This window comes from Desertibaculum subflavum (assembly GCA_003576705.1).
GTDB lineage: Bacteria > Pseudomonadota > Alphaproteobacteria > Ferrovibrionales > Ferrovibrionaceae > Desertibaculum > Desertibaculum subflavum.
Map to the genome: position 1 here is coordinate 1 of QOZS01000023.1, position 81,168 is coordinate 81,168.

77 protein-coding genes and 1 tRNA gene are annotated in these 81,168 nt (G+C 68.7%); 30 read left to right on the top strand and 48 right to left on the bottom strand.

What is annotated here, in order from left to right; translation table 11 throughout:
• Positions 1-230 (top strand): hypothetical protein (locus tag DT074_RS13665; RefSeq protein ID WP_162914887.1); only part of this gene is annotated, 230 nt, incomplete at its 5' end.
• 5 nt (positions 231-235) lie between these two features.
• Positions 236-1,399 carry a pyridoxal phosphate-dependent aminotransferase gene (locus DT074_RS13670; RefSeq protein WP_119420416.1) on the top strand — a complete coding sequence of 388 codons (1,164 nt, stop codon included), beginning with the start codon at positions 236-238 and terminating at the stop codon, positions 1,397-1,399.
• Positions 1,400-1,510: 111 nt separating this feature from the next.
• Here the strand turns inward: DT074_RS13670 and DT074_RS13675 are convergent, their stop codons facing one another.
• Positions 1,511-3,790, bottom strand: coding sequence for a methyl-accepting chemotaxis protein (locus tag DT074_RS13675; RefSeq protein WP_119420417.1), 2,280 nt, complete (start codon positions 3,788-3,790; stop codon positions 1,511-1,513).
• Positions 3,791-3,800: 10 nt separating this feature from the next.
• The gene (locus DT074_RS13680; RefSeq protein WP_119420418.1) at positions 3,801-4,976 is read right to left on the bottom strand and encodes an ABC transporter substrate-binding protein; all 1,176 of its coding nucleotides are present in this window, start codon (positions 4,974-4,976) and stop codon (positions 3,801-3,803) included.
• Positions 4,977-5,296: 320 nt separating this feature from the next.
• Here DT074_RS13680 and DT074_RS13685 point away from each other — a divergent pair, with 320 nt between their 5' ends.
• Complete coding sequence (locus tag DT074_RS13685) at positions 5,297-6,553, top strand: hypothetical protein (protein ID WP_162914888.1); 1,257 nt, start codon at positions 5,297-5,299, stop codon at positions 6,551-6,553.
• A 242-nt stretch (positions 6,554-6,795) separates the two neighbouring features.
• On the opposite strand, the gene DT074_RS13690 is transcribed toward DT074_RS13685, so the two are convergent.
• Complete coding sequence (locus DT074_RS13690) at positions 6,796-8,325, bottom strand: methyl-accepting chemotaxis protein (protein ID WP_119420420.1); 1,530 nt, start codon at positions 8,323-8,325, stop codon at positions 6,796-6,798.
• A 228-nt stretch (positions 8,326-8,553) separates the two neighbouring features.
• On the opposite strand from DT074_RS13690, the gene DT074_RS13695 reads away from it, so the two are divergent.
• The 3 genes from DT074_RS13695 to DT074_RS13705 all read left to right on the top strand — a co-directional run bounded on the left by DT074_RS13695 (position 8,554) and on the right by DT074_RS13705 (position 11,184).
• On the top strand, positions 8,554-9,729 hold the full coding sequence (locus DT074_RS13695; protein ID WP_119420421.1) for an acetyl-CoA C-acyltransferase: 1,176 nt from the start codon (positions 8,554-8,556) through the stop codon (positions 9,727-9,729).
• A 75-nt stretch (positions 9,730-9,804) separates the two neighbouring features.
• Positions 9,805-10,575, top strand: a complete 771-nt coding sequence (locus DT074_RS13700; RefSeq protein ID WP_119420422.1) for an SDR family oxidoreductase — start codon at positions 9,805-9,807, stop codon at positions 10,573-10,575.
• 78 nt (positions 10,576-10,653) lie between these two features.
• Positions 10,654-11,184, top strand: coding sequence for a Spy/CpxP family protein refolding chaperone (locus DT074_RS13705; RefSeq protein WP_162914889.1), 531 nt, complete (start codon positions 10,654-10,656; stop codon positions 11,182-11,184).
• Positions 11,185-11,406: 222 nt separating this feature from the next.
• Here DT074_RS13705 and DT074_RS13710 read toward each other — a convergent pair whose 3' ends face one another.
• On the bottom strand, positions 11,407-12,126 hold the full coding sequence (locus tag DT074_RS13710) for a DUF1003 domain-containing protein (RefSeq protein WP_119420424.1): 720 nt from the start codon (positions 12,124-12,126) through the stop codon (positions 11,407-11,409).
• Positions 12,127-12,172: 46 nt separating this feature from the next.
• Positions 12,173-12,583 (bottom strand): PaaI family thioesterase, encoded by a 411-nt coding sequence (locus DT074_RS13715; protein ID WP_119420487.1) that lies wholly within the window; start codon positions 12,581-12,583, stop codon positions 12,173-12,175.
• 153 nt (positions 12,584-12,736) lie between these two features.
• Here DT074_RS13715 and DT074_RS13720 point away from each other — a divergent pair, with 153 nt between their 5' ends.
• A complete protein-coding gene (locus DT074_RS13720) occupies positions 12,737-13,807 on the top strand; it encodes an ATP-dependent 6-phosphofructokinase (RefSeq protein ID WP_119420425.1) in 1,071 nt (356 codons plus the stop codon).
• Between the two features lie 6 nt (positions 13,808-13,813).
• Here the strand turns inward: DT074_RS13720 and DT074_RS13725 are convergent, their stop codons facing one another.
• From DT074_RS13725 to DT074_RS13755, 7 genes are all read right to left on the bottom strand, one after another.
• Complete coding sequence (locus DT074_RS13725; protein WP_368744661.1) at positions 13,814-14,251, bottom strand: YcgN family cysteine cluster protein; 438 nt, start codon at positions 14,249-14,251, stop codon at positions 13,814-13,816.
• 23 nt (positions 14,252-14,274) lie between these two features.
• Entirely contained in the window at positions 14,275-15,501 is a 1,227-nt protein-coding gene (locus DT074_RS13730; RefSeq protein WP_119420427.1) for a polyhydroxyalkanoate depolymerase, read from the bottom strand.
• A 208-nt stretch (positions 15,502-15,709) separates the two neighbouring features.
• Positions 15,710-17,881, bottom strand: coding sequence for a methyl-accepting chemotaxis protein (locus DT074_RS28525; protein WP_368744662.1), 2,172 nt, complete (start codon positions 17,879-17,881; stop codon positions 15,710-15,712).
• Positions 17,882-18,090: 209 nt separating this feature from the next.
• On the bottom strand, positions 18,091-18,687 hold the full coding sequence (locus tag DT074_RS13740) for an SCO family protein (protein ID WP_119420428.1): 597 nt from the start codon (positions 18,685-18,687) through the stop codon (positions 18,091-18,093).
• Between the two features lie 12 nt (positions 18,688-18,699).
• A complete protein-coding gene (locus DT074_RS13745) occupies positions 18,700-18,966 on the bottom strand; it encodes a cyd operon YbgE family protein (RefSeq protein ID WP_119420429.1) in 267 nt (88 codons plus the stop codon).
• Complete coding sequence (locus DT074_RS13750; RefSeq protein ID WP_119420430.1) at positions 18,963-19,772, bottom strand: SDR family NAD(P)-dependent oxidoreductase; 810 nt, start codon at positions 19,770-19,772, stop codon at positions 18,963-18,965. Before DT074_RS13750 ends, DT074_RS13745 begins: the two co-directional genes overlap by 4 nt.
• A gap of 47 nt (positions 19,773-19,819) precedes the next feature.
• Positions 19,820-20,533 carry a Crp/Fnr family transcriptional regulator gene (locus DT074_RS13755; RefSeq protein WP_162914890.1) on the bottom strand — a complete coding sequence of 238 codons (714 nt, stop codon included), beginning with the start codon at positions 20,531-20,533 and terminating at the stop codon, positions 19,820-19,822.
• 288 nt (positions 20,534-20,821) lie between these two features.
• Here DT074_RS13755 and DT074_RS13760 point away from each other — a divergent pair, with 288 nt between their 5' ends.
• Together DT074_RS13760 and DT074_RS13765 are read left to right on the top strand one after the other, a co-directional pair.
• A complete protein-coding gene (locus DT074_RS13760) occupies positions 20,822-21,472 on the top strand; it encodes a FecR family protein (protein WP_119420432.1) in 651 nt (216 codons plus the stop codon).
• 13 nt (positions 21,473-21,485) lie between these two features.
• Positions 21,486-23,447, top strand: coding sequence for a CHASE2 domain-containing protein (locus DT074_RS13765; RefSeq protein ID WP_119420433.1), 1,962 nt, complete (start codon positions 21,486-21,488; stop codon positions 23,445-23,447).
• Here DT074_RS13765 and DT074_RS13770 read toward each other — a convergent pair whose 3' ends face one another.
• Genes DT074_RS13770 through ccoN form a run of 9 tightly spaced genes read right to left on the bottom strand, consistent with a single transcriptional unit; the run spans position 23,448 to position 31,396 of the window.
• Positions 23,448-23,636 (bottom strand): hypothetical protein, encoded by a 189-nt coding sequence (locus DT074_RS13770; RefSeq protein ID WP_119420434.1) that lies wholly within the window; start codon positions 23,634-23,636, stop codon positions 23,448-23,450.
• The gene (ccoS, locus tag DT074_RS13775) at positions 23,633-23,797 is read right to left on the bottom strand and encodes a cbb3-type cytochrome oxidase assembly protein CcoS (RefSeq protein ID WP_119420435.1); all 165 of its coding nucleotides are present in this window, start codon (positions 23,795-23,797) and stop codon (positions 23,633-23,635) included. Before ccoS ends, DT074_RS13770 begins: the two co-directional genes overlap by 4 nt.
• Positions 23,794-26,157: a heavy metal translocating P-type ATPase gene (locus tag DT074_RS13780; RefSeq protein ID WP_119420436.1), complete on the bottom strand. Its 2,364-nt coding sequence runs from the start codon at positions 26,155-26,157 to the stop codon at positions 23,794-23,796. Before DT074_RS13780 ends, ccoS begins: the two co-directional genes overlap by 4 nt.
• On the bottom strand, positions 26,154-26,654 hold the full coding sequence (locus DT074_RS13785; protein ID WP_162914891.1) for a FixH family protein: 501 nt from the start codon (positions 26,652-26,654) through the stop codon (positions 26,154-26,156). Before DT074_RS13785 ends, DT074_RS13780 begins: the two co-directional genes overlap by 4 nt.
• Positions 26,655-26,659: 5 nt before the next feature.
• Complete coding sequence (gene ccoG / locus DT074_RS13790) at positions 26,660-28,162, bottom strand: cytochrome c oxidase accessory protein CcoG (protein ID WP_119420438.1); 1,503 nt, start codon at positions 28,160-28,162, stop codon at positions 26,660-26,662.
• Positions 28,140-29,009 (bottom strand): cytochrome-c oxidase, cbb3-type subunit III, encoded by an 870-nt coding sequence (ccoP, locus tag DT074_RS13795; protein ID WP_119420439.1) that lies wholly within the window; start codon positions 29,007-29,009, stop codon positions 28,140-28,142. The genes ccoG and ccoP overlap by 23 nt, the downstream gene beginning before the upstream one ends.
• Positions 29,010-29,012: 3 nt before the next feature.
• On the bottom strand, positions 29,013-29,186 hold the full coding sequence (locus DT074_RS13800) for a cbb3-type cytochrome oxidase subunit 3 (RefSeq protein WP_119420440.1): 174 nt from the start codon (positions 29,184-29,186) through the stop codon (positions 29,013-29,015).
• 9 nt (positions 29,187-29,195) lie between these two features.
• Positions 29,196-29,921 carry a cytochrome-c oxidase, cbb3-type subunit II gene (ccoO, locus tag DT074_RS13805; protein WP_119420441.1) on the bottom strand — a complete coding sequence of 242 codons (726 nt, stop codon included), beginning with the start codon at positions 29,919-29,921 and terminating at the stop codon, positions 29,196-29,198.
• An 11-nt stretch (positions 29,922-29,932) separates the two neighbouring features.
• Positions 29,933-31,396, bottom strand: a complete 1,464-nt coding sequence (gene ccoN, locus DT074_RS13810; protein WP_119420442.1) for a cytochrome-c oxidase, cbb3-type subunit I — start codon at positions 31,394-31,396, stop codon at positions 29,933-29,935.
• A 153-nt stretch (positions 31,397-31,549) separates the two neighbouring features.
• Here ccoN and DT074_RS13815 point away from each other — a divergent pair, with 153 nt between their 5' ends.
• From DT074_RS13815 to DT074_RS13855, 9 genes are all read left to right on the top strand, one after another.
• Positions 31,550-32,326, top strand: a complete 777-nt coding sequence (locus tag DT074_RS13815) for a DUF2189 domain-containing protein (protein WP_119420489.1) — start codon at positions 31,550-31,552, stop codon at positions 32,324-32,326.
• The gene (locus DT074_RS13820) at positions 32,323-33,066 is read left to right on the top strand and encodes a sulfite exporter TauE/SafE family protein (protein WP_162914892.1); all 744 of its coding nucleotides are present in this window, start codon (positions 32,323-32,325) and stop codon (positions 33,064-33,066) included. The genes DT074_RS13815 and DT074_RS13820 overlap by 4 nt, the downstream gene beginning before the upstream one ends.
• 95 nt (positions 33,067-33,161) lie before the next feature.
• Complete coding sequence (leuC, locus tag DT074_RS13825) at positions 33,162-34,568, top strand: 3-isopropylmalate dehydratase large subunit (protein ID WP_119420443.1); 1,407 nt, start codon at positions 33,162-33,164, stop codon at positions 34,566-34,568.
• 12 nt (positions 34,569-34,580) lie between these two features.
• Positions 34,581-35,192 (top strand): 3-isopropylmalate dehydratase small subunit, encoded by a 612-nt coding sequence (gene leuD, locus DT074_RS13830; protein ID WP_119420444.1) that lies wholly within the window; start codon positions 34,581-34,583, stop codon positions 35,190-35,192.
• 49 nt (positions 35,193-35,241) lie between these two features.
• On the top strand, positions 35,242-36,354 hold the full coding sequence (leuB, locus tag DT074_RS13835; RefSeq protein ID WP_119420445.1) for a 3-isopropylmalate dehydrogenase: 1,113 nt from the start codon (positions 35,242-35,244) through the stop codon (positions 36,352-36,354).
• A gap of 28 nt (positions 36,355-36,382) precedes the next feature.
• Complete coding sequence (locus DT074_RS13840; protein ID WP_119420446.1) at positions 36,383-36,643, top strand: exodeoxyribonuclease VII small subunit; 261 nt, start codon at positions 36,383-36,385, stop codon at positions 36,641-36,643.
• Positions 36,644-36,655: 12 nt separating this feature from the next.
• Complete coding sequence (locus DT074_RS13845; RefSeq protein WP_368744664.1) at positions 36,656-37,540, top strand: polyprenyl synthetase family protein; 885 nt, start codon at positions 36,656-36,658, stop codon at positions 37,538-37,540.
• Positions 37,541-37,550: 10 nt separating this feature from the next.
• The gene (gene dxs, locus DT074_RS13850) at positions 37,551-39,482 is read left to right on the top strand and encodes a 1-deoxy-D-xylulose-5-phosphate synthase (protein WP_119420448.1); all 1,932 of its coding nucleotides are present in this window, start codon (positions 37,551-37,553) and stop codon (positions 39,480-39,482) included.
• 13 nt (positions 39,483-39,495) lie between these two features.
• Positions 39,496-40,371 (top strand): DMT family transporter, encoded by an 876-nt coding sequence (locus DT074_RS13855; RefSeq protein ID WP_162914893.1) that lies wholly within the window; start codon positions 39,496-39,498, stop codon positions 40,369-40,371.
• Here DT074_RS13855 and DT074_RS13860 read toward each other — a convergent pair.
• The 5 genes from DT074_RS13860 to purE are packed head-to-tail and all read right to left on the bottom strand — an operon-like array spanning position 40,363 to position 45,246.
• A complete protein-coding gene (locus DT074_RS13860) occupies positions 40,363-41,547 on the bottom strand; it encodes an aminotransferase class V-fold PLP-dependent enzyme (RefSeq protein WP_119420450.1) in 1,185 nt (394 codons plus the stop codon). The genes DT074_RS13855 and DT074_RS13860 overlap by 9 nt on opposite strands.
• Entirely contained in the window at positions 41,547-42,527 is a 981-nt protein-coding gene (locus DT074_RS13865) for an aldo/keto reductase (RefSeq protein WP_119420451.1), read from the bottom strand. Before DT074_RS13865 ends, DT074_RS13860 begins: the two co-directional genes overlap by 1 nt.
• Before the next feature lie 15 nt (positions 42,528-42,542).
• Positions 42,543-43,676 carry an aminotransferase class V-fold PLP-dependent enzyme gene (locus DT074_RS13870; RefSeq protein WP_119420452.1) on the bottom strand — a complete coding sequence of 378 codons (1,134 nt, stop codon included), beginning with the start codon at positions 43,674-43,676 and terminating at the stop codon, positions 42,543-42,545.
• Complete coding sequence (locus DT074_RS13875; protein WP_368744666.1) at positions 43,673-44,755, bottom strand: 5-(carboxyamino)imidazole ribonucleotide synthase; 1,083 nt, start codon at positions 44,753-44,755, stop codon at positions 43,673-43,675. The genes DT074_RS13870 and DT074_RS13875 overlap by 4 nt, the downstream gene beginning before the upstream one ends.
• A gap of 5 nt (positions 44,756-44,760) precedes the next feature.
• Complete coding sequence (gene purE, locus DT074_RS13880; RefSeq protein WP_119420454.1) at positions 44,761-45,246, bottom strand: 5-(carboxyamino)imidazole ribonucleotide mutase; 486 nt, start codon at positions 45,244-45,246, stop codon at positions 44,761-44,763.
• A 127-nt stretch (positions 45,247-45,373) separates the two neighbouring features.
• On the opposite strand from purE, the gene DT074_RS13885 reads away from it, so the two are divergent.
• Entirely contained in the window at positions 45,374-47,758 is a 2,385-nt protein-coding gene (locus DT074_RS13885; protein WP_368744667.1) for a sensor histidine kinase, read from the top strand.
• 15 nt (positions 47,759-47,773) lie between these two features.
• On the opposite strand, the gene DT074_RS13890 is transcribed toward DT074_RS13885, so the two are convergent.
• Together DT074_RS13890 and parA are read right to left on the bottom strand one after the other, a co-directional pair.
• The gene (locus DT074_RS13890) at positions 47,774-48,214 is read right to left on the bottom strand and encodes a group I truncated hemoglobin (protein ID WP_119420455.1); all 441 of its coding nucleotides are present in this window, start codon (positions 48,212-48,214) and stop codon (positions 47,774-47,776) included.
• Positions 48,215-48,287: 73 nt separating this feature from the next.
• Entirely contained in the window at positions 48,288-48,983 is a 696-nt protein-coding gene (parA, locus tag DT074_RS13895) for a ParA family partition ATPase (RefSeq protein ID WP_119420456.1), read from the bottom strand.
• A gap of 131 nt (positions 48,984-49,114) precedes the next feature.
• On the opposite strand from parA, the gene DT074_RS13900 reads away from it, so the two are divergent.
• Entirely contained in the window at positions 49,115-50,281 is a 1,167-nt protein-coding gene (locus DT074_RS13900; protein WP_119420457.1) for a phosphoserine transaminase, read from the top strand.
• A 5-nt stretch (positions 50,282-50,286) separates the two neighbouring features.
• On the top strand, positions 50,287-51,864 hold the full coding sequence (gene serA / locus DT074_RS13905; protein WP_119420458.1) for a phosphoglycerate dehydrogenase: 1,578 nt from the start codon (positions 50,287-50,289) through the stop codon (positions 51,862-51,864).
• A gap of 24 nt (positions 51,865-51,888) precedes the next feature.
• Here the strand turns inward: serA and DT074_RS13910 are convergent, their stop codons facing one another.
• Together DT074_RS13910 and DT074_RS13915 are read right to left on the bottom strand one after the other, a co-directional pair.
• Positions 51,889-52,608, bottom strand: coding sequence for a response regulator (locus tag DT074_RS13910; RefSeq protein ID WP_119420459.1), 720 nt, complete (start codon positions 52,606-52,608; stop codon positions 51,889-51,891).
• Positions 52,609-53,003: 395 nt separating this feature from the next.
• Positions 53,004-54,794 (bottom strand): PHA/PHB synthase family protein, encoded by a 1,791-nt coding sequence (locus DT074_RS13915; RefSeq protein ID WP_119420460.1) that lies wholly within the window; start codon positions 54,792-54,794, stop codon positions 53,004-53,006.
• 125 nt (positions 54,795-54,919) lie between these two features.
• Between DT074_RS13915 and DT074_RS13920 the strand changes: the two genes are divergently transcribed.
• Entirely contained in the window at positions 54,920-55,966 is a 1,047-nt protein-coding gene (locus tag DT074_RS13920) for an amidohydrolase family protein (RefSeq protein ID WP_119420461.1), read from the top strand.
• 4 nt (positions 55,967-55,970) lie between these two features.
• Here the strand turns inward: DT074_RS13920 and DT074_RS13925 are convergent, their stop codons facing one another.
• The 3 genes from DT074_RS13925 to DT074_RS13935 are packed head-to-tail and all read right to left on the bottom strand — an operon-like array spanning position 55,971 to position 60,170.
• On the bottom strand, positions 55,971-56,933 hold the full coding sequence (locus DT074_RS13925; protein WP_119420462.1) for an endonuclease/exonuclease/phosphatase family protein: 963 nt from the start codon (positions 56,931-56,933) through the stop codon (positions 55,971-55,973).
• Positions 56,934-56,953: 20 nt separating this feature from the next.
• Positions 56,954-57,754 (bottom strand): adenine nucleotide alpha hydrolase family protein, encoded by an 801-nt coding sequence (locus tag DT074_RS13930; RefSeq protein WP_119420463.1) that lies wholly within the window; start codon positions 57,752-57,754, stop codon positions 56,954-56,956.
• Positions 57,747-60,170, bottom strand: a complete 2,424-nt coding sequence (locus DT074_RS13935) for a Lon protease family protein (RefSeq protein ID WP_119420464.1) — start codon at positions 60,168-60,170, stop codon at positions 57,747-57,749. Before DT074_RS13935 ends, DT074_RS13930 begins: the two co-directional genes overlap by 8 nt.
• A 180-nt stretch (positions 60,171-60,350) precedes the next feature.
• Here DT074_RS13935 and DT074_RS13940 point away from each other — a divergent pair, with 180 nt between their 5' ends.
• Positions 60,351-62,213, top strand: coding sequence for a PHA/PHB synthase family protein (locus DT074_RS13940; protein WP_119420465.1), 1,863 nt, complete (start codon positions 60,351-60,353; stop codon positions 62,211-62,213).
• A 139-nt stretch (positions 62,214-62,352) separates the two neighbouring features.
• Entirely contained in the window at positions 62,353-62,757 is a 405-nt protein-coding gene (locus tag DT074_RS13945; RefSeq protein WP_119420466.1) for a hypothetical protein, read from the top strand.
• Positions 62,758-62,775: 18 nt separating this feature from the next.
• Here the strand turns inward: DT074_RS13945 and glk are convergent, their stop codons facing one another.
• The 10 genes from glk to DT074_RS13995 all read right to left on the bottom strand — a co-directional run bounded on the left by glk (position 62,776) and on the right by DT074_RS13995 (position 70,279).
• The gene (gene glk / locus DT074_RS13950) at positions 62,776-63,765 is read right to left on the bottom strand and encodes a glucokinase (RefSeq protein WP_119420467.1); all 990 of its coding nucleotides are present in this window, start codon (positions 63,763-63,765) and stop codon (positions 62,776-62,778) included.
• A 40-nt stretch (positions 63,766-63,805) separates the two neighbouring features.
• Positions 63,806-64,930 carry an amidohydrolase/deacetylase family metallohydrolase gene (locus tag DT074_RS13955; RefSeq protein WP_119420468.1) on the bottom strand — a complete coding sequence of 375 codons (1,125 nt, stop codon included), beginning with the start codon at positions 64,928-64,930 and terminating at the stop codon, positions 63,806-63,808.
• Positions 64,931-64,969: 39 nt separating this feature from the next.
• Positions 64,970-65,044: transfer RNA gene (locus DT074_RS13960), tRNA-Gln, on the bottom strand.
• Between the two features lie 99 nt (positions 65,045-65,143).
• On the bottom strand, positions 65,144-65,449 hold the full coding sequence (locus tag DT074_RS13965; RefSeq protein ID WP_162914894.1) for an SH3 domain-containing protein: 306 nt from the start codon (positions 65,447-65,449) through the stop codon (positions 65,144-65,146).
• A 37-nt stretch (positions 65,450-65,486) separates the two neighbouring features.
• Positions 65,487-65,852, bottom strand: a complete 366-nt coding sequence (locus DT074_RS13970) for a helix-turn-helix domain-containing protein (protein ID WP_119420470.1) — start codon at positions 65,850-65,852, stop codon at positions 65,487-65,489.
• On the bottom strand, positions 65,849-66,415 hold the full coding sequence (locus DT074_RS13975; RefSeq protein WP_368744669.1) for a Smr/MutS family protein: 567 nt from the start codon (positions 66,413-66,415) through the stop codon (positions 65,849-65,851). Before DT074_RS13975 ends, DT074_RS13970 begins: the two co-directional genes overlap by 4 nt.
• Entirely contained in the window at positions 66,399-67,085 is a 687-nt protein-coding gene (locus DT074_RS13980) for a LutC/YkgG family protein (RefSeq protein ID WP_119420472.1), read from the bottom strand. The genes DT074_RS13975 and DT074_RS13980 overlap by 17 nt, the downstream gene beginning before the upstream one ends.
• Positions 67,082-68,500, bottom strand: coding sequence for a LutB/LldF family L-lactate oxidation iron-sulfur protein (locus tag DT074_RS13985; RefSeq protein WP_119420473.1), 1,419 nt, complete (start codon positions 68,498-68,500; stop codon positions 67,082-67,084). Before DT074_RS13985 ends, DT074_RS13980 begins: the two co-directional genes overlap by 4 nt.
• Position 68,501: 1 nt before the next feature.
• Positions 68,502-69,266, bottom strand: a complete 765-nt coding sequence (locus tag DT074_RS13990) for a (Fe-S)-binding protein (RefSeq protein ID WP_119420474.1) — start codon at positions 69,264-69,266, stop codon at positions 68,502-68,504.
• A 47-nt stretch (positions 69,267-69,313) separates the two neighbouring features.
• Positions 69,314-70,279, bottom strand: a complete 966-nt coding sequence (locus tag DT074_RS13995; protein ID WP_119420475.1) for a fatty acid desaturase family protein — start codon at positions 70,277-70,279, stop codon at positions 69,314-69,316.
• Between the two features lie 182 nt (positions 70,280-70,461).
• On the opposite strand from DT074_RS13995, the gene DT074_RS14000 reads away from it, so the two are divergent.
• Positions 70,462-71,205 carry a DsbA family protein gene (locus DT074_RS14000; RefSeq protein WP_119420476.1) on the top strand — a complete coding sequence of 248 codons (744 nt, stop codon included), beginning with the start codon at positions 70,462-70,464 and terminating at the stop codon, positions 71,203-71,205.
• 361 nt (positions 71,206-71,566) lie between these two features.
• The gene (locus DT074_RS14005; protein WP_119420477.1) at positions 71,567-72,343 is read left to right on the top strand and encodes a GntR family transcriptional regulator; all 777 of its coding nucleotides are present in this window, start codon (positions 71,567-71,569) and stop codon (positions 72,341-72,343) included.
• Here DT074_RS14005 and tsaD read toward each other — a convergent pair.
• Complete coding sequence (gene tsaD, locus DT074_RS14010) at positions 72,322-73,374, bottom strand: tRNA (adenosine(37)-N6)-threonylcarbamoyltransferase complex transferase subunit TsaD (RefSeq protein ID WP_119420478.1); 1,053 nt, start codon at positions 73,372-73,374, stop codon at positions 72,322-72,324. The genes DT074_RS14005 and tsaD overlap by 22 nt on opposite strands.
• A gap of 68 nt (positions 73,375-73,442) precedes the next feature.
• Here tsaD and hemC point away from each other — a divergent pair, with 68 nt between their 5' ends.
• The 4 genes from hemC (at position 73,443) to DT074_RS14030 (ending at position 78,302) form a co-directional block, all read left to right on the top strand.
• On the top strand, positions 73,443-74,363 hold the full coding sequence (hemC, locus tag DT074_RS14015) for a hydroxymethylbilane synthase (protein WP_119420479.1): 921 nt from the start codon (positions 73,443-73,445) through the stop codon (positions 74,361-74,363).
• The gene (locus DT074_RS14020; RefSeq protein ID WP_119420480.1) at positions 74,363-76,159 is read left to right on the top strand and encodes a uroporphyrinogen-III synthase; all 1,797 of its coding nucleotides are present in this window, start codon (positions 74,363-74,365) and stop codon (positions 76,157-76,159) included. Before hemC ends, DT074_RS14020 begins: the two co-directional genes overlap by 1 nt.
• A complete protein-coding gene (locus tag DT074_RS14025) occupies positions 76,156-77,532 on the top strand; it encodes a heme biosynthesis protein HemY (RefSeq protein WP_119420481.1) in 1,377 nt (458 codons plus the stop codon). Before DT074_RS14020 ends, DT074_RS14025 begins: the two co-directional genes overlap by 4 nt.
• A 62-nt stretch (positions 77,533-77,594) precedes the next feature.
• Positions 77,595-78,302: a DUF502 domain-containing protein gene (locus DT074_RS14030; protein WP_119420482.1), complete on the top strand. Its 708-nt coding sequence runs from the start codon at positions 77,595-77,597 to the stop codon at positions 78,300-78,302.
• A 35-nt stretch (positions 78,303-78,337) separates the two neighbouring features.
• Here the strand turns inward: DT074_RS14030 and DT074_RS14035 are convergent, their stop codons facing one another.
• From DT074_RS14035 to pth, 4 genes are read right to left on the bottom strand one after another with little or no spacing between them, the layout of a single operon-like run.
• Complete coding sequence (locus DT074_RS14035) at positions 78,338-78,781, bottom strand: MaoC family dehydratase (RefSeq protein WP_119420483.1); 444 nt, start codon at positions 78,779-78,781, stop codon at positions 78,338-78,340.
• Complete coding sequence (locus tag DT074_RS14040; protein WP_119420484.1) at positions 78,778-79,251, bottom strand: MaoC family dehydratase; 474 nt, start codon at positions 79,249-79,251, stop codon at positions 78,778-78,780. Before DT074_RS14040 ends, DT074_RS14035 begins: the two co-directional genes overlap by 4 nt.
• Before the next feature lie 8 nt (positions 79,252-79,259).
• Positions 79,260-80,360, bottom strand: coding sequence for a redox-regulated ATPase YchF (gene ychF / locus DT074_RS14045; protein ID WP_119420485.1), 1,101 nt, complete (start codon positions 80,358-80,360; stop codon positions 79,260-79,262).
• A 1-nt stretch (position 80,361) separates the two neighbouring features.
• On the bottom strand, positions 80,362-81,012 hold the full coding sequence (gene pth / locus DT074_RS14050) for an aminoacyl-tRNA hydrolase (RefSeq protein ID WP_119420486.1): 651 nt from the start codon (positions 81,010-81,012) through the stop codon (positions 80,362-80,364).
• Positions 81,013-81,168: the final 156 nt, after the last annotated feature.

Below are 81,168 nucleotides of genomic sequence, written 5' to 3' on the forward strand. Positions count from 1 at the left end.
TGGCGGCGCTCGCCGATGCCGTGCTGGCGCAGCGCGGCCGCACCGGACGCCGGCTCAGTCCCGCCTGGCGCCGCGCCGCGCTCGCCACCGCGACCGCCGAGGCGCTGCGCCGGCGCATCGAGGAAGGCGGCGCGGCGATCGACGAGCTGGCCGAGGCGCTGGCCGAAGGCGGCGTCACTGGCGACGCCGCGCTCGACCGGCTGGCGGACGAGTTCAGGAACAAGAGGTGAGTTCGATGACCGCTCTGCCCGCCCGCATCCGGCCCGGCATCGCCGCGCTCCGCGGCTCGCGCATCCGCGAGGTCGCCAATGCCGGCATGGGCCGGCCCGGCATCATCCCGATGTGGTTCGGCGAGAGCGATCTGCCGACCCCGGATTTCATCCGCGAGGCAGCGGCCGAGGCGCTCAGGCGGGGCGAGACCTTCTACACGCCGAATGCCGGCGTGCCGGCCTTGCGCGCCGCCATCGCCCGCTACATGACGCGGATCTATGGTCGCGCCGTCGACGAGAGCCGCATCACCGTCAGCGCCTCCGGCATGAACGCCATCATGATCGCGCTGCAGGCCCTGGTCGATGCCGGCGACAACGTGGTGCTGGTCGGGCCGATGTGGCCGAACGCCGCCGATTGCGTGCGCGTGCTGGGCGGCGAGGCGCGCTTCGCCGTGCTCGATTCCGGCAACCAGGGCTGGCGCCTCGACCTCGACCGGCTGGAGGCGCTGTGCGACGCGCGCACGCGCGCCATCTTCGTCAACTCCCCCGGCAACCCGACCGGCTGGATGATGGAAACGGCCGAGCAGCAGCGCCTGCTCGACTTCGCCCGCGCGCGCGGCCTCTGGATCGTCGCCGACGAGGTCTATGCCCGCATCGTCTACGACCGCGAGGTGGCGCCGTCCTTCATCGATGTGTCGGGTGCCGACGATCCGGTGATCGTGATCAACAGCTTCTCCAAGGCCTGGTGCATGACCGGCTGGCGGCTCGGCTGGTTCACCGCGCCGGCCGCGCTCGGCGAGACGCTCGAGAAGCTGACCGAGTTCAACATCGCCGGCCCCACCAGCTTCGCCCAATGGGGCGGGGTCGCCGCGCTGGAGCAGGGCGAGGATTTCATCGCCGCGCAGCGCGCGAGGCTGGCGCAATCGCGCGACATCGTGGTGGAGCGCCTCTCGACCTTCCGCCGCGTGCGCTTCGCACCGCCGGCCGCCGCCTTCTACGCCTTCTTCGCCGTCGACGGCCTGACCGACAGCGTCGAAGCCTGCAAGCGCATCCTGAACGAGACCGGCGTGGGCCTCGCGCCGGGCGCGGCCTTTGGCGACAGCGGCGAAGGCCATATCCGCCTGTGCTATGCGATCAGCCCGGAGCGCGTGGCGGAAGCGCTGGAGCGGCTGGCGCCGGTGCTCGATTAAACGTCATGGCCGGGCTTGACCCGGCCATCCACGCGTCGGCGACAGCACTGCGGAGAGCCGTGGATGCCCGGGACAAGCCCGGGCATGACGAACTGTATTCTTGGGAGTTCGCTAAGCCGCCCGCACCCGCGCCAGGAAGCGGTCGACTTCCCCCTTCAAGGTTTCCGCCTGCTGCGCCAGGCCGCCGGCGGCGGTGAGCACGCGGTCGGCGGCGGCGCCGGTCTCGGCGTTCACCTCGGCGACGCGCTGCACGTTCTCCGAGACCTCCTGCGTGCCGGCCGAAGCCTCCTGCACGTTGCGGGCGATCTCCTGGGTCGCGCTGCCCTGCTCCTCCACCGCGCTGGCGATCGAGGCGGCGATGCCGTCGACCTGGCCGATGGTCTGGCCGATGCGGCCGATGGCGTCGACCGAGCGCTTGACCAGTTCTTGGATGCCGCCGATCTGCTCGCCCACCTGCTCGGTCGCGCGCGCCGTCTGGTTGGCCAGGTTCTTCACCTCGGAGGCGACCACGGCGAAGCCGCGGCCCGCCTCGCCGGCGCGCGCCGCCTCGATGGTGGCGTTGAGCGCGAGCAGGTTGGTCTGGGCGGCGATCGCCTGGATCACGCCGACCACGTCGCCGATCTTCTGCGCCGCCTCGGCCAGGCCTTCGATATCGCGATTGGTCGTCTGTGCCTGGGCCACCGCCTCGTTGGAGGCGCGGGCCGAGTTCTGCACCTGGGCGCTGATCTCGCGGATCGAGGCGGCGAGCTGCTCCGCCGCGCTCGCCACCACCTGCACATTGGCGCTCGACTGCTCCGATGCCGCGACCACGACGGAGGTGCGGTCGGCCGCCACGCGCACGCCGCCGACCAGCGTATCGGCCAGCCTGCGCATCTCGCGCGCCGCATCGGCCACCGCCGTCACCACGCCGCCCACGGCTTCCTCGAAGCTGGCCGCCAGTCCGGTCATCTCCTTCGCCCGCGCCGCCTCGGCGGTGCGGCGTTGATGCTCTTCCGCCGCGCGCTTCTCGGCCTCGGCTTCCTGGCGGCGTCGCTCTTCTGCGGCCTTGGCCTCGGCCTCGCGACGCACCTGATCCTCCGCCGCGGCGCGCTCGGCCTCGCGGCGCTCGGCCTCGAGCCTGGCTTCGCGTTCGCGCGACGTTTCCGCCTCGGCGGCGAGGCGCTCGCCTTCGATGCCGTTCTGCTTGAACACCTCGACGGCGCGTGCCATCTCGCCGATCTGGTCGGCGCTCTCGACATCCGGCACGGCGGTCGACCAGTCGCGATCGGCGAGGCTCCGCATCGCCACGGTCAGCCGGCCGATGCGGCGGATCACCCCGCGGCCGACCAGGAACCAGGCGACGAAGCCGGCGACGCCGACCGCGCCCAGCATGGCGGCCATCAGCACCTGGCGGCCGATCGCGGCCGAGGCGGCGGAGCCTTCGACCGCGGCGGTGCCGGCTTGGCGCGCGGCCAGCGCGGCCGTATCGACCAGCTTGCCCAATTCCTGCGCGGCGGCGCGGGCACCGGCCAGCGCTTCGCCGGCGGTCTGCATGGCGCCGAGCTCGCGCTTGCGCAGGTCGAGGATGCCGCCCGTCTGGCTCAGCTTGACCAGGCCTTGGACGTTCTCCGGCAGGTCCTTGATCTTCTCCGCCTTCTCGATGGTCTCCAGCGCGCCGGTCAGGCGCGCGGCGGTCGCCACCAGGCGCTCGTTCAGAGGCACCAGGAATTCGCTCTTCGGCGTCTGCGCCGCCTCGACCAGCAGGCCGGCCATGCGATTGGCATCGGCCGACAGCGCCATCAGCGTGGTCAGAAGCACGAGTTCCTTCTCGGCCAGGCCGCCGATCTGCTTCGCCGCCGCCTGGATGTCCTTGGCATCGGCAACGCCGTTCATGCCGAGCGTCAGTTCGAAGGTCGCATCGTCCACCCGCGGGGTGACGATCTTCGACGTGGCCGCGTGCAGCGCCGCCACTTGTGCCACCAGCTGCTCGCGCTGCGCCGCCGCCTCGATCGCCTGGGCGGTCGCGTCGGCGAGCTCCTTCAGCTTGCCGTCCATCGTACCGATGGCGGCCTCGATCGCCTGCTTGGCATCGACCGAGATGCCGCCCAGCGTCGCCCGCATCGCCTCGATATGGAGGCGCAGGTTGGCCACCTCGGCCTCGTGGTCGGCCTTGGTCTGCGCGCCTGCCAGCGCCGGGGCCGAGGCCGCCAGGGTGGCGGCCTGCTGGCCCAGCGCCAGCGTCCCGGCCACGGTCGGCAGCTCGCGGCTGCCGATCGCCTGAATGCCGGATTCCAGGGTCGCGAGCGAGGTCCAGCCGACCACGCCGGCGATCAGGGTGGTGGCGGCGACGGCGCCGACTCCGAGTTGGAGCCGGCCGCCGACACCGAGCCGCAAGCGCGGGAGACCCGACATGTGAAGCGCCTCAGCCGCCGACGGCGGTGAGCTGCTTCACGGCCTTGAACGTGCCGTCCTTCTGGATGATCGTCAGGAAGACATCGTCCGAGCCCTGGTTGTCATTGGCGCCATAGGTCAGCTTGACGCCGCCCAGGTCGAAGCTGCCGTTGGTCAGCTTCTGCATCAGGCCCGCGCGGGTCGGCTCGCCGTCGATGCCCTCGAGGGCGGCGATGACCAGACGGCCGACCAGATAGCCTTCCAGCGACACGAAGCCCGGCTTCGCATCGGCCTTGTGGGCCTTCAGCGCGGCCTGATAGCGGCCGACCACCGGCACCGAGGCATCCTGCGGGAACGGCACCACCTGGGTGATGACCACGCCCTCGCCCTTGTCGCCGAGATCGCTCGCCAGCGCGTCGGAGCCGACGAAGGAGACGTTCAGGAACACCGCGTCGAACTTCAACTGGCGGGCCAGGCGGATGAATTCCGCGCAGGGCTTGTAGGCGCCGACCATGACGACCGCCTGCGGCTTCGCCTTGCTGATGGTCAGCAGCGCCTGCTTCACCGCCGTGGTGTTGCGCTCATAGGTGCCCTCGGCGACCAGCGGCATCTTGCGCTTCTCCAGCGCCTTCTTGACGCCGTCGAGGCCGGCGCGGCCATAGGCATCGTCCTGATAGAAGATCGCGATCTTCTCGACCTTCAGGTCCTTGGTCAGCCGCTCGACCATCGCCTCGGTCTCCTGGAAGTAGGAGGCGCGGACGTTGACGACATGCGGCTTGTAGGGGCTGCGCAGCAGCTCGGCGCCGGTGAACGGGCCGATGAAGGGCACGCTCGCCTCGCCGGCGATCGGATGCGTGGCGGCCGAGGTCGGCGTGCCGACCGGCCCGATCAGCGCGAACACATTGGCGGCGATCAGCTCCTTCACCGCGGCGATCGACTGGTTCGGCTCATAACCGTCATTCTTGGTGACCAGCTCCAGCTTGCGGCCCTTCACGCCGCCCTTGGCGTTCACTTCGGCGAAGGCGGCCTGCAGGCCTTCGCGCATGCCGAGGCCGAGCGCGGAAGCGGGGCCTTCGAACACGGCGGCCTGTCCGAACACGATCTTGTCGGCGGCGACGCCGGGATCGGCGGCATGGGCGGGGGTGAGCATCGCAAACGCGGCGAAGGCCGCGGCGGCAAACGGAATGGTGGGGCGAATGGGATGCATGGGAAGAGGCTCCTGCTCCTTGTCGGGTCTCCGTTTTTCGTCCATCCGGCTTAAAAAAATGTGTCGAAATGTATGAATAGAATCACCGCGGCATCACGATTCTCAAATATCGAATGGAGTTGTTGTTCTCGCGATGCGAGTGTCGACGAAGATTATCACTTGATAGACGAATATTGCCGAGGGCGAGCTGGCCTGAGGTCCTGCAACCGTCGCGTATTTGTCGATCCCCTAAGAGGGACATATCTTCCGGAGTTGAGAAAATATTTGCGTATTAAGAGAATTCATTGTATGATACGGCATTTCAGCGATGGATGCCGGCCATGCCCCAGACCGAACCGCCCAAGCGCTCGCTCTACGAGTGGTCGTTCCGCATTCGCCGGCGCCACATCCTGCGCACCATCCGTAACCCGAGCCTGTCGCCGGCGGCGAAGCAGATCCTGGTCGCGCTGGCCCTGCGCGACGACGATCCCTACGTGCTGCCGGAGCGGCCGCCGGTCGCAGCACTCGCCCGCCATCTGGCGCTGGCCGAGCGCACGGTGCGGCAGGCGATCGCCGAGCTGGCGGTGGAGAACTGCCTCACCTTCCGCGTGACCGGCGCGGGCCGGCCGCTCCGGGCGGCAGAGGAAGTCTGGGACACGGAGGAACGGCCCGATATCGCGTGCGAACACGCTTTCATCCGCGCCGCTTCCGCGCTGCCGAGCCGGGCCGAGCATCTGGAGATGATGGGCCGCCTGCGCGACCGGGCGGTGGCGGCGAAGCGCATCGCCACGGCGGTGTCGGCCGAGCGCGCCCTGGGCCGGGCGCTCGGCATCGGCGCGCAGCGGCGCCGCGGAACAAATGCGCCGCTGCCGGTGCCCGCACTTGAGGAAACTGAGGTATCGCTCGCGCCGCCGCACGGCGAGCTTGCCGAGGTCGACGCCATCAACATCGACCGGGCGCTCTCGCCGGCGGCGCGCCATGCCGCGATCGAGCTGCTGCTCGACCCCGTGGACGATCCGGCGGACCGCCCCGACGACATCGACTTCTACTGGAGCGTCCGGCTCGCCGGCCGGCTTCGGATCACCGTGCGCGCCGCCCGCAAGGCGCTGGCCGAGCTCGCCGATCTCAACCTGATCGCGCAGGCGCGGATCAGGACCCATGGGCCGGATCGTGTCATGCCGGGCAGCGAGATCTGCATCTATCCCGGCCGCATCGCGGAACGCATGCGCCGCGGAACGGATGCGCCGCCGCTGCTCGCCCTGGAGCCGGACGATCCCGTCGAGGCGCATGTCCGTCGGCTGGAAGCCTTGCGCAACCTCGCCTGCGATGCCGGCCTCGCGCCGACGGCCATCACCGCCCAGCACGCCATCGGCCGCGCGCTCGACTTCGCCGAAGAGCGGGCGGCAGAGGAAGAGGCTGCGGCAGAGCAGGATTCAGCGCCGATCGCCGCGCCCGCACCGCCGCGCATCGACGTCCTCGGCTTCGTCCGCCACCTGCTCGACACCGATCCCACGATGGGCCCGGTGATCGCCAACGTCATGGCCGAGATCCGCAACCTCCCGCCGCCGGAGCACGCCTTGGCCCAGGCCGCCGAGTGAAAGCCCTCCCCCGCGCCGCGCAGCGGTGTGGGGGAGGGAAGGGTGGGGGTTTTTGTGTTTTGCACATCCGTGGCGCAGCGGTGAGGAAAAACACAAAAGCCCCCACCCCCGCCTCCCCCGGCTTCGCCGAGGGAGGAGCATTCTCCGCGTGCCTCCGAGTTCTCTGTGTCCCCTGCGGTGAACTTCTTTCCTTCGCGTCCTTGGCGGTGAAAAAATGTCCCGGAGCGACAGCAAGCCCGCGGTCAAATCTCGCGCACGGCTTCCAGATAGCGGCCGATATCCGCCTCCAGCGCGCTGAGGCGCTTGGCGATGATGGCCGCCGCCTCCTGCATGGCGCAGGTCGAGCGGGTCAGCGCCGCCGTCGCCTCGCCGAGCGGCTGCAGCGCCCGCCCTGCCGCGGCGGCATGGGTGGTCGCCTCGTCCAGGTGGTGGCCGAGCTCGACCATGGCGACGCCCTCCTGCTCGACCGCGGTCGCGATGCCGTCGGCGGTCAGCGCCACCTGCCCGACCGCGTCCCCGATGCCGCGGATCGCCTCGACCGAGCGCGCCACGCGTTCCTGGATGCTGGCGATCTGGCGGGTCACCTGGTCGGTGGCGCGGGCGGTCTGGTCGGCGAGCGCTTTCACCTCGCCGGCGACCACCTGGAAGCCCTTGCCGGCGATGCCGGCGCGGCTCGCCTCGATGCTGGCATTGAGCGCCAGCAGATGGGTCTGCTGGGCGATCGCCTGGATCACGCCGACGATGTCGCCGATGCGCTGCGCCGCTTCCGACAGCGCCTGCACCTCCACATCGGTGGTGCGCGCTCGGCCCAGCGCCTCCGCCGCCGTCTTGGCCGAGCCGCGCGCCCGCTCGACGATGCCGCGGATGGCGCGGCCCAGCGCATCGGCGCGCTGGCCGGCGGCCTCCAGGCTCTGCTCGGTCTCGCTGGTCGACTGGATCGCGGTCGCATGCGTGCCGGCGGCGGCCGCGCCCGCCTTGGCGACCGCATCGGCGAGGCCGGTAAGGCGGTCGAGCGCGCCGCTCGCCGCACGCCGCGCATCGAAGGCGGAGCGCTCGAAGGCGAGCGACATCTGCGCCACGCGGCCGCGCCGCTCCGCCGCGCTCTCGGCCTCCTGGCGCTGCTCCTTCCCATGCCGTTCGGCAGCTTCGCGCAGCGCCGCTTCCAGCGCCCGGATGCGCTGGTCCGCGTCGTGGCGCGTCGATTCGGCAATGTGCCTGATCTCCTCCGCCAGCTGCCGGTCGCGCGCCTGCGCCTGGGCATGCGCCTCGATGGCTTCCTGCAGCTTCTGCTCCGCCACGTCGCCGCGGCCGCGCTGGTCGATCACCGCGCGCTTCAGCCCCTTCAGCGCGCCGGCGAGGCCGCCGGCTTCGTCGCGCCGGCGGTCGTCCGGCAGGTCGGTCCAGAGGTCGCCCTTGGCGAGATTGCGGGCCGCCTCGGTGATCCGCCCGATCGGCAGCGCGATGCCGAGCATCAGCCAGAGCAGCGCCAGCACGAAGCCGGTGACCAGCACGATGGTGCTCGCCACCAGAAGGTCGGTCTCCGCCTGGGCCGAGGTGGTGCGCACCGATTGCAGCGCCCGGTCGATCGGCAGGGCGGCGGCGGCGCCGTCCGGCTTGCCGCGCAGGTCGGCCACCGCGCGCTCGACCCGGGCCAGCTCGCTCCGCGTCTCCTGCAGGGCGTCGACCGCCTTCCACACGGCAAAGCCGCCCGCCGCCGCCAGCACGAGCAGCGCGACCAGCAGCTTGGCGCGGATGGAAAGGTTGCCGAGCATCAGTGGGTGGGCTTGCGGATCAAGGGCTTATGGGTCTTTAGGCAGGCTCAGGGCTCAAGTTTACCTTTGTGCCTCGCGGCATCTTACCGTTCGGTTGCCGGCCCCGGGATTCCGCGTCCCGGCCCCCGGCTTTTGCTCGGCCCAGGCTTTTGCTGGTCGTGGGTGACCGCTATGGTGCATCTACACCAAACCGGAACCGCCCGCAGGAAATCAGGAGGGAACCCCCGTATGCGCGAGGCCGTCATCGTTTCCACCGCCCGCACGCCGATCGGCAAGGCCTATCGCGGCGCCTTCAACAACACCCATGGCGCGACCTTGGCCGCCCATTCGGTCAAGCACGCCGTGAGCCGTGCCAAGATCGAGCCGGGCGAGGTCGAGGACATGATCCTGGGCTGCGCCGCGCAGCAGGGCCCGACGGGCAACAACGTCGCCCGCCAGGCCGCGATCCGGGCCGGTTTCCCGGTCACCGTCGGCGGCACCACGATCGACCGCCAATGCTCCTCCGGCATGCAGGCGATCGCCATCGCCGCCCAGCGCATCATCATCGACCAGGTCCCGGTCATGGTGGCCGGCGGCGTGGAATCGATCAGCCTCGCCCAGACCGAGCGCGCCTTCCGCATGGCCGATGACTGGATCCTGAAGAACAAGCCCGACCTCTACATGCCGATGCTGCAGACCGCCGAGACGGTGGCCAAGCGCTACAATATCGGCCGCGAGGCGCAGGACGATTACGGCTTCCAGAGCTTCCAGCGCTATGCCGCCGCGCGGCAGGCCGGCAAGTTCAAGGACGAGATCGTCCCGATGACGGCGACCAAGAAGATCGAGAACAAGGAGACCGGCAAGTCGCTGCTCGAGGAGGTGACGCTCGAACACGACGAGGGCCCGCGCCTCGACACCACGCGCGACGGCCTCCGCAATGTCCGCACCGTGGTCGAGGGCGGCACCATCACCGCCGGCAATGCGAGCCAGCTGTCCGACGGCTCGTCGGCCTGCGTCGTCATGGAGGCGAAGCTCGCCGAGAAGAAGGGCCTGCAGCCGCTCGGCTATTTCCGCGGCCTCTCGGTCGCCGGCTGCGAGCCGGACGAGATGGGCATCGGCCCGGTCTTCGCGGTGCCGCGCCTGCTCGAGCGCTTCAAGCTGAAAATGGACGATATCGGCCTGTGGGAGCTGAACGAGGCCTTCGCGGTGCAGGTGCTCTATTGCCGCGACAAGCTCGGCATCCCGAACGAGAAGCTGAACGTGAACGGCGGCGCCATTCTCGTCGGCCATCCCTACGGCATGTCGGGCGCCCGCATGGTCGGCCACGCGCTGATCGAGGGCAAGCGGCGCGGCGTGAAGTACGTCGTCTGCACCATGTGCATCGGCGGCGGCATGGGCGCCGCCGGCCTGTTCGAGGTGGCCTGACGCCTGAGCAGCCTGAGGGAACGGGCAGGAGCGCCGGCCGCGAGGCCGGCGTTCCGCTTTCAGGAGGAGACACGCATGAGCCGCGTATTGCTGATCACCGGCGGGGCGAGCGGCATCGGCGCCGAGGTGGCGAGGCTCGCCGCCGCGCAGGGCTATGCCGTCGCGGTCAACTACCGCAGCAAGCGGGACAAGGCGGAAGCGCTGGTCGCCGGGCTGGGCGGCAAGGCAATCGCCGTCCCGGGCGACGTCGCCGATCCGTCCGAGGTCGAGGCGATGTTCGCCGCGACCGAGAAGGCGCTCGGCCCGCTCACCCATCTCGTCAACAGCGCCGGGCTCTATGTGACGCAGGCCCGGGTCGAGGATTTCGACGCCGGCGATCTCGCGCGGCTGTTCCAGGTCAACGTGATCGGCACCATGCTCTGCTGCCGCGAGGCGGTGCGCCGCATGTCGACGGCGCGCGGCGGCAAGGGCGGCGCCATCGTCAACGTCTCGTCGATGGCGGCGACCACCGGCGGCCGCGCCGGCAGCTCGGCCTATGCCGCGACCAAGGGCGCCATCGACGTGTTCACCCAGGGGCTGGCGCGCGAGGTGGCGGCGGAGGGCATCCGCGCCAATGTGGTGCGGCCCGGATTCACGCTCACCGACATGACGGCGGCGACGGCGGCAGATCCCAGACGCGTGGCGGCGATCGCGGCCACCATCCCGATCGGCCGGATCGGCACCGCGCTCGAAAGCGCCTGGCCGATCATGTGGCTCTTGTCGGACGAGCAGGCCTCCTTCGTCTCCGGCACGGCGATCAACGCTTCCGGTGGCGGTTTCGTGATCGGCGCGCCGGCCGGCCGCTAGCGCAGGAACGGCCGCCGCTCGCCGTATATGGGAGTGACGGTCCGATTGCCGTCCCCCACAGTCGAAGGACCCAGACCCATGTCTTCCCGTCGTCCCCTCTACGCTGCCGCCCTGGCCGGTGCCGTGCTGGTTTCCGGCGCGATCGGCTTCGCCGTCGCGCAGCCTGCCTCGCCTGCGCCGCCCCCGGCCATGGGCCAAGGTATGCAGGGCCAGGGCATGCAGGGCCCGCACGGCCACGGCCATCACCAGCGGGCCGCCTTTCAGCCCGGCCGCCATATCGAAGGCCGGATCGCCTTCCTGAAGACCGAACTGAAGATCACCGAGGCGCAGACCCCGGCCTTCAACGCCTTCGCCGACGTCCTGCGCGCCCAGGCCAAGGCGATGGGCGAGCGTCATCAGCAGATGGGCGGCGACCGCGACAAGCCGGCCAATGCGGTCGAGCGCCTGGAGCGCCGCACCGAGATGATGAAGCAGGGCGCCGAGGCGAGCCAGAAGCTGCTCGACGCGGCGAAGCCGCTCTACGCCCAGCTGAGCGACGAGCAGAAGGCGGCCGCCGACGAGCTGCTGTCGCGCGGTGGCGGCAAGCACCGCATGATGATGCGGCACTAGACCGCACCTCACTTCCGAGCCAGCCGGGCGCCCCAACGGGCGCCCGGTTTTCTTTTGTGCACGGGTTCCGGAAATGCGAAAGGGCCGACCCGTTAGGGCCGGCCCTCGCGACCGCGGGAGCGGGGTGGGGGGGCTACGCGACGCGACCCCGCGGCCGTTTTCGCGAGGAGAGTTATCGCAAACCGCGCGTGGCCGCCGCCTTGCGGCGACATGAAATCCGTTTCATCCGCGCGGGCGCCGGCCGGCCACCTCGTTCATCAGCTCGATCTGGATCTGCTGGATTTCCAGCAGCCGCTCCCATTGGTGCTGCAGCAGGTGGTCGAGCTTCTCGTGCAGCAGGCGGATTTCGAGCTCGGCCTTCAGGTTCACCAGATAGTCGTTGCGGGCGTGCCGCCGATCCCGCGCTTCCTGCCGGTTCTGGCTCATCATGATGATCGGCGCCTGGATGGCGGCGAGGCAGGACAGCACCAGGTTGAGCAGGATGTAGGGATACGGATCGAAGGCGCCGCGCGCGAGCGCCCAGCTGTTCAGTCCCATCCAGGCGATCATGACGACGGTGAACAGGATGAGGAAGCGCCAGCTGCCGCCGAATGCCGCCACCCGGTCGGCCAGCCATTCGCCGGTCGAACGGTCCTGCTCGATCTCGCGGTCGACATCGCTCGCCAGGGTCTCCTGCCGGGCGATCCGCTCGATGACCGACCGCTCCAGGCTCGCCGTCTCGCCGAGCTCGGCCTCCAGCAGCGTCTCCACATAGCGCTGGCGGAAGAGGTTGAGGTCGGCCGTGCAGATGTAGCCCTCGGCCGACCAGCCCGGCACCGCTTCGGCGATCTTCGCCGCGAGCGTCGGCCGGATCAGGCTGGCCGCCACCAGCTCGCTTCGCCGCTTGGCCCGGCCGCAGATCTGACAGACGAGATGGTTGGCGGGACGCGCGGCGTCGGGCATGGGAAGGCCTCCGGGCAGGTGCGCCCGGAGACTAGCGCGGCGGCGGCTATTTCGACTCCAGCACCATCTGGGTCTGGATGGTCATCGACAGCAGCCGGCCATCCGGCCCGATCAGCCGGGTCTCCCAGACGCTGGTGCGGCGGCCACGATGCAGCGGGATCGCGGTGGCGCGGATGGTCCCCTCGCGGCAGCCGGCGAAGAAATTAGTCTTCGATTCGAGCGTCGTGGTGCCGGCGCCGGGCGGCAGGTTCAGCACCGCGCCGGTGGCGCCGACCGTATCGGCGAAGGCCATCAAGGTGCCGCCATGCACCGTGCCGCCCACCGTGGTCAGCGCCGGCTTCAGGTCGAGCTCGGCGACGACGCGGTCCAATGACGCCTCGACCACGCGAAGCCCCAGTGTTTCGCCCAAGGTGCCCTTCCACCGCCTGGTGATCTCCGCCGGATCGAACGCCGCCATGGATGCTTCCTCCATCTGGACCGTGGCGGCAGCTTTCCGTGCCGCCGCGGGTTCCGCAATGACCTTTCAGGTAATCGGCGGGCAAGGGGTTACCATCTCGCGCCGGCCGGTGTATGCGGGCTTTGGCTGGGGCGTGGGATACAAGGAGGCAGCATGCGGGTCGGCATCCTCACCAGCGGCGGCGACTGCGCCGGTCTGAACGCCATCATCCGCGCCGCCGTGCTGCGCGCGGGCTCGCTCGGCTGGACCGTCGTCGGCATCCGCCAAGGCACGCTCGGCCTGTTGCGCGATCCGCCGGATGCCGAGGAACTCGGCCCTGGCGTCACGGCGAGCGACATGCTGCTGAAGGGCGGCACCGTCCTCGGCACCACCAACCACGGCGATCCCTTCGCCTTCCCGATGCCGGACGGCTCGAAGCGCAACCGGTCGGCCGAGGTCGCGGCCGGCGTCCGCAAGCTCGGCCTGGGCGCCGTGATCGGCATCGGCGGCGACGGCAGCTTCGCCATCCTGCGCCGCCTGGCGCAGGAAGGCGGCTTCAACCTGGTCGGCATCCCGAAGACCATCGACAACGATGTCGGCCTGACCGAGACGGCGATCGGCTATGCGACGGCGGTCGCCACCGCGGCCGAGGCGCTGGACCGCCTGCAGCCGACCGCGGCGAGCCATAGCCGCGTGATGGTGCTGGAAGTCATGGGCCGCGATGCCGGCCATATCGCCATCGCGGCCGGTATCGCCGGCGGCGCCGATGTCGTGCTGATACCGGAGATTCCCTGGACCGTGGCGAGCGTCGCCCAGAAGGTCGAGGCCCTGCGCCAGGCCGGGCGCAACTTCGCGCTGGTGGTGGTCGCCGAAGCGGTGCCGACGGAGCAGGGCGCCCCGGTGATGGTCGAGCATCTCGGCGGGCAGAAGCGGCTCGGCGGCGTCGGCCATTATGTCGGGACGCGGCTCGCCGAGGCGACCGGCGCGGAGGTGCGCGTGACCGTGCTCGGCCATGTGCAGCGCGGCGGCACGCCGATCGCGGCCGACCGCCTGCTCGGCTCGGTCTTCGGCGTGCACGCCGTCGACCTGGTGGCGGAGGGCAAGTTCGACCGCATGGTCGCCTGGTGGAACCGCGAGGTGATCGACGTGCCGTTCGATCTGGTGCTGGACCGCCCGAAGCTGGTCGACCCGCAAGGGCCGATGGTCAGGACCGCGCGAGGCCTCGGCATCTGCCTCGGTGACTGAAGCGGCTCAGTCGATCCAGGTGACGATGTTGCGCTCGAGCCGGGTGCGCGCGGTCTCGCGGATGGCCCGGCCGCGGGCCGAGATGCCGGCCTCGTGCACGGTGTTCGGATCGCCGGAGACCAGCGGGTGCCACCAAGCGAGCCCCTTGCCCTCGGCGACCAGGCGATAGGCGCAGGTGGAAGGCAGCCAGTCGACCGTGCGCACGCGCTTGGGCGTCAGGCGCACGCAATCCGGCACGTAGTCGTGGCGGTTCTCATAGTCGCTGCACCGGCAGCTCTTCAGGTCGAGCATCTTGCAGGCGACGCGGGTGAAGGCGACTTCGCCGGTATCGACGAAGTCGATCTTGTGCAGGCAGCATTTGCCGCAGCCGTCGCACAGGCTCTCCCATTCCGCGCGCGTCATCTGTTCCAGCGTCTTGCGGCGCCAGAACGGCTCGTCTTCCACCGTGGTGATGGGAGCGGTGGGATCTATCTCTCGTTCGCCCGGATGAACGCGGCGACGCGCGGGCTGATTTCCTTGCGCCATTTCGAGCCGTTGAACACGCCGTAGTGGCCGACACCGGCCTGAAGGTAGTGCAAACGGCGGCTGCGGGGAATGCGCTTGCAAAGGTCCTGCGCGGCGAGGGTCTGGCCGAAGCCGGAAATGTCGTCGAACTCGCCTTCGATCGTCATCAGGGCGGTGCGCTCGATCGCCGAAGGGTCGATCTTGCGCCCGCGGCTCTCCCACTTGCCGTCGGGCAGCAGGTGGCGCTGGAACACGATGTCGACGGTCTGCAGGTAGTACTCGGCCGGCAGGTCCATCACGGCGAGATACTCGTCGTAGAACGCCCGGTGCGCCGCGGCGGATTCGCCGTCGCCCTGGATCAGGTGATGGAACTGCCGGACATGGGCGTCGACATGGCGGTCGAAGTTCATCGACATGAAGCCGGTCAGCTGCAGGAAGCCCGGATAGACCCGCCGCATGAAGCCCGCGTGGTTGAACGGCACATGGTGGATCACCGTGTTCTCGAACCAGGCGAGCGGGTGCGAGGTGGCGAGCTTGTTCGGCGTGGTCGGGCTGAGCCGTGTATCGACCGGCCCGCCCATCAGGATCATCGAGGGCGGCGTGGCGGGATGCTTCTCCGCGGCCATCAAGGCGACGGCGGCGAGCACCGGCACCGACGGCTGGCAGACCGCCATCACATGCGTGCCCGGCCCGAGCGTGGCGAGGAAGTGGATGACAAGGTCGATGTAGTCGTCGAGGTCGAACCCGCCTTCGGCGAGCGGCACGTCGCGGGCATTCTTCCAGTCGGTGATGAAGACGTCGTGCTCGGCGAGCATGGTCGTCACCGTGCCGCGCAGCAGGGTGGCGAAGTGGCCCGACATCGGCGCCACGATCAGCACGCGGGAATTGGGCGCGGCGGGCGCCGGCTCGCGCTTGAAGTGCAGCAGGTCGCAGAACGGATGCCGCTCCACCACTTCCTCGGTGACGGCGAGAGGCGATCCGTCGGAATCGGCGGCATCGATATTGAAGTCGGGACGGGGCCGATGCCGCGTCGAGTGCTCGAACAGGTCGCAGGCGGCGGCGAGGGCCCATCCGGCGGGCAAGTACGAGAGAGGGTTCAGCGGATGATGCAGCGACCGGTGGCTGGCCTCCGCGGCGAACCGGATCGGCGTCAGGGCGGCCCGGTGCAGCTCGTGCAGTTGGTACAGCATGATGGCCTGGTTCGACCTCCACGACGTGGCAGCGCAGGCTTTAACGCTTCAACGCTGCGCCGCGATCCCTTAGCGAAAGGCTTCGCTTTGGGTACGTCTTACGAGCTAGGTCGGATTGGTGGCGGCCGGCGGGCGGAACCTTGGCCGTTTGTGGCGCGTTATCACGTCGTCGGCATCGAGACGGGCCGACGCGCCACGCGCCGGCAGGTCAGGCGGCGCGTACCTTGGCGATGAACCGGTCGACTTCGCCGGCCAGGGTCTTTGCCTGCTCGGACAGCGACTCGGCGGCCGAGCGCATCTGCTGCGCCGTGCTGCCGGTCTGTGCGGCCGCCTGGGTGACGCTCCCCATGTTCTGCGACACTTCCTGCGTGCCGCTGGCCGCTTCCTGAACGTTGCGGCTGATCTCCTTGGTAGCCGAGGTCTGCTCCTCGACGGCAGAGGCGATCGAAGTGGCGATCTGGTTCACCTCCTCGATCGTCCTGGCGATGCCCTGGATGGCCGCGACGGAATCGCGCGTCGCGCCCTGCACGCCCTGGATCTGACGCGCGATCTCTTCGGTCGCCTTGGCGGTCTGATTGGCCAGCATCTTCACTTCCGAGGCGACCACGGCGAAGCCCTTGCCGGCCTCGCCGGCGCGGGCCGCTTCGATGGTCGCGTTCAGCGCGAGCAGATTGGTCTGGCTGGCGATGTTGTTGATCAGGTCGACCACCTCGTCGATCTTGCGCGCTGCCTGCGCCAATCCGTCGACCGTGGTGCCGGTCTCGCGGGCGCGCTGCGTCGCCGATTGGGCGATCTCCGCCGATTGCGTGACCTGACGCGCGATCTCGTTGATCGAGGCGCTCAGCTCCTCCGCCGCCGAGGCGACGGTCTGCACGTTGGTCGAGGCCTGTTCGGAAGCCGAAGCCGCCGCCGAGGCCTGGCGGTTGGCTTCCTCGGCCGTGCCGGCCATCGCCGAGGCGCTGGACAGCACCTGGGCGCTGGCCGATCCGACGGTCTGCACGACCTGCTTGACGGATGCCTCGAAGGCATCGGCGAGGCTGTTCATGTCGGCCTTGCGCTTGGCCTCCGCCTCGCGCCGCACCCGCTCCTGCTCGGCGGCGCGCTCGGCCTCGGCCTTGCGCATCGCCTCCTCGGTCTCCCGCAGGCGGCGCTCCAGGGTCGCCTGCGCCTCGGCCGTCTGTGCCTCCTGACGGCGGCGGGAATCCTCGCGCTCCGCTTCCTGCTGCTGGCGCGAGGCCTCGGCATCCGCCTGCAGCCGCTCGTTCTCGATGCCGGCCTGCTTGAATACCTCGACCGCAGCGGCCATCTGGCCGACCTCGTCCTTGCGGTCGCGCGCCGGCACCTCGGTCTCCCATTCCTTGTTGGCGAGCCGGCCCATCGCCGCCGTCATCGCCACGATCGGACGCGCCAGGCCGGTCGCGATGAAGATCGCCGCCAGCGCGCCGAGAACGATGCCCGCGACCGTGATGGCGATGCCGGTGGTGCGGCTCGTTGCGACAGTGCCCTTCACCGCCGCCGCGATGCCGTCCATCTGGGCATCCTGCGCCTGCTTGAGGGCTTCCGCCGTCTTGTCGAGCTCGGCCGCCGCCGTCGCCATGGAGCCCTTGTAGAGGCCGTCCATCTCCTGCGCCGCGTCGACCGCTTTCTTGATGGCGAACTCGTAGGTCTCGGCGAGCTCGATCGCCTCCTCCAGAGTCTTGGTCGCCTCCTCGGAGAGCAGCTGGCTGCTCGCATCCGAGCTCAGCCGGGTGAAATCGTCGATCTGGTCCTGGAACGCCCGCAGGTGCTTGTTGTCGCCACTCGCCAGAAAGCGCATGGCGTCGAGGCGCGAGGTCAGCAGCGCCACTTCGGCGGCGCCGACGGTGGTGGCGCCCTGATGCTCTTCGCTCTGGGTCGCCTTCTCGCGCGTCTCGGCCAGCTTCTTCTGCAGCGATTCCCCGGTCGGCTCCACCTCGCCGGTCCAGGTCGTCTCGCGGGCAGTGCGAAGCGCCACCACCTGCTCGAGATCGGCGGCATACTGGCCGACCAGCGCCTGCATGCGCTTGACCATCTCAACCATCTCCGCCGCGCTGGCCCGCTCCGCCGCGGCTTGCAGATCGGTCCCGATGGCACCCAGCAGGTCGCGTGCACCCTTCAACACGGCTTCCTGGCCGCTGCCCATGAAATCCAGCACATAGCGGTTCAGCTGCACGACGTTGCGCTCGACCCGCTGCACCCGGGCGGTGTTGTCGACCACGCGCTCGTACTGGCCGACCGAGCGGTTGACGCTGCCGAAACCGGTGACGGCGACGACGCCGGCCACGGCCAGCAGCGCCAGCACGGCGGCAAAGCCGGTCACGATGCGGGCGCGGATGGGAAGATCGTTGAAACGCGAAAGCACGGTTTCCTGCCCCGCTGTTGCGGTTGGTGTCGAGCGGCGGGTATGTCGCCGGCGCGGCCCGGCGGGCCAGTCAAGCCGAGTGTGCCGATGATTGGTTGTGCAATTTCTAACGGCCGCTGATCGGCTCATATTCGGCCGTGGTCGGCAATGGTTTGATTTTATTGCGACTCTCTACTGCCCGGCCGGCCGGTAACGAAACTCAACATCGGCTAAAGCAGGGCGCGCAGCTTGTCGGCGATCTTCTCCGGCGCGGCATTGGGGCCGAGATGGGCGGCATAGCGCCCCTGCCTGTCCAGGATGTAGACGAAGCCGGAATGGTCGACGGTATAGGCCCCGTCGGGCTTCGGCTTGCCCTTCTGGTAGTAGACCCGGTAGGCCCGTGCGGCGGCCGCGACCTGCTCCGGCGTGCCGGTCAGACCGATGATGCCGCCACCGAGATTGCTCACGAAATCCGCCATCACCTTCTGCGTGTCCCGCTCCGGATCGATGGTGATGAAGACCGCGCGGACCTGCTTCGCCTTGGGGCCGAGCAGGTCGAGGGCGCCGACGATGTTGATCAGCTCGGTCGGGCAGACATCCGGGCAGTAGGTGTAGCCGAAATAGACGACCGCCGGTTGCCCGAGCAGGTCCTTCTCCGTCCGGGTGGCGCCGGCCTGGTCGATCAGCGTGAACGGGCCGCCGATGGGCACCTGCGACTGCTCGGCCCGGAGGACGAGGTCCTGGTACAGACGGACGCCGACATAGCCGAGCACGGCGAGGGCGGCGGCCATGACGAGGATGAGGCCACGTTCGAGCCCTTTGCGCATAGCGGCGAATCCTCACACATAACGTTCGACGGCGAACAACATGACGCCGACCAGCATGGCGGGCCAGGCAACTTTCGGCGATTGGACCAATTGCAGCAGGCGCCGCTCCGGCTGATGGCCAATTCCGTAGGTGAAGGCACCGAGCAGACCGATCAAGGCAAGGGCGAGCCCGCTGCGCGCGATCCAGCCCGCCGCTTGCGACGTCCAGTCGGGGTTGAACAGGACGACGACCCCCACCAGGGCCGCCAGGGCAAGCGAAACCAGGCGAAGGGCCGTCATTCCTCCGCCCGGAACCGGCGCGAGCCCCGTGCCATCAGTCCGAGCGCCGCACGTTCGGGCACCAGCTTGGCGAGCCGCGCAATGCCGCGATTGACCCCGCCGGTGACATGCATGACGTCGCCGCGCTCCACGGCGGCATAACCCTGCCGCGCCACTTCCTCGGCGGTCATCCACATGAATTCCGGCAGCTGCGACATCCGGGCTCGCGTGCCGGTCACGTCGTGGAACTCGGAATAGGTGAAGCCCGGGCACAGCGCCGTGACGTGGACGCCTTGGCCCATCGCTTCGAGTGCCAGCGATTGCGAGAACTTGATGATGAAGGATTTCGCGGCGCCGTAGAGCGTGTGGCCGGCGGAGCCGGGCACCAGGCCCGCCAGCGAGGCGACGTTCAGGATGCGGCCGAAACGCCGCTCCATCATGCCGGGCAAGGCGAGATGGCTGAGATGGCAGACCGAGGTGACCAGAACCTGCAGGAACGCCGCCTGATCGGCCCACTGCGTCCGCCGATAATGGCCGGGTACGCCGTAGCCCGCATTGTTGACCAGCGCGTCCACCATGAGGCGGCGCCGGCCGAGCTCCGCGAACAGGGCATCAGGCGCCGCCGGGTCGGCGAGATCGGCGGCGATCGCGTGCGTGGTGATGCGATGGCGCCCGGTGAGCTCGGCGCCGAGGGTATCCAGGCGGTCGAGCCGGCGTGCGGTCAGCACGAGATCGTAGCCGTGGGCTGCGTATTCCCGTGCCAGGGCGGCACCGATGCCGGCGGAGGCGCCGGTGATCAGCGCGAGGCGGCGCTCGGCGGTCTGCATCGGTGCATTCCAGTACGCGGCGTGGCCGCCTGCAAGGGGCCCTGGGCCTAGGAATTGTCGCGGAACTGGCCGAGGCGGGCGGCATCGAGAATGACGATCCGGCCCTGGCGCAATGCGAGGATGCCCTCCTGGCTCCAGGCCGCGAGCTGCTTGTTGATCGCTTCCCGGCTGACGCCCAGCATGTTCGCGAGCTCGCTCTGCGACAGCTTGAGGCCGACCTCGGTCCCCGCCGCGGTGCGACGGCCATGGCCCACGGCCAGTGCTTCCAGCCGGCGGGCGAGGCGCGCCCGCAGGTCGCTGAAGGCGAACTCGGCCAGCATGGTGGTGTTGCCGCGCAGCCGTTCGCACAGAAGCTCGATGACGTGTCGGGCGAGGCCGCTGTCGCGGGTGAGGAAGTCGAGGAACTGATCGCGCCGGATCAGCAGCAGCACCGAATCCTCCGATGCCGTGGCGCTGGCGGTGCGCGGCAGGCCATCCAGCAGGGCGATCTCGCCGAAGGCGTCGCCCGGCTCCATCAGGCCGAGGATCAGCTCCTTGCCGCCCTCGCTGCTGATCCAGATGCGGATCAGGCCGGCGACCACCGCGTAGAGCGCGTCGCCGTCGTCGCCGCGGGAGAACAGCAGCTCGCCGCGGTCGAGCCGGCGGGTCGTGCTGAGGCTGGTCAGCCGGTCGAGCATTTCGTCCGGCAGGTCGCTGAAGAGAAAGCTGGACCTGAGGAGCCGCTTGCGCTCGACCGGTCCGATCTGTGTCGCTTCCGTCATCCTGACATCGCTTGCCATGGGCGTCCTCAATGGCCGCGGCAGGCGGAGATCCCCACCCCCTGTGACATGGTTCATAACGCAGATCGCAGCCTTTCCCTAGGCATTGATCGTGCGAGGAGGGCCAGGGAGTCCATTTCATGCCGGTGCGTCGCGGAATCGAGGCATTGCCGCAGGCCCCCTCCGCCACCTTGCCTTCCGCGGCTGCGGCGGCGCGCTCGCTGCGGCCGCACTTGGTGACGACGTTGTCGACGCTTACAAGACACACCGAAAATCTGCGAGGATCGACCCATGTCGAAGACCCTTCCCGTGCATGCCCGCCGACAGGCATTGAAGGCAAGCGCACTGGCGCTCGCCGGGGCCGTCATGCTGGCCGTGTCCGCGCTGCCGGCCGCCGCCCAGTCGATGCGAACCTGCGCCGTGTCCCGCCTGGTCGGCGAAGGCGTTGTCATCCGGGAGGGCATCTACTCCCGCGCGGAGATCAAACAGCGATTGCGGCCGAACGACCGGATCGGTACCGGCGCGGGGGCGAAGATCGAGATCACCTGCAGCGACGGGATCATTGTCGTCGTGGGCGAGAGCTCGATGCTCGACCTTGGGCGCCTGTCGGAACAAGGGACATCGGATGCCGTGCTGGAACTGCTGGAGGGCATTGTGCGCTTCATCCTGCCGGAGCGGCGTCCGGCCGGCCGCTTCGAAGTGACCACCCCGACCGCCGTCGCTTCGGTGCGGTCGACCGAATGGCTGGCGCAGGTGACGCCGCGCGGCACCGCCGTTCTGGTGATGCGCGGCAGTGTCGCCGTGCAGGGCAAGGCCGGCGGTTCCGCGACGGTGCTGGCGCCGGGCGAGGGCGTCGACGTGGCACCGGGCGCCGTGGCGCCGCCCGCGGTTCGCTGGGGCCAGGCCCGCATCGACCGCGCGATCGCAGCCGTGACCTTCTGAGCCGGTCACTCGGATGCCCGCAGCCGGCTTCGTGGCGATCCGCAGCGCGGCGCAGTTGCGCAAGCGGTGGATCGCTGCGGCCGTGCTGTTTGCGCTGCTGGTGGGCTGGTGGCACCCGGCCGGCGAAGGCGGGCCGCTGAGCGCCTTCGAGCGCGCCAGCATCGATTGGCGCTTTGCCATCCGCGGTGCCCGCCCGATGCCGACCGACATCGCGGTTCTGGCGATCGACGACGCGACGCTCGCGCGCCTCGGCCGTTTCCCGCTGCCGCGCTGGATCCTGGGCGCCGTGGTGGAAAACCTGGACCGGGCGCATGTCAGCGCCATCGGCATCGACCTGCTGCTGATCGAGGCCGAACAGCCCACCGACGGCAACGTGCTGTCGCCCGGCGACATCCTCCTGCGGAATGCCCTGGCCGGCAGCCACCGGGATGTTCTCGGCATGGCCGTCGTGTTCGGTCCCGGATCGCCACCGCCGGGCAAGCTGGCCGCGCTGCGGGACGCCGGGCTGCCGGTGCTCGAACATGTCGAAGGCCGCGAGCGGCCGACCGCGGCGGTCCGCGACATTTTTCTGCCCCTGACGGCGCTGCGGGAGGCGAGCGAGGTCGGCCATGTCAATGTCGTGGCCGGCGCCGACGGCGTGTTGCGCGAGCTCCCGGTCGTGCTGCCGCTCGGCGACCTCCAGCTGCCGGCGCTGCCGCTGGCGCTGGCGATAAAGAAGCTGGAACTGGGCCGCGGCGAAGTGATCCTGCGCAGCGGACGCGAGCTCAGGCTCGGCGACAGGCGGGTGCCGATCGGCCCCAACAACGCCATCGAGCTCAATCACTACGGGCCGCGCGGCACCGTCACGACCTATTCCGTATTCGATATCCTGGACGGCAAGATCGGCCGCCAGCAGCTCGCCGGGCAGGTGGTGCTGATCGGCGCCACCGCGCTCGGCGTCGGCGACACGTTCACCACGCCGTTCAGCCGCGACGTGCCGGGCGTCGAGGTATTGGCCAGCGCGCTCGCCAATATCGTCCACGACGAGGTGCTGGTGAAGGACTGGCGGGTACGGCTGGTGGATGCTCTGGTGCTGCTTGCCGTCGCGGTCCTGACATTCTTTGCCGCCAATGCCCGGCTGCTGCCGCTGAGCGTCGCGCTGGTATCGGCGATCGTTCTCGCCTGTGCCGGCGGCGCCATCTGGGCGTTTCTCCAGACGAGATGGGTGGTCGGCGGCGTGGAACCGGTGCTCTGCGCGGCCCTGATCGCCGCCAGCGTCACCGGCGCCCGCTTCCGGGCCCAGCGCATCGAGAGCCGTCGGCTGGCCGGCGAGCGGGCCAACCTGGTCGAGTACCAGTCGCCGATGATCGCCGAGGCCCTGGCGAGCGGCGGCGCGCTGGCGATGGAGGGCCGGTCGCAGCTCGCCGCGATCCTGTTCGTCGACGTGGTGGGTTTCACCCTGCGCAGCGAGCGCCTGGGCCCGGCGGGGACGGTGGACTTCCTGCGTACCTTGCACCGGCGGCTCGAGCGCGCGGCGCTGGACCATAACGGCCTGATCGAGCAGTTCATGGGCGACGGCGCCATGCTGATCTTCGGCCTGCCGGAGCCGACGAGGAGCGATGCGGCCTCGGCCGTCGCCTGCGCGCGGGATTTAATGGACTCGGTCGCCGCCTGGAACGCGGAGCTGGAGAAGGAAGGCGAGCCGCCGGTCCGGCTGCGCATCGGCGTGCATTACGGCCCGGTCGTGGTGGCACGCCTCGGCGGCACGCAGCAGCGGCACATGTCGGTGGCGGGCGAGACGGTCAACCTGGCGAGCCGGCTCGAGCAGCTGGCCCGCGCGATGATGACGCCGATCCTGGTATCGGGCGCGGTGGTCGATGCGACCCGCGAGGCGGGCCGCGAAGACCTGATCGAGGGCTTCGTGCCGGCGACGCCGCAGCACATACGCGGCCGTTCGACCCCGCTGCCGGTCTGGGCGTTCCGGATGCCGGTCTGATCAGGCGCGCCTGGCGGCGTCGACGGCATCGAAGTGCCGCCTGATCAGCCAGAAATCGAACAGCGTGCCGAAGGCGGCCATGCCGAGGCCGAAGATGTAGATGCCGGCATCGTCGGCGAAGGCGGCGAGCAGGATGCCGACCAGGGCGAGCACGGTGACCAGGGCGGCGAAGAGATAGTCGGTGATCATGGCTTGGTCCTCCGAATGGGCTTGTCGTCGTCGAACAGGATGCGGCTGCCGGCGCCGTCGAGATCGTCGAACTGGCCGCTGCGCGCCGCCCAGAGGCAGAGCGCGAGGCCGCCGAGCCCGAGCAGAAGGGCGATCGGGATCAGGAGAAGCAGTGCGTTCATGCCGGCCTCCGTCGATCGAGCCGCAAGGCGTTGCCGACCACCACCATCGACGACGACGACATGGCGAGCGCGGCGATCAGCGGCGTGACGCCGCCGGCGACCGCGAGCGGCACCGCGACGGCGTTGTAGGCGAGCGCGAACAGCAGGTTCTGCCGGGCAATGCGGTGCGCGGCGCGGGCGGTATCGAGCAGCGACACCACGGCGCCGAGGCGCTCGCCCTGGAACACCGCGTCGGCGGCGCCGCTGGTGGCATCGGAAGCGAGCGCCGGTGCCAGCGAAGCATGTGCGGCAGCCAGCGCCGGCGCATCGTTCAGCCCGTCGCCGATCATCAGCACCCGGGCGCCGTGCTGGGCCAGGGCGGCGATGCGAGCGGCCTTGCCGGCCGGCGTCAGCCCGGCGGCCCAATCCTCGATGCCGAGCTCGGCGGCGACATGCCGGACCGTCGCCGGCCGGTCGCCGGAGAGCAGCGCCAGCCGATATCCCGAAGCCTGCAGCCGCCGTACCGTTTCGACGGCGTCCGACCGCAGGGGATCCTCGAAGCGGAATCGCACCGGCGGATGGTCGGGCCGCGCCAGCCACAGCTCCGGACCGACGGCATCGGCCCGGTCGTCGATGCCGCAGAACGCGCGCGAGCCGAGGCGGACGGCGCCGGCCTCCAGGCCAAGGCCCGGATGCTCCGTCACGTCGGTGCGGGGATTCACGGTCGACGCCGCCTCGACCACCGCACGGCTCAAGGGATGCCGTGACACGGCGGCGATCGCCGCGGCGGCCGCGAGATCGGCGTCGGCGATGCCGTCGCGGATCAGAGTCGGGCGGCCGCGCGTCAAGGTGCCGGTCTTGTCGAACACGATGGTGTCGATCTCGGCGAGACGTTCCAGCGCGGTCGGCGATTTCAGCAGCGTGCCCGCCCGCGCCAGCCGGCTCGCCGCCACCAGGCCCGAGGCCGGGACAGCCAGCGCGAGCGCGCAGGGACAGGTGATGATCAGCACGGCGGCGGCGACCAGCATGGCGTCGCGCCAATCGGCGCCGGCCAGCGCGATCCAACCGATGAAGCTCGCCGCGGCGATCGCATGCACGGTCGGCGCATAGCGCCGCGCCACGCGGTCGGCCAGCATGCGATAGGCGGCGCGGCCGCCTTCCGCCTCGGCGACCAGGCGGGCGATTTCGGCGACCAGCGTGCGCTCGCCCTTGGCGGTCACCTCGACCGCGATCGGCGGACCGAGGTTGACCGTGCCGGCATGCAGCAGGGCGCCGCGCCGGACGGTGCGGGGCATCGCCTCGCCGGTGAGGAGCGAGGTATCGATCAGCGTCGCCTCGCTGACCAGCACGCCGTCTGCCGGCAAGCGATCGCCGCTGGCGACCTGCATGCGGTCGCCGGTCGACAGGGCCGCCGGCGTCACCGTCTCCAGGCGCCCGTCGGCGCGGATCACCTGGGCCGGCACCCGCGACAAGGCGAGGAAATGCGCCACGCCGGACCGCGCGCGTCCGCGCACGCGCCGGTCGAGATAGCGGCCGACAAGCAGGAAGAACACCAGCATGGTGGCCGATTCGAAATAGGCATGCGCGCCGCCCAGCGCCGTCTCGTGGAGGCTGACCAGGGCCGTCAGGGTGATGCCGATGGTGATCGGCACGTCCATGTTGGCGTGGCCGGCGCGGATCGCCGACCAGGCCGACCGCGCGAAGGGGCGGCCGGCATAGAGCAGCGCCGGCAGCGCGATGGCCGCGGAGATCCAGTGCAGGAGATCGCGCGTCGCCGCGCCCATCTCGCCGGCGGCGCCGGCCCAGACCGCGACCGACAGCAGCATCACATTGGCGGCGGCGAAGCCCGCCACCAGCATGGCGCGCAGCAGCCCGGCCGTCTCGTCGCCGATGGCGCGCGCATCGTCGGCGGCGATCGGCGCGACGCGGTAGCCGAGCGCGGCGATACGGCGGGCCAGACGGTCGGCGACCTCGCGCCGGCCGGTCCAGGCGAGCGACAGCCGGCCGGTGGTCGCGTTCAGACGCGCCCGGATTACTTCCGGCTCGCGCCCCAGGACGGATTCGACGAGCCAGACGCAGGCGGCGCAATGCAGGCCGTGCACCGCGAGCTCGATGCGGTACTGGTTGTCGCCGCAGGCTTCGGCATAGGCGGCCGGCTCGATCACATCGACCTTGTCGGGGCGCGGCGGCGGCCGCGAGGGATCGAGCGTGCGGCGCAGGTAATAGGAATCCAGGTCAAGCTCGCGGACGATGGCATAAGCCGCTTCGCAGCCCCCACAGCAGAACCGGGCGCCCGCGGGGGCGGTGGCGCCGCAATGGGCGCAGCATGCCTGGGTCGCGGCGACGGATGGCGGCAGTTGCAGGGCGACGGCGGCGGTCATGGCACGACGAAGCGGAAGCGCAGCTGGTGGCGCCGGGTGCCGGCAGCGGCGGTGACGGCCGCTTCGCGCTGGCCCGGATGCGCGAACTCGACTTTGGCGCGGTACCAGCCCTCGCCCTGGTAGTGCAGCGGCACGTCGACCGCCGATTCGGGGCGCAACGGGCTTTCGATCGACGCGACGACCTGCAGATCGCCGAGCGCCCGGCCCGTCTTGTCGAGATAGCGCACGGCGATTTCGCGGTTCGCCGCGCGGTAGGCCGTGGTGGTCGACCAGCCGAGCGCGGCCTGCGCCTCTTCCTGGCGCAAGGTCGCCTCGTAGGCGAGACCCTTGAGATAGGGTTTCTCCACCACCAGGCCGGAAAAGGTGCGCGTCGCGAAGGCGATCAGCACGCCGTTGACGGCGATCACGACAACGAAGGCAGCGACGAAGGCCCAGGGCACCCAGAAGAGGGGAGGGCGCCGGCCCTTGGCTGCCGGTGCGACGGCGCCGGGACGCATGGCTGTCATCGTCCTGGCCCCGCAAACACCGTCTCGGTCCGCGCGATCGTCTCGCCCTTCTCGTCCTTCATGACGAAGGTGACGGGATTCTGCTCGCCGGAAAGGCTCGATCGCGGAGCACGGACATGGACATAGTAGGTCGCGACGGCATCCGGCCGGGCTTCGATCTCGAGCGTGGGGGCGCCGGCGACGGTTGCGCCGCCGAACGTCATGGTGGCACCCGCGAGGCCTTCCACCGTGAGATTGAAATCCGCGCCGTCGCGCGACTTGTTCAGCACCTTGACGGTGTAGCCGTTGCGGATGTCGCCGTCGCTGAGGGCGACGAAGATCGGCATGCGATCCTTCAGCACATGCAGCTCGGTGATCGGCCGGAACACCAGGGCCGCCGTCATGGCAAGGCAAGCGACGATCAGCACCGCGGCGTAGATGATGGTGCGGGGGCGGATCAGCCGATAGTGCCAGGGCTCGCCGCGCGCCCGCGCCGCCTCGCCGGCGAGAGTCGCGAAGGCGATCAGGCCGGTCGGGCGGCCCACCTTGCGCATCACCTCGTCGCAGGCATCAATACAGAGCCCGCAATTGATGCATTCCAGCTGCTGCCCGTCGCGGATGTCGATGCCGGTCGGGCAGACATGCACGCAGCCGCGGCAATCCACGCAGTCACCGCGGCCGTCCCAGCTGTCGCCCTGCTTGTGCTTGCCGCGCGGCTCGCCACGCCAGGCGCGATAGGTGACGGCCAGGGTCTGCTCGTCCTGCATCGCCGCCTGGAACCGCGGCCAGGGGCACATATAGGTGCAGACCTGCTCGCGAGCCCAGCCGGCGAGCACGTAGGTCGTCGCCGTGAACAGGCCGACGAAGAAATAGACCTCGACCGACGATCGGCCGGTGAACAGCTCCACCAGCACGGTCGGCGCGTCTTTGAAGTAGAGCACCCAGGCGCCGCCCGTCGCCGCGGCGATGGCGAGCCAGGCGCCGTGCTTGACCGTCTTGAGGATGACCTTCGCCGCCGAGATCGGCGACTGGTCGCGTTTCATTCGCGTGTTGCGGTCGCCCTCGATCAGCCGCTCGACCAGCATGAACAGATCCGTCCAGACCGTCTGCGGGCAGGCATAGCCGCACCAGACGCGCCCGAGCAGGCTGGTCACCAGAAACAGCGTTACCGCGCCGAGCACCAGCAGGCCGGTGAGGAGGTAGACCTCCTGCGGCCAGATCTCGACCATGAAGAAATAGGCACGCCGGCCCGGCATATCGATCAGCACGGCCTGATCCGGCGCCGTCGGCCCGCGGTCCCAACGGAGCCAGGGCAGCAGGTAGTAGACCGCGAGGCAGAAGCCGAGCAGCGCCCACTTCACGCGACGATAGGCGCCGCGCACCCGCCGCGGATAGACGCGCACCCGCTCGGCGTAGAGCGACGTGGACGCGGCGGGGATGGGCTCCGCCTTGCGCGCCGCGCGTACGAGGGGGGGATCCGCGTTCACGGGCCTGGCCTTACTTTCCGCCGCCGAGTCCATGCACGTAGACCGCCAGCATCTTGATGGTGGCCTCGTCCAGGCGCTCGCCCCAGGACGGCATCATTCCGGCGCGCGCGCTGGCGATGCTTTCGGTCACCGACTTGAGGTCGCCGCCATAGAGCCAGATTCCGTCGCTGAGCCGCGGCGCGCCGACCTCCGGATTGCCGACGCCCTTCTCGCCGTGGCAGGCGACGCATTGCTCGGCGTAGATCGGCGCTCCCCGGCCGGCCGCCGCCGCGTCGTGCTTCGCGCCGGACAACGACAGGACATAATTCGCCACGTCGTCGATCTCGTTGCGCTTCAGCATGCCGTCGAGGCCGAAGCGGGGCATGGCATTCTGGCGTGTATCGGCATCGGCGCTGCGCACGCCGTGGCGGATCGTCTGGATGATCTCTTCGACCTTGCCGCCCCAGATCCAGTCGTCGTCGGCGAGATTCGGGTAGCCCTTGGCGCCGGCGCCGCCGACCTGGTGACAGCCGGCGCAATTGTTGTTGAAGGCGATGCGGCCGCCGGTGCTGGCGAATGTATAGAGTTGCGGATCGGCCTTGATGTCGTCGAGGCTGGCCTGGCCGATGCGCGTGACATAGGGAGCATGCTGCTGCTGCGCCGCCGCCAGGTCATTGGCGACGTCGATCCGCTGGTCATAACCCAGCGTGCCGGCGAAATAGCCGCGGATGCCGGGGATGGACGGATAGAGCACGTAATAGACCAGCGAGAAGGCGATGGTGGCGTAGAAGGTGTAGATCCACCATTTCGGCAGCGGCGTGTTCAGCTCCTTGATGCCGTCCCATTCGTGTCCGGTCGTCTCGGTGCCGGTGACGGAGTCTTTCTCGATCTTGGTCGGCATGGATCACTCCTTGGGTGCGCGGCGCGCCAGACCGTCGTCCAGCGGGATCCGCGCCAGCGCTTCGAGATGGCCCTTACGGGAGGGCCACAGCGCGCGCGCGACGACGAAGGCGAACAGTGCGAAGAACCACACCGTCCACATCGACTTGAAGAAGGGCAGCAGCGACTGCAGCGTCATCGGTGCCTCCTACTGCTTCAGGTCGGCGGGCTTGACGTCGGTGAATTTCACCAGCGTGCCCATCATCTGCAGATAGGCGACCAGCGCATCCATCTCGGTCACCCGCGCCCGATTGCCATCGAAATCGGCGATCACCGCCTTCGGATAGCGGGCGGCCAGGCCGGCGGTGTCGGCCTCCGGATCGGTTTGTGCCGTCAGATCGGCCTTGGCATTGGCGGCCATCTCGTCGGAATAGGGAACGCCGATCACCTGCTGCGCCTTCAGCGTCTTCTCGATGCGGCGGTAGTCGAGCGGCCGTTCGAGCAGGAAGCCGTAAGCCGGCATGATCGATTCCGGCACCACCGATTTCGGCTGCACCAGATGGGCGACATGCCATTCGTTGGAGTACTTGCCGCCGACGCGGGCGAGATCGGGTCCGGTGCGCTTCGACCCCCATTGGAAGGGATGGTCGTACATGCTCTCGGCCGCCAGGCTGTAGTGGCCGTAGCGCTCGACCTCGTCGCGCATCGGGCGGATCTGCTGGCTGTGGCAGAGATAGCAGCCCTCGCGGATGTAGATGTCGCGCCCCATCAGCTCGAGCGGCGAGTAGGGGCGCATGCCGCTGACCCGCTCGATCGTCGTCTCGATGGTGAAGAGCGGGACCAGCTCGACGATGCCGCCGATGGCGACCGTCACCAGCGTGGCGCCGGCAAGCACCAGCGTCTTGGTCTCGAAGATGGCGTGGCTGAACCGCATTTGCGTCCTCCTCACTCGGCAGGGCGCAAGGCGAGGGCGACGGGCCGGGCCTCCACCCGTTCGTCACCGCGCGCGGTTCGCCAGAGGTTGTAGACCATGATCAGCGCGCCCGCGAGGAACAGCACCCCGCCCATCGCCCGGATCACATAGAAGGGATGCATGGCGACGACGGTTTCGACGAAGGCGTATTGCAGGAAGCCGAGCTCGTCATAGGCCCGCCACATCAGGCCCTGCATGATGCCGGAGACCCACATGGCGGTGATGTAGAGGACGATGCCGAGGGTCGCGATCCAGAAGTGCCAGGCGACCAGGCGGTCGGAGTAGAGCCGCGCGCGGCGCCACATCACCGGCACCATGTAATAGAGCGCGCCGAAGCTGATGAAGGCGACCCAGCCGAGCGCGCCGGAATGCACATGGCCGATCGTCCAGTCGGTGTAGTGCGACAGCGAGTTGACCTGGCGGATCGACATGACCGGCCCCTCGAAGGTCGACATGCCGTAGAAGCCGACCGCGGTGACCGAGAAGCGGAGCGAGGGAACGGTGCGGAGCTTGTCCCAGGCGCCCGACAGCGTCATCAGGCCGTTGATCATGCCGCCCCAGGAGGGCATCCACAGCATGATCGAGAAGGTCATGCCGAGCGTCTGTGCCCAGTCGGGCAGCGCCGTGTAGTGCAGGTGGTGCGGGCCGGCCCAGATGTAGAGGAAGACCAGGGCCCAGAAATGGATGATGGAGAGCCGGTAGGAATAGACCGGCCGCTCCGCTGCCTTCGGAATGAAGTAGTACATCATCCCGAGGAAGCCCGCGGTCAGGAAGAAGCCGACCGCGTTGTGGCCGTACCACCACTGGATCAGCGCGTCCTGCACGCCGGAAAAGACGGAGTAGCTGCGCGCGCCCGTCCACGACACCGGAATCGCCAAATTGTTGACGATGTGCAGCATCGCGACGGTGATGATGAAGGCGAGGTAGAACCAGTTGGCGACGTAGATGTGGTCTTCCCGCCGGGTCATCAGCGTGCCGGCATAGACCACGAGATAGACCACCCAGACGAGCGTCAGCCAGAGGTCGAGATACCATTCGGGCTCGGCGTATTCCTTGCTCTGGCTGTAGCCGAGTACATAGGAGAGCGCCGCCATCACGATGAAGAAGTTGTAGCCCCAGAACACGAACCAGGCGGGCGTCGCGCCGCCGAACAGGCGCTGATGGCAGGTCCGCTGCACGACCAGGAACGAGGTGGCGATCAGCGCATTGCCGCCGAAGGCGAAGATCGCGGCGGATGTGTGCACGGGACGAAGGCGGCCGAAGGTGGTCCATTCAAGGCCGAGATTGAGCTCCGGGAAGGCCAGCTGCAGCGCGATGTAGACGCCGACGGCGAAGGCGACCACGCCCCAGAAGGCGGTTGCGATCAGCCCGGCGCGGATGACGTCTTCGACGTAATCCTCCCGAACTGCCGGGATAGTGGCGGTCGCGACGGTCATGGCTGATACTTCCCCACGCGGCTTCTGGCGGTGCTGCATCCTGGCGTGGGGGCCGCCGAAAACATTGACCAAGGTCAAGGCGGATCACAGCCAGGACGGAAGAATCCGCGTGGAAGTTCCGGCATTTTTTCGATGCTGTGGGCGGAGGAAACGATGGCTGAGCTGCGGTCGTTGGATGACCTAGGCCGTTTGGTCGAGGGCAGTGTCATGGCGCCGGACCGGCCCTGGGCCTGGCTGGCCGCGGGTTGGCGCGATTTCGCCCGCGCGCCGACCGTGGGGCTGCTCTACGGCCTCGGGATCGTGGCGGCCAGCTGGCTCCTCGTGCTGGCACTGCACCGCTACGACATGGCGTTCCTCGTTTTGCCGGCGACCGCCGGCTTTTTCCTCATCGCGCCGCTTCTGGCCGCCGGCATTTACGAGACCAGCCGCCGACTGGAGCTGGGGGCGCGGGTCGACCTCGGCACGGCGCTGCTGGCCTGGCGTGTGCCCGGGCAGCTGACCCTGATGGGGGTGGTGTTGCTGTTGCTGCATCTTGTGTGGATCCGCGTCGCACTGCTGCTGTTCGCACTGTTCTTCCCTGGCAAGAGCACCGCGCTGCCGGATCTGGTCCAGCTGCTGTTGTTTTCGCCGCAGTCCCTGCCGTTCCTGGTGACCGGCACGATCATCGGGTTGGCCTTCGCCCTCGTTGCCTTCGCCATCGCCGCGATCTCGATTCCGATGCTGATCGACCGCGAGGTCGACGTCGTGACGGCGATCGTGACCAGCGTCCTGGCGGTGACACGGCATCGCCGGGCCTTGGCGCTCTGGGCCGGCCTGATCGTCGTGTTCACGGCGGCGGGGCTGGCGACCTTGTTCATCGGCCTGGCCCTGGTCGTGCCGCTGATCGGGCACGCCACCTGGCACGCCTATCGCGACCTGGTGCCGGATTGACCTCGACCCATCCGGTCGGCGACCTGCTGCCCGCCTGGCTGGCGACGGCCGAGCCCGCGGTCGCCATACCGGTCGCGCTGTTCCTGTTCGGCCTTGCCGGCGGCTTCGCGCATTGCGCCGGCATGTGCGCGCCCTTCGTCTTCGCCCAGGTCGGTGCCCGCCTCGCCGACCGCCCGCTGAGCGCTGCCGGCGGCCTGGTCCGCCTCGGGGCCGGTCTTCTCCCCGCCTACCATCTGGGCCGCGCGCTGACCTATACGGCGCTCGGAGCCGTCGCCGGTGCCGTCGGCGAGGCGGTTTCCGAATGGAGCGGCGCACGGCTTGCGGTGCCGCTGGGGCTCGGTCTCGCTGCGCTGGTTTTCGCCGGCGTAGCTCTGGCAGGTTCGGGCTTCGGTGTCGGTCGGCTCGGCGGTCTGCTGGCCAGGGCGGCACAACCGCTGCTGCGCCAGGCAGGCCGGCCGCGCGGGTCTTTCGCGCTGGGGTTGCTGTTGGGCCTGCTGCCTTGCCATCTGATCTATGCCGGGCTGGCGGTGGCCGCAACCCGCGCCTCCGCCCTGCAAGGGGGGATCGCCATGCTGGCCTTCGTGGCCGGCACGATGGTGGGGCTGTCGGCGCTGGGCATCGCCGGGGTCGCCGCCGGGCGTCGGTTCCGAGGCCTGTCCCGCCGGCTTCTCCCCGTCGCCGGGCTTGCCAACGCCGTTATTCTCGGCCTGCTCGCCTATCGCGCCGCCTGGCCGGCCTGACGCGCCCACCAACCCTCACGCCGGCTTGTTGCGCGGGGGTATGACGGCTATCTTCCCGGCCTTCCATTGAAAGCGGGTTTTCGGGAACCGGCGTCATGACCAAGCCGCGCACGCTCTACGACAAGATCTGGGACAGCCACCTGGTGCACCAGCAGGCCGACGGGACCTGCGTGCTCTATATCGACCGTCATCTCGTGCACGAGGTGACCAGCCCCCAGGCGTTCGAGGGCCTTCGTGCCGCCGGACGCAAGGTGCGCCGGACCGATGCCACCATCGCGGTCGCCGACCACAATGTGCCGACCACCGACCGCTCGAAGGGCATCACCGACGAGGAGAGCCGTATCCAGGTCGAGACGCTGGAGCAGAACTGCCGCGATTTCGGCGTCGAGTATTACGGCATGGACGACATCCGCCAGGGCATCGTCCACATCATCGGGCCGGAGCAGGGGCTGACCCAGCCCGGCATGACCATCGTCTGCGGCGACAGCCACACGGCGACGCACGGTGCCTTCGGCGCGCTCGCCTTCGGCATCGGCACGTCGGAGGTGGAGCATGTGCTGGCGACCCAGACCCTGATGCAGAAGCCCTCGCTCAACATGCGGGTCAACTTGACCGGCAAGCCGCCGAAGGGCACGACCGCGAAGGATCTGATCCTGGCCATCATCGGCAAGATCGGCACCGCCGGCGGCACCGGCTGCGTGATCGAGTACACCGGCGAGGCGATCCGGGCGCTGTCGATGGAAGGCCGCATGACGGTCTGCAACATGACCATCGAGGCGGGCGCCCGCGCCGGACTGATCGCGCCGGACGAGACGACCTTCGCCTATCTCAAGGGCAAGCCGCATGTACCGAAGGCAGGCGCCTTCGAACAGGCGGTGGCCTATTGGCGCACGCTGACCTCGGATCCGGGGGCGGTGTACGACAAGGAGGTGACGCTCGATGCCTCCGCGATCGTGCCGACCGTGACCTGGGGCACCAGCCCCGAGGACGTGGCGCCGATCACCGGCATCGTGCCGCTGCCCGAAAGCGTCTCCGACGAGGGCAAGCGCGCGGCGATGAAGCGGTCCTACGAATACATGGGCATCCAGCCGGGGCAGAAGCTGCAGGATCTGAAGATCGATCGGGTCTTCATCGGTTCGTGCACCAATGGGCGGATCGAGGACCTGCGCGCCGCGGCGGCCGTCGCCAAGGGCCGCAAGGTCGCCGCGCATGTCGGCGCCATGGTGGTGCCGGGCTCCGGCCTGGTGAAGGAGCAGGCCGAAAGCGAGGGGCTCGACAAGATCTTCCGCGAGGCCGGCTTCGAATGGCGCGAGCCCGGCTGCTCCATGTGCCTGGCGATGAACGCCGACCGGCTCGAGCCCGGCGAGCGCTGCGCCTCTACCTCGAACCGCAATTTCGAGGGCCGCCAGGGCCGCGGCGGGCGCACCCATCTCGTCAGCCCGGAGATGGCCGCGGCCGCGGCGATCAAGGGCTATCTCGCCGATGTGCGCGACTATCTCTGAGGGAGCGAGGCCATGCAGAAGTTCACCAAGCTGACCGGCGTCGCGGCGCCGCTGCCGATGGTCAATATCGACACCGACATGATCATCCCCAAGCAGTTCCTGAAGACGATCAAGCGCACCGGCCTCGGCAAGAACCTGTTCGACGAGATGCGCTACGATTCCGACGGCAAGGAGAAGCCGGATTTCGTGCTGAACAAGCCGGCCTATCGCAAGTCGCAGATCCTGGTGGCCGGCGCCAATTTCGGCTGCGGGTCGAGCCGGGAGCACGCGCCCTGGGCGCTGCTCGATTTCGGCATCCGCTGCGTGATCTCGACCTCGTTCGCCGACATCTTCTACAACAACTGCTTCAAGAACGGCATCCTGCCGATCAAGGTGTCTCAGGAGGACCTCGACAAGCTGTTCGACGACGCCAACCGCGGCGCCAATGCGACCATCACGGTCGATCTGGAAGCGCAGGAGATCCGCGGGCCCGACGGCGGCGTGGTGAAGTTCGAGATCGATCCGTTCCGCAAGAAATGTCTGCTGGAAGGGCTCGACGATATCGGCCTGACCCTGCAGCAGGCCTCGGCCATCGACAGCTTCGAATCCAGCCAGCGCACCGGCCAGCCCTGGCTGTATCGCTGACCCCCGCCTCGCCGTCCCAGTCGAAGAAGAATTAGGGAGTAGTCCAAGAATGCCCGCGAACAAGTCCCTGCTCGTGCTGCCCGGCGACGGTATCGGTCCCGAGGTGATGCGCGAGGCCAAGCGTGTCATCGACTGGATGGGCAAGAAGCGGGCCGTGCGGTTCGAGCTGGAGGAGGATCTCTGCGGCGGCTGCGCCATCGACGCGCATGGCATGCCGATCACCGACGACACGGTGAAGAAGGCCCAGCAGGTCGATGCCGTGCTGCTCGGCGCCGTCGGCGGGCCGAAATGGGACAACCTGCCGTTCGACCAGAAGCCGGAGCGCGGGCTGCTCCGGCTGCGCAAGGAAATGGACCTGTTCGCCAACCTGCGCCCGGCGGTCTGCTTCCCGGCGCTCGCCGATGCCTCCTCGCTCAAGCGCGAGCTGGTCGAAGGCCTCGACATCATGATCGTGCGCGAGCTGACCGGCGGCGTCTATTTCGGCACCCCGCGCGGCATCGAGACCTTGCCGGACGGCCAGCGCCGCGGCATCAACACGCAGGTCTATACGACCAATGAGATCCGCCGCGTCGCCAGCGTCGCCTTCGAGCTGGCGCGCAAGCGGCGGAACAAGGTGACGTCGTGCGAGAAGGCGAACGTCATGGAATCGGGCGTCTTGTGGCGCGAGGAGGTGCAGAAGCTGCACGACGAGCAGTACAAGGATGTCGAGCTGCAGCATATGTACGCCGACAATGCCGCCATGCAGCTGGTGCGCAACCCGAAGCAGTTCGACGTCATCGTCACCGACAACCTGTTCGGCGACATCCTGTCCGACGAGGCGGCGATGCTGACCGGCTCGCTCGGCATGCTGCCCTCGGCCTCGCTCGGCGCGCCGGACGCGACCGGCAAGCGCAAGGCCCTGTACGAGCCGGTGCACGGCTCCGCCCCCGATATCGCCGGGCAGAACGCGGCCAACCCGATCGCCACCATCCTCTCCTTCGCCATGGCGCTGCGCTACACCTTCGACATGCCGGACGAGGCCGACCTGGTCGAGAAGGCGGCCAAGGAGGTGCTGGACAAGGGGCTGCGCACCGGCGACATCATGCAGAAGGGCGCCGCCAAGGTGTCGACCACTGTGATGGGCGACAGCCTGCTGATGGCGCTGAGCAAGCTCGCCGGATGACGCGCGGCGCGAGCTGAGAGGAGGGGCGATGGCAGGCAAGCAACCGGAGGCCGCGATCCCCGACGACATTCGCGCCATGACCTTCGAGCAGGCGCTGGCTGAGCTCGACGAAATCGTGCGCACGCTCGAGACCGGCAAGGTCGACCTCGAGAAGTCGATCGCGATCTATGCCCGCGGCAGCCACCTCAAGCGGCATTGCGAGGACAAGCTCAGGACGGCGAGCGAGCGGATCGAGAAGATCGTCGACGGCCCCGACGGACCGAAAGCGGTCCCCGCCGATCTCGACTGACGGTTCGGCACGGTGACGTTGCACCGGGCGATGGCGGCCGCCGCGGCGCTGGTCGAGCGCGAGCTGGATCACTGGCTGCCGCATGCCGACACCGTGGAAGGCCGCCTGCACGCCGCCATGCGCTATGCCGCGCTCGGGCCGGGCAAGCGGATGCGCCCGCTGCTGGTGGTCGAGACGGCCCGGCTGTTCGGCGTCGCGGCCGAACGGGCGGCGCCGGCGGCGGCGGCGATCGAGCTCGTGCATGCCTATTCGCTGGTGCACGACGATCTGCCCTGCATGGACGACGACGACCTGCGCCGCGGCCGTGCCACCGTGCACCGCGCCTTCGACGAGGCGACGGCGGTGCTCACCGGCGACGCGTTGCTGACCTTGGCCTTCGAGGTCATGGGCGATGTCTCCGCCGGGCCCGACGCGGCGGCACGCTGCGAGCTGGTCGTGGGCCTCGCGCGCGCGGCGGGGGCCAATGGCATGGTGGCCGGCCAGGCGATCGACCTTGCCGCCGAGACCGCCGAAATCGACCTGATCGAGACGCGCCGGCTGCAGGCGCTGAAAACCGGCGCGCTGATCGGATTTTCCTGCGAAGCCGGAGCGATCCTGGGGCGCGCCGACCTTCCGGCCCGCAAGGCGCTTGCCGCCTATGCGGCGGATCTCGGGCTGTCCTTTCAGATCACGGACGACGTGCTCGACCTGGAAGGCGACGAGGCGGCCGTCGGCAAGAAACTGCGCAAAGACCGGAAGGCGGGCAAGGTCACCTTTGTCGATCACCTCGGCCTGGACGGCGCCAAGCGCGAAGCGCAGCAGCTGGCGCAGGCAGCGGCCGGCCGGCTTGCATCATTCGGCGAAAGGGCCGATGTTCTGCGTAAATTGGCGGCATTCGTTGTAAGCCGCCGCTCGTGACGATCGGGGTATGGGGCCGTTGACGGAACAGGGTTCGACACCGCTGCTCGACACTGTGCGTGAGCCAGCCGATATCCGCGGGTTCGGCGCGGAGCAGCTGAAGCAACTGGCCGACGAGCTGCGCCGCGAGACGATCGACGCGGTGTCGATCACCGGCGGGCACCTAGGCGCGGGCCTTGGCGTGGTCGAGCTGACCGTCGCGCTGCACCACATCTTCGAGACGCCGCGCGACCGGCTGATCTGGGATGTCGGCCACCAGGCCTATCCGCACAAGATCCTGACCGGCCGGCGCGACCGCATCCGCACCATCCGCCAGGGCGGCGGGCTTTCCGGCTTCACCAGGCGCGCCGAGAGCCTGTACGACCCGTTCGGCGCCGCGCATTCCTCGACGTCGATTTCCGCCGGGCTCGGCATGGCCGTGGCGCGCGACCTGTCGGGCGGCGACCACAAGGTGATCTGCGTCATCGGCGACGGATCGATGAGCGCCGGCATGGCCTATGAGGCGATGAACAATGCCGGCTCGCTGCGCTCGCGCCTGATCGTGGTGCTGAACGACAACGACATGTCGATCGCCCCGCCGGTCGGCGCCATGAGCGCCTATCTCTCGCGGCTGATCTCCTCACGCTCCTATCTGTCGTTCCGGCATGTCGGCAAGCAGATCGCCGACTACCTGCCGAAGCAGATGAAGCAGGCGGCGAAGCGCGCCGAGGAATATGCGCGCGGCATGGTCACCGGCGGCACGCTGTTCGAGGAGTTCGGCTTCTACTATGTCGGCCCGATCGACGGGCACAACCTGGACCACCTGCTGCCGGTGCTGAAGAACGCCCGTGACGCGCAGGACGATCAGCCGATCCTGATCCACGTGGTGACGCAAAAGGGCAAAGGCTATCCGCCGGCCGAGGCCTCCGACGACAAGTATCACGGCGTCGCCAAGTTCGATGTCGCGACCGGTGCCCAGGCCAAGGCCAAGGCGAATGCGCCGCAATACACGCGCGTCTTCGCCGAGGAGCTGATCCGCCAGGCCGAGCTCGATCCGAAGATCGTCGCCATCACCGCCGCGATGCCCTCGGGCACCGGGCTCGACCTGTTCGGCAAGCGGTTCCCGGAGCGCTGTTTCGATGTCGGCATCGCCGAGCAGCACGGCGTGACCTTCGCGGCCGGGCTCGCGGCCGAGGGCTACAAGCCGTTCGCCGCGATCTATTCGACCTTCCTGCAGCGGGCCTACGACCAGGTGGTGCACGACGTGGCGATCCAGTCGCTGCCGGTGCGCTTCGCCATGGATCGCGCCGGCCTGGTCGGCGCCGACGGCCCGACGCATGCCGGCGCCTACGACATTGCGTTCCTCGCGACATTGCCCGGATTCGTTGTCATGGCCGCGGCGGACGAGGCGGAGCTCGTGCACATGGTGGCGACGGCGGCGGCGATCGACGACCGGCCGTCCTCGATCCGCTACCCGCGCGGCGAGGGTGTCGGCGTAGAACTGCCGGCCCGGGGCGCGCCGCTCGCGATCGGCAAGGGACGCGTGGTGCGCGAGGGCAGCGCCATCGCGATCCTCTCGTTCGGCGCGCGCCTCGCCGAATGCATGAAGGCGGCCGAGGACCTGGCGCTGCGCGGTCTGTCCACCACCGTCGCCGATGCGCGCTTCGCCAAGCCGCTGGACGAGGACCTGATCCGCCGCCTGGTGCGCGGGCATGAAGTCCTGATCACGATCGAGGAAGGGGCGCCGGGTGGGTTCGGCGCCCACGTGCTGCATTTCCTGGCGCGAGACGGGCTGCTCGATCACGGCGTCAAGATCCGGACCATGACCTTGCCCGACAGCTTCATCGAGCACGACACGCCGCTGCGCCAGTATGAAGCGGCGGGGCTCAATGCGGCGCATATCGTGCAGACGGCGCTCGCTGCGCTCGGCCGTCCGAGCATCGAGAGAACCGCGCGCGCCTGACGGCATTCCGCACATGAATCTGGCCGTCGCCGGCGCGGACCGCGCCACACTCGGCATCGCCGCGATGGCCCTGGCGACCCTGGTCTTCGCCTGCAACGACGTGGTCGCCAAATGGCTGGTCGGGCAGTACGGGGTGGGCCAGCTGCTCCTGGTGCGCAGCATTGGCGCGGTGGCCCTGGTGCTGCTCGTGCTGCGCGGCAATGTCGGCCGGCTGGTCCCGGTCGAGCGGCCTTGGCTGCATGCCGGTCGGGCCGCGCTAATGGCCTTCGAGGTCAGCTGCTTCTATCTCGCCGTACGGCAATTGCCGCTGGCCGATGTGATGGTGATCTATTTCGGCGCGCCGATTTTCGTCACCGCCTTGTCGGTGCCGTTGCTGGGCGAGCGGGTCGGCTGGCGCCGCGCGCTCGCGGTCGTCAGCGGGTTTGCCGGCATCGTCATCGCCATGCGCCCGACCGACGTTGCCTTCGCACTGCCGGCCGCGATCGCGCTCGCCGGCAGCCTTGCCTATGGCTTGATGCTGATCTCGGCCCGCAGCTTGCGCGGCACCAGCGCCGTCGTGCTGGCCGGGCACCAGGCGCTCGGTGTCCTGGCACTCGGCGGCATCGCCGCCTTCTTCGACTGGACGCCGGTCGCGGTGCCGGAGCTGGCCTTGATGCTGCTGGTCGGCTGCGTGGCGTTCAGCGGGCATGCATTGGTCAACTGGTCGCTCTCGGCGGCGCCCGCCGCCGTCGCGGCGCCGATCAGCTATCTGTCGGTCGTATGGGCGACGATCCTCGGCTATCTCGTGTTCGGGGACCGACCCGCGGTGGAGACGGTGGTCGGCTGCCTGGTCGTCGCCGGCAGCGGCCTCTACATCTTCTTTCGCGAGAGGAGGCTCGGCCTAGGCTGAACGGGCGATGCCGGCGATTGCCTCGAGTGCGCGATCGATCTCTTCCTCGCTGTTGTAGTAATGCGGCGATGCCCGCACCACGCTCTGCAGCTGCCGCGCAGCCATGTCGAGACGTGTCGAGGTGAGGCCGGAGACCGTCACATTGATCGTCTGCTGCGCCAATCGCTGTTTGACCGCGGCGGGATCTATGCGATCGATGGTGAACGACACGATGGCCGAGCGCATGTCGCCGAGATCGCGCAGGCGAGTGCCGGGGATCGCCGCCAGGCCGGTGCGCAGCCGATCCGCCAACGACCAGGCGCGCTCACGGATCGCATCCAGCCCCAGCGACATGGCATAGTCGGCGGCGGCGCCGAGCCCGATCTTGCCGGCGACGAAGCATTCCCAGTTCTCGAACCGCCTTGCATCGGCACGGAACTCATAGGTGTCGGCGCCGGTCCAGTCGGCGGAATGCAGGTCGATAAAGGGCGGCTCCAGGCGGCCGATCAGGCCTCGCCGCACATAGAGAAAGCCCGTCCCGCGGGGGCCGCGGAGAAATTTCCGTCCGGTCGCCGACAGCATGTCGCAGCCGAGCGCCTCCACATCGACCGGCATCTGCCCCACCGACTGGCAGGCATCGAGCAGATAGGGAATGCCGTGCGCCCTGGCGATGCGACCCACTGCTTCCGCCGGATTGACCAGGCCGCCATTGGTCGGGATATGCGTGATCGCGATCAGCTTCACGCGGCCGTCGATCATGCGCTCGAGCGCATGCGGATCGAGTGCGCCGCCATTGTCGTTCGGCACCACCTCGATCACGGCGCCGGTGCGCCGCGCCACCTGGAGGAAGGCCAGGTAGTTGGAGGCGTATTCGGCCTGGGCCGTCAGGATGCGGTCGCCGGGCCCGAAGCCGAAGGAATAGAACGCCATGTCCCAGGCGCGCGTCGCGTTCTCCACGACGGCGATCTCGTCCGGCGCCGCGTTGACCAGGCGCGCGATCGATCCGTAGACGCCTTCGATGGCGCCGGCGGCCTCGGCCGCGGCCTCGTATCCGCCGATTGCCGCCTCGCGCTCGAGATGCTGCTGAACGGCCTGCAGCACCTGCCGGGGCGGCAGGGCTGCGCCGGCATTGTTGAGATGGACGACGTTGGCCGTGCCGGGCGTATCGGATCGAACCCTGGATAGATCGATGCTCATCAGTGGCCGAGGATCGGATGCGGCGTATAGGGTTCCTCCAGCGCCTTGATCTCCTCCGCCGACAGCGCGAGCTGTGTCGCCTTGGCGAGGTCGTCGAGCTGTTCGAGCTTGCTGGCGCCGATGATCGGCGCTGTGACATAGGGCTTCGACAGCATCCAGGCGAGCGCCACACCGGCATTGCTGACGCCGCGCTTCCGGGCGATCTCGCCGATCCGGTCGACCACGCGGAAATCGCTGTCCTGGTAGTACATGCGCTGCGCCATCTCGTCGCCTTTTGCGCGCTTGGTCTCGCCGTAATCCTGGCGGCGGCGATTGCCGGCCAGGAAGCCGCGGGCGAGCGGGCTCCACGGAATGATGCCGACGCCCTGGTCGGTGCAGAGCGGGATCATCTCGCGCTCTTCCTCGCGGTAGATCAGGTTGTAGTGGTTCTGCATGGTGACGAAGCGGCAGAAGCCGTTCTCCTTCGCCACCTGCTGCATCTTGGCGAACTGCCAGGCGAACATCGAGGAGGCGCCGATATAGAGCGCTTTGCCGGCTTTCACCACGTCGCTCAAGGCCTCCATCGTCTCCTCGACCGGCGTGGTCCGGTCGAAGCGATGGATCTGGTAGAGATCGACGTGATCCAGGCCGAGCCGCGTCAGCGAGGCGTCGATCGCGTGCATGATGTGCTTGCGCGACAGGCCCCGCTGGTTGGGCCCGTCACCCATCGGATTGTACACCTTGGTGGCGACGATCACGTTCTCGCGCGCGGCGCCGATCTGCTTCAGGGCGCGGCCCGTCACCACTTCGCTTTCGCCGTTCGAGTAGACGTCGGCGGTATCGAAGAAGGTGATCCCGAGGTCGAGGGCGCGCTTGTAGAACGGAACGGCATCGCGCTCGTCCAGCACCCAGTCGCGCCATTTCGACGTGCCGTAGGTCATGGTGCCGAGGCAGAGGCGGCTGACTGTTGTGCCGGTGCTTCCCAGATTGACCTGCTGCATCCTGACCTCCCCTGGCTAGAGCACGGCGCCGAGCACCTCGAACAGGCGATCGATATCGGCGTCGGTATTGTAGAGGTGCGGCGTGATCCGCATGGCAGGACCGCGCACGCTGACATAGACGCGGGCCTGCGCAAGCTTTTCCGGCAGCCCCTCCGGAACCGCGCCTGGGAAGCGCAAGCCCAGGAAATGCCCGGCGCGGAGCGATGCGCGCGCGGCCGTCAGCCCGAGATTGTGGGCACGTGCGGCGATGGCGTCGGTGCGCCGGCGCAGGGTCGCCTGGATTTCCGCGACGCCCCAATCGTGGATCTGGCGCAGCGAGGCGATGGCGACCGGCGTCAGCCCGAAATTCGCTTTCTCGCCGACATCGAAGCGACGTGCGCCGGGCTGGAAGTCGGCGCGGTAGTCGACCAGCCGAGCGAAATCTTCCGACCCGCCGCGGGCGATCCAGTTCTGCTCGATCGGGCGGCCGTCCTGGCGGCCGGGCGCAACGTAGAGGAACCCGTAGGAATAGGGACCGAGCAGCCATTTGTAGGTGGCCGCGACCAGGAAATCCGGCTGCACCGCCCGCATGTCGATCGGCAGGGCGCCGAGCGATTGCGTGGCGTCGATGACCAGCGCGGCGCCGACCTCCCGCAATCTGGCGCCGACGCGGACAAGATCGATCAATCCGCCATCGGTCCAGTGGCAGTTCGGCAGCGCCGCGATGGCCGTGCGTTCGTCGATCGCCTGCAGAATGCTACGCGTCCAGTCCCCATCTTCCGGACGCGCAACCGTCACCACCTCGCCGCCCTCGCGCTCCGCCAGATCCTGCCAGGAAAAGAGGTTGGAGGGAAACTGGTGCGCAAGGACGAGCGCCCGGCGCCCGGGCGGCAGGCGCAGATTGGCCGCCGCGACGGCGACGCCATAGCTTGCCGCCGGCACGATGGCGATATCTTCCGCCGTCGCGCCGATCAGGGCCGCGAACAGGTCGCGTGCCGTCTCCGTTTCGGTGAAGAAGTCGCGCGGCGTGATCTCCCAGGCGCGGGCCTTGCGTCCGGCCGCTTCCTCGCCCGCTTCGCGCGCGGCGCGCGGCAACGGCCCCATATAGGCGCAGTTCAGATAGGCGATATCGTCGGGGATATCGAAGAGGTGCCGCTGGCTCGGGATCATGTCATGGCTCCCAGCGGAAACAGCCGCGTGACATGCCCCATCTTGCGGCCCTGGCGTATCTCGGACTTGCCATAGAGATGCAGATGGCTGCCGGCGTCGAGCAACAGTTTCGGCCATTCCAGCACGGCATCGCCCACCAGGTTCCGCATCACGGCATCCGCCCGACGCTCCGTCGATCCGAGCGGAAGGCCGCAGATGGCCCGTACATGCTGCGCGAACTGGCTGGTGGCGGCTGCCTCGATGGTCAGGTGGCCGGAATTGTGGACTCGTGGTGCGATCTCGTTCATCAGCACCTCGCCCCCGGCGGTGACGAACATCTCGACCGCCATCACGCCGACATGATCGAGCGCCTGGGCGAGCGAGCGGGCCACGGCCTCGGCGCGCGTGACGATCTCGGGCCCGATGGCCGCCGGCCAACGGCTCTCCGCCAGGATATGGTGGGCGTGCCGGTTCTCGAACGGCTCGAAGGCGGCGATCTGGCCGTCCGGGCCGCGCGCGATGATGACCGAGATCTCCAGCGCGAAATCCACGAAGCCCTCCAGGATGCAGGGCACTTCGCCGAGCTTCCGCCAGGCCTCGACGACGGCGTCGGGCGTCGCCGCGGCGATGGCAATCTGGCCCTTGCCGTCATAGCCCATGCGCCGCGTCTTCAGGATGGCGCCGCCGGTCAGATGGCGCGCGGTGATGCCGGCCTCGATGGCGGAACTGACGGCGAAATAGGGCGCCGTGGCGATGCCGAGCCGGGTTGCCAGCGCCTTCTCGGCCAATCGGTCCTGGGTGACCGCAAGCACGTTGGCGCCGGGACGCATCGGCTTCGCCGCCGCGATCCGTTCCAGCGCCGCCGCCGGGACGTTCTCGAACTCCACCGTGGCGACGTCGATCGCCGCCGCGAAAGCGTCCAGCGCGGCGAGATTGTCGTAGGGGGCGCGCGTCCACGTCGCAGCGACATCGGCCGCCGGCGCCTCGTCGTCCGGGCAGAAGATGTGGCAGCGATAGCCGAGCGGGGCGGCCGCCAGGGCTATCATGCGCCCGAGCTGGCCGCCGCCGAGGATGCCGATCGTCGAGCCGGGGGGGATCACCTGCGTCAGCTCGGTACCTCCGGCACGCGTTCGGTCTGGCGCTTGCGCCAGGCTTCCAGGCGTTTGGCAAGGCGCGCATCGCCGGTGGCCAGGATCTGCGCGGCGAGCAGGCCCGCGTTGCGGGCTCCCGGCTCGCCGATCGCCAGAGTGCCGACCGGAATGCCGCCCGGCATCTGAACGATCGACAACAGGCTATCCATGCCCTTGAGCGCCTTGCTCTCCACCGGCACGCCAAGCACCGGCAGGCGCGTCATCGACGCTGCCATGCCTGGCAGATGCGCGGCGCCGCCGGCACCGGCGATGATCACCTTCAGGCCGCGCGCGGCCGCCTTCTCGGCATAGTCGTACAATCGGCGGGGCGTCCGATGTGCCGAAATGACGCGGCACTCGTGAGGGACGCGGAGCTCGGCCAGCACTTCTGCGGCATGCTTCATCGTCGCCCAGTCGGATTGGCTTCCCATGATGATGCCGACCAGCGGCGTTTCAGCCATCGCAATCTCCGCGCGAAAGGCGCGGATTATAGGCGGGGTCGCCTCACCTGCAATATCGGCCGACGACATGCCGTTACTTGCCTAGGACGATCCCCGCCGCGTAGGTTCTGGGTGATTCGGGAGGGGCATGCCGACCTTGTACCGCTGCCCGGCCGTCCTGGCCGGAACATCCCTGATGGTTCTGGCCGCCAGCCCGGCCGTCGCGCAAACCGCCGCGACGGCGATCGGCGTGGCCGTCGGTGCCCTGGGCCTGCTCGCCGCAGCCGGCGCGGTGATCGTCAGCCTGGGCGCCTCGCGCCGCCGCCAGGAGGCGGAACGCGTGCGCGAAGTCCAGAGCACCGAAAACCGCCGCCTGCGCAAGGCGCTTTCGGACGTGCCGGCGGCCTTGTGGCGTCGCGAGGCGGACGGAACGATCACGGCCTCGGCCGCGCTGCTCCGCTTGCTTTCGCTGCCGGAGGCGCCGACCGACATATCCGCGATTCTGACGCCGCAGGCGGCCACCGCGCTCGACGCCGCCATCCGGGACGGCGCGTTCCAGCTGGAGCTCGGCACGCGGTGGGGACAGATCCTGGCGGCCGAAGGCACCGTCAAGGATGGCGCATTGTCGATCGTGCTGCGCGACGCCACCGCGCAACACGACGTCCTGCGGCAGGCCGAGGCGACCCAGGCGGCGGCCGACCTGCAGCTCTCCTTGCTGATGCAATTGCCGGTGCCGGTCTGGCGCCGGGACACCACGCTCGATCCGATCTGGGTCAACGGCGCGGTCGGGGCCGCGCTGGAGATCGATCCCGCGAAAGTCGTGAGCGGCCGGATGGAGTTTGCCTCGACGGTGGAGCGCCAGGCGGCCCGCGCCCTGGCGATGAAGGCCAGGACCTCCGGCAAGCGCCAGACCGCCTTGCGCAGCCTGGTGGTGGCCGGCGAGCGGCGGCGCTTCCGCGTGGTCGAGATGCCGTTCCATGACGGCACCCTAGGCATCGCCTTCGATGCGACCGAGGAGGATGCCGCCCGCGCCGATCTGAAGCGCCACATCGCGGCGCATGCCGAGGTGCTGCAGAACCTGGCCACCGCGATCTGCGTGTTCGATGCCGGCCGGCGCCTGGTCCTGTACAACCGCGCCTTCGCGCGGCTGTGGAGCCTGGAAGATTCCTTTCTCGAACAGCAGCCGACCCATGGCGAGTTGCTGGAGCATCTGCGCGAGCACCGGCGACTGCCGGAGCAGGCGGACTGGCAGCTCTGGAAGCAGCAGCGCAACGAGCTCTTCACCACCGTGCTCGAGCCGCGCGAGGAGCTCATGCACCTGCCGGACGAACGGACCTTACGCGTGGTCACCACGCCGCATCCGTTCGGTGGCTTGCTCGTCACCTATGAGGACGTCACCAACCAGTTCGTGCTGGAGCGCGCGCGCAACACGCTGGTCGCGGTGCAGCGGGCGACACTGGACAATCTCTACGAAGGCGTCGCGGTGTTCCGTGGCGATGGCCGGCTCGAATTGTGGAATCCGGCCTTCATCCGCATCTGGCGGCTCGATGCGAGGATGCTCGAATCGGTGCCGCATATCGACGAGGTCGTCGATGCTCTGCGTCCGGTGCTGGCCGACGGGGACGACTGGGACACGACGCGCACCCGCATCACCGGCCCGTTCCACGACCGCGAACGCACCTCGGGCCGCGTCGATACCGCGATCGGCAAGGTGATCGACTACGCGACCGTGCCGTTGCCGGACGGCGCGATGCTGTTCACCTTCTGGGACGTCACCGATTCGGTGAATGTCGAGCGGGCGCTGATCGAGCGCAACCAGGCCCTGCAGGCGGCGGATCAGCTGAAATCGGAATTCATCGCCAATGTCAGCCACGAGCTGCGCACGCCGCTCAACACCGTGATTGGCTTCGGCGAGATCCTGGTGAACCAGTATTTCGGCGACCTCAACGCACGCCAGCGCGAATACGCCGAGGGCATCCTCGAAAGCTCGCACATCCTGCTGCACCTGATCGACGACATCCTCGACCTGGCGACCATCGAGGCCGGCCACATGGCGTTGGCCCTGAAGCCGATCGACGTCTACGCGCTGCTCGACGGCGTGGCCAAGCTCGCCCGCCATCGCGCTCGCGAGAAGGAACTCACGCTCGAGCTCGAATGCGAGCCCGGTATCGGCCTGATCGTGGCCGACGAGCGCCGCATCCGCCAGGTCCTGTTCAACCTAGTCAGCAATGCCATCAAGTTCACCCCGCCGGGCGGCCGCATCACCCTCGGCGCGGGGCGGTCGGGCGATCAGATCGACCTGACCGTGTCCGATACCGGGATCGGCATTCCCGAGGAAGAGCGCGCCTTCGCTTTCGACCGCTTCAGCAAGGGCCGCGCCGGGCATCATCAGCAGGGCGCCGGGCTCGGCCTCGCATTGGTCAAGAGCTTCATCGAGCTGCATGGCGGCGAGATCGACCTCGCCTCGGTGCCGGACCGGGGCACCACCGTCACCTGCCGCCTGCCGTCGCGTGCCGGTCAGGCGGCGGCCTGACGCCTTCGCCTATGTCTACTTGCCGACGATATCGTTCTGCATGCCGCCCAGCGCACCGAGCACGGCATCGATATCGGCCTGGGCGACCTTGTTCTTCTGCAGCGCCTTCTGCATCGCTTCGCCCGTCGCGTTGAACTCCGCCACCGTGATGTTCATGCCCTTGTGGGACGTCACCATGTCGCGGCCGGTATACTTGCAGGGGCCTCCGGTCGCCTCGCAGAGTTGATCGACCAGATGCGCCTTCAGCTTCGGGATGTCGGTCTTGGCGAAGCGATGGTTGATCCGATTGTCGCCCGCGATGTTGGCGACGAAGTCGTCGACCACGACGACAAGGCCGGGCTGCTGGCCGAGCCGGTCGTAGAGCGATTTGTATTGTGGCGCAGAGGCTTGTTGCTGGGCGCAGCTCGCCGCCAGGAGTACCCCGCCGGCCAGCGCGATGCACTGCAGAATGCGCATGGATCGACCCCTTCCGTGCCCGAAACGAATCCCGACTATAGGCCGTCGCGCGGTGCCGCCAAGGCGTTCACGATCATCCTTTCGCGAGACGCCGGTCGACCGATGGACGATCGTCGAGCGAAGGGTGGCGGTCGATCGCCAGGTGCTGGTCGATTTCGTCCGCCAGGCGCGCGACCTCCTCGGCCGCTGCCGAACGGGGGGCGACCTCGGTGACCCCTTTGCCCTTGAGCAGACTTGCCGCATAGACGGTGCGGTTGCCAAGGGCGGCCTCGGCAACGGCGAGCTGCTCGCCATCGATGGCGGCCCGCATCTCGTCCGCCAGCAGGCCCCGCGCCGGCACCCGGTTCAGCACCAGCATCATGTCGCGGCGCTCGTCGCGGATCATCTTGATGGTCGGCTTGGTGGCCCAAAGGTCCATCGGCGAAAGCTGCATTGGCACCAGCACCAGTTCCGCGGCGCGCACGGCGGCTTTGGCGCCGGTCTCGGTATGCGGCGGACTGTCGATCAGAATCAGATCGAAATCGTTCTTCAGACGGTCGGCTTCCGTCCCCGTGCGCCAGCCCGACACCCACCTGAGGTCGATGTGATCTTCACCGCCGTTCGCCTTGCTGCGCACCCGGTACCATTGCGTCAGGCTTTCCTGCGGATCGATATCGATCAGCGCGACGCGGCGCTGCTGGCTCGCCCAATGGGCGGCAAGCTGGGCGACCAGCGTCGTCTTGCCTGCACCACCCTTTTGCTGGGCGACGGTGATCACGCGCGCCGGCATGCTGCGCCTCCATCCGTCCAATGCGGCAGTGTGCCCCGATTCGGCATTGACAGGAAAGGGCGGCGTCCTTAGAGCCGTCCCCGGGCCACGCCCCCCCAACGGGGCGCGCCGTTCTGGAAGGAACGTCAGATATGCAGAAGCCGAACCTGCGGCCGGTCGTGCCGCATTTTTCCTCTGGTCCGTGCGCCAAGCGGCCGGGCTGGTCCCCTGAAAACCTGAAGCACGCGGCACTCGGGCGGTCGCACCGCGCCAAGGAAGGCAAGGCGAAGCTGGTCGAAGTCATCGACCGGTCCCGCCAGTTGCTCGGCATGCCCGCCGACTACCGCCTGGGCATCGTGCCGGCCTCCGATACCGGCGCCGTGGAGATGGCGCTGTGGTCGCTGCTCGGCGCGCGGCCGGTCGACCTGCTCGGCTGGGAGAGCTTCGGCATCGAATGGGTCAACGACGTCACCAAGCAGCTGAAGCTGAAGGACGTCCGCCCGATCACGGCGCCGTATGGCCGGCTGCCCGATCTGGCGCAAGTCGACTGGTCGCACGATGTGGTGTTCACCTGGAACGGCACCACGTCCGGCGTGCGCGTGCCGGACGGCAATTGGATTGCCGATGACCGCCAGGGCCTCGCGATCTGCGACGCCACTTCGGCGGTCTTCGCCATGGACCTTCCCTGGGCGAAGCTCGATGTGGTCACCTGGTCCTGGCAGAAGGTGCTGGGCGGCGAGGCGGCGCACGGCATGCTGGCGCTCAGCCCGCGGGCGGTCGCGCGACTCGAGAGCTACACGCCGCCCTGGCCGCTGCCCAAGATCTTCCGGCTGACCAAGGGCGGCAAGCTGATCGACGGCGTCTTCGCCGGCGAGACCATCAACACGCCGTCGCTGCTCTGCACCGAGGACCAGATCGATGCGTTGCGCTGGGCCGAGGGGATCGGCGGCCTCAAGAGCCTGATCGCGCGCTCGGAGGCGAGCCTCGAGGTCATCGCCGACTGGGTGGCGAAGACGCCCTGGGTCGATTTCCTGGCCGAGGATCCGGTCACGCGCTCGTGCACCAGCGTCTGCCTCAAGATCGTCGATCCCGCGTTTCTGGCGCTGCCGGATGCCGACAAGACGGCCGCGGTGAAGGCCCTGGTGGCGCCGATCGAGAAGGAGGGCGTCGCCTTCGATATCGCCGGCCATCGCGATGCGCCGCCCGGCATCCGCATCTGGTGCGGCGCCACCGTCGAGACGAGCGACGTTGCAGCGCTCACGCACTGGCTCGACTGGGCCTTTGCCGAGACCCGACCCACCTTCAAGAAGACGGCCTGAACGCCATGCCCAAGGTTCTGATTTCCGACGAGCTGTCGCCGTCGGCGGTGGCGATCTTTCGCGACCGCGGCGTCGAGGTCGACCTCAAGCCGGGCCTCAAGCCCGAGGAGCTGATCGCCATCATCGGCGACTACGACGGTCTCGCCATCCGCTCGGCGACCAAGGTGACGACCAAGGTGCTGGCTGCGGCGCACCGGCTGAAGGTCGTCGGCCGCGCGGGGATCGGCGTCGACAATGTGGACGTGCCGGCGGCCACCGCGCGCGGCGTCTGCGTGATGAACACGCCGTTCGGCAATTCGATCACCACGGCCGAGCACGCCATCGCCATGATGTTCGCCCTGGCGCGCCAGCTGCCGGAAGCCGACCGGTCGACCCGGGCGGGCAAGTGGGAGAAGACACGCTTCATGGGCGTCGAATTGTTCGGCAAGACGCTCGGCGTGATCGGCTGCGGCAATATCGGTTCGATCGTCGCCGACCGGGCGCTCGGCCTGAAGATGAAGGTGGTCGCCTTCGACCCCTTCCTGTCGCCGGAGCGCGCCGTCGAGCTGGGCGTGGAGAAGGTCGACCTGGACGAGCTGCTCGGGCGGGCCGACTTCATCACGCTGCATACGCCGATGACCGAGCAGACCCGGCACATCCTGCGCAAGGACACCCTGGCCAAGTGCAAGAAGGGGGTGCGCATCATCAATTGCGCCCGCGGCGGCCTGATCGTCGAGGAGGACCTGGCCGATGCGCTGAAGAGCGGCCAGGTCGGCGGCGCGGCCCTGGACGTGTTCGTGGAGGAGCCGGCGCGGGCGAACCCGCTCTTCGAGATGCCGGGCGTGGTGGCGACGCCGCATCTCGGCGCCTCGACCACCGAGGCGCAGGAGAACGTGGCGCTGCAGATCGCGGAGCAGATGTCGGACTATCTCCTGCTCGGCGCGGTGAGCAACGCGCTCAACATGCCCTCCGTCACCGCCGAGGAGGCGCCCAAGCTCCGGCCATACATGAAGCTGGCCGAGCAGATGGGCGCGTTCGCCGGCCAGCTCTCGGATCCCGGCATCAAGAAGGTGACGGTGGAATACGAGGGGCATGTGGCCTCGCTCAACACGCGCCCGCTCACGGCCATCGTCCTGCAGGGGCTGCTGCGGCCGATCCTGGACAGCGTCAACATGGTGAACGCGCCGGTGATCGCGAAGGAGAACGGCATCGACGTGGTCGAGGCGCGGCACGACCGCGAAGGGGATTATCACACGCTGATGCGGCTGGTCGTCGAGACTTCGGAACGGACTCGCGACGTGGCCGGCACGCTGTTCGCCGACCGTCGGCCCCGCATCGTCGAGGTCAAGGGCATCAAGGTGGAGGCCGAGCTCGGCCCCCACATGCTCTATGTCACCAACGAGGACAAGCCGGGCTTCATCGGCCGACTCGGCACGCTGCTCGGCGATGCCGGGATCAACATCGCCACCTTCCATCTGGGACGGGCCGAGCCGGGCAAGGACGCTATTGCCCTGGTCGAGGTGGACGGCCCGATTCCCGGCGCGGTCCTCGAGGCCGTGCGCGCCATTCCGGCCGTGCGGCAGGCGGCGCCTTTGTCGTTCTAGATTGCGGTGCGTGGGCTCGGCGCGTCAGGGCGCCAATGCGTAGCCGACATTGCGGACGCCGATGATGATGCGGGGAACCTTCGGGTCCACCTCGATCTTGCGCCGCAGGTTGGAGATGTGGATGTCGATCGACCGGTCCGCGGGGCTCCATTCGCGCTGATGCACCAGCGCCAGAAGGTCGCGCCGGCTCACCGGCTCCGGCATGCGGCGCGCCAGTTCGGCGAGAACCTGGAACTCGGCCGTCGTCACATGCACCGTGTCTCCGATCGGCGATTCGAGCCGCCGCGCCGGCAGATCGAGACGCCAGCCCTGGAAGGTCGTCACGCCGCTGGTCGGAACGCCGTTGGCGGTGGCCCCGGACGGCTGCTCCCATCCGCGGCGGCGCAACACGGCGCGCACGCGGGCCAGCAGCTCGCGATTGAGGAACGGCTTGACCAGGAAATCGTCGGCGCCGGCCTCGAGGCCGACCACGCGCTCGATCGGATCCGACCGGCCGCTCACGATGACGATCGGAGTATTCGCCCGCTTGCGAATCTCGCGGATCAGGTCGAGACCGTCCTCGTTCGGGAGGCCGAGATCCAAGATCACGAGATCGTGATGCTCGGATGCCAAATAGGTCCGTGCCTCGGCGCCAGTGGAAGCTTCGGTGACGCTGAGTCCGGCCTCGGTCAAATATTGGGTGTATACACTGCGGATCACCTCATCGTCTTCGACGATCAGGAGGTGGGGCTTCGATGCTTTCATGGGTATCTGATTGAAAAAACCTTTTTCGGCGATCTGCTTTTTTCATGGAAGCAGAATCGATATCAGTTGTCAAATCGGAGACCCCCGCTTGAGTTGTAAGAGTATATTAAGGTAAAACGACATCGTGTGCGCGAGATAGTATGTTTGGTTTGGGCGCGCGAAACTCTTCCTATAATTCGCTTCTAATTCAACGAAAAGCGGAACAACGTAACACTGCATGGCCTACTATGCAGTGTTGCCCGCCCTATGTGGCAAAATGTTAAATCTTGTATGAGCGAGATTGTGTTATTATTCGCAAGTTTCCCGGTTGATCCCGGCCTGCGGGCGCTCACCGCCACGTTCGGCAATCCTTGGCGCGAGGCCAGGCCGGATCTGTCGCGACCCCGCAGTGCCGGCTAGTCAAGCGAGCGCACCTTGACGTAGCTGCCCGGTGCTTCTTCGATCACCGCAAGGCGCCCGTCGCCGGGCTTGCGCGCCTGAACCTTGTCGCCGGCGTGGTTGGCGATCCAATCCGCCCAATCCGGCCACCACGACCCTTCGTGGCGCGCGGCGCCGGCAAACCACTGTTCCGGCGTCGGCGGGTTCTCGGGGTTCGTCCAGAAACAGTACTTCCGCGCCGAGGGCGGGTTCACCACGCCGGCGATATGGCCGGAGCCCGACAGGACGAACCGGTAGGGTCCCCGATAGAGCTGGCTCGCGGCATAGGTCGCTTTCCACGGCGCGATGTGGTCGCTCTCGGTGGAGAGCTGGTAGACCGGCAGCGCGACGCGGCGGAGATCGATCGGAACGTCCCTCATGGTGATCCCGCCCGCCTCAACCAGCCGGTTCTCCAGGTACATGTTGCGCAGGTAGAAATTGTGCATCTGCGCCGGCATACGGGTGGCGTCGGCGTTCCAGTACAGCAGGTCGAAAGCCATCGGCTTGCGCCCGCGCAGATAGTTGTTCACCACGAACGACCAAATCAGGTCGTTGTCGCGCATCATGTTGAACACGTTGGCCATGTGCCGGCCTTCGAGATAGCCCTTCTCGCTGATATGGGCTTCGAGCCGCTTCAGCTGCTCCTCGTCGATGAAGACCTTGAGCTCACCCGCCTCCTTGAAGTCGGTCAGCGCGGTGAAGAAGGTGGCGGAGACGAAGCGGTCGTCGCCGGTTGCCGCCATGTAGGCGAGCGTCGCCGCCATCAGCGTGCCGCCGATGCAATAGCCGATCACATTGGCCTGGCGCTCGCCGGTGGCCTGCTCGATGGCGTCGAGCGCCGCCAGCGGTCCTTCGACCATGTAATCCTCGAAGGTCTTCTGGGCGAGCCGGTGATCCGGGTTGACCCAGGAAACGACGAAGACCGTCAACCCTTGCTCGACCGCCCAGCGGATGAACGAGTTCCTCGGCTGCAGGTCGAGGATGTAGAACTTGTTGATCCAGGGCGGCACGATCAGCAGCGGCCGGCGATAGACCGTCGGCGTGGTCGGTTCGTACTGGATCAGCTGCATCAGATCGTTCTGGAACACGACCTTGCCCGGTGAGGTCGCGACATTCTTGCCGAGCTCGAACTGGTCGGAATCGGTCATGCTGACCTTCAACCGGCCGCGACCGCGATGGATGTCGGCAATCATGTTCTCCAGGCCGCGCACGAGATTTTCGCCGTTCGATTCCAGCGTCTCCCGCATCACCTGCGGATTGAGCGCGACGAAGTTCGTCGGCGCCAGCGCGTCGACGAACTGGCGCGCATAGAACTCGCCCTTGCGCCGCGTCGCCGGATCGACATCCGTGCTGCGCACCTGCTGTATCAGCCACTGGGTGCCCAGCAGATAGGCCTGCTTCACGAAATCGTAGGCCACCTCCTCGTTCCAGGCCTTGTCGGTGAAGCGGCGGTCGTCCTTGGCCGGCTCGATGACCGGCTTCACTTCCTCGCCGCGCATGCGGCGGCCGATATTGATCCAGAGATTGGTGTAGTCGCGCCACAGGTCGATCTGCGCCTCTGCGGCGCGGAAGGGGTCCGACATCCAGCGTTGCATGACCTGTACGAAGGCGCTCTGCAGGGCATCCGGATCGGGCAGCTGGAAGCCATCGTCCTGCGCCGCCGCCTTGATCGATTCCGAGAGCGCCGCTTGTCCCTTCTCGGCCAGCTCGGCGAGCTTGCGGGCAAGTTCGACGGGGTCCGGCCCGACCTTGGCCGTTGTATCGTTCATTGGTTCCTCCCTGGTGGCCGTCGGCCCCGAGACGCCCATACCGGCCTTATATACGGTGCCCGTCCCGACTCTTCCACGTGGTGAGCCCGGGGTTTCGGGATACGATATCGGCGGAGGAACGCCTCATGAACGAAACGACCTCGCGTCTGCGATCCGGCAATATCGTGCGGCCCGACGAAGCCTGGCTCGGCCGCGTCGACGAGCCCGCGATGGAGCCGGAGCTGCCGATCGTCGATCCGCACCACCATCTTTGGGATCGGCAGGGCTACCCCTACCTGCTGCCGGAGCTGTTGGCCGACCTGGATAGCGGCCACGATATTCGCGCGACGGTGTTCGTGGAGTGCATGTCTATGTATCGGGCCGATGCGGCGAGCGACATGCGGCCGGTCGGCGAAACCGAGTTCGTCAATGGTGTGGCGGCGATGAGCGCGAGCGGCGGCTATGGCGCGTCGCGTGTCTGCGCCGGCATCGTCGGCTTTGCCGATCTCACGCTGGGCGACCGCGCCCGGCCCGTTCTCGAGGCGCATCTGCAGGCCGGCGGCGGCCGGTTCAGAGGCATCCGCCATGCCGCGGGCTGGGACGCCAGCGAGGCAGTGTGGAACAGCCACACCCATCCGCCGGAGGGCCTCTATCGCAGCCCGGCCTTCCGCACCGGTTTCGCGCAGCTGGCCGGGCTGAACCTGGTGTTCGACGCCTGGCTCTATCATCCGCAACTGTCCGACGTGGCCGATCTCGCACGCGCCTTCCCGGCCACCGCAATCGTGCTCGACCATGTCGGCGGCCCGATCGGCATCGGGCCCTATGCCGGCCGGGAGGCGGAAACTTTTGCGCGATGGAAATCCGAAATAGCCGCACTGGCCGGCTGCAGCAACGTGGTGGTCAAGCTCGGCGGGCTTGGCATGAAAATCGGAGTGTTCGATTTCCATCGCCGGTCGGAACCGGCCGGTTCCGAAGAGCTGGCCAGGGCCTGGCGGCCCTGGATCGAGACCTGCATCGAAGCCTTTGGCGCCGATCGATGCATGTTCGAGAGCAACTTCCCGGTCGACAAGGTGACCTGCAGCTACAGAATCCTGTGGAACGCCTTCAAGCGCCTTGCCGCCGGCGCGTCGCCGACCGAGAAGGCCGCGCTGTTTTCAGGCACGGCAAAGCGTGTCTACCGGCTGCCCGAGTGAGGCTTCAGGCAAGATCGAAGACGGCGACCATCGGCGCATGGGTGGAATCGGTGAAATTGGCACCCATTTTCTCTGCGTCCCGTTCGTCGGCCAGTCCCTGGTTGTGGATCTCCACAGCGCGGCAATGGGCGGCCAAGGGCTGACTTGCCAGTACGTGATCGACCAGCGCCTGCTGCCCATGACGCCGCACGGTGAAGCGACGCTCCGCCGGAACTGCATCCGCCAGCGGCACGAGGGCTCGCTCCGCGGACGGTGCCTCGACAGAATCGCTGCGGTCGGCGGTCAGCAGCCGCACCGGCACTTCCGTCGGCCCGGCATTCAGGTCGCCGCACACGGCGATCAGCGCGCCTGCGTCCTCGTCAAGCAGGCGGTCGACCAGCAGCCGCGCCTCGAGCGCCTGCGCGCTGCGTTTCATCGCGGCCAACTGATAACCGGCCGCCCATCGCGCGGTGCCGCTCTGCGAGCCGGGATCCGGGTGTGTTCCAGGTATCGGAACCGGCAGCGGCGCGCGCAGGTGGAGATTGATCAGGTGAAGCTTCTGCCCGTCGGCGAGCGTCGCGCAGGCGTATAGCAGCGGACGGTCGAACGGCGCCGCGATTTCACCGAAAGGCCCTGTCCGCAGGGCTGGCGGCGCGACGAGCTCATGGCGAACGGCCCGTGTCGAGACGATCGGCAACCGCGACAGGATCATCAGATTGTGCCGATCGGCGACGCCGGCCCCGTCGGGCCCCGGCGTGACGGCAACATGAAAGCCTTCATAGATCGTCCCTGCAATGACCCTCTGCAGCGCCGATGGCTCGCGCGGACGCCCCTTTGCCGGATGCCGGCCGTCGATCTCCTGCAGGCACAGAATATCGGCTGCCAATCCGGTCAACCGGGGCCGCAGGACGGCGATGCGAGCGTCGAGCGGCGGCGAGCCGGGTCGCTCGCCGAGACTCTCGAGATTGTAGGTGAGCAGCCTCAGCATCGGATTCCGTATCGGTGCGGTCAGCGAACGACCAGCACGGCGCAGCCCGATGTCTGCACCAACGGCTCGGCGCCGATCCTGCCCGCGAGGCCGGCGGGCAAGATCAGGATGGACGGTGTGTCCTGCCGCAGGACCGATCGCACGATGCTCAGGTCCGTGTCGCGCGTGCGCCTTGGCGTCAGTTGCGGCGGCAGGTCTCTGATCTTGTGGTCCACGTCGATGACTGTCAGTTGTGACGCGAATGCGTGCGCCAGGGCAGCGCCAGTCTCGATCGCGCGCCTGCCCGCCTCGGTCCCGTCGTCGCAGACGGCGATGCTTCGGGTGGCGTCGGCACTGAAGCTCTGCAGCAGGACGTCGCAATCGGAGAGCTCGGTCAGGATGGCTTCCGCCATGCCGCGGCGGCCACCGCCTGCGCCGGGCGGAGAGGCAGCGTAGAGCATCACCAGGTCGCCGGGTCGCACCGCGCCCCGGACCGAGGCGGCGAACTGCCCCCGGATCGTCTGCATCCTCCCGGTGATGCCGGCTTCACGCGCGGCTTCGGCCATGGTCCGCTCGGCCAGCCGCGCGAAGGCGAGAAGCTCGCGCTCCAGATCGCTGGCTTGCATCGGCATGTGCTGCGCGGTGGCGAGACTCACCTGGCCGGCGAAGGGAAACGCCGCCATCCGGTGCAGGCTCTCGTCCTCCACCAGCAATGCCGAAAGGTCTGCCTTCAACGAGGCCGCGAAGCGCGCCGCCTGGCGCAAGACCGGCCGCAGATCGCCGAAACCGGAAATGGCGACGACGACATGGCGCGCCCCGACATCCCCCGTGCGGTCAGCCATGGCGATCTCCCTTCGCGAGGGCCGTGAGCCGGCCGGCGGCCTCTGCAAAGGCCGCGATCCGCTTTTCGACCAGGCCGTTGACGGTGCCGGCAGGGTAGACGCCATCGGCGCCCCGCTCGCCGGCAGGCGTGCTGCACAGCAGCGCTATGCCGTCGTCGATCGTCCGAACCGGATAGACGGCGAACTTGCCGGCGCGCACCGCTTCGACGACGTCCTCGCGCAGCATCAGGTGCCTTGCATTGGCGGCAGGGATGAGCACGCCCTGGCTGCCCGTGAGCTTGCGGGCGCGACACACGTCGTAGAAGCCCTCGATCTTCTCGTTGACGCCGCCTATCGCCTGGATCTCCCCGTGCTGGTTGACCGAGCCGGTGACCGCGAGGTCCTGCCGGACGGGAAGGCCCGCCAGGGCCGACAGCAAGGCATAGAGCTCTGCCGAGGAGGCGCTGTCGCCTTCGACTCCGCCATAGGATTGCTCGAAGACGAGACTGGCGCTCAACGAAAGCGGCTTTTCCGGCAGGTATCGACCTGCCAGGAACCCGGACAGGATGAGGACGCCCTTGGAATGCAGCGGCCCGCCGAGCTCCACTTCGCGCTCGATATCGACCACGTTGCCGCGCCCGAACCGCACGCTCGCGGTGATCCGGACCGGCCGGCCGAAGGCAATCTCGCCGAGCGATGTGACGGAAAGGCCGTTGACCTGGCCGATTCTGTTTCCCGCGATGTCGATGAGAAGCGTGCCTTCGGTAATCTGATCTACGGCACGACGATAGAGGCGGTCCAGGCGCCCTCGGCGTGCCTCCAGCGCGCCGCGTATATCGGCCGCCTCGATCCGCTCCGACCCGCGTGCCGCCGCCAGATGGTCGGCCTCCTCCAGCAGTTCGGTGATCGGCCGAACCCGGGTTGACAGCCGCCCGCCATCGCCGGCGCTGCGCGCTGCCTGCTCGATGGCCAGCGCCGCCGCCGCGCGATCCAGGTGACGCAGGCCGTGCCGCCCGGCCAGCGTCGCCAGCAGGCGTGCGAACTGGATCGTGGTCTGGTCGGTGCGCTCGACGTCGTCCTCGAAGTCGGCAGCAACCTTGAACAGCTCGCTGAATTCCGGATCGTGCTGGCACAGCAGGTAGTAGATCCAACGGTCGCCGATCAGGACCACTTTCAGATCGAGCGGGATGGGACCTGGCTCGAGCGATACGGTCGCGGCGAGCGCGAGCAGCTGCTCCAGAGATTCTATTCTGATCTGGCGGGCCCGGATGGCCCGTTTCAGCGATTCCCAGGCATAGGGGTTCTGCAGCAGGCGCCGAGCGTCGAGCAGAAGATAGCCGCCATTCGCGCGGTGCAGCGCGCCCGGCTTGATCAGATTGAAATCCGTCATCAATGCGCCGAACCGGGCCACGTGCTCGATCCGTCCGACCAGCGCCTGATGCGTGGGATGGTCTTCGAAGACCACAGGCGCGCCGGCCCCCTCGTGGTCCATGACGACATTCACCCGATAGCGGCGATAGCGATGGTTGTCGGCGTCGCGGGCGAAATCGGGCGTCGGTGTCCCGTCGCCGGTCGGCCCCTGACCGTCGGCGAGGAACTCGTCGGTATTCATCACGATGTCCCGCTCGACCTCGTCGAGATAGGCGAGAGCCTTGGGAATGTCCTGGAAATCAGCCCTGACCTCGCCGATCAGGTGGCGAACCGCGAAACTGCTCACCTCCTCGTTCAGCTTTCGAACGGCTTCGCGGTGCTCGCGCTGCCATTGCGGGATACGGGCGACCGTTGCCTCCAACTCCTCCTGCATTTCGCGCATCGCCTCGCGCAGACGCGTCTGCTCCTCCTGGGGCAGCCGCGCGAACTCCTCCGGCGGCATCACCTCGTTGCCCTTGACGGGCGCGAGACCCATGCCGAGCGGAGTCCGGATCAACACGACGCCGCGTTCCATCGCCTTCTGGCCAAGCTGCTCGAATGCCGTGTCGTGCCGGCGCTTGAGCTCTTCGTCGATCACCTGCCGCCGTCCGCGATATTCTTCCGTGTCGAAGGCTGCCGGCAGTGCTGCCTTCAGCTCCTGCACCAGCTTCTCCATGGCCTTGCGCAATCCGGTGGCTCGTCCCGGAGGCAGGTCCATGGCCGTCGGCTTGCCTGGATCGGTGAAATTGTGGACATAGCACCATGCCTGCGGCCTCGGCTCGCCGGCGGCCCGTTGCCTCAAATGCTCGGAGATGATCGAGAAGCGGCCGCTCCCCGACTGGCCGAGCACAAAGAGGTTGTAACCCTGGCGTCGCATGGCAGCGCCGAACTCGAGCGCTGCCATGGCGCGCGCCTGACCGACCGGTTGATCCAGGGGCGTCAGCTCCGCGGTCGTCATGAACGGCAGCGCCGCTGCGTCGCACGCCTTGTAGACCTCGTCGGCGGGCAACGGAACGAGCTCGGTCATGCGAAGTTCCCCTTCTGATCACATGGCGCAAGACCAACCTAGTATTGCGGCAACGGCGCGACGTTGATTTGTATCATCGTGCCACGCGAGGAATGTCCCACAATCCGGCCGCGCAGTGCCGTTCGGCCGATCCTTTCCGGAACGATGCGTCACGATCGAACTGAATGCGGAGGATAGCCGATGCCGAAAGCCCGCGCCGGAGATCGTCAACCTCCGCGCCCCCGCCGCGCGAGGCAGAAGCAGGTTGTGGCGACACATGTGCCGCCTGATCGTGTCGCGCCGCCCAGTCTGCCCGCGGTGATTGCCCCCCCGTTGCCGCCCGCGAGCGACGACCTGGAGGCAGGTCATCACTCGCCGATCGATCGGATCACGCGCGCCGGCATCGGTCGCCTGACCAACGGCTTGTCGCCTGCGGCGCTGGCGATGGCGTGGCTCGACTGGGCCTATCATCTCGGCACGTCGCCCGGAAAGCAGGCATGGCTGGTCGAGAAGGCGGCCCGGAAGTGGACCCGGTATGCCGACTTCCTGGTTCACTGCGCGAGCGCGCCGGCGAGCGCGCATAGCTGCATCGAGCCTCTCCCTCAGGACCGTCGCTTCGCCGATCCGGGATGGCGGGCGCCGCCGTTCAACGCCATCTATCAGGCCTTCCTGCTGACCCAGCAATGGTGGCACAACGCGACGACGGACGTGCGCGGCGTCTCGCGACACCACGAGGACGTCGTGGCCTTCACGGCCCGGCAGATTGCCGACATCTTCTCGCCCAGCAACTGCCCGCTGACCAATCCTGCGGTGTTGAAGCGTGCCGCGGAGACGGGCGGCCTCAATTTCGTGCATGGCCTGCAGAATTTCCTGGAGGACTGGCGGCGCAACGTTCTGCAGCGTCCGCCGGTGGGTGCCGATGCCTATCGCGTCGGCGTCGACGTGGCAGCGACGCCGGGCCGTGTGGTCTACCGGAACGAGCTGATCGAGCTGCTGCAATACGATCCGGCCACGCCGAAGGTCCGGCGCGAGCCGGTGCTGATCGTGCCCGCCTGGATCATGAAGTACTACATCCTCGATCTGTCGCAGCAGAATTCACTGGTGCGCTATCTGGTCGGGCAGGGGTTCACGGTCTTCATGATCTCGTGGCGAAACCCCACCGAGGCGCAGCGGGATGTCGGCATGGCGGATTACCTTCGCCTGGGCATCTTCTCCGCTCTGGACGAAATCGAGCGCGTCGCTCCGGACGCCAAGGTCCATGCGACCGGCTATTGCCTCGGCGGTACCTTGCTCGCCATCGCCGCCGCCGCGCTGGCACGCGATCGTCGCGATCGCCTGCGGTCGATGACGCTGTTTGCCGCACAGGTCGATTTCGCCGAGGCGGGCGAGCTGACGCTGTTCATCGACGAATCGCAGGTCTCGTTCCTCGAGGACCTGATGTGGGAGCACGGCTACCTCGACACGCATCAGATGGCCGGAACCTTCCAGCTTCTGCGCTCGAACGACCTGATCTGGTCGCGCATGGTCAACGAGTACATGATGGGCGAGCGGGCGCCGATGACCGACCTGATGGCATGGAATGCCGATGCCACGCGCCTGCCTTACCGGATGCACAGCGAGTACCTGCGCCGCCTGTTCCTCGACAACGAGCTCGCGGTCGGGAGATACGAGGTCGACGGACGCGTCGTGGCGTTGACCGATATCCGCGTGCCGATCTTCGCCGTCGGCACCGAGTGGGACCATGTCGCGCCGTGGCGTTCGGTCTACAAGATCAATCTGCTGACCGACGCGGACGTGACCTTCGCGCTCACCTCGGGCGGCCACAATGCCGGGATCGTCAGCGAGCCCGGCAATCCCCGGCGGCGCTATCGGATTACGCATCGGCGCGCCAACGATCCGTATGTGGACCCCGAGGCCTGGCTCGCCAATACGCCGGCGCAGCAGGGCTCATGGTGGCCAAGCTGGGCGGCATGGCTCGGACGCCATTCGATCGGGCAGGCTTCGCCGCCGCGGGCGGCCGCCGGCGTGGCGCCGGCGCCGGGAACCTACGTGCTGCAGGCCTGATCGCAATCCGATCCCGTTGTTAACCAAGGTTGCGCCGCGGTGGGCTGCCGGGGCGCATCGACGGGACGCAACGCTTTATCAACGAATTTTCTGCAATTCTTACGGTGAGGAAACGCCTATTCACGAACAGGAGGTCGACATGGCCGGACGCGTGATCGGCTTTACCGAGACGGAGAAGGTGGACCACCTGATGACCCGCGAGATGCTGGACAAGCGCGCTCTGCATGCCCTTGCCGCGTTCCGCGACGAAGTCGAGATGGCGATCTTCAGCGCCAATACCGAGATCATCGGCCGCGAGACGCCCAACCTGACGCGCGACAGCTTCCTGAAGCTGGCTGTAGCCGTCGCGGAATCCCGCGCCCGCTACATCAAGGTGGCGATCGAGTTGGCCGCGATGGCTGGCAAGAAGCCACCCCGGGAGATGATCGACGCCCTCGCCGAGGCGCGGCGCGCCTATGAGGAGATCACGCATGCCTTCCAGGCGGTCGAACGCGTGATCGAGCGCGGCTACATCCCGGTCGCCAAGCTCGCCAAGGTCGGCTGAGCGCCGCGAGATGCGCGCCTAGCCGGGCTGCTCCGCGATCGCCCGCAATCCGGCAAAGGCGGCATCCGGGCGCAGGATGATCCAGGTCGGGATCGGCGCCAGATAGACCGACATGCGCCCCTTGGCTTCGAACCTTTCGCGGAACGACGAAGCCGCGAGATGGCTCGCTATCCGCGGTGCGATGCCGCCCCCGATATAGACACCGCCGCGTGCGCCGCTGGTCAGGGCAAGATTGCCGGCGACACCGCCGAGAAAGCCGCAGAACAGATCGAGTGCGGCTTTCGCAACGGTGCAGCTGCCGTCCATTGCCGCCCCCGTGATGCCGGCTGCGTCGCGCGGCGGCGCCGCCACCCCGTCCAGAGTCATCACTGCCTGATAGAGATTCTCGAGACCCTGGCCCGACAGCGCGCGCTCCGCCGAAACGTGGCCATGCCGCTCGCGCAGATATGCAATGACATCCGCTTCGCGTGCGTCCGTTGCCGGCAGCGTCGCGTGACCGCCTTCGGTCGGCACCACCGCCGGCCCGCCCGAGCCCGGCACGTAGAGGCCGACGCCAAGGCCGGTGCCCGGTCCCAGCACAGCCATGGGCGCTCCGGCTTGCGCAGGGCCGCCACCGATCTGCTGCAGGTCGCTGCCGCTCAATCCCGGCAGAGACCAGGCGAGCGCCTCGAAATCGTTCACGACGCGGCTGGACCTGAAGCCGAACCTGGCCCTGAGCGCATTGCCGTCGATCACCCATTCGCTGTTGGTGAGGTCGCAGCGGTTGGCCGCGACCGGTCCGGCCACCGCCAGTGCCGCCGCCGTGACGGCATTGCGCCCCTGCCGGCGCGCGAGGTAGGCGCGGACGGCATCCTCGAAGCGGCCGAAATCGCGGACGTGCAGGATCTCCATCCGGTCGACGACGCCGTCTGATAGCAGTGCAAACCGGGCATTGGTGCCGCCGATATCGCCGATCAGGGCGGCCGGGGCGGCTTGCGCCGCCGCCGGCTTACGAGGCGCAGCCGTCATGGTCCGATCCTAGCCGGCTTCGCGTCCGGCGCGACCGCTGTCAGGGGTGCCACCAGCGGCCGTTCAGCACCAGGCCGGCGGCCAGCAGCCGGCGGTCGCCGGTATGGATCTCGCCGATCGAATCGACGTAGTCGAAGCGGCCCTTGACGACATCGATGACGCTGGCCTCGCCGATGGCGCCGACCGTCAGGGTGCCGAGCTCGGGCCGCCCGATCGCCTTCGCGGGATTGGTCGCCGACAGCCTGATGACGGTCGGCAGGTCGAGGCCGAGGCAGAGGAACTTCGACATCGTGGTCAGCAGGTCGAAGGCCGGGCCCTCGATCGAGACGGCATGCACGTCGGAGGAGATGACATCGGGCAGGAAGCCGGCCGCGAGCATCGCCCGGGTGGTGGCGAAGCCGAACGAGCCGCCGCCATGGCCGATATCGAAGACGATGCCGCGTTCGCGCGCTTCCAGCACCTCCTCGCGCACCCGTCCGTCGGCGCGGGCCGGCGCGTTCGGAAACGGGCGGAAGCAATGGGTCAGCACATCGCCCTTGCGCAGCCGCGCCAGCACCTCCTTGCGCGCCGGCGGCGGGTTGTCGAGATGCGCCATCACCGGCAGGCCGAGCTCTTCCGCCACCTCGATCGCCATGTCGAGCGGCATGATGCCGTTGTCGCCGCCCGCGACCTTGCCGACGCGCACCTTGATGCCGACGATCAGATCGGCGTTCTCCCGGGCCACGCGGCGGCATTCCCGGAGGTCGAGCAGCCGCAGGTCGGCGCATTCACCCACCATCACCGGCTTCGAGAAGGCGTAGATGCCGGGGAACGAGACGTTGAGATAGGGCAGGATGCGCACCGGCGACGGATCGATCACGTGCTTGCGGAAGCCATGGAAATTGCCGGGGCCGGCACTGCCGGCATCGACGAAGGTGGCCACCGCGCCGGACCGCGCCAGAGGCTCCGCTGCGACGCCGAGCGAGGTTCCGCCCCAATAGACATGGGTGTGGAGGTCGATCAGGCCCGGACAGACGATCCTGCCGCCGACATCGCGGATGTCCTGGCCGTGCAGGTCCTGACCGATGGCGGCGACCTTGCCGGCGGAGAAAGCGATATCTCCGACGGTATCGAGCCCCTGGGCGGGATCGATGATCCGCCCTCCCTTCAGCACAAGGTCATGCATGGATCGGCGCCTCCAACTGGGCACGGCGGCAGGGAAGCCTGGTTGGGGCGGGAGGATTCGAACCTCCGTATGTCGGAATCAAAATCCGATGCCTTGCCACTTGGCGACGCCCCAATTCGGGGGCCGCAAGCTAGCGCGAAGCGCCGGCCATGACCAGCCGCCTGATCGGCCTAAAACGCCGGTACTTCGCGCCGTTCGGCGAGAATTCGGCGCTCAGCCGACCTTGACGAACTTGGCGAAGACGTAGCCGGTCTTGTCGCCGACCTTCACCTTCATCCACCGGCCGTCCTTGCTCTTCTCGATCACCTGCAGCTTCGCGCCCTGGCGCAGCTGCTGGATCACCTTGGACTTGGTGTCCGGCTCGGTGCGGAAGTTGGCTTTCGCGGCGGATACCGTGCCGGGGCCGAGATCGGCCCGCGCGATCGGCGACGCCGGCTTCGCCGGGGAAGGTGCGGCGTGGACCGAGGCGGCGGCCAGCACGAGGCCGGCGGCCACCAGAAGTGCTTTGGCGATCGACATGAGGGCGAACCCGAGGGATGTGCAGGAACGCGCCAACCTATCGCGATTCGCGCCGGCGCGGGATGTGGTGCAGCAGCGCGTCCAAAGTTGTCTCATCCAGGTCACCGATCTGCTCGGCCAGACGATTGGCGAGTTCGGTCGCCTTGGGCGTGAGTCCGCTGGTATCGACGACCACGCGGGGATGCGAGAGGTGGGCGAGGCGGTGCAGCGCCTCGGCGTCGTCCCAGATCAGCAGGAAGTAGCTGCAGAGCCGCTCCACCATGGCGAAGCTCGGCCGCCCGCGATGGCCGTGCTCCAGCGCCGAGAGATAGGCCGAGGTGACGCCGAGATCGGCCGCCATCTGCTTCAAGGTCACCCCGCGCATTGCGCGAAGCTCGCGCATGCGCCGGCCGAACGGAGTCACCGCTTCGACTCCTTCGGCTTGAGGCGGCGCAACAGCACATAGAGCGCGCCGTCGCCGCCATGTCCGGGGCCGGCCGGACCCACGCCCAGCACCAGGTCGGCCAGCGGCGGCTCGGCCAGCCAGCGCGGCACCGCCTGGCGCAGCACGCCGCGCCGGCGGGCGGGAATGGGGCCCGGCAGGTCGGGCTCGTCGCGGCCCTTGCCGGTGATGACCAGGGCGTGGCGCCGGTCGGCCGCAGCCGAGCGGCGAACAAAGCCGCCGAGGGCGTCGAACGCGGCGGCCTCGGTAAGTCCGTGCAGATCCAGTCGGGCGTCGATCGGGATGATGCCTCGCTTCAATCGATCGGCGGTGCGGCGGTCGATGGGCGGCGGTCCGGCCCGCTTCCGCTTGGCGATCCCGGACTTTGGCGGCGGCGGCGGGATCTCGGCGGTGGCCGGGCGCTGCGCTGGCGCGGCAGGAGCAGAGACAGGCGCTGCCTTGCGCCCTTTCAGAGGCCTGGCCGTGGCCGCCAGCGAATGCCAGAGATCGAGATCGGCGCCGGAGGGCTTAGGCGAGCGGCTCATCGACCACGATGATATGCAGCCGCCGCGGACCATGCGCGCCCATGACCAGCTGCTGCTCGATATCGGCGGTGCGCGACGGGCCGGAAACGAAATTGACCGCGCGCGGCATGTCGCCCGGCGCGCGCGCGGCACGCAGCCGGGCGAAGGCATCTTCGAGGGCGCCGACGACCTGGTTCTTGCCGAGCACCACGATGTGGTTGTCGGGCACGAAGTTGAGGGTGGTCGGCCGTGTCGGCGCCGAGCAGAGCATCAGCGTGCCGGTCTCCGCGATCGCGGCGAAAGCCGGCGTCACGCTGGTTGCGTCATCGATGGTTGCCGGGCCACGCGCGATCTCCAGCAAGGGCCGGTCGGCCCAGGGAATGCTGTCGAGGCTCGCGTCCGGCGACAATTTCAGCCGCGGGGGAAGGTTGTGTCCGGCCAGGTACTCGGTGACCCGGCTCGGCACCTCGGCGAGGGAGGCGACCCGCTCGACGGTCGCGGCCAGCTCGCCGGCCTTGCTTGCGAACAGTTCCAGCTGCGCCTCGGGCGGTATCTGCGCCCGCGCCGGGACGAGGTTGCGGCGCGGATGGGCGATGCGGTCCTCCACCGCGGCGACAGAGGTGCCGCTCGGCGCGTTGCGGCCGAGGCCGGCGCGCACCGCGCCCAGGATGCGATCGCGGCCCGAACTCATGTGCCCCGTTCGCGCCGCCAGCGGGCGTGGAACGTCCCGCCCTCGGGCGCCGGCATGTCGCGCACCTGCGTCCAGCCGCCGGCCAGCGGCAGCTTGGCGAAGCGACCGCGCTTGCGGCCGGCGGCGCCGAGCATGGCGATGGCGAGGCGCGTCGCCACGCGATAGAGCGTTGGGCGCTTGGCGAGCCAGGCCCAGAGCTCGATCCCGGCCCGCTGCAGCGACGGCGCCACCTTCCGCTCGTACGCCACCTCACGCCAGTGCCGCATGATCGCGGGCAGCGGGATCTTCATCGGGCAGACGCTTTCGCAGCGGCCGCAGAAGGTGGAGGCGTTGGGCAGATGCTGTGCCGCCTCGATGCCGAGGAAATGCGGGTCCAAGGCGGCGCCGATCGGGCCGGGATAGACCCAGCCATAGGTGTGGCCGCCGACCGCGTGATAGACCGGGCAATGGTTCATGCAGGCGCCGCAGCGGATGCAGCGCAGCAGGTCCTGCAGCTCGGTGCCGAGCATGGCGGAGCGGCCGTTGTCGAGCAGCACGACATGAAACTGCTCCGGCCCGTCCAGGTCGTCGGGCCGTCGCGGCCCGGTGGACAGCGTGGTGTAGACCGACATCTCCTGGCCGGTCGCCGATCGCGCCAGCACGCGCAGGATGGTCGCGCAATCCTCGAGCGTCGGCACCACCTTCTCGATCGAGGTGACGACGACATGCACCTTCGGCAGGGTCTGGGTCAGGTCGCCGTTGCCTTCGTTGGTGACGATCACGGTGGAGCCGGTCTCGGCGATCAGGAAATTCGCGCCGGTGATGCCGACCTCGGCCTCGAAATACTTCCGCCTGAGAATCTGCCGCGCCTCGTTGACCATCGCTTCCGGCTCGGTCTGGCGCTCGGTATAGCCGAGCTTCTGGTGGTGCTGATGGAACAGCTCGGTGATCTGCTCCTTGGTCTTGTGCACGGCCGGGCCGATGATGTGCGAGGGCGGCTCGCCCGCCAGCTGGATGATGTACTCGCCGAGATCGGTCTCGATCGGCTGAACGCCGTTCTCCTCGAGGAAATCGTTGAGCGCAATCTCCTCCGACACCATCGACTTGCCCTTGGTCGCCGTCTTGGCGCCGACCGAGCGGCAGATCGACAGCACGGTCTCACGCGCCTGCGCCGGCGTGCTGCACCAGTGCACATGCCCGCCGCGCGATTCCACCTGCGCGGCGAACCGTTCGAGGTAGGTGTCGAGGTTCTCGATCACGTGCGTCTTGATGGCGCGCGCCTCGTCGCGCAGCGCGTCGAATTCCGGCAGGCCGTCGATCGCGGCCTTGCGCCGCACCGGAAAGTTCAACTCCAGACGGCCGAGCGCGGTCTTCAGCTGCGCGTCGCCCAGCGCCTTGGCGGCATTCTTCTTGAAGGCATGCGCGGTGGACTGCATGTCACTTGGCCTCGCCGATCGCCGGGCCGTCGGCCATGCCGGCCAGCACTTCCGCGACGTGGCGCGTGCGCACCGGAATGCCCTCGCGCGTAAGCCGCCCTGCCATATTGAGCAGACAGCCGAGATCGCCGGCGAGCAGCGTCTCCGCGCCGGTCGCCGCGATGTCGGCGGCCTTGCGCGCGACGATCTCGCCGGAGATATCCGGGTACTTGACGCAGAACGTGCCGCCGAACCCGCAGCAAGTCTCGGCCCCGGGGAGTTCCGTCAGCTCCAGCCCCTCGACCGTGGCGAGAAGCTTGCGCGGCTGCGCCTTGACGCCGAGCTCGCGCAGGCCCGAGCAGCTATCGTGATAGGTCGCGCGTCCCTGGAACCTGGCGCCGACGCGCTCGACGCCCAGGATGTCGACCAGGAAGGCCATGAGCTCGTGGGTCCGGCCGGCGAGATCTTCCGCCTCCCGTTTCCACGCGGGCTCGCCGGCCAGCAGGGCAGGGTAGTGCTCGCGGAGCATGCCGGCGCAGGAGCCGGACGGCGCCACGACGTAGTCGAAGCCGCGGAAGGCGGCGATGGTTTGCCTCGCAATCTCCGCGGCGTCCCGGCGGTCGCCCGAGTTGTAGGCTGGCTGGCCGCAGCAGACCTGCGAGGCGGGCACGCTCACCCGGCAGCCGGCATCCTCCATCAGCTTGACCGCCGCAAAGCCGATGGTGGGCCGGAACAGATCGACCAGACAGGTGACGAAGAGCCCGACATGAGGCGTGCCGCTCGGCATGACCAGATCCGCAAACCGTTCAGAAAAGTCGGTGTTCGTCGCCCGGACTATAGGGACCGCGCGGCGGCGGCGCCACGGCGCAGCCGGTCGATCTCGATCGGCCCCTTGAGCTGACGGACCGACGCCGACAGGAACCCCTCGTCGAACCGGTCGTGCCGTTTCGTCATCGCATCGGGCAGCCGGTGCCAGGGCAGGGTCGGCCGCTGGTGATGCTGACGATGCAGGTTGCCGTGCAGGATCATGAGCGATGCCCAGCGCGGCAGCGCCAGGTTCCAGGCGAAGCGGCGGTCGTCGAGCGGGGTGCCGTGGTGATACAGGTTGTCGACGAAACCGACCAGGAAGCCGCGCGCCACCAGGAAGGCCGCGAGCAACGGCCAGTTCTCGCCGTACAGCCAGAAGGCGAGCCCGAATACGGCCAGCGCCAGCAACCCGTCCAGTCTCACGCCGGGCAGGACGCCGGGCGCGAACAGGGATGCGCGGGCATGCGCCGCCACGCCGGGCTCCTCCGGCAGAAAGGCGCGGTCGATCAGGCGATCGATGAGGCGCCGCGGCAGCAGGCAGATCAGCGGCGCGGCAATCTCGCCGAGATAGAGACCGAACAACATGCCCCAGTAGTACCGGGCATAGGCGATGACGTGCGGCACCCGGCCGGGATCGAAAGTGTCGGGGCGGTCATGCACATGGCGGTTGAACCCGTGGTGCCCGAGATGCGCCGTCCGCAGCACGCCGAGCGCGGAGCCGAACAGGATCGCCAGGAGGCGCCCCAGGGCATCGTTGGCGGCGCGGCCCGGCAGCAGGTTGCCGTGCAAGGCCTCGTGCAGCACGGCCCAGTAGCTGTTGGAGATCAACACCACCGGTATCAGCAGGACCGCCCAGGCCAGGCCGTGGGACAGCAGCACGGGCACGGCGAACAGGGCCATGGCGACCAGGGCGATATGTGCGATCGCGCCCCAGGCCGCGGCGCGCTCGAGCCGCCGGGCCCGGCCGAGAGACCCGATATCACCAGCGCTCACGCCGATTTCTCCCCAACGCCCATGCCCGTCACCCTCTTACGGATGTTGACCCTGCAGTGCAATGACAGGCAGATAGGCGGGTCGGCAGGGTGTCACGGACCGGTGACTTGTGGGCGCATTGGGTCGTCCGCAGGATCGCTCAGCGGGGCCGGGCCGGCAGTCTGTGGAAGGTGAGGGACGAGATGCGTTGGTGGTTGACGGCGGCGGCGGCAATCCTGATCGGTCTGGGCGGCACTGCCATTGCCCAGGATGCGCTGACGCCGGCCCAGAAGGAGGCCGTCGAGCGGCTGGTTCGCGAGGTCATCCGCACCAACCCGGAGATCATCATGGAGGCGCTGGAAAGTCACGACCAGCGTCAGAAGCAGGCGGAAGCTCAGCGCTTCGTCGATGCGCTCGGCGCTCAGAAGCACGCCATACGCAGCGACCCGAATTCCGAAGTGACGGGCAATCCGCAGGGCGACGTGACGGTGGTCGAGTTCTTCGACTACCGATGCCCGTATTGCAAGCAGGCGCACACCCAGCTGCAGGCGCTGATCAAGCGTGATCCCAAGGTGCGCGTCGTGCTGAAGGAATTCCCGATCCTCGGGCCGGAATCGCTGCTGGCATCGCGTGCCGCCATTGCGGCGCGGTTCCAAGGCAAATATCTGCCCTTGCACACCGCCATGCTGGAGACGCGCGCTCTCAACGAGGCGGTCATCTTTCGGCTGGCGGCGGATGTCGGCCTCGATGTCGAACGCCTGAAGAGCGATATGTCCAAGCCCGAGGTGCAGGCGATCATCGCCAGGAACCGCAAGCTGGCCGAAATGCTCGGCATCACCGGGACGCCAGCCTTCATCATCGGGGATCAGCTGGCGCCGGGGGCGCTCGGTGTGGATCGGCTGGCGGCCATGGTCGAAGAGGCCCGCACGGCCTGCCGTACCTGTTGAGCCAAGTACGGCTGTGGCGCGAGATCTGATCGCGCCCACGACTTTTGCGTGCGCAGGGCCGGATTGGCCGTAACCTCACCACCGGGCCGCGCCTGACAAGGCGCGGCCCGGCAGTGGGGCGGCCGCCGTCCGCTCCCCCTCTTGAGCCAACCCCCTCAGGCCGCAGCTGCCGAGCTCACGTGCATCTTGGGAATGCACGCCAGCATCTCGGTGCAGCGGTCTCCCGTGCGGGCTGTCCCGACGGCGACCTTAGCTGTGTCGGCTTCACAGAACGAAGCCGGGCCGCTCATATATCAGTTGCAGCATATCACGACAACGTGCTCTTCGCCCGGCCCGCCCGGGTTCGTGTTAGGCTTCTCATATGGCTTCCGTCCTGACGCCGGCCTCATTGACCGATCTCGCGGCCGAGCGAATCCGCGAAGCGGTCATGCGGGGCGAGCTGCGGCTCGGCGAGAAGATTTCGGAAGCCTCGCTTGCCGCGGCGTTGCGCATGAGCAAGACGCCGGTGCGGGAAGCACTGGTGCGCCTGAGCAACGAGGGGCTGGTGATCATCTCCCCCCGCCGCGGCACCTTCGTATTCCGCCTCACCCGCGAGGAGATGGCCGAGATCAGCGGTTTCCGCTTCGCGCTCGAGAGCTCGGCGCTGCGCCTCTCGTTCGAGCGCGATCGCCAGGCGTTGATCCGCATCTTGAGCGAGGCCGTGGCCACCATGACCGCCGCGCGCAAGCGGGGCGACCTGCGTGGCTATGGCAAGGCCGATGCGGACTTCCATTGCGGCATCATTCGCGGCTGCGACAATCGCTATCTTGTCGAAGCGTATCAACGCATCTCGGCGCGCGTCGCGGCCATCCGCACCCACATGACGCCGCGGCCGCGCATGACCGACACGGCCTTCGCCGAACATCACCGGCTGGTGCGGCTGCTACAGTTCGGGCGTCTGCAGGCCGCGATCGACCTGCTCGGCCGGCATATCGACCGCAATGTCCGCTATTACGTGCGCGAGACCCTCGACCCCGCCGAGCCGGGCCGGGCGGAGGAGCTTCGGCGCAAGCTCGGAATGAAGGACGGCTCTCGCCAAGTGCGGCGCCGGCAGCGTCTGCCGCCGGCAAGGCGTGCTCAGGCCTTCACGCCGGCATAGGCCGCCGGCGGCGCATCGGGGTCGAGCGGCCAGCGTGCCCGGGGCGCTGCCGCCAAGTCATCGACGAGGCCAAGGCGCAGCCTTTCCAGGCCTGCCCAGGCGACCATCGCGGCATTGTCGGTGCAGAGCGCAGCCGGGGGCACCACCAGCTCGCAGGCCGCGGCCGCGGCGAGCGCAGCGAGACGGTCGCGGAGCGTCTGGTTGGCGGCAACGCCGCCGGCCACCACGAGATGCCGCAGGCCCGGTGTGGCGATGCGGGCCAGCGCCAGCGCTTGCGCCGTCCGGTCGGCCAGCACGTCGGCGACGGCCGCCTGGAACGACGCCGCGATGTCGGCGGTCGTGGCAGGATCCAGCGTGCCCTGAGCGGCCGCCAACAGGCGCACCGCCGTCTTCAGCCCGGAGAATGAGAAATGGCATCCCGGCCGGCCCAACATCGGCCGCGGCAGGGCGAAGCGCTTTGGATTGCCGGTTTTCGCCGCGCGTTCGATGGCCGGGCCGCCCGGATAGCCGAGGCCGAGCAGCTTCGCCACCTTGTCGAAGGCCTCGCCGACCGCATCGTCGATCGTGGTGCCGAGGCGGCGGAAGCGCCCCACACCGTCGACCAGCAGCAGCTGGCAATGCCCGCCCGACACCAGCAGCAGCAGATAGGGAAACGGCAGGTCCGCCACCAGGCGGGGGGACAGGGCATGCGCTTCCAGGTGGTTGACGGTGACCAGCGGCTTCCGCGCGGCGGCGGCGATCGCCTTGCCGGTCATCAGGCCGACCATCAGCCCGCCGATCAGGCCGGGGCCGGCGGTGGCGGCCACGGCGTCGAGATCGGCGAAGCCCAGGCCGGCTTCGGCCATGGCCTCCTCGATCAGGCGGTCGATATGCTCGATATGCACGCGGGCGGCGATTTCCGGCACCACCCCCAGATAGGGCCGATGCTGGTCGATCTGGCTGAGCAGGCGCTCCCCCCTGATGCGGCGGGTGTCGTCCACCACCGCGGCGGCGGTTTCATCGCAACTCGTCTCGATTCCAAGCACCAGCATCGCTTTATCGTAGATTGGTCGGCCGCGGGATTGGTCAGGCGGGGCGGGAGGCGTCTATCATCGGCGGGATGAATCGGCAAACCCTCTTGCGGCTCGGTACCCGCGGCTCCCCCCTGGCATTGGCGCAGGCGACCGAGGCGCGCGACCGCCTGCTCGCCGCCCATCCGGGGATCGGTCCGGGCGGCGTCGAGATCGTGACGTTCAAGACGACGGGCGATCGTATTCAGGACCGGCCGCTCGCCGAGGCGGGCGGCAAGGGGCTGTTCACCAAGGAACTGGAGGAGGCGCTGATCGACGGCCGGATCGACATTGCCGTGCATTCGATGAAGGACATGCCGACCGTGCTGCCGCCCGGGCTGGTGATCGACTGCCTGCTCCCCCGCGAGGACCCGCGCGACGCATTGATCGGCGCCGCCGACAGCATCGGCAACCTGGCCCATGGCGCCGTGGTGGGCACCTCGTCGCTGCGCCGCCAGGCGCAGCTGCTGAGCCTGCGCCGCGATCTTCGCGTCGTCGGCCTGCGCGGCAATGTCGACACGCGGCTTCGCAAGGTGGCGGAGGGGGCGATCGAGGTCACGCTGCTGGCGATGGCGGGGCTCCGCCGGATTGACCGCGCCTCCGCCGGCAAGCCGGTTTCGCCCGACGAGATCCTCCCCGCGGTCGCGCAGGGCGCAATCGGCATCGAGCGGCGGGCCGATGATCCGGCGGTCGAGGCCCTGCTGGCGCCGCTCAATCACGCCGAGACCGCGGCGCGGGTGGCGGCGGAGCGCGCGATGCTGGCGGAGCTCGACGGCTCGTGCCGCACGCCGATCGCCGGCCTCGCCGAGATCGATGCCGATGGCACGTTGATGCTGCGCGCCGCGGTCTATGCGACCGATGGCAGTGCGGCCTGGACGACGACGCGAGCGGGGGGCGCCGCCGACGCGGCGCGCCTTGGCGCCGATGCGGGACGTGAGCTGCGCATGCGCGCGGCGCGAGTGCTCGGCTGATGGCGCGGCTTCTAGTCACCCGGCCGATCGAGCAGGCCGAGGGCCTCGCCGAGTATCTGCGCGGCCTCGGCCATGAAATCCTGGTCGAGCCGATGCTGCGCATCCGCTTCCTCGACGAGGGATTGCCGCCGCTCGACGGCGTGCAGGCGCTGCTCCTGACCAGCCGGAACGGCGCGATCGCGCTGGCCCGCGCGACCGGACGCCGCGACCTCCGGCTGATCGCGGTCGGCGATGCCACGGCGGCCGAGGCCCAGACTGCCGGCTTTGCGCAGATCGAGAGCGCGCACGGCGATGCCGCTGCGCTCATCGATTACGTGGCCCGCCATCTCCGTCCCGAGGACGGGATGCTGCTGCACATTTCCGGCTTCGACGTGGCCGTGGATGTCGCCGGCGCGCTGGCGGAGAAGGGCTTTCAGGCCGACCGCGCCGTGCTCTACGAGGCGGACGTGGCCGATGCCCTGACGCCGGCCTTGCGGACGGCGCTGGCCGAGCGGGCGATCGACGGCGTGCTGTTCCATTCGCCCCGTGCCGCCCGCACCTTTGCGGGACTGGTGGAGGATGCCGGTCTTGCGGCGCGGCTGCGCAGTGTCACGGCTTTCGCGCTGAGCCATCAGGTGGCGGAGGCGATCCGGCATCTCGACTGGCAGGCGATCCGGGTGGCCGAGGCGCCGAACGAGGCGGCGCTGCTGGCGCTGCTGGAAGTTCCGGTGGCTCTGGCCGGTCCACCGCCAGTGCCGCCGCCGGCGCCCAGAGTGTCGCGCCTGCCGGGCCTGTTCATGGCCGCGGTGATCGGGCTGATTGCCGGCGCGGCGGCGGCCTACGGCGTGGTGCGGTGGCTGGTGCCGGCAACGGCGACGATCGCGCCGGCGCCGGCCGCGACGCTCGACATACGTCCGCTGCAACAGCGGCTGGCCGAACTCGAACAGCGCCTGGCCGCCGCGCCGGCGCCGAATGCAGATGTCGACGCGCTGACAGGTCGCGTTGCGGCGCTGGAGGCGCGGCCGGCACCGGCCGATGCCTCGGCGCGGCTGGACCAGCTGGCGGAGCAGGTGAGGCAGCTGGAAGCGCGGCCGGCCGGCGGCCCCGGCGAAGCCGCCGCCGTCACCGGCAGTGGCGATGTCGTGGAGCGTCTCGCCGCGCTCGAGCAGAAGGTGCAGAGCCTTGCCGAGCCGCAGGCTGTGCCGCCCGAGCTGTCGGAGCGCCTGGAGGCAGTCGAACGACAATCCAAGGCGGTTGCCGATCGTCTGGCCGCCGCCGCCCCGCCGGCCGGCGAGGCGCGGCGCGTCGCGCTGGTGCTCGGCGTCAACGATCTCACCGAGCAAGTGATGTCCGGGCGCCCCTATGCGGAAGCGCTGGATCAGGTTGAAACCCTGCTCGGCGAGGAGAAGCCGCTTGCCGCGCCGCTGCAGAAGCAGGCCGGCACCGGTGTGCCGACGGTGGCCGCCCTGCGGCGCGAATTCGATGCCGTCGCCCGCGGCGTGATTGAGGCAGCGGCGGCGGGCGAGGGCGATCACTGGCTGGACCATGTGCGCGGCCGCCTGGCTTCGCTGTTCGTGCTGCGCCGGACCGGCGAGGTGCCGGGCGAAGCGCCGGACGCGGTGGTGGCCCGGGCGGAAGCGCGCCTGCAGGACGGCGACCTCGCGGGCGCCGTGGCAGAGATCGGCAAGCTGACCGGACGGGCGGGGGAGGCGGCCGCGGATTGGCTGCGCCCGGCGCAGGCGCGGCTCGACGCCGAGGCGGCGCTGGCGGCGCTCCGGCGCCGCACCTTCGAAATCGCCCGCGCCGGGCTCAGATGATCCGCCTGGTCCTTGCCGTCGTCGTCATGCTGGCGCTGTCGCTGGCGGCGGCGTGGCTGGCCGATCGGCCGGGCCGGCTGGTGCTGGACTGGAGCGGCTGGCGCTTCGAGACGAGCGTCGCCGCCATCCTGGCCGTTCTGGTCGTGCTCACCGTGCTCGCTGCGCTGCTGCATCGGATCTGGCTGTGGCTGCGCGACCGTCCCGGCGCGCTCGGCCGGTTCCGCGATCGTGGCCGGCGCCGCAAGGGCCTGGAAGCGCTGACCCGCGGGCTGGTCGCAGCGGCGGCCGGCGACACCCGCGACGCCGTCCGGCTGGCCGAATCGGCCGGCCGGCTGCTGGACGAGCCGGCGCTGAAACTGCTCCTGGCGGCGCAATCGGCCCAGATGACCGGCGACGACGTCCGGGCCGAACGCGCCTTCAACATGATGCTGGAACGCCCGGATACCGAATTCCTGGGTCGTCGCGGGCTGCTGGTACTGGCCCGGCGGCGGCAGGATCTGGGCGCGGCGCTGGCGCATGCGCGGCGGGCGCATGCGCTGCGGCCGGGCACCGCCTGGGTATTGACCGAATTGATCGATCTGGAGGCGGCGGCGGGAAATTTCCCGGCCGCGGCCGATGCCGCCGCCCAGGCGGAGCGGCGCGGCGTGCTGCCGGGGCCCGAAGCGGCGCGGCTGCAGGCGACAGCGCTGGTCGAGCTGGCGCGCCGGGCCGAGGCCGAAGGCGATGCGAAGGAGGCGCTGCGCGCCAGCCTGCGGGCGCACGAGCTTGTTGCCGATTTCACGCCGGCCGTCACGCTGGCGGCGCGCCTCTTGCTGGCCCGCGGCAAGCGGCGCCGTGCAACGAGGCTGCTCACCGATGCCTGGGCCGCCGCACCGCATCCCGATATTGCGGAGGCATATCTCGATCTGGAGCCCGAGGCGGCGCCCGAGCGGCGCCGCGTTCGGGCGCAGGAACTGGCGGCGCTGCGGCCGGACGATCCGGAAAGCCGCCTGCTGCTGGCCCGCGCGGCGCTGGCCGCCGGCGACCTCAAGGCGGCACGGAACGAGATCGCGCCACTGGCCGGCGAGCAGGCGGAGCCCCGGGTCTGCCGCCTGATGGCCGAAATCGACGAGGCCGAATACGGCGATGCGGCCTCGGCGCGGGACTGGCTGCGCCGCGCCGCTAACGCGCCGATCCGGGCGGCCTGGCGCTGCACCTCGTGCGGCTTTGCCACCCCGGCCTGGAGCGCGTTCTGCCCGGCTTGTGCGGCCTTCGGCGCCGTTGGCTGGAGCCTGCAGGCGCCTGCCGCCATGCGGCCGCCGCTGGTGACGCTCGGCGCCGTGCCCTTGCCGCTGCATGGACCGGCGGCGCTGCCGCCGGTGCGTGGCGGATGAACTCCCGTATCGGCATTGCGTTTGCAAGATAGAAGGCGAACGGAGACGCAGAGAATGCGCCGATGACGGAAAAGCGATCGGGGTCCGGATTCAGGTCGTCAGGCCGCTACGTCCTGATCGGCGTGCTGACCGCGGCGCCGCTGGCGATCACCTGGTTCATCTTCGATTTCCTGTTCCGCCAGCTCTCCGATTTCGGACGTCCGCTGGTCGCCGCGGCGGCATTCGAGCTCGCGCCCGACCAGCCGGCCATCGCCGCCTGGCTCGACAACGAGACTTTCCTGTCCGTTCTGGCGGCGCTCGCGACACTGTGCCTGCTCTGGCTGCTCGGCTGGATGACCACGCGCATGGTCGGGCAGCGGATGATCCGGACCTTCGAGCGACTGATCGGCCTCATCCCCTTCGTCGATCAGGTCTACCACGCCACCAAGCGGTTCCTGACCGTGGCGAGCACATCGAGCGGCAGCGGCGAGCGCCGCGTCGTGCTGATCAATTTCCCTTCGGCCGAGATGAAGACCATCGGGCTCGTCACCAAGATCCTGAAGGACCGGGATACGGGGGAGGAGTTGGCCGCCATCTATGTGCCGACCGCGCCCAATCCGACTTCGGGCTATATCGAGATCGTCCCGGTGCGCGACGTCACCTTCACCGATTGGACCTTCGACCAGGCCATGGCTTTCGTGGTCACCGGCGGCTCCAATGCGCCCGATACCATCGCCTACGGCAAGATAGGCGGCCCGGCCTCATCGGTGACCGGCCCGCCGACGCGGTGAGCGACAAGCGCAAGCGGCCCATTGCGGGCTCTCGCTCAGGCGGGTCGGCGGCGATACAGGGCGATCGAAGTCAGCGACATCACGACCTCGTCCCGCTGGTTCAGGCATTCGGTGGTGAATCGCACGCTGCCGATGTCCGGGCGGCGCTGCGACGGTGCCTTGTCCAGAACGGTGGAGCGCACGCGGAGCGTGTCGCCGGGGCGCACCGGCACCCGCCAGCGCAGGTCGTCGAAGCCGGGCGAGCCGATCGAGGCGGCCGTGCCGACGAAGCTGTCCACCATCAGGCGCATCGCCATGGAGGCGGTGTGCCAGCCGCTCGCCACCAGGCCGCCGAAGATGCTGTCCTTCGCCGCTACGGCGTCGAGATGGAAGTATTGTGGATCGAACTCGCGGGCGAAGGCGATGATCTCTTCCGCCGTCACCGTCTTGCTGCCGGTCTCGCGCACGGTGCCGGGCTGGACATCCTCGAAGAAGATCATGCCGCGGCTCCCGCCGGCCGGCGCGGAAACAGGCCTTTGCTCCGCATGGTCAGGACCATCTCGCCGGCCTGGTTGCTGAGCTCGTGGCGGACGATGAGCAGCCCGCGATCGGGCTTCGTTCGCGACGCGCGCGCCTCCAGGACGATAAGCCTCAGCGAAATGGTGTCGCCCGGCCGCACCGGCTTCAGCCAGCGCAGTTCGTCGATGCCGGGTGAGCCGAGGCTGGGTGCGCGCGTCGCCAGCAGGCCGTCGACGAACAGGCGCATGACCATCGAGGCGGTATGCCAGCCGCTGGCGATCAGTCCGCCATAGGGATAGCTCTTCGCCGCCTCTTCATCGATGTGAAAGGGCTGGGGATCGAAGGCCGTGGCGAAGCGGACGATTTCCTCCTTCGTCACCGTGCGGCGGCCGAGCTCGAATTCCTGCCCGGCGCGGAAGTCGTCCCAGTAGAGCCTCGTCTCCGAGGTCATCCCGCGGCTCACGCGTTGAAGCGGAAATGGACCACGTCGCCGTCCTGCACGACGTAGTCGCGGCCCTCGAGGCGGAACTTGCCGGCTTCCTTGGCACCCGCCTCGCCGTTGCCGGCGACGTAGTCGCCATAGGCGATCACCTCGGCGCGGATGAAGCCGCGTTCGAAATCGGTGTGGATGACGCCCGCGGCTTCCGGTGCCTTGGCGCCCTGGCGCACGGTCCAGGCGCGCGCCTCCTTCGGACCGACGGTGAAGAAGGTAATCAGCCCGAGCAGGTCATAGCCGGCGCGGATCAGGCGGGCGAGACCGGTCTCCGTCAAGCCGAGATCGGCAAGAAAGACCTGGCGTTCCTCCGGATCGGTCAGCTGCGCCACTTCGGCCTCGATGGCGGCCGAGATCACGACGACGCCGGCCTTCTCCGCCTTCGCCTTTTCCGTCACTCGTTCGGTGTGCCGGTTGCCGCTGGCCGCCGAAGCTTCCTCCACATTGCAGACATAGAGAACCGGCTTGGCGGTGAGCAGCTGCAGCTCCCTGAACGCCTTCGCCTCGGCGGCATCCACTGCGACGGTGCGGGCCGGCTTGCCGGCGCGCAGCACCTCCAGCACCTTCTGCATCAGCGCGAGACGCATCTTGGAATCCTCGTCGCCCCCGCGCGCCTTCTTGGTCGCGGCGTCGACGCGGCGCTCGATCGAATCGAGATCGGCCAGCATCAGCTCGGTCTCGACCGTTTCGGCATCGGCGATCGGGTCGACCCGGCCCTCGACATGGGTGATGTCGGTGCCCTCGAAGCACCGCAGCACGTGGCAGACGGCGTCGACCTCGCGGATATGGGCCAGGAACTGGTTGCCGAGGCCTTCGCCCTGGGAGGCGCCGCGCACCAGTCCGGCGATGTCGACGAAGCCGATCTGGGTCGGGATGACCTGTGCCGACTTGCCGACGCGGGCCAGGGTGTCGAGCCGTGCATCCGGCACGTTCACCACGCCGGAATTCGGCTCGATGGTGCAGAACGGATAGTTCGCGGCTTCGGCCGCCGCGGTCTGCGTCAGCGCGTTGAACAGGGTCGACTTGCCGACATTCGGCAGGCCGACGATACCGCACTTGAATCCCACGCTAGGTCTCCTCGGCCTGATTTGCCCCGGCCTGGCTTGAGCCGGCCTGGCTTGACCCGGGTGGTGCCGGCTTCTTCGGCTTCGGCGGCGCGATCAGCGTGCCGACTCGCGAGGCGAAGGCGGCGTCCTTGCCCTCCGCCAGAAGCGGCGAGGCCTCGGCGATCGCCGCCAGCAGCGGGTCGAGCCAGGCATGCTCCGCCTTGGCAAAGTCGTTCAGCACCCAGGCCAGCACCTTGTCGCGCTCGCCCGGATGGCCGATACCGAGCCGGCAGCGCCGATAGTCCGGCCCGACATGCGCGTCGAGCGAGCGCAGCCCATTGTGGCCCGCATGTCCGCCACCGGCCTTCATGCGCAGCTTGCCGGCCGCGAGGTCGAGTTCGTCATGGAACACCACGATGTCCTCGGGCGGAATCTTCAAATATCGCGCCGCCTCGCCCACCGCTTCCCCGGACAGGTTCATATAGGTCAACGGCTTCAGAATCAGGCTGCGCCGGCCGCCCAGCTGGCCTTCGGCGACGAGGCCCTTGAACCGCGTGCGCGGCGCGGCGAACCGCTGCTTCGCGGCAATTGCATCGACCGCCATGAAGCCGATGTTGTGACGGTTGCGCATATGTTCCGGCCCGGGATTGCCGAGCCCGACGAGAAGCAGCATGGCTGTGCCCGATCAGGAAGCCCGGGCCCGTGCCGCCGATTCGGCGGCACGGGCGCTGGGCAGACGGTCAGCCCTTCTTGCCACCACCACCGGCCGGCGCCTTGGCCGGCGCGGCGGCGGCCGCGGCGGGCGCCTTGCCGCCGGGGGCGGCGGCGG

Excerpts from the sequence above, each read along its gene's own strand:
- DT074_RS13670 (WP_119420416.1), top strand. The coding sequence starts at position 236 with ATGACCGCTCTGCCCGCCCGCATCCGGCCCGGCATCGCCGCGCTCCGC.
- DT074_RS13675 (WP_119420417.1), bottom strand. The coding sequence starts at position 3,790 with ATGTCGGGTCTCCCGCGCTTGCGGCTCGGTGTCGGCGGCCGGCTCCAA.
- DT074_RS13680 (WP_119420418.1), bottom strand. The coding sequence starts at position 4,976 with ATGCATCCCATTCGCCCCACCATTCCGTTTGCCGCCGCGGCCTTCGCC.
- DT074_RS13685 (WP_162914888.1), top strand. The coding sequence starts at position 5,297 with ATGCCCCAGACCGAACCGCCCAAGCGCTCGCTCTACGAGTGGTCGTTC.
- DT074_RS13690 (WP_119420420.1), bottom strand. The coding sequence starts at position 8,325 with ATGCTCGGCAACCTTTCCATCCGCGCCAAGCTGCTGGTCGCGCTGCTC.
- DT074_RS13695 (WP_119420421.1), top strand. The coding sequence starts at position 8,554 with ATGCGCGAGGCCGTCATCGTTTCCACCGCCCGCACGCCGATCGGCAAG.
- DT074_RS13700 (WP_119420422.1), top strand. The coding sequence starts at position 9,805 with ATGAGCCGCGTATTGCTGATCACCGGCGGGGCGAGCGGCATCGGCGCC.
- DT074_RS13705 (WP_162914889.1), top strand. The coding sequence starts at position 10,654 with ATGTCTTCCCGTCGTCCCCTCTACGCTGCCGCCCTGGCCGGTGCCGTG.
- DT074_RS13710 (WP_119420424.1), bottom strand. The coding sequence starts at position 12,126 with ATGCCCGACGCCGCGCGTCCCGCCAACCATCTCGTCTGTCAGATCTGC.
- DT074_RS13715 (WP_119420487.1), bottom strand. The coding sequence starts at position 12,583 with ATGGCGGCGTTCGATCCGGCGGAGATCACCAGGCGGTGGAAGGGCACC.
- DT074_RS13720 (WP_119420425.1), top strand. The coding sequence starts at position 12,737 with ATGCGGGTCGGCATCCTCACCAGCGGCGGCGACTGCGCCGGTCTGAAC.
- DT074_RS13730 (WP_119420427.1), bottom strand. The coding sequence starts at position 15,501 with ATGCTGTACCAACTGCACGAGCTGCACCGGGCCGCCCTGACGCCGATC.
- DT074_RS13740 (WP_119420428.1), bottom strand. The coding sequence starts at position 18,687 with ATGCGCAAAGGGCTCGAACGTGGCCTCATCCTCGTCATGGCCGCCGCC.
- DT074_RS13745 (WP_119420429.1), bottom strand. The coding sequence starts at position 18,966 with ATGACGGCCCTTCGCCTGGTTTCGCTTGCCCTGGCGGCCCTGGTGGGG.
- DT074_RS13750 (WP_119420430.1), bottom strand. The coding sequence starts at position 19,772 with ATGCAGACCGCCGAGCGCCGCCTCGCGCTGATCACCGGCGCCTCCGCC.
- DT074_RS13755 (WP_162914890.1), bottom strand. The coding sequence starts at position 20,533 with ATGACGGAAGCGACACAGATCGGACCGGTCGAGCGCAAGCGGCTCCTC.
- DT074_RS13760 (WP_119420432.1), top strand. The coding sequence starts at position 20,822 with ATGTCGAAGACCCTTCCCGTGCATGCCCGCCGACAGGCATTGAAGGCA.
- DT074_RS13765 (WP_119420433.1), top strand. The coding sequence starts at position 21,486 with ATGCCCGCAGCCGGCTTCGTGGCGATCCGCAGCGCGGCGCAGTTGCGC.
- DT074_RS13770 (WP_119420434.1), bottom strand. The coding sequence starts at position 23,636 with ATGATCACCGACTATCTCTTCGCCGCCCTGGTCACCGTGCTCGCCCTG.
- ccoS (WP_119420435.1), bottom strand. The coding sequence starts at position 23,797 with ATGAACGCACTGCTTCTCCTGATCCCGATCGCCCTTCTGCTCGGGCTC.
- DT074_RS13780 (WP_119420436.1), bottom strand. The coding sequence starts at position 26,157 with ATGACCGCCGCCGTCGCCCTGCAACTGCCGCCATCCGTCGCCGCGACC.
- DT074_RS13785 (WP_162914891.1), bottom strand. The coding sequence starts at position 26,654 with ATGCGTCCCGGCGCCGTCGCACCGGCAGCCAAGGGCCGGCGCCCTCCC.
- ccoG (WP_119420438.1), bottom strand. The coding sequence starts at position 28,162 with ATGGACTCGGCGGCGGAAAGTAAGGCCAGGCCCGTGAACGCGGATCCC.
- ccoP (WP_119420439.1), bottom strand. The coding sequence starts at position 29,009 with ATGCCGACCAAGATCGAGAAAGACTCCGTCACCGGCACCGAGACGACC.
- DT074_RS13800 (WP_119420440.1), bottom strand. The coding sequence starts at position 29,186 with ATGACGCTGCAGTCGCTGCTGCCCTTCTTCAAGTCGATGTGGACGGTG.
- ccoO (WP_119420441.1), bottom strand. The coding sequence starts at position 29,921 with ATGCGGTTCAGCCACGCCATCTTCGAGACCAAGACGCTGGTGCTTGCC.
- ccoN (WP_119420442.1), bottom strand. The coding sequence starts at position 31,396 with ATGACCGTCGCGACCGCCACTATCCCGGCAGTTCGGGAGGATTACGTC.
- DT074_RS13815 (WP_119420489.1), top strand. The coding sequence starts at position 31,550 with ATGGCTGAGCTGCGGTCGTTGGATGACCTAGGCCGTTTGGTCGAGGGC.
- leuC (WP_119420443.1), top strand. The coding sequence starts at position 33,162 with ATGACCAAGCCGCGCACGCTCTACGACAAGATCTGGGACAGCCACCTG.
- leuD (WP_119420444.1), top strand. The coding sequence starts at position 34,581 with ATGCAGAAGTTCACCAAGCTGACCGGCGTCGCGGCGCCGCTGCCGATG.
- leuB (WP_119420445.1), top strand. The coding sequence starts at position 35,242 with ATGCCCGCGAACAAGTCCCTGCTCGTGCTGCCCGGCGACGGTATCGGT.
- DT074_RS13840 (WP_119420446.1), top strand. The coding sequence starts at position 36,383 with ATGGCAGGCAAGCAACCGGAGGCCGCGATCCCCGACGACATTCGCGCC.
- dxs (WP_119420448.1), top strand. The coding sequence starts at position 37,551 with ATGGGGCCGTTGACGGAACAGGGTTCGACACCGCTGCTCGACACTGTG.
- DT074_RS13855 (WP_162914893.1), top strand. The coding sequence starts at position 39,496 with ATGAATCTGGCCGTCGCCGGCGCGGACCGCGCCACACTCGGCATCGCC.
- DT074_RS13860 (WP_119420450.1), bottom strand. The coding sequence starts at position 41,547 with ATGAGCATCGATCTATCCAGGGTTCGATCCGATACGCCCGGCACGGCC.
- DT074_RS13865 (WP_119420451.1), bottom strand. The coding sequence starts at position 42,527 with ATGCAGCAGGTCAATCTGGGAAGCACCGGCACAACAGTCAGCCGCCTC.
- DT074_RS13870 (WP_119420452.1), bottom strand. The coding sequence starts at position 43,676 with ATGATCCCGAGCCAGCGGCACCTCTTCGATATCCCCGACGATATCGCC.
- purE (WP_119420454.1), bottom strand. The coding sequence starts at position 45,246 with ATGGCTGAAACGCCGCTGGTCGGCATCATCATGGGAAGCCAATCCGAC.
- DT074_RS13885 (WP_368744667.1), top strand. The coding sequence starts at position 45,374 with ATGCCGACCTTGTACCGCTGCCCGGCCGTCCTGGCCGGAACATCCCTG.
- DT074_RS13890 (WP_119420455.1), bottom strand. The coding sequence starts at position 48,214 with ATGCGCATTCTGCAGTGCATCGCGCTGGCCGGCGGGGTACTCCTGGCG.
- parA (WP_119420456.1), bottom strand. The coding sequence starts at position 48,983 with ATGCCGGCGCGCGTGATCACCGTCGCCCAGCAAAAGGGTGGTGCAGGC.
- DT074_RS13900 (WP_119420457.1), top strand. The coding sequence starts at position 49,115 with ATGCAGAAGCCGAACCTGCGGCCGGTCGTGCCGCATTTTTCCTCTGGT.
- serA (WP_119420458.1), top strand. The coding sequence starts at position 50,287 with ATGCCCAAGGTTCTGATTTCCGACGAGCTGTCGCCGTCGGCGGTGGCG.
- DT074_RS13910 (WP_119420459.1), bottom strand. The coding sequence starts at position 52,608 with ATGAAAGCATCGAAGCCCCACCTCCTGATCGTCGAAGACGATGAGGTG.
- DT074_RS13915 (WP_119420460.1), bottom strand. The coding sequence starts at position 54,794 with ATGAACGATACAACGGCCAAGGTCGGGCCGGACCCCGTCGAACTTGCC.
- DT074_RS13920 (WP_119420461.1), top strand. The coding sequence starts at position 54,920 with ATGAACGAAACGACCTCGCGTCTGCGATCCGGCAATATCGTGCGGCCC.
- DT074_RS13925 (WP_119420462.1), bottom strand. The coding sequence starts at position 56,933 with ATGCTGAGGCTGCTCACCTACAATCTCGAGAGTCTCGGCGAGCGACCC.
- DT074_RS13930 (WP_119420463.1), bottom strand. The coding sequence starts at position 57,754 with ATGGCTGACCGCACGGGGGATGTCGGGGCGCGCCATGTCGTCGTCGCC.
- DT074_RS13935 (WP_119420464.1), bottom strand. The coding sequence starts at position 60,170 with ATGACCGAGCTCGTTCCGTTGCCCGCCGACGAGGTCTACAAGGCGTGC.
- DT074_RS13940 (WP_119420465.1), top strand. The coding sequence starts at position 60,351 with ATGCCGAAAGCCCGCGCCGGAGATCGTCAACCTCCGCGCCCCCGCCGC.
- DT074_RS13945 (WP_119420466.1), top strand. The coding sequence starts at position 62,353 with ATGGCCGGACGCGTGATCGGCTTTACCGAGACGGAGAAGGTGGACCAC.
- glk (WP_119420467.1), bottom strand. The coding sequence starts at position 63,765 with ATGACGGCTGCGCCTCGTAAGCCGGCGGCGGCGCAAGCCGCCCCGGCC.
- DT074_RS13955 (WP_119420468.1), bottom strand. The coding sequence starts at position 64,930 with ATGCATGACCTTGTGCTGAAGGGAGGGCGGATCATCGATCCCGCCCAG.
- DT074_RS13965 (WP_162914894.1), bottom strand. The coding sequence starts at position 65,449 with ATGTCGATCGCCAAAGCACTTCTGGTGGCCGCCGGCCTCGTGCTGGCC.
- DT074_RS13975 (WP_368744669.1), bottom strand. The coding sequence starts at position 66,415 with ATGAGCCGCTCGCCTAAGCCCTCCGGCGCCGATCTCGATCTCTGGCAT.
- DT074_RS13980 (WP_119420472.1), bottom strand. The coding sequence starts at position 67,085 with ATGAGTTCGGGCCGCGATCGCATCCTGGGCGCGGTGCGCGCCGGCCTC.
- DT074_RS13985 (WP_119420473.1), bottom strand. The coding sequence starts at position 68,500 with ATGCAGTCCACCGCGCATGCCTTCAAGAAGAATGCCGCCAAGGCGCTG.
- DT074_RS13990 (WP_119420474.1), bottom strand. The coding sequence starts at position 69,266 with ATGCCGAGCGGCACGCCTCATGTCGGGCTCTTCGTCACCTGTCTGGTC.
- DT074_RS14000 (WP_119420476.1), top strand. The coding sequence starts at position 70,462 with ATGCGTTGGTGGTTGACGGCGGCGGCGGCAATCCTGATCGGTCTGGGC.
- DT074_RS14005 (WP_119420477.1), top strand. The coding sequence starts at position 71,567 with ATGGCTTCCGTCCTGACGCCGGCCTCATTGACCGATCTCGCGGCCGAG.
- tsaD (WP_119420478.1), bottom strand. The coding sequence starts at position 73,374 with ATGCTGGTGCTTGGAATCGAGACGAGTTGCGATGAAACCGCCGCCGCG.
- hemC (WP_119420479.1), top strand. The coding sequence starts at position 73,443 with ATGAATCGGCAAACCCTCTTGCGGCTCGGTACCCGCGGCTCCCCCCTG.
- DT074_RS14020 (WP_119420480.1), top strand. The coding sequence starts at position 74,363 with ATGGCGCGGCTTCTAGTCACCCGGCCGATCGAGCAGGCCGAGGGCCTC.
- DT074_RS14025 (WP_119420481.1), top strand. The coding sequence starts at position 76,156 with ATGATCCGCCTGGTCCTTGCCGTCGTCGTCATGCTGGCGCTGTCGCTG.
- DT074_RS14030 (WP_119420482.1), top strand. The coding sequence starts at position 77,595 with ATGACGGAAAAGCGATCGGGGTCCGGATTCAGGTCGTCAGGCCGCTAC.
- DT074_RS14035 (WP_119420483.1), bottom strand. The coding sequence starts at position 78,781 with ATGATCTTCTTCGAGGATGTCCAGCCCGGCACCGTGCGCGAGACCGGC.
- DT074_RS14040 (WP_119420484.1), bottom strand. The coding sequence starts at position 79,251 with ATGACCTCGGAGACGAGGCTCTACTGGGACGACTTCCGCGCCGGGCAG.
- pth (WP_119420486.1), bottom strand. The coding sequence starts at position 81,012 with ATGCTGCTTCTCGTCGGGCTCGGCAATCCCGGGCCGGAACATATGCGC.